The sequence below is a fragment of the Rothia sp. P100 genome (assembly GCF_023712425.1).
In the GTDB taxonomy this organism is placed as follows: Bacteria; Actinomycetota; Actinomycetes; order Actinomycetales; family Micrococcaceae; genus Rothia; species Rothia endophytica.
On record NZ_JAMAYG010000003.1, the window covers coordinates 1 to 113887 of the forward strand.

Below are 113887 nucleotides of genomic sequence, written 5' to 3' on the forward strand. Positions count from 1 at the left end.
AAGCAGTGGGAAACACTATGTGATTAGGCGTTTTGTCCTTCCGTGGCCTTCAGGTTTTTATCCCTGTGCCGCGGCGACTGGTAATACTTTACGCAGGTTCAAACAGGGGCGCAACTCGAAAAAGAGCTAAAACCTTGCCCTAAGAAAGCAAAAAGGGTGACCGGGGTCAAGGTGCGCGTTCTTTTTAGCATTAAAAGTCCTGGTCAGAGCGTTTGAGTGAAGCAGGTCTATGGCTTAAATCTATGACCCAGCACATATAAATTTCTTTTAAAAATACTCTAAAAAGGGTTTTTAAGGCAGAAAAACGCCCCAAAACCCTCCGCAAACACATTCTGCAAAGAATTCTGGGGCGTTATCTACCTAGAGAGCGAAAACTGAAGTTCTCTAGGCAGCGCGCCGACGGGATACCTCGTAGAGAGAGATACCCACAGCCATAGAAGCATTGAGGGATTCCATAGCTGAGCTAATCGGGATGGATACAATCTGATCGCACTTCTCGGTCACCAAACGTGAAAGCCCCTTACCCTCAGAACCCACCACAATCATCAGGGGTTCTGACGCCAGCTCAAGGTTAGGAAGATCGACATCGCCGCCGCCATCCAGACCCACTACGAAGACACCAGCGTCCTTTGCCTGCTCAATGACACGCACCAGGTTGGTCGCCTTTGCAACGGGAATACGAGCCGCGGCACCCGAAGAAGTCTTCCAGGCTGAAGCGGTCATAGCCGCACTGCGACGCTCAGGGATAATGACACCATTACCAGCAAAAGCAGACACGCTACGGATAATCGCACCCAGGTTGCGCGGATCGGTAATACCGTCCAGAGCAACAAATAGAGGAGGGGTATCCATCTTCTTGTCGTACCAGCGGTCCATAGTATCTAGTACCATGTTGCCCGCATCGGGGTACTTATACGGAGGGATCTGCAGTGCCACGCCCTGGTGCACCGAGTTATCGGTGAGACGATCCAGCTCGCCTCGACCAATTTCAAGGATAGGGAGACCCTGTTTATTAGCCTCGGTCAAAATTTCACGCACGCGGTCATCAACCTCAATACGGGACATCACAAAGAGGGTCTTAGCCGGGATGCCGGTCTGCAAAGCCTCAAGCACAGAGTTACGGCCGGTAGCCAGCTCATCAGAGGCGCGCTTGCCACCCAGTCGGGGTGAACGTGAGCGCACGGTGTTGGTCACCTGACGATTCTCAGCAGCACGCTTCATCTTGTGCGCCTTGTGGTAGACACGGTCCTCTGCCTTGGGAGTGCTCCCGCGACCCTCTAGAGCCTTGCGTCCGTGACCGCCGGTGCCCTTAGAAGGGCCCTTCTTCTTGGTGGTTGCGCCGGGGCGTGAGCCAGCCTTAGCCATAGTATTCCTTTGTTTGAAAGATTCTTGCTTGCCTACTAGCTTACCGACAGCACTGCATCTTTGGGACGAGAGCTAGGGCACGGCAGGTTGCGGACGCTAACCGAGTGACCAGGTGGAACCGCTGGTCCCATCCTTGATCGTCAAGCCTGCGGCAGCAAGGGCATCACGAATTTCATCGGCCTTCGCCCAATCCTTGGCGGCACGCGCCTCGGTTCGCTGGGCCAGCATAGTCTGAATGAGAGAGTCCAGAGCGGCATGTTCCCCACCAGTATCTGCCGACCCGCCAAAGTTCATGAGTTCCACCAGACCCAGCACTTTTGCCATGGCGTATACCTCTGAGGCTTCGGTTTCAGCGCTACCGCCTGCTACCAGCGCAGCGTTACCGGCCTTGACCTTCTCATGCAGGACGGCGAGCGCTTGGGGGATACCCAGATCATCATCCATCGCTTCAGCAAAAGCTGCAGGGACGACGGAGCTAGCGCTGTGATAGCTCTGAGTCTTTGCCAGGAAAGCCTCAATACGTTCTACTGCAACACGGGCTTCATCAAGGGAGGTGGCGCGGTAGTCCAGGACCGAGCGGTAGTGCGCCTGGCCCAGGTAGTAGCGCACCGCTAGGGGGCGGGCTGCAGCCAGCATGTCTTCGGGGGAAACTGTGTTACCAATGGACTTGGACATTTTTTCGCCCTCATAGGTGACCAAGCCGTTGTGCATCCAAAAGTTGGCAAACCCGTAGCCGGCTGCCTGGGACTGTGCCATCTCATTCTCGTGATGGGGGAAGCGCAGGTCCAGACCTCCACCGTGAATATCGAAGGTTTCGCCCAGGTACTTACCCGCCATGGCGGAGCACTCTAGGTGCCAGCCGGGGCGCCCCTTTCCCCAGGGAGAAACCCACGATGCGGTTTCCGGCTCGCCCTGCTTGTAGCCCTTCCACAGGGCGAAGTCACGGGGATCACGCTTACCGCGGGGGTCGGCGTCGGGGGCGTCCTGCATATCATCAATGCTCTGGTGCGTCAGCGAACCATACTGCGGCCAGGAGCGCACATCGAAGTAGACATCGCCGGAGTCATCGAGGGCAGGGTAAGCATAGCCGCGGTCGATAAGACGCTGAATAAGGGCGAACATCTCCGGGATGTGGCCGGTTGCACGCGGCTCATAGGTGGGAGGTGCAATATTGAGGGCGGCATAAGCCTGCCCAAAAATCTTTTCGAAACGGTAGGCCAGCGCCCACCACTCTTCGCGGGGGTGGTCTCCGGTGTAGCTATCCTCGCAAGAGGATGCGGAGTTCACCAGAATTTTGTCATCGATGTCGGTGACATTACGAACGGTGGTGACTTTCAGCCCGCGGTAGGACAGCCAACGAGCTAACTGGTCAAAGACCAGGCCGGAGCGGATATGCCCGATATGAGGTGCACCCTGCACGGTGGCACCGCAGTAGTAGATGCCCGCCTCGCCCGGGTGAACCGGCTGAAAGTCGCGGATGGTGGAAGTTGCTGAATCGTAAAAACGTATAGTCACATACCCCAGTTTACCGACTGGTACCCGGCTGCAGGTAGCTGAAGGTCATAAGGTGCAAGAGGTGAGCTATGACGAGGGGGTCTTCTGCGCCTCATATAGGCATGTGGCTTTAGTTTTCATCGTCTGCCTCAAGACAGTGATGTCAGTGTCTGGGTGGGTAGGCAGAATCGAGTCATGAGCGTAGAAGGCGCACAGAACCTTGCCGAGCACCTTCAGGGAGAATATGCATGAATTTACAAGAGTATGGGCACACAGCTACCTTCTCGATGGCTTCCCCGGCCGCTCTGAGGGGGACTATTGTAGCCAGTAAGCCCCTGAAGCTTAGTGGGCGCTATCATCCTGCGCATAAACCAGAGCCACGGCGGTAGCCGCCACGCCCTCCCCTCTGCCAGTTAGCCCCAACCCGTCGGTGGTGGTAGCCGTAATGGTGACCGGGGCACCCGCAGCCTCAGAGAGGACGCGGTTAGCCTCCTCCCGCCGAGGGGAAAACTTGGGCCGGTTACCAATCAGCTGCACAGCAATATTGCCAATATCAAAACCGGCAGCTCGTACAAGCTCCGCTGCCTCCGAAAGAATACGCACACCGGAAGCGCCTGCCATATCAGGCCGGTCCACACCAAAATTAGACCCTAAATCCCCCAGACCTGCAGCGGAGAAAAGCGCATCAGCAGCAGCATGAGCTACCACGTCGCCATCCGAGTGGCCAGATAAGCCAAGTTGACCCGGCCAGTGAAGACCGGCGACCCACAACTCGGTACCCTCCTGACCAAAAGCGTGAACATCGGTACCTGTTCCAATGCGGGGAATCATGCAGTCTCCTTATCTACGCCACCGTGCAATGCTTGTGCAAGGGCAAAATCGAGCGGGGTTGTAATTTTGAAAGATTCGCTAGCTCCAGCTACCGTTGCCACCGGTATCTGAAGTGTTTCTGCCAGCATGGCATCATCGGTGATGCTCTCAGCTATGGACGGTGGCAGACCCCCCACTTGACGGTGAGCCTCTAGCAGGGTGGGAAGGTCAAACCCCTGCGGAGTTTGCACCGCCCGCAGAGCAGTACGGGCGGGAGTCCCGGTGACATAGCCCCGGTCATCTACAGTCTTAATCGTATCCACCACCGGTACTACCGGGATAACAGCCCGCTTTCCCTCAGCAAGGGCGCTGGCTACCCGATGAAAAACCTGGGCCGGAGTGAAGCAACGAGCAGCGTCATGCACCAGGACGCCGGTGGGTAGCGCGTCACTAAAGCCAGGCTGGGACTGAGCACTTGAAAGCGCTGTGAGTGCGGCGGTGACCGACTCTGCGCGGGTAGCTCCACCCTCAACCGCTAGGGCACCAAATTTCTGGCAGACCAGCCTCAAGTCCCTGTCCCCCGGTGGGACGGTGACAACGATGCGGGCCGCTACTCCAGCAGACCCAGCACCCTCAAGTGCCCATTCCAACAGCGTCTTACCCGCTACCTTCACCGCGGCCTTGGGCACCGCGGCGCCTAGCCTGGACCCAGAACCGGCTGCCACAATAACAAGAGCGAGCACCGAACCGTTAGATACGGTTTCGGTGCTCGCTGCATCAAAAAAATTCTCGCTCACAGTCAGTGAGCATACCCGATTTAGACCGCTTCGAGGATCTTATCGAGCTCTACCTCAGCGGCGGACTCTTCGATGTCCTTCGCCAGGGCTACCTCAGAGGAAAGAATCTGACGTGCTTTAGCCAGCATGCGCTTCTCACCAGCAGACAGACCACGATCATTCTCTCGCCGCCACAAATCGCGTACGACCTCAGCTACCTTCAAAACATCACCGGACGCCAGTTTCTCAACGTTAGCCTTGTACCGGCGCGACCAGTTGGATGCTTCTTCAGTATCGGTTGCCTGCAGAACTTCAATGACCTCCTGAAGGCCTCGCTCATCAACGACATCGCGCACGCCGACCATATCAACATTCTCTGCGGGAACCTCAATCACCAGGTCGCCATTAGCAACCTTGAGTTTCAGGTACATCTTTTCTTCGCCACGGATTTTGCGCATCTTAATCTCTTCGATTGTTGCAGCTCCGTGGTGAGGGTAAACGACGGTCTCGCCAACCTCAAAAACCATATGGATAAACCCCTTTCAGCCTATCTAGTCTATCATGAGAGGTTTATCGTGTAGTTTAAAGATTAATATTGACCACACGTGTGCATTCTTTTAGTACCTCACGGCTCTGATACAGACGTTCCGTCGGCAAACCAGATAGAATGTGACCCAACGACACAAAACTGTGCATACACACTTTTCCCGCCGAGCGCGGGAAGCCTTCGAACCTATACAAGGAGTACAAGCCGTGAAGTTTGCAGCTTCTAAGACCCTTAAACGAGCAGGTGCCTCTGTTCTGGTCGCTTCATTCATGCTGACAGCAACCGGTTGCGGCTACATTTACGAGCAGCCCACCACCATCATTTACTCAGCATCAGATGGCCAGATGGCTAACCTGGGTAATGAAGACGTTCAGTTGCGTAACATCATGGTGATTTCCTCTGGCGAAGCAGAAGAAGGCCGCCTCCTGGGCACCATTCTGAACCAGACCGATGAGAACGCCACCGTCACCCTCGCCTTCCCCACTGAAACCGTCACCGTTGATGTTGAGGCAAACAGCGAAGTTCGCTTGGAAGACGAGGATCAGGCGACCACCCTGGCCGAGACCGGCGCTAATCCCGGTATGACCCTGATGGATGTTGAAGTTTCTTCCAACGTCACTGATGAGTCCACTACTTTCAATGTGCCGGTACTGGACGGCTCACACGATGAGTATGCCCCCTACCTGCCCAATGCAGCATCAGCTAGCGCCTCAGCTTCAGAAGAAGCAGACCGCTAAGCAAGCACATACAACTAAGCCCCTCGGTGCTACATCGAGGGGCTTAGTTTTTTAATGGCCCTAGAAGGTGGCGGGCTTAGGGCTCAAACTTATAGCCCAGGCCGCGCACCGTAACTACATAACGCGGGGATGAGGGGTCAGGCTCGACCTTCGAACGCAGACGCTTAATATGGACGTCAAGGGTCTTGGTATCCCCTACATAATCAGCCCCCCACACCCGGTCAATCAGCTGAGAACGGGTCATGACACGACCCGCGTTGCGCAGGAGCATTTCAAGGAGCTCAAACTCCTTGAGGGGCATCGAGATAGGTTCCCCCGTAACAGTAACCACGTGCCGCTCAATATCCATACGCACCGGGCCACCTTCAAGAGCGCCCGAGTCCTGCTCCTCAACCTCACCCTGGCGACGCAATACCGCACGCACACGAGCGATCAGCTCACGCGAGGAATAGGGCTTGGTGACATAGTCATCGGCGCCCAGCTCAAGGCCCAACACCTTATCAATCTCTGAATCCTTCGCCGTCAGCATGATGATGGGTACCGCGCTACTTGACCGAATCTGCTTACAGACCTCCATCCCAGACTGGCCCGGCAACATCACATCCAGCAGCACCAAATCAGCACCATTACGTTCAAACTCAGTAACAGCGTCCAGCCCGTTATCTACGACCTGAACATCGAAGCCCTCCCGTCCCAGCAAAAAGGCAAGGGGATCACTCAGCGACTCTTCGTCTTCAACCACTAAAATTCGGGTCACGTCTTCTGCGTCCTTATAGTTTTCGCTGAAAATCCAGCGTTATCTTATTTACTTATCTTGTACTATCTGGGAGAGCGCACCAGTTTCGGTGCTCTCTCCCAGCAAATCTTGTTCACTGACCTCATCAACCAAAGGCAGGGCAATGGTGAAGGTTGACCCCTCACCCTGCTTTGACCAGAGGGTAACCTCACCACCGTGCTGACCCACGATATGTTTAACGATGCTCAACCCCAAGCCGGTCCCACCGGTCTGGCGTGAGCGGGCAGGGTCTACACGGTAAAAACGTTCAAAAATTCGATCTTGCTCGTCTTCGGGGATGCCTGGGCCTTCATCCTTCACTGAAATTCTAACAGTGCCCTCTTTCACACTCACCCCGATGCCCACCTTCGTATTCTCAGGGGAGTAACGGATAGCGTTTTCAATTAAGTTACGCAGAGCGGTGCCCAACAGCTCAGGATCACCGTGCACGGGCCGTAGACATCTACCGCCCACCAGCAAATCGATATTTTTGCCTTCTGCCGTTAGCCGGTTGCGGTCCACCGCATCGGCAACCATTTGGCTGATATCAACCAGGGTAGAAGTCAGCACCACGTCAGCAGACTGCAGACGGGATAGCTCAATAACATCCTGCACCAGGGCAGCCAGGCGCTGGGATTCCTTCTTGAGCTTACTAGAGAAATAGAGCACTGATTCCGGGTCATCGACCGAAGTTTCGATAGCTTCGGCCATCAAGCCAATAGCACCTACCGGTGTCTTCAACTCATGGGAAACGTTAGCGACGAAGTCAGTACGTACGGTTTGGGCGCGGGTAATCTCAGTGCGGTCATCAGCCAAGACCAAAATGTACTCATCACCTACCGGTGCAACTCTCAGATCAATGACCAAACGGTTTTCCTCATAAAAACCGCGGGTCAGCACAATCTCCTTCTCAGCGATAGCACCCTTGGTGCGAACCTGATCGATTAGCTCCAGCATCTCCTCCGCAACCACCGTGTGGCCCCTTACCAGGCCCAAGGCATAGGCGCCCGGAGAAGCCTGCACCACGCCGTCCACAGCGTCCACCACCACGTAGGCCCTGCCAATCACAGCAAGTACTTCAGCAGCACCGTCACTCACGGTAGGTTCCTCAACATCAGCCCACCGAGCCCGTTGCCGCTCGCTACGCTGCACAGCAAGGATGCTGACAGCGCCCACCACCAGGCCCAGAAGAGCCGCGCATAAAATGCTTACGATAAAGTTCACATCTATCAGCTTAGGGTGCGCCGTCATCTTTTAAGCACGAAAACCACCAATAATCCCGTGGGTTCAACTAACGTTTACCCACGTATAGAGTTTCGTTCACATGAACCTGAGACCCTAAAGGGTAAGCATCGGCCGCGCGCCGCTGCACACCGCTAATGTACCCGTGTGGAAAGGACGCGCTCTTGCGTAAAGTCTTCCAAGCTGAACTCCAGCATGTGGGCGAAGAGCTCATTCAAATCGCAACCCTCGTCAAAGAAGCTCTAGAACGTGCTTCCAACGCCTTCTTAGAAACTGATATCCAAGAAGCCGAAGAAGTTATTTCCAACGATGCTCGCATTGACTTCATGCAAAATGAGCTGGACGAACGCTCCATCGACATTCTGGCTCTGCAGGGGCCCGTTGCTTCTGACCTTCGCATGATTGTAGGCGCTCTGCGCATGAGCTCCTCCCTAGAACGCATGGGTGACCTTGCACGCCACGTAGCCCAGGTAGCGCGCATGCGCTACCCTGCCCCCGTGCTTCCCGATTCCATCACCCCCATTTTCACTGAAATCATTGAACTGGATAAAAAAATCATCGATAGCGTGATTGCTCTACTCGAAACCCGCGAGCTCTCCCACGCCCAAGATATTGCCAAGCACAAGGTACGTATCAACGAACTACACGTAGAGGTCTTCAACCGCATGGCAGCCGACGACTGGGACCACCCCGCACAAACAACAGTGGACGTCACTCTCGCTTCCCGTTACCTAGAGCGCTTCGGCGACCACGGGGTTTCAGTAGCTCGCAAGGTGACCTACCTGGTCACCGGTGACTGGAACGCGGTTCCCCAAAGCCTGTAGAACCCGGCAAGAGCTTCTGCCCAGAAAATATAAAAGCCGGACGCCGGCACCCCAGTGGGTGCCGGCGTCCGGCTTTAAGGTCTAGCCTAGGTGAAAGATTTACTTCTTACCCTGGTTAGCTACAGCCTTGATGGCGTCCTTAGCTGCCTCGGGGTCCAGGTATTCGCCGGGGCCAACAGGCGTGAAGTTATCATCCAGCTCGTAGTAGAGGGGGATACCGGTGGGAATGTTCAGATCGGCGATGTCCTCATCTGAAATACCCTCAAGGTTCTTGACCAAGGCACGCAGGGAGTTACCGTGCGCAGCGACCAGAACGGTCTTGCCAGCCTTCAGATCTTCCTTAATGTCTGATTCCCAGTAAGGGAGCATACGCTCGAGGACGTCTTTGAGGCACTCGGTGCGAGGAGCGTTTTCAATGTCAGCGTAACGGGGATCGTTAGCCTGCGAGAACTCATCATTATCATCAAGAACGGGAGGAGCGATGTCGTAGGAACGACGCCAGGTCATGAACTGCTCTTCACCGTAGGTCTCTAGGGTCTGAGTCTTGTCCTTGCCCTGGAGCGCACCGTAGTGACGCTCGTTCAGGCGCCAGTTGCGCTTGACGGGAATCCAGTGACGGTCAGCCGCGTCAAGAGCCAGGTTAGCGGTGTTGATAGCGCGACGCTGCAGAGAGGTGTGAACGATATCGGGAAGGATATCGCGCTCCTTCATCAGCTCACCACCACGAGTAGCCTCAGCACGACCCTTTTCGGTCAGTGCCACATCTACCCACCCGGTGAAGAGGTTCTTTTCGTTCCATTCTGATTGCCCGTGACGGAGCAGTACCAATTTGTAAGTCATAGCACCATTATCCCACTTAAACCCTGCAAATAAAAGGTAAACCCACACAGATTCACGAAAACCGCTCGTGGTACGGGCAGTTCATCATGAACTGTGTGGGTTCAAAGCACAGACTCGCAGACCGCTACCTACGCCGGCAGGGGTGCAGAGGTCTTAGCGGCGACGCACCGAAACGACCGGGCGGACATCCGCCAGGAAGACTCCTACGGCAGTTGCCGCAATGAGCTGTATGAAGAGGGAGCCACCAACGAACTGTGAAGCCTGCACCGCCATGAGAACCAAGAAAACTGCGGAGGCCCCGGTAACACCCATCCAGAAACCCTTAGTACGTTTAAAAGCACTCTGGTAGGCATACCCGCTAGCACGAGCAGCCTCAATGAAAGCAAAAATTGCGACGGCAGCCAAAGCCACAGCCAGTATCAACTGAACATAATACTGTGTAAAGATTACGAGTTCGTAGGGGCGCATAGTGCCTTTTCCTTAGTCGGTCAGAAGGGTCAGCGCCTGGTCAAGGTCAGCGTAAAGATCATCGGCATTCTCAATACCCACCGATAGACGCAAAAGCGATTCAGGGATGCTGACCGGCTCGGACCCGTGACGGCGGCGGCGCTCAATCAGTGATTCTACGCCACCTAAGGACGTTGCGGGAGTCCAGAGATGCAGGCGGTTCATCACCTCTTCGGTCTGGGCTACATCAGCCTTGAGCACCACGCAGAGGATAGCGCCGAAGCCGTCCATCTGCGCCTTGGCGCGTTCGTGGTAGCGGTCAGTGGGAAGACCTGGGTAACGGACCTCTTCAACAGCGGGGTGCTGGCTCAGACGCTCAGCGAGAACCTGGGCGTTCTGAACTGATTTCTTCATACGCAGGGCCAAAGTGCGTACGCCTCTCAACCCCAAAAAGGCTTCAAAGGGGCCGGGAATAGCGCCGTTGAGTGAGCGGTGCTCCAGCATAACGGCGCGGATTTCGGGGCGGTTGGTGACGGCCAGGCCCAGTACTACATCTGAATGCCCCGCAATGAACTTGGTGGCCGAGTGCACCACAATGTCAGCGCCCAACTGCAGGGGGCGCTGCAGCAGCGGAGTAGCAAAGGTGTTATCAACAGCAGTGACCACACCAAGGCGCTGGGCTGCCTCAATGAGAGCGGGAAGATCAGCGACCTCCAGCATGGGGTTGGTGGGGCTTTCCAACCAGAGCAGCACCTGAGGCGCTGCGTAATCAATGTTCTGTGCGGTCACCCCGCGAGCCGCAGCCGCAGCTTCTATCGCCTCAATAGCTCCCTGCGTATCGTCCACGTCAATGCGGATCACCTCGGTGATACCCCGGCGTTCAAGCTTCTTAGCGATAGAAATAGAAGCCATGTAGGCATGCTTGGGAATCAAGATAGCGGAGCCAACTGGCACGAGATCTTCAACAGCGGCGACCGCTGCCATACCCGAAGCAAAAAGTAGACCGGGCAGAGAGGCACCCTCAAGATCAGCGATAACCTCTTCGAGCCCATTCCAGGAGGGGTTATCAAACCGCGCGTATACCTTGTCGTTGATCGTATCGACGGTGCCAGCGCCACGGAAGGTGGAGGTCATCATAATCGGAGTGTTGACCGGGGCATCGTGCTCATGGGCAGGGCGGCCGGCAGAGACGGCCAGAGTTTCAGGGGATAGCTTCTGTTCAGTCATGAACACTAGCCTACGCCCACCGGGCTCATCCGTAGACACAAAAGTTCAATTGCTAAGACTCGGGCAACTGTGACGATCGCTGGGCCTTGGTAGGCTTATACCCGTGAGACACGCGCTAAACTACACTCCAGAAATTGACGCCACTGTCGGGCAGAATACCGGTAGCGGCTTTTTCATTGCCTTTGAAGGTGGTGACGGGTCGGGCAAGACCACTCAGATCAAACTGCTGGCCCAGGCACTGACCGACCGCGGCTTTAATGTGCTGGTGACCCGTGAGCCAGGAGGCACCGACATCGGGGAAAAACTGCGCGCTCTAGTGCTGGAACACGGACAGGGGGAAGTGGACCCTCATACCGAAGCGCTCATCTTCGCAGCCTCCCGAGCTGCCCATGCCCACCAGAAAATTCGCCCAGCCCTTGCAGAGGGCAAAGTGGTGCTTTGCGACCGCTATATCGACTCGTCAGCTGCCTACCAGGGTGCCGGGCGCGGTCTGGGCGTCGAGAACATTGTCGACCTGAGTCTCTGGGCCACGTCCAATCTTCTGCCCCACACCACCGTGCTACTGGACGTTCCTCTAGGGGAAGGGCGCGAGCGTGCCGGTGCCCGCGGCCAGGCTGATCGCATGGAATCAGCAGATGATAGTTTCTACGCGGCCCTGCACGAAACCTTCCGCGCCCGCGCCGCGGCTGCCCCCGCACGCTACGCGGTGATTGACGGGGCACAGTCTGTTCAGGAAGTACACCGGGACGTCTTAGCAGCAGCCTTGAAGGTGCTCTCATGAGCGTCTGGGATACCCTCATCGGCCAGCCCGATGCGCTGACCGCCCTGCAGCGGGCGTCCGCCGATGAACGCCCCACCCACGCCTGGCTCTTTACCGGCCCACCCGGTGCCGGGCGGGAGACCGCAGCCCTTGCCTTTGCAGCTGCACTGCTCTGCGAGCGCGAACTCGGCCAGCGCGGCTGTGGCGCCTGCCGTTCCTGCCAGACCGTGCTGAGTGGGTCCCACGCGGATTTTGTGCATTTCAGAACCGAAAAAACGCAGATCACTATCGACGAGGCTCGTGATTTTGTGGTGCGGGCGCAAGATCGCCCGGCAGTGGGGCGCTGGCGCGTCATGCTGATTGAGGATGCGGACCGCATGCCTGAACGCACCTCGAACGTGCTGCTCAAAGCGATTGAAGAGCCGCCGCCACATACTATTTGGCTGTTGACTGCGCCCTCCCCTGCCGATGTGCTGGTGACAATCAGATCACGCTGCCGCCCGGTGAACCTAAAGGTACCCACCACTGATGCTGTTACTGCTGCTCTGGTCTCAGGTGGGCACGCGCCGGAGGCCGCTGAACTGGCGGCCCGTATGTCTCAGGGCAATCTTGAGGTAGCTCGCAGGCTGGCCGAGGATGAAGATGCGCGTAAGCGCCGCAGTAGGGTGGTGCGTCTACCGATCTCCCTGCCTACCGTGGCTGCTGCGATGGAAGCAGCCGACGAACTGATTTCCATTGCCGAAGCTGAAGCTGAAGCAGATGCTAGCGCCCGTAATGACACGGAGCGAGCTGCACTGCTGATGTCCTTAGGCTACGAGGACGGTGAGCGGCTCTCGCCCACTCACCGCTCGCAGCTACGTCAGCTAGAAGAGGACCAGAAACGTCGCGCCAAGCGCATACAAACTGATACCCTGGACCGTTTCCTGGCTGATATTCAGACCGTGTTGAGGGATGTGCTGACCCTACAGCTGCGCACCGATTCAGAGCTCATCAACGCTCACCTGGGCCAGGGGCTCTACGATTATGCAGCAGCTGAATCTGCCGAACGCACCCTTGCCCACCTGGATGCTGTTGCCGCCACCCGGCGCCGTCTGCAGAGCAATGCCAGCCCCCGCCTAGCTTTTGAGGCGATGATGACGGGGTTTGTTAGGTAGGCACAGCCTCGTGGTGGTCTTCAGGTGAAGGATGCACTGGTTGTTGGAGCCGTGGAAGGCCAGAGACATAGACGGGGTGGCGGACGCCTGGCCCGTCTGTGAAACTGAAAGACTGGTAGCTAGCCAGGTAGCCGGCTGATAGCTTAAGCGGGTTACGTAGATAACCGCAGGTCCGCTTAACCACATCGCAGATTTTCGGGTTAACGTCGCCGCCCTGAGGAGAGGTAAAACCGTCTGCCGTTAACACAAACTCTCCTTCAAAAACGCACTCATAACAGGCATCAATGGGAGTATTGGTTCCCAGGTAACCCACCCGGTCAAAGGCATAATCAAGATAGCTTCCAGCGTCTGTGGGTTATTTCTTCTCAAAAATTGATTGCATCACACCGGTGTTTTCAGAGAACTGACGGCAAACCCTATGATGGAAGGATGCCTCAAACAAGCCCCTCATCCCTGGCCCATCTGACGCCACTGCAGCAGCTACGAGCTGGCAAGCTGGCCCTGCGCCTACCCATGCTCGTTATCGGACTGATCGGCTTTGGTGCGTCCTGCGCTCTTCTCATCAAGGCAGGGTTGGGCGCCCTGGGCTGGGATGTGCTCACTCTAGGCATCATGGAACTCACCGGAGCTTCCTACGGGTTGATTACCATCATCACTTCTTTTGTGGTGCTGCTCTTTTGGATTCCTCTCAAAGAGATGCCGGGGCTAGGCACCCTGGCTAACGCCGTGCTGGTGGGTCTTTCAGCAGATGTTGCTATGGGCTTTATTCCCGACCCCTCTCATACATTGCTACAGTGGGCCTACCTGCTGGTGGGTATCCTGCTCTTCTCTTTCTTTGATGCCCTCTACCTGGGTGCGCAGTTTGGCTCCGGCCCGCGCGATGGTCTCATGACCGGCCTGGTGCGGGTGACCGGACGCCCGGTCTGGCTCGTGCGTTCAGTGCTAGAGGTCAGCGTAGTGCTTGCCGGTATCGCGATGGGCGGCCAGTTCGGTATCGGCACTCTACTCATTGCCTTCACCATCGGTCCGCTCATCGGCTGGTTCCTCCCCAAGGTGACAGTGCGCCTGACGCCCAGAACCCGGAACTGACGGAGATAACGGCGACTAGCCACATTAAAACTGCGGCCCCCTATCAGCTGATAGGGGGCCGCAGTTTTAATCAAGAGGTCTAGTTACGGAAGCCATGCACCGGTGAGGGAATGCGGCCGCCGCGGGCGGCAAAGAGCTCAGCCGATTCGGGGTGGGTAGGCATGACGGGGGCGCGACCCAGCAGGCCACCGAACTCCACCATGTCACCGATTTCCAGCCCGATAGCAGGAATGACGCGCACTGCGGTGGTCTTGTGGTTCATGACGCCAATTGCCGCCTCGTCGGCAATCATGGCTGCGATGGTGGACGCCGGGGTGTCACCGGGAATAGCCACCATATCCAAACCCACTGAGCAAATAGCGGTCATGGCCTCTAGCTTATCCAAGGTAATCTTGCCGGCGGCAGCGGCTTCAATCATGCCGATATCCTCAGAGATCGGGATGAAGGAGCCAGATAGGCCACCTACGTGCGAGCAGGCCATGAGCCCGCCCTTCTTAACCGCGTCGTTGAGCAAAGCAAGGGCGGCAACGGTGCCGTGGGTACCCACCGATTCCAGACCCATTTCTTCCAGCACGTGCGCCACAGAATCGCCCACCTCAGCGGTGGGTGCCAAGGACAGATCGACAATGCCAAATTCAACACCCAGGCGTTCAGCCGCCAGGGTGCCTACCAGCTGACCCATGCGGGTAATCTTGAAGGCTGCTTTCTTGATAACCTCAGCGCAGACGTCAAAGGATTCACCGCGAGCGCTTTCCAGTGCTCGCTTAATAACGCCGGGGCCAGAGACGCCCACAGAGACCACTGTGTCTGCCTCTTGGACGCCGTGGAAGGCACCTGCCATAAAGGGGTTATCTGAAACAGCGTTGGCGAAGACCACCAGCTTGGAGCAACCAAAGCCGTGAGCCTCCGCTGAACCTTCAGCGGTTTCACGGACGATTTCGCCCATGGTACGCACCGCCGTCATGTTGATGCCGGCGCGAGATGAGCCGATATTGACGGAGGCACAGACCACATCGGTCTCGTTGAGCGCGCGCGGAATGGAGCACATCAGCTTCTCATCGGCAGGGGTGGCACCCTTATCAACCAGAGCGGTGAAACCGCCGATGAAGTTAACCCCTACAGCCTTAGCGGCGGCGTCTAGGGTCTTAGCGAACTCTACGTAGTCTTCATCTTGGCTGGCACCGGCAACCAGAGCGATAGGGGTTACCGAAATGCGCTTGTTGATGATGGGGATGCCCAGCTCAGCTTCGATGCCCTCGGCTACCTCAACCAGGCGAGCAGCGCGGGAGGTGATTTTGTCGTAGATTTTTTGGCGGGCGACGGCGCCATTTGAGTCAGCGCAGTCCAGCAGGGAAATACCCATAGTGACCGTGCGGATATCGAGGCGGTCCTCGTCAATCATCTGCAGGGTCTCAAGAACGGAGCTTGAACGATCGGAAAACATGGTGCTCCTAGAGGGTATGCATGGCCTGGAAAATGGCATCGGACTGGATGCGAATCTGCACCTGCTGCTGCTCTTCTACCGGCTTCATAGCTTCTTGTAGCTCGGTGATGGACTGCTGGTTTTCATCAAAGCTGCCCTGCAGGATCATGGTGAAATAGCCCTGCATCAGAGTCTGGGAGAGGTTTTCGATATTAACCTTGCGCTCGGCGAGCTTGCCGGTGACGCCTGCGATGATGCCTTCATGGTCGAGGCCGGTGACAGTCAGGATGATTTTCATACTGGTCCTTGATAGCGCTGGGCACGATAGTTACGTGCGAGATACACCCCTATCTTAGTTGATATCAGAGGGGGTCTAGCGCTGGGCAGCTATATAGAGTTCGCCCTGCCCTGCAACACTCAGCTGGGCAGAATCACCCACGTACATGACTGACTGGGTGCCGGTGAGTGTAAAGGTCTTGGTCTCATCACGCACCACCACGGTGCCGGCTGTGCAGAGAGTCGCAGCAACGCCTTCCAGGGGAAGGGCAAGCTCTTCGCCCTCTGTGACGCTCAGGCGGGTGACGCTTAAGCGCTCATCCCACATGGTGTAGGTTGTCAGGGCACCCGCGGCAGGACGCTGAATGGTAGGGATGTTCTGGCGCTCGCCCAAAACGGTGATAAGTTCTTCTTCATCAACGTGCTTGCTGGTCAAGCCCGCTCGCATCACGTTATCGGAGGGGTACATCAGCTCAATAGCGGTACCCGAAACATAGGCGTGCACCTGACCATCAGGAGTGAAGACAGCATCGCCGGGTTTCAGGTGCAGCAGGTTCATCACCAAAGCCAACAGCAGACCGCGATCCCCCGGGTACTTAGCGTCCACCAGGGCAACCAGTTCAACCGCACCGGCAATTGCAGAGTTCTGCTCCTGCACATCCCGATGCTTTTTAGCCCATTTCTTGGCAGCTTTGACGGTCTTAGCGGTCGCTGTGCTAGCGGCGTCCTGAGGAATACGCACAATCGCAACCAGCAAATCACGGGGAGTCTTTGCCTGGGCCAGGACGCCGTTGAGCCAGTCCAGCTTGAGGGTGGTAGCAAAGCCACGTAACTCAGCGAAGTCCCGCACGCCGGTGAGAATGCGCATGGGGGTCAGCGCGATAAGGGTCTCTGGTTTAGAGAACTGGTCCTTGTAATTGCGGGTAGGGTCATCCAGGGCAACTCCACGCGCCTCTTCTTCCCGGTACCCGCGAGCAGCCTGCTGCGCAGTGGGGTGAACCTGAATCGATAGGGGCGATTCAATGGCAAGAATTTTGAACAGAAAAGGGAAAGTATCGTTCTCTCGCCTCGGGTTAAGGAACCGGTCGGGGTTCTGCGCCACCAGCGTGTCCAACGGCTGAGTCCCGCCGTCCACGTGGGCCAGGGAGGGTGCAGACGAGTGAGCGCCCACCCACAGTTCAGCCTCAGGTGCTTCAGTGGGTACGGGCACACCACGCATGAGCCCCAGCGTTTCACGCGAGCCCCACGCATAATTCTGAATCGGATTATCAAGAGAAAATAATTCACCCATACTCACTATGAAACCATGGACCCCTTGTCGCCGACAGCTATGCAGGGTTCACCCCTGGGTGTTTATCGCCATAAATCACAGCAGAATTAGCCTTAATCTAAGCCGTAGAACCTGGCCAGACTACTAGACTAGCCCTGTGAATACTATTGATTTAACTGCATCTTTTAAGGCTTACGATGTTCGCGGTATTGTGGGGGAAACCATCACCGCAGATACCGTTCGCGCCACCGGCGCTGCCTTCGTCGACGTGCTTGAACTGGCGGGCCAGAACGTTTTGGTCGGTGCCGATATGCGCCCCTCCGGCAGCGAATTCATGGAAGCATTCGCTGAAGGGGCCGCTGCCCGCGGCGCAAACGTCATCAACATCGGTCTGATTTCTACCGATGAGCTCTACTACGCCTGCGGTGTAGAGAACGCAGCCGGTGTCACCTTCACCGCCTCGCACAACCCCGCCGAGTACAACGGCATGAAAATGTCCAAGGCCGGTGCGGTGCCCATCTCCTCAGAATCCGGCCTCTTCGAGGTACGCGACCTGGCACAGAAATACCTGAACGAGGGCACCATACCCACCGTTGAAACCCCAGGAACGGTCAGCGAAAAGGACGTGCTGAAGGGCTACTCCGAATACCTGCGCAACCTGGTGGACCTCTCGGGCATCCGCCCCCTCAAGGTTGTAGTGGACGCCGGTAACGGCATGGGCGGCATGACCACCCCCGCCGTCCTGGGCGATACTATCCTGCCCGGTCTGCCCCTGGATATCGTTCCCCTCTACTTCGAGCTAGACGGTTCTTTCCCCAACCACCCTGCTAACCCTCTGGAGCCTGCCAACCTGGTAGATCTACAGAAGGCAGTGGTTGAGCACGGCGCTGATATCGGTCTTGCTTTTGACGGCGACGCCGACCGCTGCTTCGTCATCGACGAAAAGGGTGAACCTGTCACCCCCTCAGCAATTACCGCACTGGTTGCAGAGCGTGAAATCGCCCGCGCCCAGGCAGAAGGCAACGCAGAGCCAGTCATCATCTACAACCTGATTACCTCAAAGGCTGTACCCGAGTTGGTTGAGGCTGAGGGCGGCAAGGCCATCAAGACCCGTGTAGGCCACTCCTTCATCAAAGCTGTCATGGCAAAAGAAAATGGCGTCTTCGGCGGCGAGCACTCAGCCCACTACTATTTCAAGGACTTCTTCAACGCTGACACCGGCATGCTAGCTGCTATGCACGTGCTGGCAGCACTGGGCACCTCCAAGAAGGCGCTCTCAGAGATTGGTGCGAAGTACTCCCCCTATGTCCCCTCCGGTGAGATTAACTCAGAGCTTGAGGATAAGGCCGGCGCCATTGCCCGCGTTGCCGACCACTACGGCGACACCGTGGACATCAATACCATGGATGGCACCACCTTCGAGCACAAGACCGAAGGTTGGTGGGCTAACCTGCGCCCCTCTAACACCGAGCCCTTCCTGCGCCTCAACCTTGAAGCGCCGGACCAGGCGACCATGGAGCGTGTCCGCGATGAGATTCTTGCCATCGTTCGCGAAAGCTAACCAAAGATAAGAAGAAGCGGTGGGCACGTTTTACGTGCCCACCGCTTCTTCGTTTAAAGAGGTGCTCTATATTAATGCCAGACTAACCGCGTGCCTGGTCGTGCAGCATCCACTGGTCAGGGCCGAAGATTTCGTACTGGATGTTGGTACCGGGAACACCAGCCTCAATGAGCTGGGAGCGCACACCCTGCATGAAAGGCAGCGGGCCACAGAGGTAGGCTGAAGCGTGAGCAGGGACGCCCAGCTTGCTGATGTCTACGCGGCCTTCGAAATTACCTTCGCCGCCTGCTTCAACGAAGGAAACCAGCTGGGCGTTCTCGATGAGATTGACGTACTCGGTCATCTCATCGCGCAGAGGCCAGGTGGTGAAAGAGCGGTCAGCGTGGACCACAATGACTTCACGCTTGGAGCCGGTAGCTGCCAGCTCTGAAAGGAAAGCGATCATGGGGGTCACGCCAATACCTGCTGAGAAGAGGTAGAGGGGCTGATCTTCTGAATCGCCGAAAGCACCCAGGGTCACATCACCGTAGGGATTAGAGAGTTCGAGGAGGTCGCCGACCTTCTTCTCGTGCAGAATCTGAGTCATCTCGCCCTTGATGTCCAGCTTGATAGCAACACGGCGCTGGTTCTTCTCAGAGGGCAGCAAGGTGAACTGGCGGGGCTGACGCAGACCGTCCTTAGCCTTGGTGATGATAGAGACGTACTGGCCGGCAACAGCGTCGGTCATGGCAATAGCGTTGGCGGGCTCAAGGGTCAGAACAACCACGTTCTCACCGGTCTCTTCGCGGCGCACAATAGCGAAGGGGGCGAACATGGCGTTGTTGGCCTGAACAGCGTAAAGCCCCTTTTCGAGCTTGATGAGGGCATCTGCCATGAGCCAGTAAACCTCGGTCCAGGCTTCAGCTATTTCGGGGGTCAGAATATCGCCCAGGTTAGCTGCGATTGCCTCGAAAAGGTACTTGTAAACGGTGGGGTATTCTTCTTGACGCAGGCCAAGAGCAGCGTGCTTGTGGGCGACGCGGGAGAGCACCTCATCGGGGTACCTGCCGGGGTGAGCCAGGATGTAGGAGGCAAAGACGGCGATAGAGCCTGCCAGTGCCTTGGGCTGAGTGCCCTCTAGCTGAGATGAGCGCGAGAACATGCCGTCCATGAGGTCAGGGCGGGCGGTGAACATGCGCTGGTAAAAATCGGGGGTGATGTCGTTAATGCGCTCCGCAATAACGGGCAGGGTGGCCTCGATGACGGGGCGGGACTTCTCGGACAGCATATCCGTCTCCTTAATAACTGAGTGTTTTTTAACCCCTCTTAATTTAGCATACTAAATACGAAATAAAGGAGAAAAAGAAACTGCTGACACCCGGTTGTGTCAGCAGTTATGTTTTCTTCCATCAGCACTAGGCGGCTGAGGGCAAACGTCTTGCTCCACCAAGAGGCCCCAACCCCAACTCCACAAAGACAGGCCCCATTTGCTTCTCGTTGGGCAGCTGAGAAATGACCACAGGGTCTAGTAACTTAAAGAACTCCTCACGAGCCTGAGCAAGAACGCCCCTCAGGGAGCAGGCATGGCGCATAGGGCAGTCAGTAGACCCGCCCTCACACTCCACCATAGCCACATCGCCCTCGGTAGCACGCAGTACCTGACCGACAGTTGCCACCCGACCGGCGTCCGATAAGAGAACCCCGCCGGTGCGTCCACGGGTTGATTCAAGGAGGCCCATATTCACCAAGAAAGCTACCGACTTAGCCACGTGGTTATAGGGGGTACCCACACCCTCAGCAATAGTCTGAGTGGAGACTTTCTGCCCGTCAAGACCAGAAAGAAGCATAAGGATGCGCAATGAGACGTCTGAAAAAGCGGTGAGTCGCATTGCGTAGCTCCTAGTGATAGCCGGGACGATCCTTAATATCGAGATTATTTATTAGTTCGGAAATAACGAACAAGAACCTCTAAGGATGGTAACTGTTATAGTTTTGTACTCCTTAAGTTCCAGCACAAGAGAAAAAATGATTTTGGAATGAACTTCACAGGAAGCCTGTGATAGCGAACACCAAAGAGGGGCTCTTGCTTAATATGAACAAGAGCCCCTCTTACAGGTCTGGTTTAGGACGCCAGGTTCTCAGCTAGTGCGTCACGCTGGGCATGCATCTCAGCAGGTAGCTTATTGCCTAGGGCGGTCAGCCATTCGTCCATGCCTGGCAGCTCCTGCGCCCACTCGTCCTTATTGACAGCCAGAGCAGCCTGCAACTCAGCCTCGGTGATATCAAGACCGGTGACATCCAGGTCACCAGGCCCGGGGACGACACCCAGGAAGGTTTCTTCACCGCCAGCAGTTCCCTCCAGTCGGTCAAAGATCCACTTAACCACGCGGGAGTTCTCACCAAAACCGGGCCACGCAAAGCCACCGTCAGGGGTGCGACGGAACCAGTTGACGTAGTAAATCTTGGGCATGTTTTCTTCACCGTGCTTCTTGCCCAGATCAATCCAGTGCTGGATGTAATCACCGGCGTTGTAGCCAATGAAGGGCAACATCGCCATGGGGTCGCGACGCACCACACCTACAGCGCCCTTAGCGGCAGCAGTGGTCTCTGATGAAAGCGTGACACCGCGGAAGACACCCTGCCCCCAGCTACTTGCCTCGGTCACCAGGGGCACAGTGGTCTTGCGACGACCTCCGAAGATGATGGCAGACAGGGGCACGCCATCCGGAGCGTAGTACTCTTCAGCCAGCATGTCAGCCTGGGCAATGGGGGTGCAGAAGCGAGAGTTGGGGTGGGCAGCGGGACGGCCGGATTCCGGCGTCCAGTCATTACCCTGCCAGTCGATCAGGTGCTCGGGCACCTCATCGGTCTTACCTTCCCACCACACTGAATTGTCATCGGTGAGCGCAACGTTAGTAAAGATGGTGTTGCCCTTGGCGACAGCGCGCATAGCATTGGGGTTAGTGGACCAGCCGGTCCCGGGAGCAACACCAAAAAGACCTGCTTCAGGGTTAACCACAAAGGGCTTACCGTCACGGAATTCGATCCAGGCGATATCATCGCCCACCATCTCGGTCTTCCAGCCCTCAACAGTGGGGTCCATCATGGCAAAGTTAGTTTTGCCGCAGGCTGAAGGGAAGGCAGCGGACATGAACTTACTCTTACCCTCTGGGTTAGTCACCTTGAGAACCAACATGTGCTCAGCCATCCAGCCCTCATCACGGCCAATCGCTGAGGCGATACGCAGGGCGTAGCACTTCTTACCCAGCAGGGCGTTACCGCCGTAGCCCGAACCGAAGGACCAGATTTCACGACTCTCGGGGAACTGCACAATGTACTTCTCGGGGTTGCAGGGCCAGGGGACATCCTGCTGACCGGCTTCCAGAGGAGCACCCACTGAGTGCAGTGCTTTCACAAAGAAAGCGTTGGTGGCGGTCATCTTATCCAAGACCTCGGTGCCAATGGTCGCCATGATGCGCATGGAGCAGACCACGTAAGCTGAGTCGGTAATTTCAACACCGAACTTGGGGTTGGTAGCGTCCACCGAGCCCATGACAAAGGGGATAACGTACATGGTTCGGCCGCGCATGGAACCGGTGAAGAGACCGGTCAGAGTCTGCTTCATTTCCTGAGGATCGCGCCAGTTATTGGTGGGGCCGGCGCCCTCTTCGGTCTCTGAGCAGATAAAGGTGCGCTCCTCAACGCGAGCAACATCATCGGGATCAGAAAACGCTACATATGAGTTAGGGAATTCGTGGTCGCTCAGCTTACGGAAGGTACCAGCCTCAACCAGTTCCCCCGCCAAACGGTCGTATTCCTGCTGCGTTCCGTCGGCCCAGTAGATGCGGTCAGGCTGAGTCATCTGTGCAATATCAGCAACCCACTGCAGCAACTCTGCATGCGTGGTGGGTGCCTGGGCGGATACGTTTTCAATTGAAAAGTCGGTCATCTGACGCTTCCCCTTTAGGTTTGTTCAACCGGCACTCCACTGTGCCGAACGACGTGCACCTGCTTCTCCTCTTCGCCTAAGGCCGTAGTCAAACAGGCAAAAATAGAAAACGCGCCACCCATGGATATGAATGAACGCGTCGTGCAAGCGGTGCACACATCACTTCATCGTGTGTAACCAGCGTACCCAGATTGATTGTTTTTTTCTGCATCTGACAAAATATTTCGACGCCTAACGCTCAAGCACGTGGTGCAGGCAACAGAAAACTGCTGGCCCAGTCCCCTCTAAAAATAATTTTCACACCAAAAACCTTGCAATCTCAAGGAATTTACATCCCGAAGGAGCCAGCTGAGACAACCATCACGGGATTTCAATTTGCGCACCTTTAAGAACCTGCGTAAAGTATTACCTGTTGCTGAGGCAGGTTGATGAAACCAGCTAATGCAAAATGCGCCTGTAGCTCAACGGATAGAGCATCTGACTACGGATCAGAAGGTTGGGGGTTCGAATCCCTTCGGGCGCACATCACAAGCCGGTCTCCTTCGGGAGGCCGGTTTTTTCGTGCCCCATTATTCTATGTACGGTATACAAAGAGACACATGAACGTAGCATTCACCACAAAATAGGGGCCAGCCCCCTGGCCCCCCATAAAATGAGGGAAGACACACGGCCACCTGCCCGGTGACCGCCGCTAAAAACGAGGAGTAAACCGATGACCGTAAACATCACTGTCACCGACGAAAACGGTGAGACCAAAGAGCTCACCTGGGAATCAGACCAGACCATGCTTGAGGCAGTAATCGCTGGCGGTTTCCCCGTGCTGGCAACCTGCGGCGGCAACGCCTCCTGCGCCACCTGCCACGCCTTTATTGACCCCGACCACATTGAGGCGTCCCTCCCCCGCGAAGAAGCGGAAGAAGACCTACTCGATATGATTGACGACGTCGCCAACGAATGCTCGCGTCTCAGCTGCCAAACCCAGTATTCCGAGGGCATGGACGGCGCTCACATCACCCTGCAACCCGGGATGTAGACAGCCTATGATCAGATCCCCCAAAATTGCAGCCCTCGGCAGTCTGGTTGCACTTTTGTTCCTGAGTGCCTGCGGTGCGTCCCAGTCTAACTCCCAGGAACAAGTAGTAAGCCCCAGTAGCCCAGCGTCCTCAACCAGCGCTCCCAGCAGCACCCCAACTGCTACGGTTACGCCCAGCGCCCAGCCCAGCCCCACTGCAACGGCTCCTTCTCCTCAGGTTATTGAAAAAACGCCTGCGCCGGGGTCAGAGGTTACATCTCAACCGGTGCCCACCGGCACCGTGACCACCGTGGAACCCACCCCAGCCTCCACCGGTGAGCCACCACAAGAGGCTAGTGAAGCTCCGCGCCAGGCACCGAGTTCTGCGGCAGGAGTGGCCGTCTGCGACTACGACCAGCTCTACATATCAGCGGCTGTAGCCGAAGGAGTTGGAGCTGCCGGTTCTCGCTACATCACGCTCACCTTCACCAACACTGGCGAGTCTGACTGCACCATGAGTGGCTACCCATCGGTGCACTATGTGGACGCCTCAAACCACCAGATTGGCGCCAGTGCAGCTCAAGCTACTGAATGGTCAGCCTCAGGCACCGTCTTGGGCACTAACCAGAGCGTTAGCGCTACCCTGCGCGAAACCCGAGCGCAGCTCTTCGGTGAAAGTTGCCAAGCCCAGCCTTCGGCAGGGTACTCAGTACAGGCACCCGGAGCTTCACAGGCTCTGGTGCTGAACTTCCCCGCAGAAGCCTGCTCTAACAGCCAGATTTCACAGCTATCGGTGGGTGCGGTAGGGGCAAACCCCTAGACTCAAGCCTGCCACCATGAGTCTTAGCGAAAGGGCGGTAAAGCACTCGTGCTTTACCGCCCTTAGCTCTTTAACCCGGAAAGCTAGATGGTTTCGGTGACGTCCTCAAATTCAAAACGCAAGTTGCGGGGGTAGCTGGGCTCAATGCCGTATCCAAGATTGACGATGAGGAAGGCCTGCTGGTTTTTGTCGGCAAGGAACTCCGTGGTGATAGCTGCTAGGTCGCTACCGGTCATGGGGCCAGCGTCCAGGCCCAGGGCGCGGACGGCGGTAATAAAGTAGCCTGCCTGCAGATGGGCTGAAAGCGCCCCGGTGCCGTCAGCTGCCTCGGGGTTACCTTCAAATATGGGCTGCATATTCGGCGCTGAACGGGGATTGAACTCTCCAAAGCGCTGGAACCAGCTGCGGTCAAAACCGAGGATAGCGGTCACGGGCGCGGCGATGGTTTTTGCCTGGTTAGAATCGACCATGTGGGCAGCCAGGCGCTGGCGGGCTTCTGCTGAACGCACCCAGGTGATGCGCAGGGGCTGGGAGTTGAAAGCGGTGGGGCCCATTTTGGTGAGGTTGTAAATCTCTCGCAGCATCTCATCGGTGACTTCTTGATTGGTGAAGTGAGAGACGGTGCGTGGGGTGATGAAGAGTTCTTCGCGGGCTGAGGCAGATGGCGCCATAACATTCCTTTACCAAGAAAATATTTACGGTTTTGATTTTACACCCGTCCCATCGCTTCGAACCGGTTGCTCGCCACCTGGCATACAAAGGGTGCTTTCTGACCGGGCTGCGGGATAATGGGACAATGACCGCTGATCAACCGCACGAAGCCCTCGCCCACTTCTCTGCCCCCACACGCACCTGGTTTGCCGGGGCGTTTTCAGCGCCAACAGCAGCTCAGGCCGGTGCATGGAAGGCTATTAGTGCAGGTCAGCATGCCCTGATTGTTGCCCCCACGGGTTCAGGTAAAACGCTCTCAGCCTTTCTTTGGGCGCTCGATAGGTTGCACTTTGAAAACGACGCCTGTGCCGAGACCGGCTCTGCTGGCCAGGGCAGCGGGGGCGCGGCGTCTGCACCGGTGGGCGGCACCAGGGTTCTCTACATCTCGCCGCTCAAAGCCCTGGGTGTGGACGTAGAACGGAACCTGCGTGCCCCGCTGATTGGTATTGCTCAAACAGCAAAAAGCTTAGGGGTTCAACCGCCTGAGGTGCGGGTGGGAGTGCGCAGCGGAGACACCCCGCCTAAGGAGCGCCGCGCCCTTATTTCCTCCCCGCCGGACATTCTCATTACAACCCCCGAGTCCCTCTTTTTGATGCTGACCTCCAAGGCACGCTCTACCCTCACCGGGGTACACACCGTCATTATTGATGAGGTGCACGCCGTGGCTGGCACCAAGCGTGGCGCGCACCTGGCGGTGACTTTGGAGAGACTTAATCAGATTCTCCCCGCCCCCGCCCAACGCATTGGGCTCTCTGCCACCGTAGAACCGGTAGAAACCGTCGCTCGTTTCTTGGGCGGTAGCGCACCCGTTGAAGTGGTGCGCCCACCCTCTGAAAAGAAGTGGGAGCTAACTGTCTCGGTGCCGGTGCCCGATATGACCGCGCTAGGCGGCCCTAACGCCGGCGGCTTCGTCAACAACTCTTCAGCCTCGAACACCGCTGGGGCGGCAGGTACAGACACCCCAACCAAACCCAGCTTTGTAGACCAGCTCAACCAACGTACCCAGAAAAGGGTCAGGGACTATGAAGCCGCTATTCCTACCTATGATGACGGGGCTGTACACACCGACTCTCTGGCGCAAGAGTCAGACCCTGCCACCGGTGCGGGTCTAGCGGAAAGCCTGCCCCAGGGCATCACCCTGGCTGACGCCCTGGGCATCAGGCCTGTGACGGGGCCAGCAGTGGGCAAGGGCGCAGGTAGCAGCCCAGCAGAACCGGGTGCCGGTGACGGCTTCTTTGATGACTTCCCCCAGCCCCCTCGCACAGCAGCCAGCCCCTCTCATGATGCCGAGCGGGCACTCTTCGACGCGGTGGGAGTCTTCCCCGGCGAAGAAGAACTAGACACCGATGTTCATTCTGCTGGGCCCAAGCTCACCGACTCTGATTTCACCCAGCCAGCCTCGGGTGCCCTACCTGCCGGTTTTAATATCGAAGAGGTGGAGTCTTCCCCACCGGCTGAGCAGCCGCGGGATAATTCTGGCTACCAGGCATCCATCTGGCCCCATGTTGAAGAGCGCATCGTAGACCTGGTGGAAGCTAACCGCTCAACCATCGTCTTCGCTAACTCCCGCGGACTGGCAGAAAAGCTCACCGCCCGCCTGAACGAAATTTACATCGGACGGTTGGAAGCTCGGGGGCAGCTAGGGGAAGTCACCGGCAATGCCCGCACCGGGGCACTAAACTATACGACCGTCAGCGGCGCCGATTCGGGGTCTGGCTCTGAGCAGACAAACGCTCAGGGTCAGCCTGAATCAGTCTCTGCCATTCTTGCCCGTGCACTGGCTCAAGGTGCTCCCGCCCGATTAGAAACCAATGACTCCCGCCTGGCTGGAGCGTCGCCCTCAGTTCAGCGCCCACCAGCGCAGATGGCGGGGGCTTCGGGCACCGCTACCGGGGCGCCGCCTGTGCTGGCTCGTGCCCACCACGGTTCTGTTTCCAAGGACCAGCGCACCCTGATTGAAGAGGCTCTAAAGTCAGGGCAGCTGCGCTGTGTGGTCGCCACCAGTTCCCTAGAACTGGGCATTGATATGGGCAAGGTTGACCTGGTGGTTCAGGTGGAATCCCCCCACTCGGTGGCATCGGGTCTACAGCGAGTAGGTAGAGCCGGGCACAGCGTGGGTGAAACATCCCGCGGCTACCTCTACCCCAAACACCGTGGCGATTTGCTGAATGCCACCGTCACCGTGCAGCGTATGTTGGGCGGGCACATTGAACCCCTCTCGATTCCCACCAACCCCCTGGATATTCTTGCCCAGCAGACGGTAGCAGCCTGCGCCCTGGGCCCCATCAGCGTTGAGGCCTGGTTTGAGGCACTACGCGCCACCGCTCCCTTCGCTTCCTTGCCCAGAGCTGCCTTTGAGGCGACCCTCGATTTGCTAGCAGGAAAGTACCCCTCGGATGAGTTCGCAGAGCTGCGCCCCCGCGTGGTGTGGGACCGGGATGCCGGCACCATCGAGGGCCGCCCCGGCGCCCAGCGGCTTGCTGTCACCAGCGGCGGCACCATCCCTGACCGTGGCCTCTTCCCGGTCTTCATTGCTGGCGCGGAAGACTCTAAAGCACCCAAGCGCGTGGGTGAGTTAGATGAGGAGATGGTCTATGAATCCCGCGCCGGTGACGTCATCGCCCTGGGTGCCTCATCCTGGCGCATCGAAGATATTAGCCACGACCGAGTGACCGTGACACCTGCCCCCGGCGTCCCCGGCCGCCTACCCTTCTGGCACGGGGATTCGCCCGGCCGCCCCGTGGACCTGGGCCGGGCCCTGGGCACCTTCACCCGCGAGCTAGCCGCCGAAATCAAAACTACCCCGGACGCTGCCAGCACTCGCCTCCGCGAAACCGGGCTGGATGCCTGGGCAGCTGATAACCTCATGGCTTACATCCGTGAACAGGTCGAAGCTGCCGGGGACGTCCCCAGTGAACAGCACCTGGTACTAGAGCGCTTCCGCGATGAGCTGGGCGACTGGCGTGTGGTGCTCCACTCACCCCTGGGTATGCCGGTGCACTCCCCCTGGGCGCTGGCGGTGGGCGTCCGCGCCGAAGAACGCTACGGAGTCAATGCATCAGCTATGGCCGCCGATGACGGCATCGTACTGCGTATTCCCGCAATGGAAGCCGAACCACCCGGCGCTGATCTTTTTCTCTTTGACCCCCAAGAACTTGAAGATCTCGTCACCGAGCGCGTGGGCAACTCAGCTCTTTTTGCCTCCCGTTTCAGGGAAAACGCCGCCCGCGCCCTGTTGCTACCCCGCAAGGACCCGGGCCGGCGCACTCCGCTCTGGCAGCAGCGACAGCGCAGTGCCCAACTATTAGATGTTGCCCGTAAATACCCCAGCTTCCCCCTGCTCCTTGAAACGGCCCGCGAGTGTCTGCAGGACGTCTATGACCTGCCTGCCCTTCTAGACCTGCACCGGTCTATCGAGAGCAAGAAGGTCAAGGTTTCTGAAATTGAGACCGAGAACCCCACCCCCTTTGCCCGTACCCTGCTCTTTGGCTACGTCGCTCAGTTCCTCTACGATGGCGATTCCCCGCTGGCCGAACGCCGCGCCGCTGCCTTGGCACTAGACCCGGCTCTACTAGCAGAACTCCTGGGCAAAGACGAGCTGCGCGAGCTACTGGATGTGGATGTTATCCGCTCCACTGAAGAACGTCTGCAACGCACCGCTGCCGGTTACCGCCTGCGCGGGGTGGAAGGCACCGCTGACCTGCTGAGACTCCTAGGGCCGCTCAGCGCTGAGGATGCCGCCGCCCGTCTGCGCCAGCCAGAGGCGGCCAGCTCCCCGACCCCAGCATCGGAGACAGCATCAGATGACGCATCTGCCGAAAACACCGTCACCCTCGAAACCGCCCGCGGCTTCCTAGAAGATCTCGTGGCAGCCAACCGCGCCTTCCGCTTCCGGCTGCGCGAACGCGAGGTATATGCCGCCGTTGAAGACGCCGCCCGCCTGCGCGACGCTCTGGGTGTGCCCCTGCCCATTGGGGTGCCCCTTGCCTTCTTAGAGCAGGTCGAGAACCCGCTGACCGACCTGGTAGCTCGATATGCGCGCACCCATGCCCCCTTCACCGCCACCCAGGTTGCTCACACCCTGGGGCTGGGGGTCTCTGTTGTGGATAGCGCCCTGCGAGCGCTGGCCGCTGACCGCCGCGTCATCTCCGGTGAGTTCTTACCCGATGAACTACGCGGCGAGCTAGCCTTTGCCCGTACCGGCACCGCCGAAACTTCTGGTAATGAGTGGGTAGATTCAGGGGTGCTGCGCACCCTGCGAGCCCGCTCTCTGGCGGCCTTACGCGCCGATGTGGAACCGGTGACCGGGGATATTTATGCCCGATTCCTGCCCGCCTGGCAGCACGTGGGTGAATGGGAAATCACCGAAACCACCGCTGCACCCGGCACTTTTGGTGCCACCAGTGGGGCGCGCGTGCGTCGCGATGAAAAGGCGATGTTGAGCGGCTACGATGGTCTGCTGACCGTCGTGGACCAACTGGCTGGGGTTCGCCTGCCGGCCTCAGCCCTTGAAGCTCTAGTGTTGCGTGCCCGCATCAGCGACTACACCCCCGCGCTGCTCGATAAAGCCATGAGCGCCGGGGACATCATCTGGAGTGGGGACGGTGCCCTAGCGGGCGACGACGGTTGGATCAGCCTGCACCTAGGCGAAACTGCTGCACTAACCCTACCCACCGAGGCCGAGCGTGCCGAAGCGCTCGCCGCCCTCGACCCGCTGGAGCAGACCGTCTACGCTCTGCTCTCTGGGGGGCTCTTCTTCCACCAGATTCAGGCGCAGCTAACTGCCCTGGCGACGGCCAGCGGGGAAACGCCACCGCCTGACAAGGAGATCTCCGCCGCCCTATGGAACCTGGTCTGGGCAGGTCTTGCTACCAACGACACCTTTGCCCCGGTGCGTGCCATGCTCGCCGGCGGCTCTTCCGCTCATAAGCTGAGCAAGCCTGCTCCCCGCGCTCGCAGCGTGGGAATGCGCCGCGGCGCTTCTCGCCTCTCTGGTGCCCGGTTTGGGGTTGCTACCGGCACTCGGCCTACCGCGGCACCGGCCACTGCCCCGGTGGACGCTGGCCGCTGGTCCCGGCTTGAGACCGAGGACCTTGACTCCACCGTCGCCGCTCACGCTCGCGCTGAACTTCTCATGGACCGTTACGGGGTACTGACCCGTGGAGCGGTAGCGGTAGAGGATGTGCCGGGCGGTTTTGCCGGGATCTACCGGGTACTTTCTGTGGCTGAAGAAAAGGGACTGGCACGGCGCGGTTACTTCATCGAACAGCTGGGGGCAGCCCAGTTCGCAAGCGCCAGCACCGTGGATCGTCTACGCGAATACGACAGGGATGGCGAGGTAACCACCGATACTGATCAGGCTGAGAACTCAGCTTCACCGGTTTACACCCCGGTGCGGCGTACCAAACGTCGCACCGTCCTACTGGCCGCCACTGACCCTGCTAACCCTTACGGCTCCACCCTGGATTGGCCGGCAGCTACCCCCTGGGACTCCGAGCGCACACCGGTCAAACACCGGCCGGGTCGTAAGGCAGGTGCTTGCGTGGTGCTGGTGGACGGTCAGCTGGCTCTCTACCTAGAACGCGGCGCTAAAACGGTGCTGCCCTTCACCGATTCCCCCGCCATCATTGCTGCCGCAGCGCCTCTGCTCGGTGAGCTGGTGCGGGCAGGAGCCGCCGACAAAATTGCTCTTGAGACCGCCGGTGGCATGGATATTCTGGACTCCCCGGCTTCCCTGCCCGGGGCTGAAGCTCCACAGGGAGAGCTGGTCGAGCACCCGGTGATTACCCTGCGCACCGCCCTGCTTGCCGCCGGTTTTTATCCCACCCCCCGAGGGCTTCGCATGCGCCGAGACTAGGGCGCGCGATGGTGCGTTGAGGCGCACCCTAAGAGAGGAAAGGTGTAGCTGTGAAGACTACCGATACCGCCCTGAGCATCCGGGACCTCACCAAGCGTTTTGGGGCAAAAACCGCTGTCAACCAGCTGAATGTTAGCGTTGACCGAGGTGAAATTTTTGGCCTGGTCGGCCCCAATGGTGCTGGCAAGTCGACCACCATGCGCATGCTCGTCGACGCCCTGCGCCCTACGAGCGGCAGCATTCGGGTGCTGGGCCAAAATCCGCGCGATAATACCGCCCTGCGCCGGCACATCGGCTACCTGCCCGAGGAGTTCCTCACGGCCCCCTCCCTCACCGGCAAGGGGCTGCTCAAGCACTTTGCTGCGCTGAACCCCGTGGCTGATTCCGCCTACCACGATTCGCTCATCCGCCGGTTAGGTGCCGAGCTGAACCGCCCCATTTCAAAACTTTCAAAGGGCAACAAGCAAAAAATCGGTTTGATTCAGGCCTTTATGCACCAACCTGACCTGCTCATTTTGGACGAACCTACCAGCGGCCTAGACCCCCTGGTCCAGCAGGTCTTTTTGGAGCTACTCCTCGAAGCGGCTGGTCGCGGGCAGACTGTCTTTCTCTCCTCCCACATTCTCAGCGAAATACAGCATGCCGCCCATCGGGTGGGCGTGGTCAAAGACGGTAGCCTGCTCGCTCTTGCCAGCGTGGCAGAGCTGAGGGACGCCGCTGGTCAGCAAATGCACGCCAGCCTAGAGGGGCTAGTGGCACATCAATTGCGAAGCCAGCTAGCCCGGCAACTCCCGGCGTCCACCCTGACGGCTAGAGAGGAGGGCAACCGCACCCTGGTTCGTGGCACCCTGCGTGATCCGGTGCCGGCCCTCCTTTCCCTGCTGGGCACCTACACCGTGCAAGAACTCAACCTTGAAAAGCCTGATCTCGAAGAAAGCATCCTGTACTACTACCAGGACGGCACCAGCACAGACACACCTGCTGGTTCAGTCACCGCTCACAAAAGGGGTAGCCATGCACTTTGAAATTCTGAGAAATGAAGTGAGCAGCACCTCGCGGGCGCTGTTTCTCTGGTGCCTGGGGGTGCTGGCAGCCGCCAGCCTCTACCTGGGCCTCTACGGGTCTATTGCTGGGCTCGTCAGCGGCCCCAACTCCATGGTCAGCCAGATGCCCGAAGCCCTGACCAAAACGGTTGGCTTCGACGCTATCGTCACCGGTGCCGGCTACGCGCAGAGCACCCTTTACGGTCTCTTAGGTTTTGTGCTCATCACCATCGCCAGCATCAGCTGGGGTTCTAGCGCGGTGGCCGGAGCAGAAGAAAATGGGCGGCTAGAACTCACTCTTGCCCACAGCGTTTCACGCAGCGGCTACTACCTCAATATGCTTCTTGCCCTGCTCATACGCACCGCAGCCATGGCAGCCACCGCAGGCCTTGCCACCTGGGCCTGGAATGTACCCGGTGATCTGAACATCGACCTAGAAAATATAGCGCCTATGGTGCTCGCTTACTGGCTGCTGGGGCTTTCTGCCGGAGCCGCGTCCCTCTCGGTGGGCGCCATGACGGGCTCACGCAAAGCAGCCACCGGCGCGGGTGCCGCCCTGGCCGTCACCGGCTATGTGCTCAACGCCCTGGGCCATCAAAACCCAGACTGGGAGTGGATGCACCGTTTCTCCCCCTACCACTGGGCGTTCGGGAATTCACCCCTCACCCACGGCTTGGACGGGGCCGGTGCTCTTTACTTAGCTCTGCTAGTGGGAGCGGTGATAGTTCTAGGACTGCTAGTTTTCAGGCGTCGTGACCTCACCTAGCGCACCCGGATCGGCCTAAAGGCGAAGAAAGTGCCGAGCCGGCTCTATTAAGCAGTGGGCCCGGCGTTGCACCCCGCGGTCAGGGAGATTCGATGAACATTTGTTCCAGGTGCTCACGTAGTCTGCTGCTTCTGCGTAACCCGCACAGAATTCGCGTACACTACGATGCAGGTGAACGCAGAGCGCGCCAACCGACATCATCAGCACAATAACCATCAAGACTGTCAATAGAACCATCAGTGACCTCCAAGTAGGGGAAGGACCGCAATGTGGGGGACGGCCCGGGAGCGAAATCTCCAGCTGATGTATGACGCTCGTGGGGGGAGATGCGCCGGGATCAACCGAGATTCCGGGGGTGTGGTAGGTAGGCTACCCGCCGCCAGGATGGGCGCGTAGCATGATTGATACTATACACGCATTACCGTGCGGACTAGTATGTTCTTAATGAAATTTACTTTTTTACACCACCCAAGACCCTAACCCCTTGGTGCATACCAGGCTGTTACCTGCAGAGGAGAAACCATGCCAGAGGGCGATACCGTATGGCGTCAGGCACAAGCTCTACACCGGGGACTTTCCGGCAGAATAGCCCACAAAACTGATTTGCGTTTCCCAGATCTTGCCGAGATTGATGGAGCTGGGCAACCCATCCATGGAGCTCTGGCGAGGGGTAAGCACATCCTGCTCCGCATCGGTGAAATCACCCTTCATTCCCATCTCAAAATGGAGGGGATTTGGCACCTCTACGGCACTAACCCGGATGGTAGCAAGGAGAAGTGGCGGCGGCCGGCTGAGCAGGTGCGCGCCCTCATCGAAGCTAATGCCCGCCTGGACGCCTCGGGGCAGGTGCTGGGAGGCAGCACACCGGTTGCTGCCGTAGGATTCGCATTGGGTCTCCTTGAGGTCTACCCCACCGAACAAGAAGCAGGCCGCCTAGCCTATCTCGGCCCTGATCTACTGGGCCCTGACTGGTCCTTAGAGCGCGCCACCACCAACCTGCTGCGGCGTCCCGAACGCACTATCGGTGTTGCCCTCTTAGACCAAAAGAACCTGGCCGGCATTGGCACTATCTACCGCGCAGAAACCCTCTTTCTCGCAGGCGTGGACCCTCGAACCCCGGTGGGGCAGGTCCCCGATCTACCCGGCGTCCTCACCATTGCCCGCCTGATTTTAGAGGCCAACCGCCAACGACCCCACCGCGTCACCCATACCAGTGCCGACCCACTCTGGTGTTATGGCAGGGCCGGCCGCCCCTGCTACCGGTGCGGGGCCTCAATTGTGCGCGAGGACATGTCGGATGCCGGAATCGGCGCCGCCCGCTACACTCCCGGGCACCTGACTCAGCGCACCGAGGACGTTGACCGGATCAGTTACCGTTGCCCCGGCTGCCAAGTCATGGGCTAGAGAGACGTGAATTACACTGGTGTCGTGACTTCTTCAGCTACCCTTCAAGATGCCCTTGCCACCCGTTTCCTACGCTATACCGCTATATCGTCGCAGAGTGATGCCAGCGTAAGCACCGTGCCCACCAGCCAGGGGCAGTGGGATCTGGCCCGCCTGTTAGAGAAGGAGCTTCTCGAAGCCGGTGCCTCTGAGGTACACCTCAGTGATACCTGCGTGCTCACCGCAAAACTACCCAGCAACTTGGCTGCTGGCGCTACAGCCCCAGCCATTGGCTTCTGCACCCACCTAGACACCGTGGACGTCAGCCTCTCCCCCGACGTCAAAGCGAAGATTGTGGACTACAAGGGCGGGGATATCTGCCTCAACTCAGAACTCGATGTCTGGTTGCGTGAAGTAGAGCATCCCGAGATTAGCCGCTACGCCGGGCAGCGCGTCCTGGTTACCGACGGCACCAGCGTGCTGGGTGCAGATACCTGGTATGGGGCTGATGCGAATACTAGCGCTGATAACTGGGAAGTCTGGAAACATTCAGACTTTGGCCGTCCGGGTAATCTCATTGGTGAGAAGGTGCAAAAAGCCAAAAGCGCACCGGTTACCTCTACCAACCCTAAGGGCGTAGGGACTCTGACTGAGAAGAAGTACTGCTACGTCCCGGGCGTGGACCCTCGTTCTTGTCCGGTCAATGCTACTAACGCGGTGGATAAGATTCAGGCCTTGTACACGGCTAATATGGCCACCGGCACTGGTTTTGTCACCTCGTATGCCTATGATGCTGCGGGGCATTTGCTCACTGTCAATACCCCGGGTAGCCCAGAGGGTAAGTATGAGTACACCTATGATGCTCGTGGTAATAAAATCAAGACCGTGCAGAGCACCGGTGACGGGCAGATTATCAGTGAGGCTGATACCTTCAACGCTCAGAACCAAATGACCAGTGATAATTGGGCTTACGATGCTGATAGTAACGTGACGTCAACTGATGCGGTGAACCTCTCGTACAATTCGGTGAATCAGAATGTGGGCCACGACTAATACCTTTGCTGGTATGAGCCAGAAGCAGTTGATTGCTCAACAATCTTCTACTGAGGGTACTTTTGAATAAGCCTCATATTGTCGTATGGATAGCCGTATATATGGTTGTCCATATAACCAGATTTGCGGATATATGGGTTTATGGATTGAGGGCTTTGAGTGTCTGCGAAAGCTCTGTGAATAGGTCTTGATACCCACCTAAGTCTCCGGTGCGGGTATCTGCAAACCAAAAGTTTTGCACCTGCTGCTTGTTGGGCACTTCTGAATCAAAAACCGGTAAGTCCTGGTCTTCGATAGCCTCTTTGATTGCTTCGTAGGTCTTGGTTGCCCGCTTATCCCAATGGCACAAAAATAGGGCTGCGGGGGTATCTCCGGTCGTTCCTAAGGTTCGTACCGCGCGGTTGAAGTCTTCGGGGGCAACGGGGGAAGGAACAATAACAAAATCTGCAAGCTCAATAGCCTCATTGATAACAGCAGGATCACCCGGTGGGGTATCAATGAACACCCATTCTTCAGTTGCTTTAGAAATAACTCGTGAAAGCATCACGCGATTAACAGGTGTAACGGTATAACGGCGAATAGGCTCACCGTTCTCTTCAGCTACTTCCTTCCACTGGGTCGCAGATCCCTGGGGGTCGGCGTCAATAACAAGGGTGCTATGTCCTGCCCGTCCGGCAGCTTCAGCTAAAAGCATTGCAGTTGTGGTCTTGGCTGCTCCGCCTTTAGTGGTGGCAATAGTGACAATCATGGTTCACCTTTCGATATGGCGATATGGTTCAAAATTTTTTTCAACGGTCGACCATTAGCCCCAGTTATTGCTTTGCTCTAACTCAAGAGGCGCTTAGACCTTACACTGAATACAACACTCCCACTATCCATGACGAGCACGCCGACCTGATCATCAAACACCTGGCCTCCGTTGATCCGGATCCGGCCATTATCGACGCCGCACTGGCTCGGGCGGGCGGCTTCCGTGTGATCTCCGCTGATCTGCACTCCGACCACTCCGGATAACGACTGTTCGGAGCGCTGGCCGATCGGTGGAAGACCGGTGGAAGACCGGTTGAGGCCGGGCACCCCCGGGGTGCCCGGCCCATCTCGGTTCAGAATTCGGCTGCCTCTCACATGAGCATCATGAGCAGGAGGAAGACCAGGAAACCGGCGGCGGCCATGGCGATGGTGCCGGTGCTCTCCTTGATTTCGTAGGCCTCGACCAGTAGCTCGGCGACGGCGGTGAACAGCAGCGCCGCAGCTCCGAAGGCCAGCCCTGCAACCAGCACCGGGGCGGAGACGCGGGGTTCCGGCAACCCCGGAACGGACCTTCCAATCAAGCGGGTTGACCCCGGCCGCGTAGACCTTGACCCCGAGTTCTCCCGGGGCCGGCTGGGGGGTGTTGCGGGTGATCAGTTCCTGGTTGTCCGGGCCGCCGTACTCGTTGAACACGTATACCTTCGACATCGTGTGCTTCCTCTCCTCGTGAATTTCTTTCCTGTGGTCACGGCCGTTCGCGGCCTTGCCTGTCACGGTAGGAAGATAATCACCGCGAGACCATGACGTGGATCAAAGAGTGAAAGAAGTGAGCACGAAGGACCCCACCGACATTTGAACTACTCCAACTTCTGGGGAGCAGTTCATCATGACCACTCCCATCCTCAAGCACACCACCGTGTCCACGTCGGGGTTTTTCTGCCCGAGCTGCCTGGCCACCGCCCAGACCGCACTCAATGACCTGGACGCGGTGGCCTCCGTCGAAGTGGTAGTACCGCCCGGCCATCTCGTGGTGTCCCATGACCTACAACAGGTGTCTGTGGACGAGCTGCTCATCAAGGTCGTCACCGACATCACCTCCACTGCCCACTCCTCAGGCAGCGAGTGGTGAGGGCGCGCGGCTGTCGGTTGTGTCGGAGGCTTTTGTTTCTCCGCTTCCGCGGTCATTGCTCTCCGGGCCTGATAGCATGGGGCTTATGGCCCGCAATCCCGTCCGTCACACCTGTGCTCAGCCGCATCAGTGCTCCCTGGACGTGCGCATGCAGGTCCTGGCCCGTTCTCCGCTGACCAAGGAGCTGAACCCACTACAGCACAGGGAGCTTGACCAGCATCTGACCTCCTGGGCCTGGGCTGCGGGTGATCCCATCCTTCTAGCCGGCGAGCAGGCTCAGGGCAGCTATATGGTCGCCTCCGGTCGGGCTCGGATCACACGGGACACCATCGATGGCCGCGAAATCACCGTCGACATCGCCGCCCCCGGGGATGTCATCGGCCCACTGCACACCCATAGCTCCCCAGCCACCGACTCGGCCTGGGCGATCGAGACCACCTGCGCGCTCTACCTGCCCGCCGAGGCCCTGGCCGAGGTCGTGGACGCCTACCCGCAACTGGCGTTGGCGATCATTCGGATGCAGCAGGACCAATTGGTCCGGTCCCGGGAACGCGAGACCGCACAGACCACCTCGACTGTCGAGCAGCGCGTGGCCGCCGCCCTCCAACACCTGGACGCCAAGCTCGGGCAAGTCCGACAAGACGGATCCAGCCTGCTGCAGGTCCGCCTGCGCCGCGACGACGTGGCCGGCATGGCCGGCACCACCGTCGAGTCCGCCTCCCGGGCAATGGCGCGGATGAAGAAAACCGGTGTCATCGACTCCGGCCGCGAATGGATCGCCATTACCAACCACCAGGCCCTGGCCGACCTGGTCGCCGCCCTCTAAAACGCCCACATCCCTCTCTCTTTTCCAGGACAATTTCCTGGTAGGAGAGATTTGTCGTTGTTTGATCCAGGTCAAGGAATTAACCCGGAAAGGACCGTATCTTTAAAGGTGCAAGCACAGGAACATGACGATAAAAGATGAAAGGACCTGGTTAAGATGACCGACCCGGCCACGCTGAAGAACACCACCTTGCGCTCTGATGAGTTCACCTGTCCGAGCTGTGTCGCCAAGATCGAAAACAAGCTGAATGGTTTGGACGGCGTGGAGAATGCGGAGGTGAAGTTCTCCTCCGGACGCATCCTGGTCACCCACGACCCACAGAAGGTCTCCGTACGTGACCTGGTTACCGCGGTAGCCGAGGTCGGTTACACCGCCAAGCCGTCGGCGATCTGACGCACTTCCGACCCCACAAGCCCGCCCGCACCAGAAAGTGCCGGCGGGCCATCTGTGCCCCCGGGCTACGAGCACCACAGTCTTTTTGCAATCCAGATCTCACTTTGCGGGTACTTGATGCGGATCAAGGTACTTTCTCCGGATTGTTCATAACTTAATGAGTGCCACAGAAAACACCTGATCTTCATCATGAAAGGACACCACCATGGCCGAAGTGACCTTTGCCAGTCTCCACGAGAAGATGAAATTCCTGCTCAAGGACCACGGGGTCGAGAACTTCGACGAGTCGGATCTGGACCTCGAATCCGTCTCCTCACTGCACGCCAAGGCGAACGCGTTATGCGCCGCCCACGGCGGTGACCCCTCCCGCATGGCGAACGATACCCTCGCCCAGTTACACCCGAAGCTGGACTTCCTGATGAAGGGGCACGGCGTGGACACCGACACTGCCCGCCTGGACTTGAGCACACTGGAGGCTGTGGATGCCAAGGTCAACGCCATTGTCAACGCCTACGATCATTAGCGACTGGACCATCTTTCCGAAGTGGGAGCCGCGCTGTCCTCATGCCCACACCGACCCGTGAACGACAGGGACCGAATCTTCTCGCAAGAACTCGAGCCCTGAATACAGGCGACATCCAGGGTGCCATACGCAACGGTTACTCCCGCCTATCACAGTGTGGCGGCGTTGTGCCGCGTGAGCCGTCCTGCGGGCCAGGATGACACTATCACCTAGGACATCTCAAGGAGACCCGTGACGCCTACCAGCGACGCGTAGATGACGACCTCGCCCTGTTCCCCTCCCTTGCGGCGCCCGACCCACACGGCCGCCACCCGATCCGGGAATGGCTGAGCACTCACACCGGCCCTCTCATGGACGCCGGCTGTACCGCCAAACCCTCGGCCTACTAAACACCCCCTATCCGAGTACCCGGGAAAGGAGCATGATCGACACCACGTCATCTCCACGCTAGGAACCCACCAGCACCGTGCGGTGCTGGTGGGTTTCTGGTGTTGACAGGCCACGTGGCATGCTCTTCTGCTCCACCTCGTCAGGTCGGAGGTGTGTGGGTAGTTGATCCAGGTCAAGGAAGTTTCTCCGGAATTGTCCTAACTTAATGAGTGTCACAAGAAAAAGACCCTCAAAAAGTAAAGGACACCCATCATGAAGACCTGGAAAACCTGGGGCGTGGTCGCCGTCTCAGGCCTGCTGATTATCCTGTCCTGGCTCACCCCCGCTGGGTGGCTGTCAGACGGATTCATGATCGCCGCCGCGGTGGTCGCCGGCTGGCAGATCGCCGTCTCCGCCGTCCAGGCCCTGCGAATTAAGATGATCTCGATTGACCTGCTGGTCATCGTCGCCGCCATCGGCGCGCTGTTCATCAACAACTACTGGGAATCCGCCGCCGTCACCTTCCTCTTCGCCCTGGGCAAGGCCCTGGAGAAGGCCACGATGAACCACACCCGCAAGGCACTGTCGGACCTGGTGGACGCTGCCCCCGAGACCGCCACCGTGCTGCGCGACGGTGAGCCCGAAACCGTTGAGATCTGGGAACTGACCCCCGGTGACGTCGTGCTCGTGAAAAACGGCGAGCAGATCCCCGTCGATGGACGCGTGCTCTCCGGTCACGGCGGGGTCGACGAGGCCACCATCACCGGGGAATCCGTGCCCGCCGAGAAGGCCCAAGCCTCGGAGGTCTTCGCCGGTACTTGGCTGCGCTCCGGGGTGCTGCGCATCGAGGCGATCGGCATCGGCTCGGACTCCACACTGGCCAAGATCATCCACCGCGTCGAAGACGCCCAGGACGACAAGGCAAAAACCCAGACGTTCCTGGAGAAATTCTCGAAGTACTACACCCCCGGCGTCATGATCGCCGCCCTGGCCGTCGGCCTGATCACCCTGAACGTTGAACTGGCCCTGACCCTGCTGGTCATCGCCTGCCCGGGTGCCCTGGTCATCTCGATCCCGGTCTCGATCGTCGCCGGTATCGGACGCTCCGCCAAGGACGGGGTGCTCATCAAGGGTGGCGAATACCTGGAGACCTCCGCGAAGGTCGACACCGTAGTCGTCGACAAGACCGGCACCCTGACCAACGGCCGCCCCGAGCTGACCAACGTCGACGTCCTCGACCCCGCCTACTCGGACGATGAGGTGCTCACCCTGGCCGCCCGTGCCGAAACCGCCTCCGAGCACCCCCTGGCCGAGGCCATCGTCCGCGGCGCGGAGAACAAGGGACTGACCATCGACATGGTCGAGAAAGCCAAACCGGTCACCGGCAAGGGCATCATCGCCCACGTCGACGACCACACCGTCGCTGTCGGTGCCGGCGACCTGCTCGACCACACCCCGGATACCACCCGCATCCTCGAACTCAATGATCAGGGCAAGACCGCCATGTACGTCGGCGTCAACGGACGAGCCATCGGCATCGTCGCCGTCGCGGACACCATCCGTGACGACGCCCCGGCCGCTATCCGGTCGCTGCATGACAAGGGCGTGCGCGTGATCATGGCCACCGGTGACGCGCAGCGGGTGGCCCGCAACATCGCCGCCGAACTCGGGGTCGACGAGGTCCGGGCCGAACTCATGCCTGAGGACAAGCTCGAGATCGTGCGTGAACTCCAGGCCCAGGGCCGCACCGTGGCCATGATCGGCGACGGCGTCAACGACACCCCCGCACTTACTCAGGCCGACATCGGCGTGGCCATGGGGGCCGCTGGCTCACCCGCCGCCATCGAGACCGCCGATATCGCTCTGATGGCCGACAAGCTGCCGCGTCTGCCCTATGCCCTGGGTCTGGCCCAGCGCACGGTGCGCACCATGCGGGTCAACATCGCCATCGCCCTGGCCACCGTGGCGGTCCTGCTGGCCGGTGTGCTGCTTGGCGGGGTGACGATGTCGATTGGCATGCTCGTCCACGAAGCCAGCGTCCTTATCGTCATCGCGATTGCGATGCTCCTGCTGCGCCCCACCCTCAAGGAGGGCAACGTGGAAGAGGTATCCGCCACCGATGCCGCGAAGGAGGCGCTGATCGCCTAACACCACCCCCAAGCCAGCCCCGCCGGTTTTCCTCCAGGTCTTCCCCTTTCCGTATGGGCAAGGAACTTGTGCGTGGTCTTGACCGGTGGTGTTTATGGTTGGAGGACGCAGATCCTTCTGATATTTCTAAAAGCCCGTTCTTACGTCAGCGTGTAGAAGCTAACCGCGAGTGGCGAACAGCCCAAAAACCTACTGGTGATGCTTATAAACTCAAAGATACTCCACATCTGATGCGTCCTAATAAAGAACGTCCTTTGGTGGATTATGTAGGTATTCCCCGTGTTGTGTCGGAAGCTCGCTCTTATTACACAGTGGCTCATCTAGGGGCGGACGTGGTCGCCGGAGACAAGGTATATACCGCAATTGACACTGATGGTTTACTTTTTGCCTTGATTAGTTCCAGTATGTTTATTGCTTGGCAAAAAGCTATTGGTGGGCGCCTGAAATCTGATTTGAACTTCTCCAATACCATTGTCTGGAACAACTTCCCTGTCCCCGAGCTTGATGAGAAGCAGCAAAAAGCTATCATTGCAGCAGGTAAAAAGGTACTAGAAGCACGCGTGCTTCACCCGGACCGGTCACTTGCTGATTATTACAACCCACTGGCTATGTCACCGGAACTTCTCAAAGCACACGCTGCGCTAGATAAGGTGGTGGACCAAGCCTTCGGCGCTCCACGTAGGCTCAACACAGAGGCTCAGCGTCTCGAGCTTCTGTTCAAGAGATACCAAGAACTAACCCGTTAACCGTAAGAGAGGGTGCCAAGGCAGCTGTCTTGGCACCCTCTTTTAGGGTTTGCGTTCAACCCTCACTCAACTGCACCGAGCTAATGCAGATACGAAACTAGAGCTTCACACCCCTCTGCCACAATTAGGTGCAACTAGACCTTTCTGGTGAACGAGAAGCCTCCTTATCAATAGGGGTGCATCACCCCTAGAGGATGTCAGATAATCCTGGTGCCTGCACCCTCTCAATCACGAAGCCGACCCATTTATAATATGTGCACTTACTATATTTGTGGTAGACCTTTCTCAAGGAAGGCTAATTAATCTTGACTCGCACTAACTCATTCCAATGAGTAGTCCCCCGCAAAGAGAGCATATCCCGGCGCATCTCCCAATCAGCCGGAGCCGCAAAACCAGCTAACCCCAACCCCAAAGAACCTGCCCCGCATTTCTCCTGCACCTGACTCATGAGCCCGGCAATATCCCGCCGCTCATGCACATACCCCAAATCCTCCAGAGGAATATGCACCCCGGCTGGCACCAAATCCGAAAGCATAACCCCAGCGCGCACATAAGACACAGACCCAAAATCAACCTTCTCCAAAAGCTCCAGAGCTGCACGCGTAAGAATCATCGGATCCGCCGTCTTACCTGGCAGCTTGACTTGAACCGCAGGGTGATGGGACTGCCCCGAAGAAAAAGGGCTCGTGCCACAAAAGGCAGTCAACAGTCCCGCTAACTGCCCTCCTCTACCAAGTCGCACTGCTGCTCTTTGGGCATAGATACTCAAAACCTGCTGCATCTGTCGCCGCGTCTCAACAGGGGTAGAAAATGCCCGCGAGTAAATCAGCTGTTCCTTGAAAATACGCTCTTGCTCTAAGGGGATAGCACTAACCCCGTTGAGTTCTAGCACGGTTCGCATGAGGACAACGCTGAACTTCTTGCGAATGATGTGCGGGGGCGCTACCGCTAGCTCCCCTATAGTGCTGATGCACATTTTCTCTAATTTGGCGGTAGTTCGTGCCCCGACTCCCCAGATCTCGGCGGCGGGAAGGTTAGAAAAAAGAGCGTCCCGGCGTTCCTTGGGTAAAGCGTCCCAAACACAGACCCCACCTAGCGCTGGTACTTTTTTCGCGGTTTTATTAGCCAGCTTGGCCAAAGTCTTAGTTGGGGCAACTCCTACGCAGACCGGAACTCCCACCCTGCAGGATAACTGGTCTTTTAGACTGCGGGCTAGGGCCTTGGCTTCGGTAATTGATACCGGGGCGGTTAAGAATGCCTCGTCAATGGAGGGGTCTTGGTAGTAATGGGGACGGATTGAGCGCTAAGCCCTGCTCGGGCGCGAGGTAGCGTGGTGATATGCCGACTGATCAATATTTGACCGAGGAACAAACGGTGGTGTTCGGGCGGTTCGTAGGCGAACCATCTCCGGCGGAGCTGGAGCAGTTCTTCTATCTCGACGCGGCTGACCTGGAAGGGATTGCTGAGCGTCGCGGTGAGCATAATCGGCTCGGTTTTGCGCTTCAGGTTGGGACAGTGCGGTTCCTGGGGGCGTTCCTGTCGGATCCGCTGGATGTTCCGTGGTCCGTGGTGGAATATTTGGCGGCACAGCTCCGAATCAATGATCCGTCGGTGATCAAGCGGTACCCCGAGCGGGTTGCGACTCCGAACGCTCATGCGCGGGAGATCCGCCGGCTCTATGGCTATGGGGACTTCACGGGAGCTGCGGTCGAGGATCTGAGCGAGTTCGTTTACTCGCGCGCCTGGACGCACGGTGAGGGGCCGAAGGCGTTGTTCGCCCATGCGGTGGCCTGGTTGCGTCGGAAACAGATACTCCTTCCTGGAGTGACGAGACTATTGAAGTCGGTTCAGGCTGCCCGTGAACGTGCAGGGTCGGAGCTGTACGAGTGACTGGCTGGGGCAGCAATGGCCGCGGATCCTCAGTTGCCGGGACGTTTGCTTGGATTGCTGGCCGTTGATGAGGGTGCCCGTGGGTCCAGGTTAGAAGCATTACGCGCAGGGCCTGTGAGGTTGTCCGGGCCTGCCTTGAACAAGGCCCTGGCGCGGGTCGAGCAAGTCAGGGCCCTGGGGATTGGCGCGGTGGAGACTTCAGGAATGCCGGCATCCCGGTTACGGGCGCTGGCACGGTATGGGGTGGAAGCAAAGGCGCAGTCGCTGCGCCGGTTGGCGGAGCCGCGCCGCACGGCCACGTTGGTTGCGACAGTGGAAGCGTTGTCAGTGGCGGCGGTCGATGATGCGTTGGACTTGTTCGATGCACTGATGGCCTCGAAGGTATTGGGACCCTCGAAGAGGGCTGCGGTCGCGGCACGGTTGGAGACACTGCCGGAGCTGGAGAAAGCCTCGGCTGTTCTTGCCCGTGTCGGGCGTGAATTGGTCTGCCTGCTGGAGGAAGCGGGCGAGCAAGTCGATGTAGCGACGGTATGGGCCCGGCTGGAGAAGGTCGCCGCAAGGGATCAGATCGCGCAGTACGCCGACACGGTCGGTGCTCTCATCCCGGACGCCTCGGGACTGGAGGGCGCGATGCGTGTGCAGGTGGCCCGCCGATACCGGACGGTTGCCCCATTCTTGGGGTTGTTGGCTACCGTGTTGCCACTGCGGGCAACGGCAACGGGACAGCCTGTGCTTGATGCCCTGGCCGGATTGGAAGCCCTGCGTGGCCGCCGGCAGCTCCACAAGGACGACGTTACCGAGGCCTTGGTACCGGCTGCCTGGCGCGCGGCGGTGTTCGGTCGCGACGGGGTAGAAGTTGACCGGGAAGCATGGGTTTTGTGCGTGTTGGAGCAGCTACGCGTTTGCCTGCGCCGTCGGGACGTGTTTGCCACACCATCGACCCGGTGGGGCGACCCACGCGCCCAGCTGCTCGATGGTGAGCAGTGGGAGCAGGTACGCGATCGGGCGCTGACCAGCTTGGGCCTGGAAGGGCCGGCTGCCGAGCACCTGAACGATCGTGTTGAGGTGCTGGATACGGCCTGGAGGAGCTTGACGGCAAGCCTCGAGGAAGTGGGCCCGAACGGTTCGGTACGGCTGGAACCCTCAAGTACGGACGGGCGCACACGTTTGAAGGTTGACCGTCTGGATGCCTTGGAGATCCCGGACTCGCTGCGTGAACTCCGTGGGCAGGTCGCCTCGATGCTGCCACGGGTGGATCTTCCCGAGCTGCTGCTGGAGGTTCATTCCTGGACCGGGTTCCTCGACGCCTACACCCACATCGGGCAGTCCAAGGCCCGCATGGATGATCTGCCGCGCTCGGTTGCGGCGCTGCTGGTCGCAGAGGCCTGCAACGTTGGCCTGACACCCGTGGTTGCCGAGGGACACCCGTCCCTGACGCGCGCTCGGCTCGGACACGTGGATGCCAACTACCTGCGCAGCGAGACCCACTCCGCCGCAAACGCGACCCTAATCAAGGCCCAGGGTGAGATCCCTGTCGCCCAGGTGTGGGGTGGTGGGCTGCTGGCCTCCGTCGATGGTCTGCGGTTCGTGGTCCCGGTACGCACGATCAACGCTGCCCCGAACCCGAAGTATTTCGGCCGAGGACGCGGGCTGACGTGGTTCAACGCGGTCAACGACCAGGTGGCCGGCATCGGCGCCACTGTCGTGCCCGGCACCGTGCGTGATTCACTCTACGCGCTGGACACGATACTGAACCTCGACGGCGGTCCCCGACCAGAAACGATCACCTCGGACACGGCTTCCTACTCCGACATGGTCTTCGGGATCTTCGCCCTTCTGGGTTACCGGTTCTCGCCACGGATTGCCAACCTGTCCGACCAACGCCTCTGGCGCGCAACCCCGCGTGGCACCACGGACTCCGATTACGGGTCGCTGAACGATGTCGCCCGCAACCGGATCAACTTAGCCAGGATCGCCGCACACTGGGATGACATGACCCGCGTCGCTGCGTCTCTGGCGACAGGGACGGTGCGCGCCTACGACTTGCTGCGCATGCTCTCCCGTGACGGCAGCCCGTCCCCACTCGGTGCCGCGATCACCGAATATGGGCGCATGGACAAGACCATCCACCTGCTCGCCCTCATCGACCCACTCGAGGAAACCTACCGACGAACGACCCATACGCAGCAGACCGTCCAGGAATCACGCCACCGCCTGGCACGCGCGATCTTCCACGGGCGGCGCGGACAGATCTACCAGCGCTACCGTGAAGGCCAGGAAGACCAGCTCGGTGCACTCGGCCTGGTCCTGAACGCCATCGTGCTCTGGAACACCCGCTACACCGATGCCTCCATCAATGCACTGCGCGAGGCCGGCAACCTCGTGGACGACGCCGATATCGCCCGCCTGTCCCCGCTCGGCGATCAACACGTCAACATGCTCGGTCGCTACGCCTTCACCACCACCACACCAAGCGGGCTCCGCCCCCTGCGTATCTCCCCTGATAGTGCTGACTGAACCATAGGTAGCGGGGTCTGATACTGGTATGGACTAACGTTGCTCTGAAAGTAACCAGTCCCGCAAGGGGAACCTTGAACGGGACAGCTTTGCCTACGCTCGCTGTGTCATGACACTTTTCCGGGCGGTGAAGTCCACCAGGGGGACCAAGGCATGATGCTGATTGGCCTGCGATTGCTAGGCGAGGCCACGCTCGGGAGCGTGGCCTCGCGCACCGATGGGCCCGGACCCGTTGTCGGGGGATCCGGAGCCTCTGGTGAGCGCTGCGAGGGCATTTAGACGCCGGCGTAGGAGTGCAGCCCGTTGAAGTAGAGATTCACGACGGTGAAGTTGAAGACCAAGCAAAGGTAGCCAATAATGCTCAACCATGCCGAGCGTGCACCGGTCCAGCCGCCGGTTGCACGGGCGTGCAGGTAGCCGGCGTAGACAACCCAAATGACGAAACTCCAGACTTCCTTGGTGTCCCACCCCCAGTAGCGGCCCCACGCTGCCTCGGCCCAAATGGCACCGGCCATCACGGTGAATGTCCACATCACGAACGCCACGGCATTGATGCGGTACGCAAAGTTTTCGAGGGCGGCGGCGCCGGGGACCAGGCGCATGAACGGCAGCTTGTCGCTCTTGCCGGCCGCCAGCGCATCCATCCTGGCGTGTTGCACCAGCTGAAGGACGTTCATGGCGAAGGTGATGGTGAACAGGGACGAGGCCAGCACCGCTACGTCTTTTTTCATGGCTGGCTTATTCATTAGATGGGCAACCGGACCTCATTGGTGAACCAGTCCTGCAATTGCGTGACCCACGAACCCCACAGGCCGGTGGCCATCAGGAGTCCCAGCAGTATTAACATGCCGCCGCCGAAGCGCATGATCGCCAGTTGGTGGCGGCGGAAGAATTTCATGGCACCCATGCCGCGGCGCAGACCAAGTGCGATGAATACAAATGGCAGGCCCAAGCCCATGCAGTAGAAGAACGTCAGCAGCGCACCCTTGGCGGGGTTCGGGTCGATTCCGGAACTCACCGCGAGGACTGCCGCCAGCGTTGGCCCGATGCAGGGAGCCCAGCCCAGGCCGAAGGTCACCCCGAGCACCGGTGCCCCCCAAAGCCCTGCGGGTGGTTTGCGATGGATTTTCGCATCGCGTTGCATGAAGGAAAAACCGCCCATGAACACCACGCCCATGAGGATCACCACCAGACCAAGCAGCTGGGTTACCCAAGAACCTTCGAATCTCATCCAGACGGCAATCTGTGAAAAGACCACGCCCGCCAGGACAAAGACGGCCGTGAAACCGAGGATGAACAGGCCAATGCCCGCGACCATGCGACCACGCTTCTGTTCGGCGAGGTCGGCGCCGGACAGGCCGGTGACGTAACCCAGGTAGCCAGGCACCAGGGGCAGCACGCACGGGGACAGGAAGGAGACCAGTCCCGCAAGGATGGCCACGGGGACCGCGAGGATCAGCGAACCGTCCTGCACAATCTCTGCAAACTGGTTGCCCCCCTGTGCAGGAATTGCGAGGGAAGCAACGAGCGATGAAAGCATCACAGGGCCTCGGTGAGGGCGGTATCGATCAGGGCCTTGAGCGTACTTTTTTCTGCAGCACCCAGAATGCGTGCCGCGACCCTGCCCTGCCTATCCAGCACCAGGGTGGTGGGCACCGCTTGCAACGGAACGTACTGGGTCATGGCCAGCTGGATCGCGCCCTGGGTGTCCTGCACCGAGGGGTAGGTGATGCCGAAGGTGCGCTCGAACGCCTCGGCGGTCTCCTTCTCGTCGCGCACATTGATGCCAATGAACTCGACCTTGCCCTCATATTCGCTGCTGAGTTCCACCAGGAGCGGGGCCTCAATGCGGCACGGTGTACATGCCGCGTACCAGAAGTTCAGCACCGTTGCCTGGCCCACCCAGGTGGCCGAATCAATGGCTGTTCCGTCATAGGCCACCGCGCTGATCTCGACCGGGGCCGTGCGTGAGCCGGGACCGTATTCCTCCACCGAACCATCGCCGGCTATGTAGTTCTTGTTGTTTCCCTCCCGCGCCTGCTTGGCCAGGGAGTCCTCATCCTCCCACACATGCCGCCAGTGGCAGGACAGCGGCGCCAAGCACGGCTGCACGCAGGAAAGCGCGGCGTCCCGCATGCTTCAAGGGGGACGGAAGGGGGTCGGTCATGATTTCTAGCTCCTGGGATGTTCGCAGCGTTGGCCCAGAGGTCCACGCTGGGTATATACATTGCGGACTGCGAGGCGGCTTCCGGTATTACCGGCACCGTCCCCACCGTGGATTGCTGGGGTTATGTGGCAACCTGTTCCAGTTCGGTTTCGGGGTTCGGGGATTGCGGTGACGAAAGCGTGCCGGCCCTGTCCTTGCCGGAGGTGGACTTGTTAGAGTCCAAAGGCCCCTCCCTCGACGAGGATGAACACCCCGAGGCCGATGAGGACGAGAGGGAACAAGATGTGTTCCCAGCGTTCCAGGACCTCGGCAATCGGCCGGCGCGTGGCAATGAACTTGGCCAGCACCACGAGAACTGCAACCAGTGCGAGGAAGGCGATGCAGTATGCCACCACGGCGGTCGGTCCCACGCTGAGGAAAACCGGAACATAGACCCCGATGTTGTCCCCGCCGTTGGCGAAGGTGACAGCCGCGACAGTTAATACCCCCACGTTCTTGCCAGCGACTTTGGCATCATCGTCGTCGTCATCGGCTGCCCGCCAGGCTCGCCAGGCCGCCCACAGGCCGAGGAACAGGGGGATGAGGCCGAAGTAGGGGATCGCCTGGGGAGGGAGGAATACCCCAGCGCCCAGCGCCACGAGGACGGCCGTGGCGAGGATTCCGCCAAAGCCGAGATACTGGCCCGCCAGGATCCGGGCCGTTGTCCCGCGCTGTCCGGCACCGCGGGCGAAGAACAATGAGAGCACGATGATGTCGTCGATGTTGGTGGCCATGAACAGGCCGATGGCCTGCAGGATGGAGGGGATGAGATACATGGTTTCCTTTCAGGGTGGGGGATCGGTGGCGCCGCCTGGCTCCGGTGGCGCCACCGGTATTTTGTCCGCGCTGCGCGCCGGATTGCGGCAGGGCGAGTCGGACGGACTATTCGGGATTTTCTTCCGGTTGGCGCCTGAACGCCCCGAGGACCATCAAGGCGGCACCCGCGGTGACAAGGACGTCTGCGAGGTTGAAGGTGGGGAACCATCCGCTGTGCAGGAAGTCCACGACCCCGCGCCCGTCCAGCCGGTCAATGAAGTTCCCCAGTGCGCCGCCGAGCAACAGGGCCGCGCCCGTGCGGGAGAGCCCGGTCATGGCCGGTTCGGAGGCCAGCAGGAACCAGGACAGGGCCGCGATAATCAGCCCGGTCGCGGCCGCGACTGTCCAGGGCGGGAGGGATGCGCCGAGGCTGAAGGCCACCCCGGTGTTGTAAAACAGCCTGATGTCCAGCGGCCCCAGGCCCAGGGACTCGCCCACGGTCAGGTTTCTCTCCGCCACCCACTTCGAGACAAGGTCGGTGGCGGCGAGCAACGCCGCCCCGCCCAGCATCACGGTCCGGGACCGGAAGTGGCCGGACCGCCCTCCTGTGGTCCGCTCGGCTGCCGCGCTCATGCCGCAGGCGTCGCTCATCGGGCACTCTCCTGGATGGTGTCGTTTTCCCTGGCGGCGGTGCCATAGGTCGGGCACAGGCTCACCGCGTTGCCGGTCGCGGCCAAGAGGATTTCGGCCTGGGCCAGCATGTCCATGAGCTCGGGACGCGTCAGCGAGTAGTAGACACTGCGGCCCTCTGCGCGGCCCTCGACGAGTCCACAGTCCCGCAGGCAGGCCATGTGCGTGGACACGGTCGATTGGGCCAACCCCAGCTCATGGGTCAGTTGGCTGACCCTGACCTCACCATGCGCCATCCGCTTGACGATGGCGAGGCGGGCTGGATCGCCCAGGGAATGGAACAGGGCGGCTGCCGGGTCAAGCCCCTTGCAGCCGTCTTCACCGCTATATTCAATCGTCATACATCGATCATATCGTAAATTACGATATATCGAGTTTGATGAACGCAGTGGAGGCTTCCAGGGCACGCTCCTGACCTCGACTGACGGGAGCGTCGGGGATCGAGAAGGCGTAGTCGGGCCGAATGCTGGATGCCGAGTGAGGTGGCTTTCACCCGACCTCGGAAATGGATCACTCTACATTGGATCATGTACCGTGGTGTTTGATGAAAAGCGCAACCCCCACGCATACCTCGGCCTTGACGCAATTGGGCCACGCCCTGTCGGACGGGACCCGGACCCGGATCCTGTTGGCCCTGCGTGACGCCCCCGCGAGGCCCTCGGACCTGGCCACGGAGCTGGGCGTCTCCCGGCAGTCGATGTCGAACCAACTCACCTGCCTGCGCGGATGCGGACTGGTTGCGGCCCAGCCGGAGGGCCGCAACACCTGGTACCGGTTGGCCGACCCACGGCTCGGATCGGCCTTGGGTGATATGCTGGAACTCGTCCTCACCGTGGACCCGGATTGCTGCACCCCCGAAGGATGCACCTGCCGGTGACGGGACAGCCGATCATCAGGGAACCGCATTCCTCCTTGCCACGGTGCACCGAACAGCCGCGCCCGGCTACGGCCATTCCACCCCACACTCCCCACCCGTCCAGCCTGCCCTAGTGCACGCCGACTACAGAACGGAACACCACGTGAGCAATCCCATCCCTCCCAGCACCCGATCCCCGAAGAAACCCAAGATCGTCGTCTGGATCCTGCTGGCCGCTGCCGTTGTCGCTGCGATCATCGGCTACGCCGTCGCCCAGGGAAACTCCAAGGCCGCTTCCCCCCAAGCAGCCGACGCCGCCACCACCGAACAGCAGGTCGTGCGGGAGAACAGCCGGGTGCTTTCCCAAGCACCAAGCGAGAAGGCGGTCCTGGTGGAGTTCCTGGACTTCGAGTGCGAGGCCTGCGGTGCGGCCTACCCGTTCGTCGAGGAGCTGCGCGCCGAGTACTCGGAGAACGTCACCTTCGTCCAGCGGTACTTCCCGCTGCCAGGGCACCTGAACTCCATGAACGCCGCCGTGGCCGTGGAGTCCGCGGCGCAGCAGGATGCCTACGAGCCGATGTACAAGAAGATGTTTGACACCCAGGCCCAGTGGGGCGAATCAGCCGACAACAAGAGTGCCCTGTTCCGCACCTATGCCGAAGACCTGGGACTGGACATGGCCGCCTACGACGCCGCCGTCGCCGATCCTGCCACCGAGGAACGCGTGAAGCTCGACGTCAACGACGGCAAGGCCCTGGGCGTCACCGGGACCCCGACGTTCTTCCTCGATGGGAAGATGCTCAATGTGCAGACCCTGGAACAGTTCAGGGCCGCCGTCGAAGCGACGGCCGCCAACTAATCCGCCGTCGCCAGATCCGGAAGAAGACTCCATGAGCACACCTGTCACCGCTGATCCCGTAGCCGGCCCCCGGGACCCGGCGATCCGGGTGCCCCGCTTCGCCCGCCCCCGCACCTTCGGCTTCGTGCTGCTGGTCACCGGGGCGGTGGGCTGGGTCGCCTCGGCCATCCTCGTCCTGGAACGTCTGGCCTTGTATGAGGACCCGGGCCACGTGACCAGTTGCGATGTGAACCCGTGGGTGTCCTGCGGGCGGGTCATGGGAACCTGGCAGTCGGAACTCTTCGGCTTCCCCAACCCGTTGATCGGCATCGTCGCCTTCGCCCTCATCCTGGCCACCGCCATGATGGTGCTCTCCGGGGCTGCCCCGGGGCGCTGGTACTGGGCCGGGCTGCAAGCCGGAGTGAGCCTGGGGATGGTGTTAGTTATCTGGCTCTGGAGCCAGGCCCTGTTCGAGATCTACATCCTGTGTCTGTACTGCATGGTGGTGTGGGCGGCGATGATCCCCTTGTTTATCCTGCTCACGGTCCGCAACCTCGTCCACGGCGTCATTCCCGCGCCCCGGGCCGTGACCAGGTTCGCCGCCGAGTGGGCAGGCACCCTCGTGGCCATCGCCTACGTCTTGGTCGCAGGGTCGGTCTTTCTGCGATTCCTGCCCGCTTTCATCGGCTGACCGGTCACCCAGACAATCGGGGCCGTCAACCGCATTTTCTGACAACCCATGGAGAGCCTAGAGATGTCCGTCGAATTAAACTCCGTGGTGTCGTGCCCGTCGTGCGGCGTAGCCACTTCCGTTCAGATGCCGACCGACGCATGCCAGTTCTTCTGGGTATGCCCCGACTGCGGGGAGCGTCTACGCCCAGCGGTGGGGGACTGCTGCGTTTTCTGCTCCTATGGAACGGTTCACTGCCCACCCAAACAGCAGGAGCGGGGTCTGCTCTAAGCGGGATACACCGCGACTGGACGTAGCATGTCGAGAAACGGTCATTTGACGACATCCCGAACCTGTCGGCGACACGCCGCGGAAACAATGTCGGAAACCCGTGCCGGAAATCAACGTCGTCAAACCATGCAGCACCGGTATTATCGACACATGTTGATCGGATACGCGCGGGTCTCCACCGCCGACCAAAACCCTGACCACCAAACGGATGCCCTGGCCCGCGCCGGCGTCGACCCGGCAAACATCTACCTCGACCATGCCAGCGGTGCCAAGGCCAGCAGGCCCGAGCTCGACAAGGCCCTCGCCTCGGCCAACCGCGCAGGCGACCAGCTGGTCATCACCCGCCTGGACAGGCTCGGACGCTCGGCGCTCCACCTGGTGACCCTCGGTGCGGCCCTCCGCGAGCGTGGTGTGGGATTACGTGTCCTTGAGCAGGGCATCGACACCACGACCGCGGAAGGACGTGCGATGTTCGGAATGCTCTCAGTCCTGGCCGAACTCCAACGAGAACTCATCGTCGCCAACACCCGCGACGGACTCGCCGCCGCCCGCGCCCGCGGGCGAACAGGAGGAAGACGCCCGAAGCTCACCCCCCCATCAGGCCCACCACGCCCAGCAGCTCTACGACGCGGGGACCCATACGGTCCAACGCATCGCCGACCTGCTCCAGGTCCCGCGCTCCACCATCTACGGGCACCTCGACATGGGAAGCATCGGACGGCGCCCCACCGCCAAAGCGACCCTGGAAGCTTAGCGCTCAATCCGTCCCCATTACTACCAAGACCCCATGGAGTACTGTTCAAAGTCGGCTGCCTGTTCTTGCAGCACACTCATGACCCGGTTTGAAATGTCCCCATAGAGCTCATAGTTAGATGAACGGGCAATAACCCCTTGCGCGGCCGCGCGTAGCTCAACCTTAAACCAGGGGTCGCCCATCCTATAGCCCAAGGCTTTAGCCTCGGCCGAGAGCGCGATGATGCAGCCGTCATTATTCGAGAGCACCACTACTGGCTTACCCTCTAGGGAGGGGTCAAGAATCCTCTCACACGCGACATAGCAGCTGTTAATGTCAATGTGGAATATCAGGTTAGACACGATGGAGGCAGCGGGTCACTACCCCGAAAATCGTGAAATCAGATTCTTTAGGGATAGGGATAGGTGGGTAAGCATTATTTTCGGGCATGAGCCAGCCTTGGCCGTTGCGGTCGATGCGGAAGCGTTTGATGGTGAATTCGCCATCAATGGCAGCAACCACCACCGAACCTTCTTTCGGAGTGATCGAGCGGTCCACGATGATTTCATCTCCATCGGCTATTCCGGCGTCAATCATGGATGAGCCAGTGACGCGGAAGATATAGGTGGCCGCGCGGTCGTGGAAGAGGATGTCGTTCAAATCTATATCGACGGCTGAGTAGTCTTGGGCTGGGGAGGGGAAGCCTGCGGGCAAGCGGGTTTCTGGGGCTTGGAGCACCAGTGAAGCGGTGCTATCGAGTTTGGCGATGAGGTGAGCGTGCATAGTCACATGATAGTACACGTGTTCTAGTATTTATAGAATATATATACTATGCGCAGAGGGTGACACGCCAGAAACACCCACTATCGGCAACCAGCAAAAAACCAGCCAGGAAATTGAGTCACCCCGCACTCAGTGAGATACCTTGGCCACACTTGATTCCTAGTCAGCCCAAACATTCCACACTTTGACCACTAAAAAATCTTCAAATTAACCACACAAACCCTGTGTCGCAGCTGTGAAGAACCTCAAACAGAGTATTTTAGAAATGTCGTGAACCACGTCACTACTATCATAAGGGAGCAAAGGTGCTCACCCGACGAAACCTCCTAGCGGCAGCACATCAACGGTCATGATGCTGGTGCCTCCTCGGCCAGTGGCAGGGCGACATCAAGGATGTCATCGGCGGTGACCTCCCTCAGGAACACCGCGGCCGGGCGGTGGGGAAGAAGACGGTGTTCTGGTTGTCCCGGAAGACCACAACACCGAGGGAGGTCATCGTGCTGCCCGGTGGTCTGCAGCGACTCTGCCCACCTCGGCACTCAACCCTGCTGTGGGGGTTACTCGTAGCGAAGCGAGCTGACCATCCCGGTTTCCATGTGATAGGCGTTATGGCAGTGAAATGCCCACTCACCGGGGTTGTCAGCGATCAGGTCGGCGATCATGGTTTCACCCCGGCGGAGAAGGATGGTGTCCTTGCGTAGCCCGCCGCTGCCGGGCAGCACCCACGTGTGGCCGTGGATGTGCATGGGATGGGGCATCATGGTCCTGTTGCGCATGACCATCCGCAGGCGCTGGCCCTCCTGCACGGTCGCGGAGGAGGATTGGCCGTCGGTGAGAATGCTCCATTCATACGGCATCATCTGCCCGCCCAGGTCGATGCTGACTTCTCGGTCTGGTGTGCCCTCGGGCAGGAGTGCACGGTCTGCTGGCTTCAGGGAGGACAGAAGCAGTCCGGTGGACGACAACTCGGGGAAGTCGACATCGGGGCGGGGGGCCTGGCCGCCGGCGGTGCGGATGACGGCGAAGGCGCGGTCGTCCTTACCCACCGCCAAAGCCGTGAGCGGGAAGATGCCGTCGCCGAGGATGACCTCGACGTCGACACGCTCGCCCATGGACAGGTAGATCGATTCGGTCTCCAAGGGCTGGACAGGGAAGCCGTCGGTGTGGGTGACGGTCATGCGGTGACCACCGAGGGCCACCTTGAAGATGGTGTCACCGCCGGAGTTGATAAACCGCAGGCGGGCCTTGTCGCCCGGGCGAGCCTTGAAGGTCCGGTGAGCACGGGGGATACGTCCGTTGATGAGGTAGTGCGGATACATCACATCGCCGGCATCCCCGCCCAGTACCGTGTCCGGGGTGCCGTGCACCATCTGGCCGTGGCCTCCCATTCCCATCCCCCCGTTATGGTCGCCCGAACCCATTCCGGTGAGCTTGTCGAGCTCATCGTCGGGAGTGCCCTGAATGCCATCGACCCAGTCGTCGAGCACGATGGTCCACTCGACGTCCTGGTCCTCAGCGTCTTGCGGGTCACGGATGATCAGTGGGGCGTGGAGGCCGCGATCAAGCTGCAGGCCGGTGTGGGAATGGTAGAAGTAGGTGCCACCGTGGGGGACTTCAAAAACATAGGAGAAAGACTCGCCAGGTTCAATAGGGTTCTGGGTCATGCCGGGCACACCGTCGGCTGCGTTGTGGAGTGCGATGCCATGCCAGTGGATGGAGGTGCTCTCAGGCAGTTCATTGGTGATATCGACCTGGAGGACGTCGCCGGCGGTGGCCTCAATGGCCGCATCCCCGGTGTCAGAGACGTATCCCCACGTCTTGGCTTCGATGCCGCCGATATCCAGGGAGAGGGGCCGGGCGGTCAGGGTCCGGCGCACCGTCGGCTCACCGAGCGCAGTGGGGGTGGGGCGAAGGGAGGGACCTGGTGCCGAGGCAGCGGGTCCAGGATTGCTGGTGCAGGCGGTCACGGCCCCGGTGCCGGCGAGGACGAGCCCACCGAGCAGAAACTGTCGTCGGGAAGACGCGTTCGTCATGATTTAACCTTTCTTGGTGCAAGATTTCAGTGATACGGGAGACAGGTGCAGGTGAGGACTCTGCTGAGCCATCACGTCAGGCGCAGGTCTGTGACACAGGTGGCACCGTCGTCGGTGGTGGAAAACTCCGTGGTGCCGGTACGCCCCTGGTAGCTGACCTCAATCAGGCCGGTGGCATCATCGGGAAGCCAGAAGCCAATAAACCCATTGTCGAAGGTGGTTGTCGCCTCGTCCACCAGCACCTCACCGGTCGCCTCATCGGTGATCGTGACCTGGATATCCTCATTGTCGAGTTCCCCCAGGCAGGTTGTGAGGCTGTGGTAGAAGCAGTCGTGGGTGGAGGTGAGATAGGGTGCGATCGAGAGATACGTCTGATTGTCGGGAAGATCGACCACGACTTCCTGGTCATCGCTCGAGAGTAGCAGTTCATCGGCACGCACTGAGGCGATCAGATCCGTGGGACGCTCAGTGACCTTCTGCCGGTCGAGGTGATCAATGATCTCCACCGCGTCCATGGCGGCCAGGCCATGGGTAGTCAGGAATGTATCCTGGGACACCGTCCCGTCGGCGGTGGGTTCCGGGTCGGCGGCCGAACACCCCGTGAGGGCGAGGGCAAGGGCGGCGGCTGCGATCGCTGCTCGTTTCACGTCAATCTCCTTGGATCGTGGTAAGACCGTGAGAAGACACCGCCTCAAGGTCGATGCCATACCTTTTTCTAGCACGGGTGCCTGACGGGCTAGAAATCAAAAACCTTGCTCACAGCACCATAACAGGGCGAAAAGGGGGTGAATTCGGTGGGCTGGGTCACCACCGGGACACTACCCCACAGCCGTGGGCGATGTCCTTCTACCCGCCCCGGGTATGCGGTGCAGGCAGCGAAATCCCTGGTGGCGCCTGCTGAACCGACCAGGGGAGGCGATGCCGCCGGCCCGGGGTGGGGCACAGGGGTGACGGCGGTCGAAGGGTGATGTTTGAAGATTTGATGAAGATTTCCCCGCCGGGCACTGAGCGAGGTTGGTATTCCCCCTGGCCGGAGCGATACTGGGGTGTATGGATGACCGCACACCGACCACCGCCACGCCCCCGGGGCGGGTGCTGGTCGTCGATGATGAACAACCCCTGGCTCAGATGGTGGCCTCCTACCTCATCCGGGCCGGCTTCGATACCCGCCAGGCGCACACCGGCACCCAGGCCTTAGACGAGGCCCGTCGCTTTTCCCCCGATGTTGTGGTGCTGGATCTGGGGCTACCCGAACTCGACGGCCTGGAGGTGTGCCGACGGATCCGCACCTTCTCGGACTGCTACATCCTCATGCTCACCGCGCGTGGCAGCGAGGACGACAAGATCAGCGGTTTGACCCTGGGGGCGGATGACTACATCACCAAACCTTTTAGCATCCGGGAACTGGTGACCCGGGTGCATGCGGTGCTGCGCCGCCCGCGCACCAGCATCACCCCACCGCAGGTGACCACCCCCTTGATCGTTGGTGACCTCATCCTTGACCGCGTCGCCCATCAGGTGCGGGTGGGGGAGACGACCGTGGAGCTCACCCGCACGGAGTTCGAGCTGCTGGTTGCCCTGGCGCTGCGCCCCGGCCAGGTGCTGACCCGCCACGACCTGGTCACCGAGGTCTGGGACACCACCTGGGTCGGTGATGAACGCATCGTCGATGTCCACATCGGCAACTTGCGTCGCAAGCTCGGCACCGACACCCGGGGCCGGGGGTTTATCGACACCGTGCGTGGCGTGGGCTACCGGGTGGGGCAGCCATGAATCACGGACCCGGCCTGACCTTCCGCTTCCTGGCCGCCCAGGTGTTGGTCGTGGTGATGAGCCTGCTGGTGGCCGCGGCCGTGGCCACGATGGTGGGCCCGACCCTGTTCCATGATCATATGTTGATGACCGGCCAGGAGGACCCCTCGCTGGAGCTGTTCCATGCCGAGCAGGCCTACCGGGACGCCAACCTGATCACCCTGGCCGTCGCCCTGCCCACCGCCTTGATCAGCGCCCTGCTGGCCAGCCTGTGGTTATCGCGTCGCCTGCGCACCCCCCTGCAGAATCTCACCCGCGCCGCTACCAGCCTGACGGCCGGCAACTACCGTATCCGCGTGCCCGCCGGAGAAGCAGGCCCCGAGGTCACCACCCTGGCGCATGCCTTCAACACCATGGCCGACCGGCTGGAACACACCGAACAGGTCCGCCGCCAGATGCTCTCTGATCTGGCCCACGAAATGGGCACCCCCTTATCGGTGCTCACGGTCTACCTCGATGGTCTCCAGGACGGGGTTGTGGACTGGAATAATGCCACCCACACGATCATGGCTGACCAACTCGCCCGCCTGACCCGGTTGATGGAAGACATCGACGATGTCTCCCGGGCCCAGGAACACCGGATCGATTTGGACCTGGCGGAGGAAGGGCTCGGGGATCTGCTCCATACCGCCGCTGCTGCCGCGGGGGAAGCTTATGCTGACAAAGGCGTCGATTTACAGGTCGAGACCATTACGGACACCGCCCGGGTGCTCGTGGACCGGCAACGCTTCGGCCAGGTGATGAGCAATCTCCTGTCGAACGCGCTACGGCACACCCCGGCCGGCGGGCAGGTCCGGATCAGCGTCCACCGACAGGGGGCGTCCACCGCGCTCATCCACGTTGCCGATGACGGCGAGGGCATCCCACCTGGCCAGCTCGGACACATCTTCGAACGCTTCTACCGGGGGGATGCCGCCCGCAGCCGGGACAACGGCGGGGCCGGTATCGGTCTGACCATCTCCAAGGCATTGATCGAGGCCCACGGCGGCACTCTCACCGCCACCTCCCCCGGACCCGGTCGCGGAGCGGTGTTTGCCCTCTGCCTCCCGCTGTCCCCTCCCGGCAGTGAGGAGGCTGCTCGGTGACCGCACCCTGCCCCGCGTGAGGGCCGTGCCCTCCACCCCTTCACAATATACCCCCATGGGGTATATGCTAGAGAGTAGCATCGCCGCATCCCACCGACCCGTAGGAGCTTTCCCATGATCACCTCCCCGCCCCGCCTCTTGCCGATGGCCTCCCACAGCTGCAGCTGTTGCGGACCTGCCTCACGTGCCGACACCGCCTCCATCCCTGCCGCCAGCGACTCGTCAGCAGGAGGGTCCTCCCCTAGCTACCAGGTCACCGGCCTGACCTGCGGGCACTGCGCGAAAAGCGTGACCCAGGCCCTTCAGGCCCTCCCCCAGGTCGACGACGTCCAGGTTGATCTCGCTGCTGGTGGTGTTTCCACCGTCACGGTCACCGGTGTCGTACCTCCGGAGATGGTTCGCCGGGCCATCGAGGAGGCCGGCTACACCGTCTTATCCTGATCAGTTTTACCCATCATCTCGACCCGACCGGGTTGAGCGGAAGGAACGTAATGAGCACTCCCCACCATTCCGGCGATCACCATGGTGATCACCCCGCTCCGGAAACAGACCACACCCACCACCCGGACCATGCCGGCCACGAACACCACGCAGATGCCGACACCCACGGCCAGGCGATGCCCCACGATCACCCGCACTCCGTCCTGGACGAAGACCACCAGGTTCATGGTCACGGCGAACACGCCGGGCACAGCACCGCAATGTTTCGGGACCGCTTCTGGTGGTCGCTGATTCTTTCCATTCCCGTCGTTATTTTCAGCCCCATGGTCGCCCACCTGCTCGGCTACCACCTCCCGGCATTCCCCGGATCCACCTGGATCCCCCCGGTACTGGGCACGATTATCTTCGTCTACGGCGGAACGCCTTTCCTCAAGGGCGGATGGACGGAACTGAAATCCCGCCAACCCGGGATGATGCTCCTGATTGCCATGGCCATCACCGTGGCGTTTGTCGCCTCCTGGGTCACCACTCTGGGGCTGGGCGGTTTTGACCTGGACTTCTGGTGGGAGCTGGCCCTGCTGGTGACCATCATGCTGCTGGGCCACTGGCTGGAGATGCGCGCTCTCGGGGCCGCGTCCTCCGCGCTTGACGCGCTGGCTGCCCTGCTGCCGGATGAGGCCGAGAAAGTCATCGACGGGACCACCCGCACCGTGGCCATCTCCGAGCTGGTCGTCGACGACGTCGTGCTGGTAAGGGCCGGTGCCCGGGTGCCGGCCGACGGAACCATCCTCGACGGAGCCGCCGAATTCGATGAGGCGATGATCACCGGCGAATCCCGTCCCGTCTTCCGCGACACCGGTGACAAGGTGGTCGCCGGTACCGTGGCCACCGACAACACCGTCCGCATCCGGGTGGAGGCTACCGGCGGGGACACCGCCCTGGCCGGGATCCAACGCATGGTTGCCGACGCCCAGGAGTCCTCCTCCCGGGCCCAGGCCCTGGCGGATCGGGCGGCGGCGTTGTTGTTCTGGTTCGCGCTGATCTCCGCTCTAATCACCGCGGTGGTGTGGACCATCATCGGCAGCCCGGACGATGCCGTGGTGCGCACGGTCACGGTGCTGGTCATCGCCTGTCCGCACGCCCTGGGCCTGGCGATTCCGCTGGTCATTGCGATCTCCACCGAGCGGGCCGCGAAATCCGGGGTGCTCATCAAGGACCGGATGGCGCTCGAGCGGATGCGCACCATCGACGTGGTGCTCTTCGACAAAACCGGCACCCTGACCGAGGGTGAGCACGCGGTCACCGGTGTCGCGGCAGCTGTCGGTGTCACCGAGGGCGAGCTGCTGGCCCTGGCCGCCGCCGCGGAGGCCGACAGCGAGCACCCCGTGGCCCGCGCCATCGTGGCGGCCGCGGCCGCCCACCCCGAGGCCTCCCGTCGGCAAATCCGTGCAACTGGTTTCAGCGCCGCCTCCGGCCGAGGGGTCCGGGCCACTGTCGATGGCGCTGAGATCCTCGTGGGCGGGCCGAACATGCTGCGCGAGTTCAACCTCACCACCCCGGCCGAACTCACCGACACCACCAGCGCCTGGACCGGGCGTGGGGCCGGTGTGCTCCATATTGTCCGCGACGGTCAGATCATCGGTGTGGTGGCCGTCGAGGACAAGATCCGCCCCGAATCCCGCGCCGCAGTGAAAGCCCTGCAGGACCGCGGGGTGAAGGTCGCGATGATTACCGGTGACGCGCAGCAGGTGGCCCAGGCGGTTGGCCAGGACCTGGGGATCGATGAGGTCTTCGCCGAGGTCCTGCCCCAGGACAAGGACACCAAGGTCACCCAGTTACAGGAGCGTGGCCTGAGCGTGGCCATGGTCGGCGACGGTGTCAACGACGCCCCGGCCCTGGCCCGCGCCGAGGTCGGCATCGCTATCGGGGCCGGCACGGATGTGGCGATGGAATCCGCCGGAGTGGTCCTGGCCAGTGACGATCCCCGGGCGGTGTTGTCGATGATTGAGCTCTCGCAGGCCAGCTACCGCAAGATGATCCAGAACCTCATCTGGGCGTCCGGTTACAACATCGTGGCCGTGCCCCTGGCCGCCGGTGTGCTCACCCCTATCGGCATTCTGCTTCCCCCGGCTGCTGCTGCGGTGTTGATGTCGCTGTCCACGATTGTGGTGGCGCTTAACGCTCAGCTGCTGCGCCGGATTGATCTGGACCCGACCCACCTGGCTCCCACCAGTCCGAAGGAGGAACACACCACGCCTACTCCGGCATCCACCGCCGTCCACTAATCCACCACTTCTCTCCACTACCCCCATATGACCCTGAAAGGCTCCACCATGAAGTACCCCCGTATGACCCTGAAAGGCTCCACCATGAAGCGCACCCTTGTTCTTTCCACTCTCGCCGTGGCCTCCACCCTGGCGCTGGCCGCCTGCGGTGAGGCCACCGACGCCACCACCTCTGCCACCACCTCTGCCACCAGCACTGCGACGACTACCCCTGAGACGACCGAGACCACCACGACGACAACTGAGGCGGACGGGGAGATTTCCGCCGATCACAACGACGCGGACATCATGTTTGCCCAGATGATGATCCCCCATCACCAGCAGGCCGTGGAGATGAGTGAGACGCTCCTGGCCAAGGAGGGTATCCCCGCCCAGGTCGTGGAGTTTGCCCAGGGGGTTATTGACGCCCAGGGACCGGAGATTGACCGGATGAACGCCATGCTCGAGGCCTGGGACCAGCAGCCGGTCACCGACTCTGGGGGCATGGGGACCATGGACGAGATGGGTGGAATGGATCACGGCGAGATGGGTGGAATGGATCACGGCGAGATGGGTGGCATGAGCGGGATGATGAGCCAGGAGGACATGACAGCCCTTGAGGAAGCCCAGGGCACCGAGGCTGCCCGCCTCTACCTGGAGCAGATGACCGCCCACCACGAAGGTGCGGTCGACATGGCCCGTGACGAGGTTGCTGACGGCCAGAATCCCCATGCGATCACCCTGGCCGAACAAGTTATCAACGACCAGGAGGCCGAGATCGCCCAGATGCAGCAGATGCTCACTGACCTATGACAGGTGCCCGTCTTTTTCTGATCCCGAGGACAGGAATCTGAAAAAGAGGGATAACCGTGACGATTGCCACCTGCTGCGGGCGATGGGTCGTTGTCACCGCAGCAGGTGCACCGGGGTAGATGTTTCTTCTCCCTCTGGTCGCACCACTGAGGATAGGGGAAAGCTCCTGTGTCCAGACCCTTGGAGGGCTACGCATTATTGTCCGATACTCACACGGCCGCCCTGGTCTGCCGGCAGGGCAGCATTGATTGGTTGTGTCTGCCGCGCTTTGACTCCTAGGCGGCCTTTTCCGCTCTTCTTGGCGACCATCGTGATGGTCACTGGCTAGTAGATGTGCCCGGGGGTTGTCCCGCCGGGCTTTTCCTCATAGCCTCATCCGCCCGCGTCTTATAGGTGGTGAGACAATCTAGTATTGAAACAGACTTTTGACACATAAAGTCAGCTCCATGAGCCTACTTTTGAGCACCGTCGCTCAATGTGTCAAAAACGACCGTTCTTGACCAAGCAACCAAAAACCGGGAATCCCCGGCGTATGACTGTTAGTTTCAATTGGCGGTTTATCACCGTTAAAAATGGCGCATCGCACAGCACGATTCACTTTGGTTCTCAATGGTTGAAGGCGGGGTGCTAATTTCCTGGTGGAAATAGTGCCCCGCCTTCAACAGCAACGAAACCAGTGCTAATGCAGGACGTTGCCAGGCTGCTGTGTGAGCTGCTTGCGGTGGACGCGGGCAGCACGAAGTCCGTTGGCAATCACGATGACTTCTGCGACCTCGTGAACCAGCACTACCGCGGCCAATCCCAGCACTCCGGTAATAGCCATGGGCAGCAGGACAACGATGATCGCCATTGACAGGACAATGTTCTGATTCATGATCGCCCGGCCCCGTCGGGCATGGGACAAAGCTTGCGGAATCAGTCTCAAATCATGGCCGGTGAAGGCTACATCGGCTGATTCTATGGCGGCATCGGCACCGGTAGCGCCCATCGCAATCCCCACGGTAGCGCTAGCCAAGGCAGGGGCATCGTTGATCCCGTCACCGATCATCCCTGTAGGAACCTGCTGCACCGACGAAGCGATTTCACGGGCCTTGTCTTCAGGTCGCAGTTCGGCATGAACGGTGCCTATACCGGCGATTGAAGCCAGCGCGTGGGCAGTACGGGAGTTATCGCCGGTGAGCATCACCACGTCGATTCCCTGGTTATGCAGGTCTCGAATTGCCTCGGCCGCTTCAGGGCGTAGTTCATCGCGCACGCCGATCACGCCAATGACCTGCTCTGCACGAGTGACCATGACGCAGGTTTGCCCGGAGGCCTCCATGGATTCAACAGCGGAAGCGAGCGATCCTGGGGCAATCCATCGAGGACTGCCGACCCCGACCTGAACACCATCCAGGACGCCGGTAATGCCGTGTCCTGGCTCTTCGTTAACCGCCGTTGCCTCCGGGATCGCGGGTACTGCTGAGGTGATGGCCGTAGCTAGAGGGTGGGTGCTGTGCTGTTCCAGGGCGGCGGCAACGGCGAGCACCTCTTCGTGAGTCGCATCATCAACGGTCTGGACTTGCGTGACCACTGGCTGATTGCGTGTGAGTGTTCCAGTTTTATCTACCGCGATGCGGCGCAGGGAACCAAGCCGTTCGAAGGCTGCTCCGCTTTTGATGATGACACCGAACTTGCTGGCAGCTCCGATGGCGGAAACAACGGTGACAGGAACGGCGATGGCCATCGCGCAAGGCGAGGCTGCGACCAGCACGATCAGTGCGCGTGTGATCCATGTTTCGGGATCGCCGAAGATCGCTCCAAGCACAGCGACCAGTACGGCCAGGACGATGACACCGGGAACCAGCGGGCGGGCAATGCGGTCAGCGAGCCGTGCCCGTTCGCCACGTTCCGACTGGGCTTGCTCGACTAGGCTCACCAACGTGGTTAGGGAGTTGTCCGTGCCGTTCGCCGTTGCAGTGACTACTAGCGCGCCGGATGAATTGATGGAACCAGCAGCAACCTGGTCACCCACGGTTACTTCCACGGGAATTGATTCCCCCGTGATAGCGGAGGTGTCTAAGCTGCTTGATCCTTGGCTGACCACGCCATCGGTTGCTAAGCGTTCACCAGGCTTCACGCGCAGTGAATCGCCAATCTTGATCTCTGCTGCACTGACCACGACCGGTGCGCCGTCACGGATGACGGTGGCCGTTTCAGGGACGAGCTTCAACAAAGAGCGCAGGCCCGAGCGTGCCCTGTCCATGGCTTTATCTTCCAGGGCTTCGGCAATGGAATACAGGAACGCCAGGGCTGCGGCTTCCTCGACATAGCCGAGGATGACCGCACCGGTGGCGCTGATGGTCATCAGCAGCCCAATACCGAGTTTCCGTTTCGTGAACAGGTTTCGCAGGGCGCCGGGCACAAAGGTAAAAGCGCCTAGTAGCAGGCCGATCCAAAACAGCACCAAGGCCACGATGGCGGTGCTTTCGCCGTGGGTGCTCCATTCAAGGACGAGCCCAGCGAGGAAGAAAACGCCTGAGGCTATGGGGACGAGCACATGCCAATCCCGCCACCAGGGCAGTTCCTCTTCGAATTCTTCGGTGGGTTCTGGTGAGTCGCAACCGCAGGCGGAACTCATGCTTGCTCCTCGTGTTCTCGATCGGCGCTGGTGGCGCAGTCAGGGCAGGAAGAGTCCAGGCAAGGCACTTGATCATCGACGGCCAACGTCACCTCAACCAGGGCGCTCAGGGCGGTGGTGAGGTGAGGATCGGTGATTTCGTACCGGGTTTTGCGGCCTTCCATTTTCGCCACGACAATTCCGCACCCGCGCAGGCAGGTCAGATGGTTGGAAACGTTGGCGCGGCTCAGTCCCAGGGCCTGGGCAAGTTCCGCTGGGTATCCGGGTTCGTGCAGCAAGGACAGGAGGATGCGTGACCGGGTGGGGTCGGCCATGGCGCGGCCAAGCCGGTTCATCGCATCGATCCGCGATTCAATGTTCATCATGCGATGTACTATACAGCACTTGATGTACTAGTGACAACGCCCAAAATCGATCGTTTTGGAAAGGTGAGGCTTCCGATGCATATTCTCCGGAAGCCTCACTTTCTTGCACAGGATATTACTTAGCAGGTAATGAGCAGAACGGCCTACAGCTATTTAAACCCTTTTCGCCGGTTGTCCTCCCGACACAACATCTGGCAATTGGCTGCGTTGGTTTTACCCCCTTCACGCCAAGGCGTGATGTGATCTCCCTCCATCTCCTCAATCTGAAAAGAATCAGCACATACAGGACATATCCCTTGCTGCCGTTCGTATGCTTCTCGCTTCTCGTTATCACTGAAAGCACGAATATTTAGGTGCTTCTCATGGCCACTGAGAACGTAAGTGTAGATACCTTTTTTATTGGTTACATCTTCGTCCATCATGAGGGAAGTGATTTGCTTATCAAGTTCTGCAGAGTTCCATTTGGTGTCCTTGAACTGGTTGTACAGTTCACCCCATGGCAACCCCTTCATTTCCTTGCGGTACTTGGGGAAAGTGGTTTTCACCCACGCAATAACGCTCTGAAAATACAGCCAGAGTTCGTTAGCGTTCGGGTCATGCTGATGGACAGCCATATACTCTTCAACTGTAGACTCACTAATCCACTTGATAACTGTTTCCAGGTAGTCTTGACGGATCGGAGAGCCGTTCATATATGTACCGGCAAGCCCCTGTGCGGGTGCGTTCGTCTTACTGAAATATCGTTTGGCATCGGCAACCCAACTGCCTGAATAGACAGCATTTCGCAGTTCCTGGTCGGTGAGTTTTTCGCCAGCGATATTTATCGTTTCGAACCAATCGAGCTTTTGACTGTCGGTTCCGCTACATAAGTAGACCATGAGTTGGTAGTTAAGGATCTGCTCTTGCTCGTCTACTTGGAGATTGTGGAAGTAGCGGCCATTGACCGCGAAATCTCCTTCTACATACTGGCAAATGCTGATCGTTCGTTGTTGCCCATCGATCACTTCATAAGTTCCGTCGCCGCGAACAGCCCAGTACATGACGTTAAGAGGAAAATCCTTGATGACAGTTTCGATCACGGCCTGACGCTGTTTGTCTTTATAGATGAACTCGCGCTGATAGGGAGGACGAATATCGAGTTTTTCTCCATATCCGATGACCCCGCCTTCTTGGTTGTCTTCGTAATCACTTGTCAGCTCACGAACTGTAATCCGGTGCAATTCAATTTTCACGCTGCTACTCCCTTGCTCCGAATGAGGATACGAGGGTACGTCTGGATAAAGATTTCTCCATCGACCATGTAATAGGTCTTGTTGCTTGGTGGAGCGTCAAGCTTGATGGCAGCACCGTCGTTAAGCTTAGAAACTTGGCTTCTACTTCCGTTAGAGCTAACTTGCGTCTGGGTTGGATATTTTTTTGAAGCCATCCCAAACCAGGTCTTCGTGATCCCTACAATTTCGAACTGTTCTGGATTGTGCTTGGTTAGAAAACCCAAAGGAACGCCCATGACACCTCCGAAATCTGTGGGAATCTCACTCACCTTTCCAACATCGATAGCATCGAAATTGTCATAGGAGCGGTACTTATCCGGATCATAGGAATTGTAGAGAATCAACTCTTCGTGTCGCTTGGAAATATCTAGGTTGGTAAGCCAACACATGGTGCCAAAACTGCGCCACTTCTGGCCTTCTTCATCAACCCAAAATCTTGTTTCACGAGGCTTGTAGTGATCTGGAACATTGAATGCCATATCCCCGTTATTGTGCCCCAACCACATCTTATTTTGACGAATGAAATCGAATATATCTTTCGTCGTGAGAGTGTTCTGGTTGCCAAGAATGATGAATTTCTTGTCATGCTCGATCAGCTGCGTGATGTACTCACGGAAAAGTGAGAAAGGTGGGTTCGTGACAACAATGTCTGCCTACTTAAGCAGGTCGATGCTTTCAGAGCTGCGAAAGTCTCCGTCACCTTTGAGTGGTTTAACGCCGATTTCCTTGGGGTCAGGAACCAAGTTCCCGTTCTTGTCTCCCTCGTACTCAAGGTACACAGCTTGTTCAGCGTCATTCTGGCTGAACAGATCCGTCTCTTGGCTCTTATAACAAGTGGCTATGAGTTTTTTGAGCTGCAACTTCTCGAAATTGTAGCTGAAGTAATGGAAGAAATTGCTGACCCGTGGATCATCGCAGTTGAGATAGACAACTTTCCCTTTGAAGTGCTTCTTATAGTGGCGCATCTCGTTCTCAATGTCCGCGAGCTGCGTATAAAATTCATCTTCTTTGGCCGCTCTAGCTGCGCTCAGACTACTGTTCTTCGCCAAGATCGTAATTCGCTTCCTCATAATGGCCCGCTGCTAATCAGGCAACTGTACTGATTCTATCGAGAACTATCGAATACTTCGGCTGGTAAAGGTTACTGCGGCAATAAGTACCCAGAAGGGCGCGACGATCGCTCTTGGTGTTCCAGGTGGCGTAACGGGCGTACTTGCCGTACTACTGAGTGCTACGGCTCTGCAAACAAGGATTTCTTCGAGGGGCCGATGAAGCGTCATTAACGATCGTTTTTGGGAAGTGGAAACCGCCGATCCGAGCAGCTGCTCGGATCGGTGGTTTTTCAATGTTTTTGTTTTCCCGAAACTTGTGGCTTCGTTCGCTTGGTGGCGGGGTTTTTGCAGCGCTCCGTGGCGGTCTTGTTGCCGCGATCACGCAGGACTGGCTGCAGGTTGGTGTCGCGGTCTGAACCGAGAGGGGTGCGCCCGGTCGGGGCCGTTTGGATCGCTGCCGCTACGTCAGAGTCCGAAGGCTCCGCCGCTGACGAGGATCACGATGCCGAGGCCGATGAGAACGATGGGGAAGAGGATGTGCTCCCAGCGTTCGAGCACTTCGGCGATCGGGGGGCGGGTGGCGACGAACTTTGCCAGGGCCACCAGGACCGCGACGAGCGCGAGGAAGACGATGCAGTAGGCGACTACTGCGAGAGGTTCCACGCTGAGGAAGACAGGGGTGTAGACGCCGATGTTGTCGCCGCCGTTGGCAAGGGTGACGCCTGCGACTGTCCACACGCCGACCTTCTTGCCGGCAACCTTGGCCTCGTCGTCATCGTCGTCATCGTCTCCGCGCCAGGCCTGTCATGCGGCCCAGAGGCCGAGGCCCAGAGGGATGAGACCGAAGTACGGGATGGCTGCCGAGGGCAGGAATGTTCCGGCGCCGATGGTCACCAGGACCGCGGCACCGAGGATGCCGGCGAATCCGAGATACTGGCCGGCCAGAATGCGGGCGGTAGTGCCGCGCTGGCCTGCCCCTCGCGCGAAGAAGAGGGAGAGCACGATGATGTCGTCGATGTTGGTCGCTGCGAACAGGCCCATCGCCTGCAAGACCGAGGTGAGGATCATGCGCCCACCCCAGCTGCGTCGCATCCGGGAAGCGAGCAGGCGGGATCGATGCACGGGGCGTCTTCGTCCACTGCCAGGGTGGCATCGACCAGTGCCGTCAGCGCCTGCGCCAGGTGCGAATCGGCGATCTCATATCGTGTCCGACGACCCTCGGGCTCGGAGACGACGATCCCGCAATCGCGCAGGCATGCCAGGTGGTTGGACACGTTCGGGCGTGTCAGGTCCAGATCTCGGGCCAGTTCCGCCGGGTAAGCGGGATGGTCGAGCAGGGTCAAGATGATCCGGGATCGAGTGGGGTCGGCCAGTGCACGACCCAGGCGGTTCATCACGTCGAGACGCGAAGCAATAGTCAGCATGCTCTGAACTATACAGCACGCACTAAACACTCGGTCACAGGCGTCAGCCCAGATCGCATGCCCGCAAGGGGGACGCCATACGGGACACTCGATCCGTTGGCTTGTTAAGTTTTCGAAACTCCGAGTTTTCAACGATTTCAGATTCCCATATACCCCGCCCGAGAAAATGCCCGGTGAAGGGGCCTTATACGGACGCCAAAAACGGTCGTTTTTGACTGGATGATAAGGCAATTCGAAAACTGTCATTTTCCGAAGGCGACTGCACTGAGAACACCGCAAACCCGGGGTAGTGCAGGGGACTTCGGACATTGATTTGTCCGAAGTCCCCTGCACCAAATTGCATTCCTGTCCGGAGTCGTCTGCACCAGCAAACAAACCTCGGCATTTCAGTGGGTGTCGCGTTCTTCCTCGGCCTTGGGGACCATCGGTACAGCGGTTGGCGCTAAGCCGGTGGTTGCGATCGCTGGGTGCGGGCCTCTGGGCACGGTTGAGATTGAAATTGCTCGCAGAGGTCGATCTCTTCGGGCAGCGGGTGCTCTGGCTAAAGCTGTTACGCGGGGTTGTGGATGTTTCCGGCGGGTCGTCGCCCGATGCTTGCCTTGTTGAGGTGTCCGTAGATCGTGGAGCGAGGGACTTGGAGCAGGTCGGCGATGCGTTGGACGGTGTGGGTGCCTGCGTCGTAGAGCTGTTGGGCGTGGTGGGCCTGATGGGGGGGTGAGTTTCGGGCGTCTTCCTCCTGTTCGCCCGCGGGCGCGGGCGGACGCGAGTCCGTCGCGGGTGTTGGCGACGATGAGTTCTCGTTGGAGTTCGGCCAGGACTGAGAGCATTCCGAACATCGCACGTCCTTCCGCAGTCGTGGTGTCGATGCCCTGCTCAAGGACACGTAATCCCACACCACGCTCGCGGAGGGCCGCACCGAGGGTCACCAGGTGGAGCGCCGAGCGTCCGAGCCTGTCCAGGCGGGTGATGACCAGCTGGTCGCCTGCGCGGTTGGCCGAGGCGAGGGCCTTGTCGAGCTCGGGCCTGCTGGCCTTGGCACCGCTGGCATGGTCGAGGTAGATGTTTGCCGGGTCGACACCGGCGCGGGCCAGGGCATCCGTTTGGTGGTCAGGGTTTTGGTCGGCGGTGGAGACCCGCGCGTATCCGATCAACATGTGTCGATAATACCGGTGCTGCATGGTTTGACGACGTTGATTTCCGGCACGGGTTTCCGACATTGTTTCCGCGGCGTGTCGCCGACAGGTTCGGGGTGTCGTCAAATGATCGTTTTTCAGCACTCCCAAAGATCCCTTCCAGGGTCCGGGCGGGAGCCCGATCCCGATTCATTGGTGGAGGATCGCCTCGCCTAGCATGGACAGGGTGAATACCCGGAAAGCCATTACACGAATGGATCACCATCAGATCGGCCTGTACCTCGTGGCCCTCCTGATCGGTGGTGTGGTCGGATTTCTGGCGCCCGGTTCGGCCAGAGCCCTGGAACATTCGATCAACCCCGTCCTGGGGCTGCTGCTCTTCGCGACGTTCCTGGGCATTCCTTTTGCATCGATCGGCAAGGCCGCCAAGGACCTGCGGTTCATGGGCACCGTGCTGGTGCTGAACTTCGTCATTGTTCCGCTGGTGGTCTTTGGCCTGACGCGTTTCATAGCCGGGGACCAGGCACTGCTCCTCGGGGTCCTGCTGGTGCTTTTGACCCCCTGCATCGACTACGTCATTGTGTTCACCCGGCTGGCAGGAGGGGCCAGCGACCGGCTGCTGGCCGCCGCACCGGTCTTGATGTTGCTGCAGATGCTGTTGTTGCCCCTCTATCTGCTGTTTTTTGTCGGCCCCGATGTGGCGTCGGTGATCGACCCGGAACCCTTCGTCGAGGCCCTGGTCGTCCTGATCCTCATTCCCCTGGCCGCGGCAGCGCTCACGCAGGCGCTGGCACGCAGGGCAGCGGCGGGCAGGATCATCATGGCCATCATGCAGGCCCTGATGGTTCCCCTGATGATGGCGACCCTGGCGTTGGTCGTCGGTTCACAGATCACCGGCGTCGGCCGGGAACTCGGCTCGCTGCTGGCGGTGGTTCCGCTCTACGCCGCCTTCCTGCTGGTGATGGTGCCGCTGGGGATGCTGGCGGCCAACGCGGCACGCCTCGATGTCGCCGCCAACCGGCCTGACCTCGCTCACTCGCCGGGCCACGGCATCACCATGGGGCTTGACCTTCGAGCCGGGAGCCCGGGTGCTTGCCAAGGTCCAGCGAAGCTCTCCTGCTGCCGTGAACTATGTCGCGGTGGACATCGCGTCCTACGAGACGGCCGATGAAATCAGGGAATTCCTGGCCGGAAATGGGGCGTCATCCCTGGCCTTTGCCTCTGATACCGATACGCGGCTCATCACCGCCTACCGGATAAACCAGGTAAGCACCGCTGTAATCCTGGACGCCGCGGGCACGGAGGTCTTCCGTGCCGTGGAGCCGGGTGCTGCGTAACTGCGGACGGCACTGGCCGCGGCGGGAGCCGGCTCAGTGAAGCCCCTTAGCCTGCGGCGGGCTCAGATGTAACTGCAGATTTGTTCAGCATCGCAGCGCTGAGGGTCGGCCACCTCGGCGGTTGCATATTGTTCGGCCACGGTCACCCGGAGTGCGGTGAGCTCCGCGATTTTCCGGTCCAGGTCCTGCAACTGTTTCCCCAGGACATCCCGTACGTGGGTGCAGGGCGTCAAACCGCTATCGCGGATCCGCAGAATGCCCTGGATCTGCGCCAGGGTCAGCCCGGCGATTTGGCTGCGGCGAATGAATTCGAGGCGGCTGAGGGTGTCGTGGGCGTAGTCACGATAGCCGTTGGCCGAGCGCTCAGCCGGCGGCAGAAGCCCCCGGTCCTCGTAGAACCTGATCGTCTTGGTTGTCATACCGACAGCATCAGCAGCTTCACCGATTCGCATTTCGGGTCCTCATCTCGTTCCAAAAAAAACAGCTAACCCTTCCATCATACTGGAAGGTTACGTACCGCAGACCAGCAGTTCCCGTCGCCAGCTTGACCTTCCCCCTTAGTGGAAGGTCGATGATGGGGTGTGACGTACTACTGGCCGTCCGGTTTCGTGTTGGGGTCCCCTGTCGGGGCCCCGGACACGAGCCGGACATATGAAGGGATGATCATGTCAATAAAAGCGAAGGGCCGGGAGCGCTCTGGCCTGGTGCTTGCGGCAGGCACTCTGCTGTCCTCCCTTGGTGTTGTGATGGTGGCGCTCGTGTGCTGCGGGGTACCCGTTCTGACGGCTGCAGCCGGTGTTTTCGCCGCGGCCGGCGCAATGGCCGGCAACCTCTGGTTCATTGCCGCCGCAGCCCTTGCCGCGGGGGCCCTGCTCCTGCGGGCGCAGCGTCGGGGCAGCCCGGGGACGGATTGTTGCGCCCGTTCCCGCCCGGGGGCCAGCCTGTCCGCGGGTTCTACTCCAACACCTCATTCATCGTCGGAGCAGGAGCGGTCCGGGCAGTCCCGGGCCGGTGCTTCTGAGGATGCGGGGTCACAGGGATGACGGGTGTTTTGGGTCTGGTCTTTCTGACCGGAATGCTTGCCACGGTGAATCCATGCGGGTTTGCGATGCTGCCAACCTATCTGGCGTACTTCATTGGTTCAGGCCCCGGTGCGGGACGGAAGCGGCCGTTGCTTGCAGGTCTTCGGGCCGGGGTTGCCCTCAGCGCCGGTTTCGCCACTGTCTTTGTTACGGCCGGCCTGCTCGCCGCTGTAGGCCTGCGGTCGGTGGCGTCGGCGCTTCCCTGGGCGGCGGCGCTGATCGGAGCGGTTATTGTGGTTGCCGGCCTTGGCATGGTGTTCGGATGGCAGCTGCCCGGGGCGAGGTTGAACCTGCCCCGGATTCTGAAGACGGACGGGACCAGTTCGGGCCTCAGGGCGGTCTTTGGCTACGGGGTGGCCTATGCGGTGGCTGCGCTCTCTTGCAGCCTGGCCCTGCTGCTGGCTGTTGTCGCCCAGGCTGTGTCCACCGGGAGCCTGGCCGGGCTGCTGGCGGTCTTCGCCGCCTACGCCCTGGGCTCCTCGGTGGTGCTGGTCCTTCTGTCCCTCGGTGCAGCGGTAGCGCGGGACGCCCTGGCACGCCACGTCCGAAGGATCCTGCCGTTTGTTAATCGTCTCGGCGGAGCCGCGCTTATCCTCGCAGGGATCTACCTGTTGCTCTACTGGGTTCCGGCCCTGTCCGGCGGGCAGGCCGGGGAGATCATGGGCGGGACGGTCACCGAAGCCAGCGCGGCGCTGTCCGGTTTCATCTCGGGCAACTGGCCCATCATCACCCTCACCGCGGTGGCCGCCGTCCTCGCCGCCGCGGCCCTGGCCCTGCGGCGCCGCAGTAAAAGCAAGGCACAGGACAACAGCGCAATCACGGACGGGGCTGAGAGCAGCGACAGCACCGAAGCGTGCTGCGACCCGGAACATCTTCTTCCCGACACGGCGCCAGGGCGCACCAACCAGCAAGGAAACCCATGACAACGACCAGAAACCACCGGCGGATCTTCACCATTACTGCCGTCGTAGCGGCCGCGGCCCTCATCCTGGTCCTGGCCCTCACTGCGTTGAACCGCGGGAGCGAAACCGCTCCAGCCGCCGGGCCAGCGGGCGCAAACAACGTGGACAGGATCGAGATCACATCTGTGGACGGCAAGGCCCTCACCGTCCCCTCCACCCGCCCGACAGTGCTGTATTTCATGGCGAGCTGGTGCTATACCTGCGTTCCGCAGGCAGAAGCGATGAAGGAACTGGAACAGGAATATGCCGATAAGGCAGACTTCGTCGCCGTCGATGTGACGCCGGAGAACACAAAAACCGAAGTGGACCAGTTCCGTGAACTGGCCGGCAACCCCGGATACCCCTACGTTGTTGACCGTACCAGGGAGCTCATCCAAAAGTATGGGGTCATGTCCCTGGACAGCACCATCGTCGTCTCACCCGAGGGTGAAGTCCTGGCCCGGGCCGACTCCCGGCCCATGAAGGCCGATGCCCTGAAGGCATTTCTTGACGCAGCACTTCCCTAGCAGTGGAAGCACCCAACTATTCGCACCGGCTCTTGACCTTCCCGTGCAGGGTAAGGTTTATACTGGGACGGTACACGCACCAGAAGAATGCCACCCGGGTGTTCATCTAAGACTTGATGGAGGATTCATGCCTGAAGCAACAACACCCGATTTCGACCTGGCTGTCATCGGTTCCGGAGGCGGCGCCTTCGCCGCCGCCATCCGGGCCACCAAGCTGGGCAATCGGGTCGTGATGATCGAACGCTCCACGGTGGGCGGGACCTGTGTGAACACCGGGTGCGTTCCCTCCAAAACCCTGCTGGCCGCCGCCGAAGCCCGGCATGTCGCTGTGGATGCGACCGGAAGGTTCCCAGGGATCAGCACTTCCGCCGCCCCGGTGGACATGGGTGTACTGATAGACGGGAAACGCTCCCTGGTCGAGGGAATGCGCTCGGATAAATACGTGGATCTGGCCGCCGACTACGGATGGGACCTGCGCCAGGGCACCGCGGTGTTCGCCGGCACCCCGGAGGAACCGGTCCTGGAAATCACCGGACCCGACGGCACCCGCGACTCCCTGACCGCCGCCCATTATCTGGTCGCGACCGGTTCGGCCCCGTGGGCACCCCCGGTGCCGGGACTGGATGAAGTCAACTACCTGACCTCGACCACCGCCATGGAACTGAACGAGGTGCCCGAGTCCCTGATCGTCTTCGGCGGCGGGTACGTGGCCCTGGAGCAGGCGCAGCTTTTTGCCCGCCTCGGATCCAAAGTGACCTTGCTGGTCCGCTCCAGGCTTGCCTCGCACGAGGAACCGGAAGCCTCCCGTGCGCTGATGGGCGTCTTCGCCGACGAGGGCATCCGCGTGGTCCGCCGCGCAGCCGTAACTTCGGTCCGCACAGATCCCGCCGGCGCAGAGGTCCTTGTCACCGCCACGGTCGCCGGGGGCCAGGAGGAATTCCGCGCCGCAAAGCTGCTGGTAGCCACCGGCCGACGCGCCGTCACCGACGGACTGAACCTGGACGCCGTCGGCGTCAAGACCGGCGACACCGGCCAGATCCTGGTCGAGAGCACACTCGCCAGCTCCAACCCCAGGATCTGGGCCGCAGGGGATGTGACCGGGCACCGAGAATTCGTCTACGTCGCGTCCGCCCACGGAACCCTGATGGTGGAGAACGCCTTCAACAACGCCGGGCGCGAGGTCGACTACCGGCACCTGCCCCGCGTGACGTTCACCAGCCCGACACTGGCCGCGGTCGGCATGACCGACAAGGAAGCCAACGAGGCGGGCATCCGGTGTGAATGCCGGGTCCTGCCCCTGGAATACGTTCCCCGGGCACTGGTGAACCGGGACACCCGCGGCTTCATCAAAATCGTCGCCGACGCCGACACCGGACGGATTGTGGGGATCACCGCCGTCGGCAAGGAGGCCGGTGACCTGGCCGCCGCCGGAGTCTACATCCTCGAGGCCGGCATGACCGTTGACCAGGTCGCGAACCTCTGGTGCCCATACCTGACCATGGCCGAAGGGATCAAAATCGCCGCACAGTCCTTCACCACCGACGTCTCCAAACTCTCCTGCTGCGCCTCCTGACCCGCGCCAGATCCCAGCCTAATCCCCCCCCCGAAGGAAACAACGATGACAAACAGCATCAGCCAGGTCACCGACCGCCTAGCCTCCTCCGAAACCGGCATGCAGCCCTGGCTGTGGCTGCCGCTGTTGAAACTCCTCTCACTGGGCGATCCCGTGGGCGCAGCGGACCTTGCCGCCGCCACTGGCCGCCCCGCCGAGGAAGTCCGGACCGCCCTTGCGGCCATGACCGACGCCGAGTACGACGGATCAGGCCGAATCGTCGGCATGGGACTGACCCAACGCGCCACCCGGCACCGCTTCGAAGTGGACGGCGAACAGCTCTACACCTGGTGCGCACTGGACACCCTGATCTTCCCCACCCTCCTAGGCGCCTCCGCACGGATCGAATCGGCCTACGACTCCGCCAGCACCCCCGTGCGCCTGCGCGTCGACAGCGCCGGCGTCACCGATGTCGAGCCAGCCACCGCGGTTGTGTCCCTGATCAACCCGGAAGACATGAGCTCGGTCCGCTCATCCTTCTGCAACCAGGTCCACTTCTTCGCCTCATCCGAAGAAGCCGAACCCTGGCTCAAGAACCACCCCGAGGGCACCGTGATCCCCGTAGCGGACGCGTACCGACTCGCTTCTGACATGGCCGGAAAAATGCTCTCCCAGACCGAAGCACAGGAAACCGGAAAACCGGGGAACCGGGTCCACAGCTGCAGCTGCTGACAAGGCGCCCCGGGCACCACAGTGCGTGCCGAAAGACGTTTGACGAGCAGAACCCGAAAGATCAAGCCATCTGAAGGAGATCAACGTGAAAGACCACTTCGATGTAGCCGTGCTTGGCATGGGGCCCGGCGGGGAGGTCGCCGCGGACCGCCTGCTGAAAGCAGGGAAGAAAGTAGTCATCTTCGAGCGGGAACTGATCGGCGGGGAATGCGCCTACTGGGCCTGCATCCCGTCCAAGACGGTCCTGCGGCCGCCGGAAGCACGCATGGAGGTAGAAAAAGCCGCCGGAGTCAACGGTGCCGAACTGGACTGGAACGAAACGGCCAAATACCGGGACTACATGATCCGGAACCTGGACGACAAAGCCCAAGTGAACGGGTACGCGAAACAGGGGGCCGAGGTGATCAAGGAAGAGGCACGGCTCACCGGGCCGGGCCGGATCCGCGCCGGAGACCGCGACATCACCGCTGAACACCTCATCATCGCCACCGGGTCGGACCCGGTAATACCTCCACTGGAGGGTATCGAACAGATCACAGCATGGACCAACCGGGAAACCTACACCGCCTCAACCCTGCCCGAACGGGCGGTCATTATCGGCGGCAGCGCGGTCGGGGTTGAAACCGCGACGTTCCTGGCACGCTTCGGCGTCAAAGTCACCCTGGTCCACCGCGGACAGCGGCTGATCGACCGCGAAGATCCCCGCGTCGGGGAACTGGCCCACACATACCTTCAGGAAGCCGGCGTCGACGTCCGCCTCGACGCAACCGCCGCCCGCGCCCGGCGCGAGGGCGCCGCCAGTATCATCGAAATCCGGAAAGCAGGCGGCGAAGACGGCGGAGAAGTCGCGGCCGATGTCGTAATCTTCGGCACCGGCCGGAAGCCCCGCACCAAAGGCCTGGGCTTTGAACATTCCGGAATCAGCTTGGGGGACCGCGGTGAAGTGCTGGTCGATGTGCACTGCCGCGCCGCGGAGAACACCTGGGCCATCGGGGATGTCACAGGCATCATGCCGTTCACCCACGTAGCCAAATACCAAGGCAGGATCGCCGCCGACGCCATTCTCGGCCGGCCCCGCCCCGCCACCTATGACGGCATACCGCGCGTAGTGTTCGCCGACCCGGAAATCGCCGCAGCCGGGCTGACCGCCCACCAGGCACAACAACGCGGGCTCAAGGTTGCCGCGGCCGAACTCGACCTGTCCAAGGCCATCGCCCGGCCCTGGACCTACGAGAAAGATCCACGCGGACACCTGGGCCTGCTGGCCGACGCCGAGCGAAAAATCCTCATCGGCGCCTGGGCAATCGGGCCAATGGCCGGTGAATGGATCCATCAAGCCTCCCTGGCCATCCGGGCGCAAATACCCTTCGATACCCTCCTGGACCAGGTCGCACAATTCCCCACCTACCACGAGGCCTACCACGCGGCACTGGAAAAACTGGACCTCTGACTTCCCCTCCGTACCTGCGGTCTGGACGCAGCACGAGCGGGTGACGGGAAATTCTCGCAGCCCTTAAAATCTCGAAAACGAACGACTATGACACATGCGGCGCGTTCAACGTTTACGGCGCGAGTCTTGACCGGGACTGATCAGGCACAGCAGGAGGTGGGCATTTCATTGTGGAAAGTGCCCGCGACTAGGCGTAGGGCTTCGGAAAAGGTCAGGTAGGGCGCCCAGGTGTCGGCGATGTGTCGGGTGGTCATCCCGGCGGTGATCGCGTAGGTTGCCGGGAGCAGCAGTTCTGCGGCGTGGTCTCCGATGATGCTGATGCCCAGGATTCTGTCGGTTCCCGTTTCGGCAATCATCTTAATCGCCCCGCGGGTGTCGTGGTTGACTAGGGCACGTGGGAGATCTTTGAAGCTCAGCACCCGGGATTCACATCGGTGCCCAGCTGCCCGTGCTGCGGCTTCGGTGAACCCGGCAGTGGCAAGTTGTGGGCGCGAGAAGATGACCGCTGGTAGTCCGGTGTAATCGACTTCTGCGACCGTAGCTCGCGGATCGATCCGCACGGCATTGGTCGCGGCGGCCTTGCCGGTAGCCGCGGCGACGTAGACGTATTGTGGTGCCGCGGTGACGTCACCGGCAGCAAAGACCTTCTGATTGGTGGTGCGCTGGTGTTCATCGACGCGGATGAAGCCATCACGATCGGTGGCGATGCCTGCGGCTGCCAGGTTGAGGTAGTCCGTGGAAGGGCGGCGGCCAGTAGCCACCAGCAGGCGCTCAGCCTGCAGGCTCCGGCCCGACAGAGTGCGCACCTGGATGTGTTCATGCTCTTGGGCAACGCTAGTCGCGTGCTCTTGAACCACCCTGATCCCCTCTTGGATCAGGGTGTGGCGGAGGATGGCGGTCATTTCCGGCTCGGCGGTGGGGGCTATCCGCCCGACAATGGTCACCTGTACTCCGAGGCCGGCGAAGAGTTGGGCTTGTTCGATGCCAATATAGCCGCCGCCGATAATGATCATGGACTCGGGCAGCTCGGTCAGTTCCATAGCCGTGGTCGAGGTCAAATACTTCACCTCGCCCAACCCGGTCACATCTTTCGGTCGTGCTGGCACCGCACCAGTGGCCAGCACGATCGAACTAGTCGTGACCGGTTTCCCATCAATCACAAGGGTGTCGGGATCCCAAAAGGACGCTTCCCCGGAGCAGACCTCGAATCCATGCGCCTCTGCGACATCAGCGTATTTGGTTTCTCGCAGCTGGGTAATCAGCTGGTCCTTCTGTTCGACTAACGATCCCAGATCCACGCCCATGGCAGCAGTGGGGGCCCCAGGGAAAGGATTCGTCAGGGCGGCTTGCCGGGTGCTAGCAGCCGCCAGCAGCGTTTTGGACGGAACACATCCGATGTTCACGCAAGTACCGCCAATGGTGCCGCGCTCAACCACCAATACGGTACTGCCAGCCCGCCGGGCTTCGATGGCGGCTGCCATGCCTGCTCCTCCGGAGCCCACCACCACGAGATCAAATTCGAGATTTCTTTCCATCAGGTAGCCTCTTTCTCTGGATTATCCACCCAGTATGAACCTTCCAGTACACTAGAAGGTCAAGTCTGGCGATCCCGAAGGAGTTTTGAGTGCCATGCGAATAGGCGAATTGGCGGAGGCTGCCGGCACCACCACAAAAACTTTGCGCTATTACGAATCCATAGGTCTACTCCCACCCCCGAACCGCACCCCAAACGGCTACCGCGACTACCCTGAAAACATACTCTCTCGACTCGATTTCATCCGCCGAGGCCAACACGCAGGACTATCACTCGCCCACATCGGTGAAATTCTCCGAATTCGCGATAACGGACAGACACCCTGCGCCCACGTCAGCGCCCTCTTGACCGACCGCCTCACCCAGCTCGATCACCAGATCGCTGTCCTCATGCAGCTGCGCCAGACAGTCACCCAACTCCACGACGCAAGCCGCCTCGCAGACCCATCAACGTGTCACGCCGATGCCATCTGCAGCAACCTGTGACCACCAGAATCCAGGGTCGGTGTCCACCGATATGCGCAGCGGCCAACATCGGGGTAGCGGCGTAGCAGGAGGACAAGGTGGACAGCCGCTAAGCGGAAGGAACAATCACACTTTTGTATGAATAGCTGCCCTGTACCAGCGGACTATCAAGCGGCCCGTCATGAAGCAACGACGCTGTCGGGCAAAAGAAGCGGCCTGAACATATCAAGCCGGGCGATGCGCACGCATGTCCGGATGACTCGACTCAGAAAACTCACCTCCACCCTGCCACTTCTGAGGTGAACCAGGACCACCACCGAAAACCGCCAAACGAAACTGCGAAATGCCGCCAAACGAAGTCGATAGTTACAATTCTGGGTTGTATCAAAAACGGTTTTTAGGCAGTTTTGACACAACTAGGTTTTGATACAGACTTTTGATACAGGCTATGCCCTGTCCAGGAGTGGAGGCGGGTGTTAAGCTGAACCTGTATCAAAAACGACCGTTTTAATGCACATACTCACCTCAAGGAATCTCTATGGCAACCCGCACCTCATTAGTCACCTTTTGCCTAAGAGCCACACTATTGATAAGGCTGGCGTCGCCTCGGTGATGGAAGCCTCCGTGCGCCTCTTGGAATCTGACCGTACCGGTACAGGGGCAGACCACGGCGACCTCTACCTTTCGTTCGTACCCGATGAAGAAATCGGTCTGCTGGGTGTACGCACCATGGATATGGCCCGCTTCCCCGTGGACTACGCCTACACCCTAGACTCCTGCGAGCTGGGTGAAATAGTGGAGGCAACCTTCAATGCCGCGACCACGAGCGTACCGGCTACGAGGCAAAGAAAGACCTACTGCGTAGCATCGCGGAGAAGCTAGCTGACACCAACCCGCGTGCCACCATCACACTGGACATCACCGATGTCTACAGCAATATCGAAGACGCAAAAACCCCGGATAACCAACAGGCAACCGACCGTCTGCTGGCTACCATGAAAAGCCTAGGTGTAGAGCCCCTCCCGCTGGCCATGCGAGGCGGCACCGACGGCTCTTGGCTCTCAGCCCAGGGCATTTTCACCCCCAACTTCTTCACCGGCGCCCACAACTTCCATTCCATCTACGAGTTCCTCCCCATGCCCTCTTTCGAGAAAAGCTGCCTCATGGTGCAGGAACTCATGAAGCACGAAGGGTAAATAAACTGAGAGAATGGGTAACTATGCGCAGAGTTAACCGCCACCTCAAACCCCAGCCCCTCCCCCAGCGGAACGGCATTGACGCTGTGAGCTTTGTGTTGCCGGACGCCGCCAACCCGGCGGACGACACCTTCGGGGCAGCAACGGTGCTGGATTACCTCGCTGCGCGTTTCTACCCGCATGCCCGCCCGCTCTTTGAAGAGCGCTTCGAACGTGATGAGGTCAAGGACGCTGAGGGTGGCCCGGTTGCCCCAGATGCTCCCTTGGTGGGACAGAAGATTTGGTACTACCGGGAGCTAGGGCAAGAGCGCCCGGTACCTTTTGATATGCCGGTGCTTTACGAGGACGAGTGCGTGATAGCGATTGATAAGCCCCACTTTTTACCCACCACCCCTAACGGGTCTTTTGTGGCGCATACAGCGCTGGTCAAGCTACGAGTGAGAGAAAATAACCCCCTACTGATCCCTATTCACCGGTTGGACCGGGCCACGGCGGGTGTGGTGCTCTTTGCTAAGACGCCGGAGGCCCGTGCGCCTTTCCAGACCATGTTTGAGCGTCGTGCTCTGAGTAAGACCTACGAGGCTGTCGCCGCTCCTATCCCCGAGCTAGGCGTGGGAGAGAGCATGACGGTGCGCTCCCGCATTGATAATGCCCACGGTCAGTTGCAGGTGGCACAAACCGGTGTGGATTTCTTGCCGGGGGACGTCCCACCGCTGGCTCCAGAGACCAGGGCGGAGAAACGCAAGCGGCATAGCGCCAACCTCCCCTTCACCGGCTTGAACGCTGAATCAAAAATTACCTGCCTGGCAACCTACCCGCGGCAGGACGCCGAAGCCTGGCAGCCGTCCTGCAATGTAAGCCAGAACTCCGCTGGCGTGAAGAAAGAACATGCCCCTGAAATTTTGAGCACCACCGAGCAGCGGGTGCCATCTCAGCTCGCCCACTATCGCCTTGAGCCTCATACCGGTAAAACCCATCAATTGCGGGTGCACCTAGCGGCGGCTGGCGCCCCCATCATTGGGGATGTCATCTACCCCGAAGTCCTGCCCTCTACAGAAACCGATCCGGAGCTTCCTTTACAGCTACTTGCCCGATCGCTGAGCTTTACCCACCCCATCACCGGTGAGGCGCTCACTATTAGCAGTAAGCGCCGCCTGACATTAGCGCCCCACTAGCAACATCCGGCAGACCGTTCTAGGTTTCAGAAGCTCCAGCACCAGCCAGGACCAGAAGATGCCGGCAATCGAGTTGCCCAGCATCGGCAGAGCTGCGGAGGACAAATACACCCCAACGGTAGAGCGAGCGGTATTGAGCTGAGGTTCCAGTAGGCATATCATCACTTCAACCGCTCCTCCACCGGTTCCAGCGACTGATGGCATCTACAGTTACTCTCGCAAGACCCACCGATAGGGTCACGGTAAACTTGACCCCAGCACCCAACCCAAAGGACGCCATGGACGCCACCACAGATTTTTCAGTAGAAGAGCTTTCAGCACGCGCGGCGCTCGCCGAGCACTCTGTTCTGCGACTTTTTGGTGGCCGGGCACTGAGCATCCCCGGCACCTTTTTTGGCCGGGTTCAGCACCCCGAAACCCGCACTCGCCGCAAGCGCGCCGCCGAATGGCATTACTGGTGGCAGGCACATCTTATAGATGCACTGGTAGATGCCGGCTTCCGTGCCCTCACCAGCGGTGATACCGATGCCGCCACTGCACACCTGCGCCGCGGGCGGGCTGTGCTGCGCGGTATTCAGGTGCGCAATTACGGCACCTACCCCAACCACTTTTACGACGACATGGCATGGCTAGTGCTGGCTCTAGAGCGCCTCAACCGCCTGGCTCTGGCTGTTGAAGGTAGCGGGGATGCCTTTGTACAGGACGCCGCTAGCCGTCTCTACCGGGAACTGGATGATGCCTGCACAGATGACCTGGGCGGCGGCGCTTTCTGGTCAAAGGCACGGGACTTCAAGAACACCCCGGCAACCGCCCCCATCGCCCTTGCTTTTGCCCGCGCCCACCGGCACGAGACCGCCATTAGCCTGCTCAACTGGCTGCATGCCACCCTCTTTGATGAACAGAGCGGGGTGTACTTAGATGGCCTGCGCATCACCGGCGGTAGCGTCCGCGCTCCCGAAACCCGCCTTGAACGTGCCCACTACACCTACAATCAGGGCCCAGTGCTGGGTGGCTATCTCACCCTGCTAGACGCCGGCGCCACCGATGGCCTGACGGTTGACCCGATAGAGCACATTGAACAACTGGTGGAGGGCATCGACGCTCATTTCAGCAAAGACTTCACCACCGCCACCGGCGATACCCTCCGCGTCCTCACCACTCACGGTAACGGGGACGGTGGGCTCTTCACCGGGATTCTGGTGCGCTACCTGGCGCAGGTTGCCGCCCACCCCAGCATCCCGGCTACCACCAGAGATAAGGCGCGGGCACTGGTTCTTGCCACCGCCGAGCTCTTCTGGGCAGGGCGCCGGGAGTATGACCCCGATCTTCCCATGAACGAATTGGGCATCGACCCCAACGAGATTCGCGGGCAGGCTGTAGCCCTCTTCTCGCCCAGTATCACCCAGCACATTTCAGAGGTCATCAAGCCTGGCCAGCCGGTGGACCTCTCTACCCAGCTCCAGGTCTGGATCACGCTGGAAGCCGCCGCTCGCGTCCTCTAGTCCACGCAGTACGGGTACCCGCTGTGTGGGGAAAGTACCCACCTCCGAGGTGGATACTTTCTAAACACAGCAGGTACTGTTGAATCTTTGCCCTAACATTCTGTGCCCCAAAGGAATTATGCAGTCCCAGAGCCTTACCCCTGAAGAACGCCAGTCTGTTTGGCACACCCTGCGTAACCCCCGCTTGCTGCTGGTGGAGTTGCTGGCTGGCGTAGTGGTGGCGCTGGCGCTGATCCCTGAAGCACTGGCTTTTGCGGTGGTGGCGGGAGTTGACCCGCGTATGGGGCTTTTCACCTCGGTAACTATGGCGATCGTTATTGCTATCACCGGCGGACGCCCCGCAATGGTTTCTGGTGCAGCAGGCTCCACTGCCCTCGTGCTGGCGCCGCTGACCGCCAGCCACGGGGTGGATTACCTGGTTGCGGCGGTGCTCTTGGGTGGGTTGATGCAGGTTCTCTTCGCGGTTCTTGGTGTTGCTCAGCTGATGCGCTTTATTCCCCGGCAGGTCATGGTGGGTTTTGTGAACGCCCTGGCCATCCTGATTTTCTCTTCCCAGCTGCCTCAGCTCATAGGAGTACCTTGGGCAGTCTATCCCCTGGTAGCCGTGGGTCTACTCATCGTAATCTACCTGCCGAAGCTGACCACCGCCGTCCCCGCGCCCCTGGTTGCCATTGTTCTACTCACCGCTTTCACAGTTTTCGCCGGGGTTAGGGTGCCCACCGTGGGTGACCACGGGGCTCTACCTGATTCCTTGCCTGCTTTCTTTATTCCCAATGTCCCCTTCACCGCAGAAACCCTGCAGATTATCGCGCCGTTTGCGCTGGGGCTTGCCATGGTGGGGCTGGTCGAGTCGCTCATGACCGCCAAGCTGGTAGACGACATCACCGACACTCACTCAGATAAAACCCGTGAATCCTGGGGTCAGGGGGTAGCCAACCTGGTGACCGGTCTCTTTGGTGGCATGGGTGGCTGCGCCATGATCGGCCAGACCATGATCAACATCAATGGTGCCCGGGCCCGCACTCGCCTATCGGTATTCTTTGGCGGCGTCTTCATCCTGGTACTATCTGTGACCCTGGGCGATATTGTTGCTCTGATTCCCATGGCTGCTCTCGTGGCACTGATGATCGTGGTCGCAGCAACTACCTTTGACTGGCACTCCATCCGCCCCGCAACCCTGCGCGCCCTCCCGAAAGCAGAGACCCTGGTCATGGTATCCACTGTGCTGGTGACGGTACTGACCGATAACCTTGCCTACGGTGTGGGGGCCGGTATTTTGCTGGCGATGGCCTTCTTTGCCCGCCGGGTTGCACGGTTTGTGACTGTTGAGCGCAATTTTGAGGCTAGTAGCGACAGCGGGCAGGACGGCGCCCGTGCGGTTTACCGGGTGGACGGCCAGCTCTTCTTTGCCTCATCCAACGATCTCTACACCCTCTTTGAATACGCTGAGGACCCTAACCAGGTAGTTATTGACCTCAGCAGTGCAAACATCTGGGATGCCTCTACCGTTTCAGCGCTGGACGCCATCACCGCTAAGTACCAGAAACTGGGCAAGACCGTGACAGTCATTGGGCTGAACACCACCAGTGAAGATTTACATGGCCGGCTGACCGGCCGGCTGGGCTAACAGTACCGGGCTAGCAAGGTAAGAACTACCAACGGGAAAACCCCAGGATCTCACGTGCGAAAGTGAGCCTGGGGTTTTCTTGCGATACGGTGATTACTTTCCCTGCTGGGGCAGGGAGGAAGAAGTTTTAGTCGTCAGTGACGATAACATCCACGGGAATGTTGCCTCGGGTTGCGTTGGAGTAGGGGCAAACCTGGTGCGCGGCGTCCGCGAGCGCCTGAGCTTCTGCATGCTCCATCTCAGGAATGACGACCTCAAGCACTACGGCCAGGCCGAAGCCTTCGCCCTGTTTGCCGATAGAGACCTTGGCACCAACAGCTGAGCCTTCGATGTTCTTCTTCTGCGCACGGGCTACCATCTGGAGCGCTGAGTGGAAGCAGGCTGCGTAGCCGGCAGCAAAAAGCTGCTCGGGGTTGTTGCCCTTACCGGAGCCGCCCATTTCTTGGGGGACAGCCAGGTTGGCTTCGAAGCTGCCATCGGCGGTGCGCACGTGTCCGTTGCGCCCTTCGCCCGTGGCGAGGGCTTCGGTGGTGTAGAGAATTTCTAGATTTTCCATGCGGTTCTCCTTCAAAAGAAAATAGTTATTTGATTGTACACAATTTAGTTGTATGCAATCAATCTGTCTTGCTAAATAATTACGCGCGATCTATGTTAAGGGTATGACTTCCACCAGCACTTTGGCGCTTGATAACCAACTCTGCTTTTCCCTCTACCGGGCGCAACGTCTCATGACCCGCACTTACCAGGACCTCCTCAAAGAATTAGAGCTGACCTACCCCCAGTACCTGACGATGCTGGTGCTCTGGGAGACCCAGGGCTCTGTCACCATGAAGGAGTTAGCCGCCCGCCTAGAGTTGGACTCGGGAACCCTCACACCGCTGGTGAAGCGCCTGGTGGCCATGGGCCTGGTCAGCAAAGAGCGGGACATCGCGGACGAGCGCCGTACCATCCTTCTCTTGACGGATGCCGGAGCTGCCTTACGGAGTCAGGCGGAGAAAGTTCCAGCTCAGATTTACACTCTCTGCAACAGTGAAGGGCTAGACCTTCACACGGTAAAGGGCGAACTAGATGCCCTCTCTCAGCACCTCTCCAAGCGCTAAGCGCGGCGAAAGCGGGTACTCGGAGGGCACACCGGCGGCGTCCTGCGTCGGCACCACCAGAGGCAAAAGAGCACCCCCAGCAAAAGCACCGCTAGAACCGTATGCAGCAGCGGGGGGCAGGGTCGTGGCGCAAGTATGCAAGGGCTCTCTTCACAGGCTCAGAGTACGCCCAAACCACACCGGGTAGAATGGTACCCGTGTCTCATACCGAATTTTCTGATCCCAGCTTTTCCTTCACTCTCGGCAAGCGTCTGAGCGAAACAGCCAAGCCCAGCGCCGAGCGCGTCGCTGCCAACGGCGGCGAGTTCCGCGGGCGCACCGGTGTCATTCACACCCCGCACGGCGACATCAAAACCCCCGCCTTCACCCCCGTGGGCACCAAGGCAACGGTCAAGGCTGTTCTACCCGAAGCTATGAAAGCCCTGGGTTCCCAGGCCCTGCTCTCTAACGCCTACCACCTCTACTTGCAGCCCGGTCCCGATGTGCTGGACGCTGCCGGCGGCCTGGGTAAGTTCATGAACTGGGATGGCCCTACCTTCACCGACTCCGGGGGTTTTCAGGTGATGAGCCTGGGTTCGGGCTTCAAGAAGGTTATTGACATGGGCACCGTCGCCAACGCTACCGGCGCTGATGGCCGCCCCCTGGGCGACGACGACGTTGCCACCGGCAAGGAGCGCATGGCGCACGTGGACGATGACGGGGTCTTCTTCAAGTCCCATATCAACGGCGATATTCACCGCTTTACCCCCGAAGTTTCCATGCAGGTACAGCATAAGATCGGTGCGGACGTCATGTTCGCCTTCGACGAGCTGACCACCCTCTATAACTCCCGCGCCTACCAGGAAGAAGCCCTGGAACGCACCCGCCTCTGGGCACTACGCTGCATCGCTGAGCACCAGCGCCTTACCGAGCAGCGCTCCCACAAGCCCTACCAGGCACTGTTCGGCGTCATTCAGGGCGCCCAGTACGAGGACCTACGCCGCAAGGCCTGCCAGGATCTAGGTGATATGCCCTTCGATGGTTTCGGTCTGGGCGGTGCCCTAGAAAAGGAAAACCTGGGCACGATCGTCCGCTGGTGCGCCGAGGAACTGCCCGAGAACAAGCCTCGCCATCTGCTGGGCATCTCTGAGCCCGATGATATCTTTGTCGGTATCGAAAATGGCGTGGACACCTTCGACTGCGTCTCCCCTACCCGCGTGGCGCGTAACGCCGCGGTCTACACCCCCGACGGGCGTTTCAACCTGACGAACGCCCGCTACAAGACGGACTTCACCCCCATCTTCGAAGGTTGTGACTGCTACACCTGCACTCACTACACCAAGGCCTACATCCACCACCTCTTCAAGGCGGACGAGCGCCTCAGCGCCACCCTGGCATCCATCCACAACGAACGCTTCATTGTGAAGATGGTGGACGACGCCCGCGAGGCTATCGAGGACGGCACCTACTTTGAGTACCGCGACGAATTCTTGAGCCGCTACTACGCCAAGAAGGAAGCACAGCTCAAAGCACAAGAAGAAGCCCAGGCGCGCAAGGCCGCCAAAGAAGCCGAGCGTGCGTCAGCGGCCCAGGCGCGCTGGGAAGCTAACGCCAAGGCAAAAGCTGAGGCAGAGGCGAGGCGCGCGGCTGAAGCTAAAGCTCAAGCCGCCAACGCAGACTCACCCAAGATTTCAGAAGTAACCGACCAGTCAGAAGATGAGGCATCAGCATGAATCAGTTTGAACTCGAAGACCTAGACCCAGCAGAGGTGCTGACCTACCGCCATGAATTCTCGGCAACCCCAGAAGAAATTTACGGCGCCTTCCTCGATCCCAAACTCTTCGTGCAGTGGTTTGGGCCCAAGGAGTGGAAGGTCATTCCCAGCACTCTGACCCTAGAACCGGTGACCGGCGGCCGCCAGCAGTTCGTTATGCGCCACACGGTTAACCCCAAGTACCAGGCGCCCATGTACATGCGTTTCATTGAAATGAAGGAACCAAGCCTCATTGAATACCGCGAAGCTCTGCCCACCCCTCAGGGTAAGCCCAGCGATACCCTGGTAGGTCTGCGCATCTCGATGGAGCCCGGCACCGCCGTGACCGAGGACGGCGTAGGCGAAGGCACCATCGTGACCCTAACCCAGGGCCCTCTGCCCGAGGCTGCCCAGGAGCACTCCCGCGAAAGCTGGGTGGGTTCATTTGAGTCACTGGCGGCTCTCTTAAAGAAGGCCTAGCCACCCACGGCATCATCCATATTCAGGAGAACCGCCTACAGTGCTCCCACCACCAGTCAGTCCATCCCTACCTGCACCTTTTCACACGATGCACAGCTAGCTGACCTGCTGATCTAAGGTAGCAACATCTGCCCCGTTTAGAGTGTGAGTTTATCAAGGAGTGAGGGCACACCAGCGTTTTAGCCGATATAGCCTGCCAGTAGCTCCCGCTGGTGCCTGGTCAGGCGGGTCAGCCTCTGGTGGGTTGAATGATAAAAAGCCAGAACGGTTGAGCCGCTCACGCAGTGGGTGCCCGTCACCGGGTCAAAGACTTCGTACGTCACGGTCACAGTGGCGGGAGTGACTGCGGTAAGACGCACTTCGATGCGCACGGGTTCGCCACGGTACTCTAGCTGTGCGCGGTATTTGATGTGGTTTTCAGCAACCAGCGCCTGGGTTCCCTCTTCAAGCTCGCTAAAGAGCGGGATCAGCGCAAGTGCTGACCCCTTGCCGGAGGACGGCGGAGCGCCAAAGACCGCGATACGTGCCTCTTCTAGAATCTGGAGCAGGGTAACGTTGTTGATGTGCCCATAGGCGTCCATATCGCCCCAGCGCAGGGGAATGTGGACGGTCAGGACGGTGGACTGAGCTTGGGTGGTCATGCTTTAAGGATAGTGCGGGGCTTGCTAACACAGACAGTGAACGCATCGTGAAGACCTAGCGATTCATTGATAACTACAGTCTATATAACAACCATTCTCAATTACGAGTAGCTGGTACTACCGCCTGCCCCCCCGCGTGAGAGGCCACAGCGGCGTCCGCTTCAGCAAAAGCCTCCTCATGCCCGGTATGCGACCGCTTAACCACCCCAAAGTAGATCATAGTGAGAACCAAGAAGTAACCGATACCTATGGACGCAGGTAGCGCATTACCGCTACGGGTAAAGAGAGCAGCCCAAATAGCCAGCAGCAAGAGCACGCCGATGCCGGCGGTCAGGCGCCCACCCCACATACGGAAGGCGGAAGAATTACCCTCAGCGCCCTTATAGGCAATGTAGGCAAGCAGAATCAACACCCATACCGTGAGAGCACAGACCATGGTCAAGGTCATCATCATGCCGAAAGCACCACCGGGGTTAAAGATCGCCAGTAACATCGCCAGCACCACACCTGAACAGGACGCCCACATGGCACGCACGGGGATGCCGCCACCGCTTACCTTCCCCAGAGCGACAGGAGCCATTTTCTCAGCAGCAAGGGAGTGCATGAGACGGGTGCCTGCGTAGAGGTTGGCATTAGCCGCTGATAGAGCTGCCACCAGAATGATGAAGTTGGTAATACCGGCAATGGCCGGCACACCAATTTCAGAGAAGACCAAAACAAAGGGGGAGGCCTCAACGGAGCCGTCCAGCTGAGCCGCCCGCTGCCAGGGAATAATGGAGACCACAATGAAGAGGGAGACCACATAGATGGTGGCTAGACGCCACATGTTGGCCTTAGTGGAGGCTCGCACCGAACGCACCGGGTCTTTAGCCTCCGCTGCAGAGATAGACAGCATCTCAATGCCGCCGAAGGAGAACATCACAACGGCTAGAGAGAGCCAGACGCCCTCAATACCCATGGGCATGAAGCCGCCATCGTTGGTGAGATGAGCCGTGCCGGAGGCCTCATGCCCGGGGAAGCCGACAAAGACCAGAGCCAGGCCCACGAGCACGAAAAGCAGCAGGGCAATGACCTTAATGGAGGACAGGAAGAACTCCATAGTGCCAAAGTACTTGACACTGCGGATATTCAGCAAAATGATTGCCACACCAAAAACAGCGATGCCCACCCAGAGCGGAAGGCCAGGCCACCAGTACTGCAGGTAGGCACCCACCGCGACCAGCTCAATACCGGTAATAATGGCGGTAACGGTCCAGTAGGCCCAGCGGGTCAGGTAGCCAGCATAAGCACCCAGGTAGCGGCCAGCAATAGAGCCGAATCCACCGCGTACGGGGTAGCGGACCGCCATTTCACCGGTTGACGCCGCAATGATGGCAGCAACCAGCGAACCAATCGCGTAGGAAAGAATAACGGCGGGGCCAGCTAGCGCGATAGCACCGCTTGAGCCCAAAAAGAGGCCGGTGCCCAGCGCTGAGCCCAGAACAATCATGGTCATTTGGCCGTGTGTCAGCGAGCGCTTGAGGCCGGGCTGGTGTGTGTGAGACTGTGCCACGGTATACCTTTGCGTGTAGGTGTGGTGCAAGAGGACGCCGCCACCCGGCTCTCTGCCGGTGGGCAGGGGCGGGCGGCGGCGTCCTTAGGGATAAGAACTGTGTCTAAGTTTAGCTCTTCTTGCTTGCTGCGGGGATCTGTGAAGTAACGGTGCGCACCTCTTCGAAGGCGTCCTCGCTGGTTTGCACGCCCTTGTTGACTCCGGCGAAGTAGAGCACGGTAATCAGAGCGAAGAAGCCCAGGCCCACGCTGACGGAGGTGAGCATGGTGCTGCTGACGAAGAACATGGCAATGAAGGTTGCCACCACGCCAGCCAGTGCCACCAGAGCGGTTGCGCTACCGCCGAAAACACGGAAGGGGGAGGCGTTGCCTTCCTTGCGCTTGAAGGCGATGTAGGACAGCAGAATCATGCTCCACACCACAAGTACGCACACGGTCACCAGTGCCATCATGTAGCTGAAGATGTTACCTACGCCCGAGATTGCCATGACCACAGCGACCACAGCACCCACCGAGGAGACGGTCAGTGCAATGGCGGGGATGCCGCTGCCGCTGGTACGGGAGAGCACCTTAGGTGCCATGCGTTCATGACCCAGGGAGTGTAGTAGTCGGGTTGCTGCGTAGAGGGCAGCATTAGCGCCGGAGAGAGCTGCGGTGAGTACTACGAAGTTGGTGATACCCCCGATGTAGGGAATGCCCAGTTCGGTGAAGACCATCACGAAGGGGGAACCTTCAATTTCACCGGTGAGCTGGGAGGCGTTGCGCCAGGGGATGATCGCAACAACGACAAAGAGGGAGAGCACGTAGAAGGTGGCTAGGCGCCACATCATAGCTTTAGCTGAGGAACGGACCGCGCGCACCGGATCCTTGGCTTCTGCGGCTGAGATGGAGATGAGCTCGATACCGCCGAAGGAGAACATGACCACGGCGAGAGCCAGCCAGATGGAGGCGGGGCCGTTAGGTACAAAGCCACCGTCAGCAGTCAGGTTAGTTACGCCGGCAGCGTCCTGGCCGGGTAGGCCAAAGAAGACCAGGGCTAGGCCGAAGATAATGAAGAGGATGACGGCGCTGACCTTGATGGAGGAGAGGAGGAACTCTACGGTACCGAAGGATTTTACACTGGTGAGGTTGAGCACGAAGATGGCGCCGCCAGCGATGAGAACCCAGATCCAGAGGGGTGCCTGAGGGTACCAGTAGGCCATGTACTTACCCACGGCTACGACCTCTGCGCCTGCTAGGGTCACGGTGGTCATCCAGTAGGCCCAGCGGGTGAGGTAGCCAGAGAAGGGGCCCAGGAACTTACCGGCGATGGTACCAAAGCCACCGCGCACAGGGTAGCGCACGGCCATTTCACCGGCACAGGCGCCGATAATGGCCGCAATGAGAGAGCCGATAGCGTAGGAGACGATGACTGCCGGGCCAGCGATGCCGATGGCTGCGCCTGAGCCCAAGAAGAGGCCGGTGCCAACAGCAAGCCCCAGGGCAATCATGGTCATCTGCCCATTGGACAGTGAGCGGGCGAGCTCGCCGCCCTGCTGAGTTCCGGTCGTGGATTGTGCCATGAACGAGCCTCACCTTCAAAAGAGTATGTATGTAATGAACCGCAAGTTTACACAGGTTTGCCCTGTAGAAACGTGCCTTGCTGAAAGACCATTATCCAGTGAGATACAGCTCACTTCCTTGGCTGTCTGTGCAGGCTCTTGGGTCATCAGAACCGATTGCCTGGCGATATCGTTAGGCAGCTCCGTAACTAGGTTCGCGGCGCTTGAACCAGGCAATGACCGGATAGGTGATGGGCAGCAGGATAAACTCAACGGCGCACTTATAGACGTAGCCCACCAGCACATAGTTGAGGAATTGGGAGAAAGTTGTAATTCCAAGAATGGGGGCGGCAATGGAGCAGAAAATGATGGTATCTGCCAGCTCGCCCACCAGGGTTGAACCCATCAGACGGCCCCAGAGATGCTTGCCGCCGGTTTTTTCTTTGAGTTTTACCATCATCCAGGAGTTCAGCAGCTGACCGGTCAGGTAGCCCAGCAGGGAGCCGCCCACAATGAGGGGCACGGGGCCTAGCACAGTAGCCAGGGCGTCCTGGTTTTCGTAGAAGTCAGCGCTGGGCAGGCTGATGAGCACCCAGAAGCTCAGAGCTGCGACTGCTGCCGAGATAAAGCTGGTGATAATCGCCCGGCGCGCAAGACGGAAGCCGTAGACCTCACTGATGATATCGCCCAGCACGTAGGCCAGGGGGAAGAGGAAGAAGCCGCCATCGGTGAGAATAGGCCCAAACGCCACGGCCTTGGTTGCCCCAATGTTAGACAGGATGAGCAACACACAAGAGGCTGCTAACAGCAGATCAAAGTAGGTGCGGGCTGGGCGGGCAAACTGGACGCCAGAGGGTGAGGGTGAAGATGTCATAGTTTTCAAAGAGTTCGGGGACGCGATGACGCAAGGGCGCACCGAAACACTGAGTCAAGCACGCCAAAGAAAGCAGAAGCCACCCTTTGCTCAAGGAAACTGCTGCGCTTATTCTTGCGTGCCCATCTGCCACCTGGGCGAAATAAGCCTAGCAGAACGCATCCTAAAAACATATTTACTGACACACCAGCCAGCTTTGTCACCTAAGAATAGGTTTTGCTGACAAACCTTAGTAGAGTGTCATTATGCCTAGAATTTCAGCAGCCTCTAATGCCGCCCAGCGCGAGAACACCAAGCGCGCAATCCTCGACTCCTTCGGTCGCTTACTCTATGAACGCGGGCTGCCGGGTCTTACCATGACCCACGTTGCAAAGACCGCCGGCATTGGCCGCACCGCGGTTTACAACTACTTCGCTGATATGGGCGAGCTGCTGATTGCCTACGCCCTGGATGAGACGGGCCGCTTCCTCACCGACTTACGGTCATCCTTGGAAGGCGTAGAAAACCCCATTGATCGCCTGGCAATCTATGTGCGCCTTCAGATTGAAGACCTTTCTCGCCGGCACATGCCCCCCGGTCCCGCCATGCGTTCCGTTCTCTCCCCTGAAGCTTTCGCCAAACTGGGTGACCACGTGCGCGAGCTGCAGATGGTCCTGGCCGACATTCTTTCGGCAGCAATCGAGCAAGGTTACCTGCCCAAGAACGATATTCGAGAGCTAGCGCAGTTGGTTCACGGTTCACTATCATCGAGCGCCGACCGCACCGACGACGCCGAAAATCACGAGGCTCGTGAGCGCCACATTGAGAGCACCATCCGCTTTATCCAGATGGGTCTAGGGGCCCGGTTTGATGCAGAAGGACGCCCAGTTCCGCTATCTGAGACTCCTCACCTTTATCTGGCAGAAGCGTCCTAGAGTTCTACTGCTCTGCCCCGAGGAGGCCGGGGGCTAGCGCATCGAGGTTGAGCACACGGGCATACATGACAGCCCGGCGCTGCAGGGCAGTACGTAGCGCCCGGTGCACCCCGTCCTCGAGGTAAAGTTCACCGCGATACTGCACGACGTGCGGGAAGAGATCACCGTAAAAGGTGGAATCTTCAGCTAGCAGAGTCTCAAGGTTGAGGTGCTTCTGAGTGGTCACCAGACGGTCTAGGCGCACCTGTGAGGGAGCTATGGAGCCCCAGCTGCGCTGGGTAAGCCCGTGGTCGGGGTAGGGGCGGTGATTGCCCACGCCTTTGAAAATCATGGCTCTATTCTAGGGCTCAGCACTGACCTCTAGTAACTTCGAACCCCTGGCTCGATCCGGTGGCAAGGGCGCGCTTTAAAGTCTTGAAGTATTCGTTGATTTTGTGGTGCCTCAAGTGTTTAATCAGGTCAAGAAACTCTAGTGCGCCCAGCGCCGCCCTTCTGACTTAACCCCACCTTTGACCCACACCCCTTCACACCGTGGAGCTATTCATGCCCCTTGCCACCGCCCCTGCGCACCCACAGAACCCTCTAGCCCGCACTATCCGGGCTGTGCACACCGACCTTTTTACGGGCTATACCCCCTTTGAGAAAGTCTTCTTCGCTACGCTGATTGGTCTACAAATTCTGGTGAGCACCACAGTTTTTGAGGGCTGGTTGAGCGCCGTTACTGCTGTTGCAGGCATGATCTGCGTGATTCTGGTGGGCAAGGGCAGAATTTCAAACTACTTCTTTGGGGTCATCCAGAATGTTCCCTACCTGATTCTGGCTTTTCAGGCCTACTTCATCGGTGAAATCACCATCGCGGCTTTCTATGTGATCACCCAGTTCTGGGGCCTCTACATATGGCGCAAAAATATGCGGGTTGAAAAATCACGGGCACAGCGCGTAGCTACCTCCACCCTTGAGGATGAGCCGCGTGACGTCATTACACGGCGCCTTAGCCTGCCCCAGATAGGGCTTGCACTGCTTATCCTTGGGTTTCTGATATGGGGCTACGGCTATCTTTTGACCCAGTGGGGATCAAATCAGCCGTACGTAGATGGGTTCACCACAATCATCGCGGTAATGGCGCAGATTCTCATGGTCTTCCGCTTCCGCGAGCAGTGGGTGGGCTGGCTAGTGCTCAACGCGGTGCAGATCTACCTCTGGTCCACGGTGGACGGTGGGGGCAACCTAGCCATCATGGCTATGTACGCCGGTTTCATCGCCAATAGCCTCTACGGCTGGTACAACTGGAGCAAGCTCTCTCGCCCGCTCCCCTCATCCTAGAACTGACCCGCCGAGGGGCTGAACGTTTGCTTTAGCCCCTGGTTTTTTGGGTAAAAAAGACCGGCTCGAGACAAGTGGGCGTCCGAGCCGGTCAGCGGAGGATGGGGGATTTGAACCCCCGAGGGCGTGAACCCAACACGCGTTCCAGGCGTGCGCCATAGGCCGCTAGGCGAATCCTCCAGGCGTGTTGCTTAGCTGAAAACAGCTTCACGAAAGACAACAGATAGAAGTCTACCCAAGGTTAGGCCTCACCGCAAATCTAGCCCAGATTCATACTCACATACACGCTCAGTGAGTATGGGCAACGAGGTGAATTTCCTTTTGTGTTTTCTAGGGGCTTACGGTACAGTAATGGGTGCCCCTTACGTGGCGTTATCTTGGAAAACTCCCCCAGGGCCGGAAGGCAGCAAGGGTATCTGGGCTCTGACGGGTGCGTAGGGGGTCTTATTTTGCCCAAAACCTACTGGGGCGGTTTACCCCGGTTCTTATAATGTCAGTCACCAGCACTACACTGTTAAGAGCATGCCCGCGCCGGATGCGGATCCCCGCATGACCCCTGCGGCGTGAGCTTTTTACGCATCCCTAGGAAGGTTTTGTTGTGAGCACTGCGCTGTACCGCCGTTACCGCCCTGAGTCCTTTGCCGACGTCATCGGGCAGGAGCACGTCACCGAACCGCTCTCAACCGCCCTAGAAAAGAACCGCGTCAACCACGCTTACCTCTTCTCGGGCCCGCGCGGCTGCGGTAAAACCACCTCCGCCCGCATTCTGGCACGCTGCCTCAACTGCGCAGAAGGCCCCACACCCACCCCCTGCGGGCAGTGCGAATCCTGCAAGGAACTTTCGCGAGACGGCGGCGGTTCCCTCGACGTTATAGAAATGGACGCCGCCTCCCACGGCGGTGTGGACCACGCCCGCGACTTGCGTGAACGTGCCACCTTCGCCCCGGTACGTGACCGCTACAAGATTTTTATTATTGACGAGGCGCACATGGTCACCCGCGAGGGCTTCAACGCCCTGCTCAAGATTGTGGAAGAACCTCCGGAACACATCAAGTTTATTTTTGCGACCACCGAACCCAACAAGGTTCTGGGCACCATTCGTTCCCGTACCCACCACTACCCCTTCCGTCTCGTGCCACCCGAAACCCTGGGCGCCTACCTTCAGCAGCTCTGCGCTCAAGAGGGCGTGCAGGTAGCTGATGGCGTCCTCCCCCTGGTAGTGCGTGCCGGTGGCGGTTCTGTGCGTGATTCACTCTCTATCCTGGATCAGCTCATGGCTGGTGCTACAGAAGGGCAGGGTATCTCCTATGACCTGGCTGTTGCCCTGTTGGGCTTCACCCACGGTGAGCTACTCGATGACGTCATTGACGCCTTCACCTCCGGCAACGCTGGCACGGTTTTCACCGCTGTAGACCGCGTCATTCAGACTGGCCAAGATCCCCGCCGCTTTGTCGAGGACCTGCTAGAACGCTTCCGCGATCTCATTATTGTCAAAGCGGTGCCGGGGTCAGCCGCCTCCATTCTGCGTGGCATGGCAGAGGATCAGCTAGAACGCATGCGCGCGCAAGCTGAGAAGCTGGGCTCCGCCGAACTAACCCGTGCAGCAGACGTTACCAATGATGCACTCAACGAAATGAGCGGGGCGGTCAATCCCCAGCTACACCTGGAGCTTCTCTGCGCCCGCATCCTGGTAGCTGCCACTGATTCTTCAGCGGCCTCCCTCGCTGCCCGCCTGGACCAGCTAGAACGTAAGCTAGCCAGCGGAACTTTTACTACACCGGCCCAAGGGCAGGTATCCAAGCAACAGACAGCTCAGCAGGAGCCCCGGGCGATGCAAGAAGCCGCCGCGCCGGTAGTAGCTGCGCAGCGCAGCCAAGAACCTACCCCTCCTAATGCGGCCCCCCTTCAGCAGGCACCTGCTCCGCTCGCGAGCGCTCCACTCGCTGCCGCCCCGCTCGTCAACGGCGGGCAGACAACAGGCAAGCCCGGCGCGAGGTACCAGGCAGCTCCCCAGCGGCCAGCTCCCCGGCAGGTAAGCTCCGGGGCAAGCGGTGAGAACACCGTAGATTTGGTGGCTAACTCCTGGAACGACGTGCTAGCTAAAATCCCCTCTGCCTTTGCGCGTGCTGGCTTTGAGAAGTGCGAGCCGGTGCGGTTCGAACAAGGTGCGCTCTTTATTCGTGCCGAAATTGCAGTGCTTCGCCAGGTCAAGGATTATCTGCCGCAGCTACAAAAGGCCCTGCAGACCGTACTTGATTTGCAGGTTCAGATTCGTGGCGAGGTCAAGAAGCCCGGTGGGGGCACAGACGCCCCAGCCCGCGGCCCACAACCAGCCGGTGATAGCAATACCCCTGCGCCGAGCACCCCGCAGCAGGCTGTGCCTATTGCTGAGGGGCCGCGCGGCGGTGAGCAGGCGTGGGCTTCCCACGGTCAGCCCCGCAGTGAAGCGCCTCCTGCCTGGAGCCAGGACGACTGGAACAAACCTGTTACCTCTTGGAACGTTGCACCTATCCCCGCTGGCTCGGCACCTGCTCAGGACGGCGGGCAAGATGAGCAGTCCGCGGCATCAGCGCAGGGTGGCACCGAGGTTCCCCGCGAGGACCCTAACCCGCCTACTACCCCGCACCTGCGCGTCATCAAGGGTGATGTTGACCCGGTGGAACTGGCTAAGGCCCACCACCCCTCTTCAGGGGGGTCCGCGGAGCGACGAAGCATGTCCCTGGCACCCGATGTCACCGAGGACGCGGATGAAGAGGACTCTGATGGGTCAACCCCTGATGCCGACCAAGCCAAGGCAGAGGATCAGGCTCACGAAAACCGGGGCACTGAACCAACAGTTTCAGCGCATGAAGGTTCAGATCAGCAGACCGTAGAGGGCAACGAGCACGCTGTATCTACCGAACCGGTACCGGTCTCTGAGGGTCTGGCCGAAGCCGGGCATAAGGAAGCCAATAATGCTGATATCAACCAGTCAGACAGCCCCGAACCTGCGGAACAGACACCGGGAGCCTCTACACAGGGCGCCCCTCTGGCGCACGAGTACGCAGGCTACGAAGGCGGTTATTTTGATGATGCCCCAGAGCCTGAACCCGAGTATGTCGCGGGAGTAGGCTATGTTTCCCCTGAAACTGCCGCCCCTCGCTCGGCGTCCGGGCAAGAAAAGCCCGAGAAAACCGAGAAGAAGAGCGGCAAGCTCTCCTTCCGCGAACGCCACGCAGCGCATATCGCTGCAGGCCAGCGGGCAGTTCAGCAACAGCCAGAAAAGCCGCAGGAACCCCAGGCTGACGAAGATTTCGCCCCCAGCGACGAGGATGTAGCGCTTGAGTCGAGCACCCTCATTGGGCAACGAGCGGTGGAGAAAATTTTGGGCGGCAAGGTCATCGGTGAGCAGCCCCTGCACCAGCCCTCCTAAGCTGCCCCTACCCTAAGGATTTTTTGTGTACGAAAGCGCCGTTCAAAACCTCATTGACGAGCTGGGCAGGCTGCCCGGTGTAGGCCCTAAATCTGCCCAGCGCATTGCCTTCTACATCCTCGACGCTGAGGCAGAAGAGATGCAGAAACTCACCGATGCCATCACACGGGTGAAGAAGACCGTGAGCTTCTGCGAGATTTGCGGCAACGTCTCTGAGACTAAACTCTGCACAATCTGCAGGGACGAGAGCCGTGATGTCACAGCCCTATGCGTGGTCGAAGAGTCTAAAGACGTTGTTGCCATTGAGCGCACCCGCTCCTTTACCGGCCGCTATCATGTACTCGGTGGCTCCATTAACCCCCTGGCGGGTATCGGCCCTGAGCAGTTGCGCATTCGTGAACTCGTGGCACGGCTTTCCGATGAACGCATCAACGAGCTGATTCTTGCTATGGACCCCAACCTTGAGGGCGAGGCAACCGCCACCTACCTCTCGCGTCTTCTGGTGCCCATTGGCATTAGGGTTTCCCGCCTGGCCTCCGGTCTGCCGGTGGGCGGCGATCTTGAGTACGCCGATGAAATTACCCTGGGACGTGCCCTAGAGGGGCGGCGCGTAATCAGCGAAGGCAACCGCGCCCTCACCGATAACTCTGCCCAGGATTTCGAAGCTGCCATCGAAAAGGAAGCTCAGCAGAAGCTAGCCGAGGAGGTTGAAAGCAAGCCACGTACCCGTTGGTCCGGTTCGATGTTTGACGATTTAGGCGCAGACTCTAATGCCCCGGAGAATCAGCAGGATACGGATCAGCACAAGCCACCGCGCGGTGAGCAGTCTGACCTCAATGGCCCCCTGCTAGAAGCAGAGGTGGAAGAAGCCGGGCTGGAAGCTCAAGAAGAAGTTACCCAGGACCTACCGGCAGAAGAGGCACCTGCACAGCCGGTGCCCGGCGAGCTATCGCCCGAAGAACGCGCCGAGCGGGTAGCGGCCGCAGCCTTTGAAGCCGAAGAAGGGCTGAGCGCCCCAGAAACCGAAGAGGCTGATACCAGCGGTGAAGCAAGGCAAGCGCAGGAACGCCGTGAGGCTTACGAGCAGAAGCTCGATGAGCTCAAGAAAACGCCCCTGCGCACGGTAGCACCTACCATTCCACCGATTCCCGGCAAAACCTACGTCAACCCCTGGACCTAACCAACTCCAGTTATTCGCGGCTCCCACGGGCTAGGAAAATGCGTCCCACAATATTTGCCACCGCACAGAGCACCAGGGCGCTACCGCCGTAGGCCATGAGGTGCAGGGCATACTGCGGGCCCAGTGCAGCTCCCAGGGCGTAGCCACTGAGCAGACAGACGTAGACAACCCAGCGGAAGCCAGCCCAGGCACGGCCTTGCTGGTGTTCAGGCACTGATGAGAGAATCACTCTGTCAGTCCAGAACCCTGTGCACGGTTAGTCAATATTCGTTGTTTAAGACTCACGGGGCTTACCCCTGTTGGTTGAGCTTAAAACGCGGGACGTCCCCGTTCAGGTAGGCGGGTAGCCAGATGCTTTCCCATTCCGGGGCCTCGGCGTGTAACACTGTTTCCCAGCGCTCCGGGGCTACCTCGGTCAGCCAGTACACCCCGGTCAGGTCATTGCGCTTCAGGTACCCGTAGTCCACCAGTTCGCGGCGCAGGTAAGCGAAATCGAGCCAGAGGGCTTTTAGTGTTTCATTGATCTGCTTCTCGCTGTACTCCACCCCGGGGTCAAAATAGTTGACCAAGTAGAGCAGCACGTGCGCCCTCGCCTTGCGTTTAGCGGGGAAGCTGGTGAGCGCGCCGTCCTTGAAAAATCGGCCCACTACGGTGCGGTGTTCGGCTTCTGCGGCCCGCGCCTGTTCAGCTTTCTCAGTGAGGACGAGCGCCCGGGCGGCCGTGTAGTTCAGCCCGGTTTCTACCATGCGGGCGCGCACCAGGGTTTTGAAGTTCTTATTCTGAGTCATTGGTACATCGACTTTTCTGCACCCCTAGCCTGCTTCTCCAGTCGGAAAACCAGTATCAACCCCAGAGATTACTCATCCCTTGGCGCCGTTCGGCGGGAGGCTAGGGCTCCAAACCGGGCGCGAGGCGGTGGGGCCCGCCTGTTGTACAAGGTAGCCCATGCTCCGCGCTCGGGCAAGCACCCGCCGCCCGACAGCCCTGCGGCTTCTGCCGTCACGTGCGTAGCATTACCGTTATGTGAGCAAAAATAGTTCATAAACGGCCACCACACGTACCATTGACTAAACCGGAAAATCAGCCGGTAAGTATCACAACGGTATTGGAGAAGTTCAATGAGCCTGATTGTCCAAAAGTTTGGTGGGTCTTCTGTCGCGAATGCAGACGGCATTAAACGCGTAGCCCGCCGCATCGTGGACACCCAGAAGGCTGGCAATGACGTCGTTGTGGTTGTATCTGCGATGGGCGACACCACCGATGACCTTCTAGATGTGGCAGAGGAGGTCACCGGCAGGGCGCCCGGCCCCTCCCGTGAACTCGATATGCTGCTGACCGCCGGTGAGCGCATCTCCATGTCAGTGCTGGCAATGGCAGTGAATTCTCTAGGCGCTAAAGCGCAGTCCTTCACCGGCTCACAGGCTGGCATGATTACTGACGGTGTGCACGGCTCTGCACGTCTCGTTGAGGTCAACCCCAACCGCATCCAAACCTCAATTTCTCAAGGCAACATCGCTATTGTTGCTGGCTTCCAGGGGATGAACCGGCAGACCGGGGACATTACAACCCTGGGCCGCGGCGGATCCGACACCACTGCCGTCGCACTAGCTGCCGCTATGGACGCTGATGTCTGCGAAATCTACACCGATGTGGACGGCGTCTACTCAGCAGACCCACGTGTGGTCCCATCAGCCCGTAAACTGGACACTGTCACCAGTGAAGAGATGCTTGAGCTAGCAGCTAACGGCGCTAAGATTTTGCACCTGCGCTCCGTGGAATACGCCCGCCGTTTCAACCTGAAACTGCACGTGCGCTCCTCTTTCTCTCAGAATGAGGGCACCATCGTTATCCCCGATAACCCCGAAGAATTTGAGTTTGAAAACCTAAAGGAGATCCCCTTGGAACAGCCACTGATTTCTGGTGTCACCCATGACCGTAGCCAGGCTAAGGTCACCGTTGTTGGTGTTCCCGATGTGCCCGGTTCGGCGGCTAAGGTCTTTGGGCTGCTCAACGAGTCCAACGTCAATCTGGACATGATCGTGCAGAACATTTCCACTGATCGCTCTGATGTCACTGATATTTCCTTCACCTGTGACCAGGCGCAGGGCGGCAAAGCCGTTGAGGTGCTAACCAACCACAAGGCTGAGCTTGGCTTTGAAGAGATCAAGTACAACGATTCCATTGGCAAGCTCTCCCTGGTGGGTGCAGGCATGAAGGCTAACCCCGGTGTTTCCTTCGCTTTCTTTGATGCCCTGCGTGCAGCCGGGGTGAACATCGAGATGATTTCAACCTCCGAAATCCGCATCTCGGTTATCACCGATATCGATCACCTTGATGAGGCTGTACGCGCTGTGCACACCGCTTTCGGTCTGGACGCTGAGCAGGAAGCCACCGTTTATGGCGGCACCGGCCGCTAGGGTTTAGAGATCTGCACCAGTAGCCCGTGTGGCTGGCGCTTCTGCTAGCTACACGGGTTTTTTGTACCTCGGTAGAATGGTGCCCATGCAGATTCTCCCAGCGCAGCAGTGGCAGGTTTTAGAGCGAGCGCACCAGGAGCGTTCCGGGCGCTATGCCTTGCCCTTTGCTCAGCGGCGCGAGCGGGGTGAGAAGCACCCGGTAGAAGACTTTCTCTTCACCTACTACACCCTCAAGCCCGGTCAGTTCATGCGCTGGCACCCGGGCGCCGACGTCATCTTGCTGGACGCCGCCAGCCGCGCTGACTGGAAGTTTTACCGCCCTGCCACCGAGGCTGAATTACTCGCCGGCGGGTTAGATGCGGGCGAGGCAGCTCGCCTAGCCAGCGAGGGCACCGCAATGACCGTTGATCTTGATGCATTCGCCACTCAACGCGCCTCGGCTATTGACTTCACCCGCATCATCCTGGGCAAAACAGCCGCCCAGCCCGGCTTCTTTGGCTGCTTTGGTCTGCACGAATGGGCCATGGCCTACAAGTCGGTTGAGAACAACATCCGCCACGACTACCTTGACTTGCGCCTAGGAGCCGACGGCACCGATGCGGTGGTTGAAAGCCACAATATTCGCTGCACCCACTTTGATGCTTTCCGTTTCTTCATGCCCCAGGCGCGCCCATTCAACGAGCTGCAACCTACCCGTCAAACCCAGCGTGACATGGAGCAACCAGCCTGCCTACACGCCAATATGGATGTCTATAAGTGGGCCTACAAACTCTTACCGCTCATTAGTTCAGAGCTTTTGATGGACTGCTTTGACCTGGCCTGGGAGATACGCGAGTTGGATATGAAAGCGGCACCCTACGATCTTCAGAGCTGGGGATACGAGCCGGTCAAGATTGAAACCGCCGAGGGCAAGCTGGCTTACACCCGCACCCAGCGTGCCTTTGCTGCAAGATCGGTGCAGCTGCGTCAGCGGCTCCTTGCTCAGCTAGACGCCGCACTGCCAGCCCCTGCAGGCCGGCAAGCGGTCTAGTCCCTGGGGTCTTGGCCCCCGTCATTCTAGGAAAAGGAGAAACCCATGACCGAACTAAATATTATGCAGGTAGCCCAGCAGCTGGGCGTTAACGAGTACTCGGTGCTGAGTTGGGTAGAAGAAGGCGGGCTCACCCCTGTGGAGGGTAAGCCCGGCCTGTGGTTCACTCCTGAGGAGGTAGAGCGCTTTGCCGCTGTCCTGACGAACCGCACCACTAAATCGCGCAATTCCTTGCAGGGTTTTAAGAAACTTTATTAGCCCTCGGGTTGAGCAGGGCCTCCTGCTGAGGCCTGGCCAGTTGCTGAGAGCTACCCCCGGCTCACCTTCAAGGTAAGTGAGTTCAATCTCCATCGTGAAGACAGCTCCTCCTTTTAGAACGGTGCTGCCGCCTAAATCTGGGCCGGTTTTTCCCTCAACCGGTGGGGGATGGACCAGACAGCAAAAGCAATTTCGTTCACATCCGGGGTAGAGCACCCTCCCACGGGCCGCTCGACTCGCACCCCTAGAGTGCTGGGCACCACCTTTACTGTGTAAAATGAGACCTGGCTCTATATAGATTCCAGCACCCAAGGAGTGCCCATTCATGGCCCGTATTGTTGTTGATGTTATGCTCAAGCCCGAAATCCTAGACCCCCAGGGTAAGGCTATTGCGAACGAGCTCCCCCGCATCGGATTGTCGAATTTTACCGACGTCCGCCAGGGCAAGCGTTTTGAGCTCACCATTGAGGGCGCAGTGACCGAGGAACTTCTAGCTCAGGCACGTCAGGCCGCTGAAGAGCTGCTCTCTAACCCCGTGATTGAAGACGTTGTGAACGTCGAAGCTCTGGAGGACTAAGACCTATGGCAGAGTCACTTGCAGCTCACGAAGTGCCCCTGGTGGGGGACTTCTCACAAGCCACCCCCGATGGCGCTCTAGCAGGTGTGCGCGTCGGTGTTATCACTTTCCCCGGAACGCTGGATGACCGCGACGCAAGCCGCGCTATCCGCTTAGCCGGTGGCACACCCGTACCGCTGTGGCACGATGAGGCAAACCTCCACGATGTAGATGCCGTCATCGTCCCCGGCGGTTTTTCGTATGGTGATTACCTGCGTGCCGGCGCTATTGCCGCCAAGGCAGCGGTCATGAGCAAGGTAGTAGAGGCCGCTCAGGCCAGCGAAAACCCCCTGCCCGTGCTGGGCATCTGCAACGGTTTCCAGATTCTGACCGAAACCCACCTGCTGCCCGGTTCCATGATTAAGAATGATCACCGCAAGTTCATCTGCCGTGATCAGACCCTGCGCATTGAGAACAACCAGACCTTCTGGACCAGTGATTTTGAGGCTGGGCAGGACATCGTCGTGCCCCTGAAGAACCAGGACGGCCAGTACGTCGCTGATGCCAAAACTCTTGAAGCACTTGAAGCTGAGAACCGTGTGGTCTTCCGCTATGTTGATGTCAACCCCAACGGGTCGCGCAACGATATTGCCGGAATCTCAAATGAACGCGGCAATGTGGTGGGCCTGATGCCCCACCCCGAGCACGCTGTGGAGCCGGGCTTTGGCCCCTCGTCCTCAGGTTTTGGCACCGTTGCCCTGCGCGGTGGCGCAGACGGTCTGGGCGTCTTCACCTCTGTTCTCAACAAGCTCGTGGGCGCCTAAGCGCTGGTTTCTAAAGGATTTATGTACTAATGAGCGAAAAGAAGTTTAACCTCGACACCGTTGAGCACGCCGCTGCTACCCCCGATACCGAGCTGCCCTGGGCTGAGCTGGGCCTCAAGGAGAACGAGTTTGAGGACGTCAAGAAGATTCTAGGGCGACGCCCCACCGCCGCTGAGCTGGCCATGTACTCGGTCATGTGGTCGGAGCACTGCTCCTACAAGTCCTCCAAGGTGCACCTCAAGCAGTTCGGCGCCAAGGTCACCGACGAGATGAAGAAGGACCTGATGGTGGGCATCGGCGAGAACGCCGGCGTGACTAACATCGGCAACGGCTGGGCCGTTACCTTCAAGATTGAGTCCCACAACCACCCTTCCTACGTTGAGCCCTACCAGGGTGCAGCAACCGGCGTGGGCGGTATCGTGCGTGACATCATCTCCATGGGTGCACGCCCCGTGGCCGTCATGGACCCCCTGCGTTTCGGTGCGATTGATCACCCCGACACCGCCCGCGTCCTGCCCGGCGTTGTTTCCGGTGTGGGCGGCTACGGCAACTCCCTGGGCCTGCCCAACATCGGCGGCGAAGTTGAGTTCGACGAGTGTTACCAGGCCAATCCCCTGGTCAACGCCCTTGCTGTGGGCATCATGCGCCACGAGGACATCCGCACCGCTAACGCTTCGGGCACCGGCAACAAGGTCATCCTCTTCGGTGCCCGCACCGGTGGCGACGGTATTGGCGGCGCTTCAGTTCTGGCATCAGAGTCCTTCGACGACACCAAGCCCTCCAAGCGCCCCGCCGTTCAGGTGGGCGACCCCTTTGCTGAGAAGGTGCTGATTGAGTGCTGCCTAGAGCTCTTCAAGAACTCCATCGTTGAGGGCATTCAGGACCTCGGCGCTGCGGGTATATCCTGCGCAACCTCCGAGCTGGCCTCTAACGGTGACGGCGGTATGCACGTTGATCTCACCAAGGTTCTGTTGCGTGATCCCACCCTGACCCCGGGCGAGATTCTCATGTCTGAGTCCCAGGAGCGCATGATGGCCGTCGTAACACCTGAGAACCTAAGCCGCTTCGAAGACATCATGAAGAAGTGGGATGTCGAATACTCCATTCTGGGTGAGGTTACCGGTTCCGGCCGTCTGACCATCGAGTGGCAGGGTGAGATCATCGTGGACGTTGACCCCAAGACTGTCGCCCACGACGGCCCCACCTACGAACGCCCCTACGCCCGCCCCGAGTGGCAGGACGGGCTGCAGGCCGATAAATTCACCGGCTCCGAGGCGGACGATGCCCGCCCCACCGGCGCTGAACTGGGCGAGGCCATCAAGGCCTTTATGGCCGCCCCCAACATGTGCTCAAAGTCCTGGATCACCAACCAGTATGACCGCTACGTTCAGGGCAACACCGCCCTGTCGATGCCCGATGATTCTGGCGTGATTCGTGTGGATGAAGAGACCGGCCTGGGTGTTGCCCTGGCCACCGATGCCAACCCCCGCTTCACCAAGCTGGACCCCTACGAGGGTGCACGTGCGTCCCTGGCTGAGGCTTACCGCAACGTCGCTACGGTGGGTGCCCGCCCCGTAGCTGTCTCTGACTGCCTGAACTTTGGTTCCCCCGAGGATCCGGATGTCATGTGGCAGTTCGCTGAGGCTGTTCGCGGTATTGCCGATGGTTGTATGGAACTAGGTGTGCCCGTGACCGGCGGTAACGTTTCGCTTTATAACCAGACCGGCGATCAGGCTATTAACCCCACCCCCGTAGTTGCCATGATGGGTGTCATGGATGATGTCACCCGTCGCACCCCCTCAGGGTGGGCTCCGGAGCACGACGGTCAGGCTATCTACCTGCTGGGCACCACCGCCGATGAGCTGGATGGTTCTGAGTGGGCCCGCTACAAGGGTCACCTGGGCGGCCTGCCCCCCAAGGTTGATCTGGCTGCTGAGAAGCTGCTGGGCGACATGCTGGTGAACATGAGCCGTGACGGCATGATTGATGCCGCTCACGACGTTTCAGCAGGTGGCCTAGTGGCTGCCCTATCTGAGGCTTGCTTGCGCTTTGGCGTGGGTGCACGCGTGGGTCTGGGTGAGGTTGCCGAGCGTGACGGTATCGACCTCTTCACTCTGCTCTTCTCAGAGTCCCTGGGTCGCGTGGTTGTATCCGTACCCCGTTCCGAGGAAGTTCGCTTCAAAGACATGTGCACCGCCCGCGATTACCCCTTCGCCCGCATTGGCGTAGTGGACGCTGAGTCTAACGCTCTGGCAATCCAGGGCGAGGTTGAGATCAACCTGAACGAGCTGCGTGAAGCCCACGAGGGCACCCTAGCCCGCCACTTCGGCGAGGTTGCCCCCAGCTAGTCGCTAGCTACACTGCAGAAGGACGCCGCCGCGCCCCTCCCCTGCCTTCGGGCAGGCAGGTGCGTGGCCGGCGTCCTTCCCTCATCTCACCAGCCTCTGGTCCATCAAAATGCTGGCAGGGACGTCATACGATGGAGCGGCCGATAGTTTCATGGACCGGTCTCTATCCCCGGACGAGGGGTGAGCAGGGCGGAATTCATACTCTCGGCTGAGGTGCCCTACGTTTCTATCCCGCTAGGCTAGTAGGGTATGGCACTTGTTGCCTCGTCCCTCTGCCCCAGGAGCCTTTATGACGCCCGCTGCACCCCACCGCGTGAATGTGAGTACCCCTCCAGACAGCGCCCTTGAAGTCGGTGGGCTGAGCAATCAGCAGGTGGCTGAGCGTCAGATCGCTGGGCTGGTCAACACGCAGAATAATGCGACCTCCCGCTCCACTGCCACCATCATTCGCACCCACCTTTTCACCATGTTTAACCTGGTGCTGGGTCTCTGTGGTCTGGCCGTGATTCTGGTGGGGTCCTGGCTTGATACGCTCTTTCTCTTAGCTGCTATTGCCAACGTGGTTATCGGTTTTACCCAGGAATTCTCTGCTAAGCGCCAGCTCGACCGCATTGCCCTGCTACGCCGCGACCCGGCTACCGCCCTACGCGATGGCAAGCTGGTACCGGTTGGCCTCGATGAGCTGGTTCTCGATGACGTAGTTCTGCTCAAGCGCGGGGATCAGGTCCCTGCCGATGCTGTGGTACTCACCAGCGACGGGCTGGATCTCGATGAATCCCTGCTGACCGGTGAAAACGACCCCGTGGGTAAGCAGCCGGGGGACGGCGTCCTGTCGGCCTCCTCTGTGATTGGCGGCTCGGGTAGGGTGCGACTAACGGCGGTGGGGGCGGCCTCCCGTGCCGCTAAGATTACAGCCGAGGCTCGCGAGTTCACCACCATTCATTCGGAGCTTCGCACGGGTATGGAGCGGGTGGTGACCTGGATTACCTGGGCGCTGGTTCCCATTATCGCGATTGTGCTCAACGGGCAGATGCAGGCCGCTGGCGGCTGGCAGGTGGCCCTTGATTCTGGCACCTGGCGTGATGCCCTGATTACTTCTGTCTCATCGGTGGCTGCCATGATTCCCCAGGGTCTAGCTCTGATGACCACGATTTCCTTTGCGGTGGCCTCAGTCAAGCTGGCCCGCACCGAGGTACTGATTCAGGAGCAGCCCGCCGTTGAGATGCTGGCCCGCGTAGATACCGTCTGCTTTGACAAGACAGGTACGCTGACCGAGGGCGGCGTTGCCTTCAACAGCGTTCTACCACTTGACCTTTCACCGGGTGAGGATGTCGGCACCCGGCTCGAAGCTGAGGGGCAGAGCATCAGCGTTCCCGGCACGGTGACGGGTTGGCAGGGTGCTCTAGCCTGGTTTGGCGCTGATGAGAACGCGAACCCCACCGCTGCTGCCCTGCACCCCTCTTTCGGTGAAGTACCTGCACTTGCAGCGACCGGCGTCATGCCCTTTTCCTCTGCCCTTCGCTTTTCTGCTGTGGAGTTCGCCGACACAGGCGCTTGGGTGCTGGGGGCACCAGAGGCTCTGCTCCCCGTCAAGCACCCGGCTAGGCAAACAGCTGAGCACCTAGCCACCAGTGGCTTGCGTACTATGGTGCTTGCACATGCACCCGCGCTCGCCCGCGAGGAGGGCAAGGTAAGCCGGATGCTCCCATCTCAGCTAACACCCCAGCTTTTTGTGACCTTCCGTGAGCAGGTGCGCGCAGAGGCTCCCGCTACCCTCGCCTACTTTAGGGAGCAGGGCATTGATCTCAAGGTTTTCTCCGGCGACAACCCCCGGACCGTGGCCGCTGCTGCTCGTCTAGCAGGTATGGATGTCACCTCCGGCGCTGTTGATGCCTCTACACTGCCTGAAACCGGTGAAAAGTTAGCACAAGCAGCCATAAACAACAGCGTCTTTGGCAGAGTCTCACCCGAGCAGAAGAAGAATATGGTGCTGGCTTTGCAATCTCAGGGGCGCACCGTTGCTATGACGGGCGACGGCATTAATGATGCTCTAGCTTTGAAACATGCCGATTTAGGCATAGCTATGGGCAATGCCGCCCCTGCCACCAAGGCAGTTTCGCGTTTGATTCTGTTGGATGGCAGGTTTGACCGCCTGCCGGGCGTGCTTGCCGAGGGGCGCAAAATTATCGCCAACATCGAGCGGGTCACTAATCTCTTCCTCACTAAGACCGCCTTCGCCATCCTTTTGGGCATTACCCTGGGTCTACTGTGCTGGAACTTCCCCTTCCTCCCCCGCCAGTACTCCACCGCTGATTTGCTCATTGTGGGCGGGCCTGCCTTCCTCATAACCATGCTGCCCAATACACGCCACTACGTCAGCGGCTTCTTGCAACGTGCCCTACATTTCGCACTGCCCGCAGCGTTGGTGATTACCTGCGTGTTGGTCTTCGTCAATGGCTATGGCAGAACCCAGGGCGAGAGCACGATGCACCTGCAGACAGCGACCTTCAGTGCACTGGCGCTGATGGGCATCTACAACATCAGCACCGTCCTGCGTCCCTTTAAGGTGGTGGGACTAGCTATTGTGGGTGGCATGTATGCAGGCCTGATTCTAGTTCTCTTGCTACCCCCTTCGCTCTGGTACCACCAATTCTCCATGCCTCAGGGGGCATATTTACTGGTAACTCTGGCTTCTGCCGCCTTGGGGTGCTTCTTGCTGGAAGTTAACCTGCGTTTACACGGGGCATGGCTCCGTGCCAAGCACCCAGAAGCAGTGGAAGCCGCAGATAGAGCTCAGATACACTAGTCACATCGAATCAGGATGCAAGCAGGTCTAGTCACCGCCCACTCTGCCACGTGGGGCGTTCTTTCCACCCGAAAAATAGGCTTGCACACCGCCCATAAGCGGAGTATCGTTTTATGCGAATGGGGCTCACACCTCAGAAAAACTTCATTTCAATCATCAGGATTGTTACTGGTTAAGCAGGCAAGACCTGGGTTGTTTACAACTCTTTAGGCCATCGGTGTATCTCCACCGAAGTTCAAGATGAAGAGTATAGCTCTACCTCCTTGTGGGGCGGGGGAAAGTATACAGCTCAGGTCTTTTTGGTGTTAAAAAGCCACCTCATCTTTGCCATTGAAGGCAGTAGCCGGTAGCAACCCGCACCTCACACGAAGGAAAGATCCGTGAATAACTCACAGATTGGCGAGAGCATCCTCGAGGGCCTGGGCGGCCCCGAGAACATCTCTCACTTCACGCACTGCGCCACACGCTTGCGTGTCACCCCTCAGTCCAATGCGGCTATCGATAAGACCAAAATTGAGAAGATCCCCGGCGTCCTCTCTATCATTGAGCAGTCCGGCCAGACCCAGGTTGTTCTGGGCGATAAGGTTGAGGGTGTCTACAACGAGATGCTCAAGCTCCCCGGCATGAGTAATCTAGGCGGCGGCACTGTGGACGCTAACACTGAGCATGAGGGCAACAAGCCCGGCATCCTCACCCGCGTCTTTGATGTCCTGTCTGATTCCTTCCGCCCCCTCCTCTGGGCGCTGCTGGGTACCTCGATGATCCTTACCCTGATCGTCTTCTTGCAGCAGTTTGGTTTCTTCGGTCAGTACACCGACCTCACCGGCCAGGTTGTCAACATTGACATCGTCAACGGCCCCCGCCTGTCAGACCCCGAAGCTGCAGCTGCCATGCTTAACGAGTGGCGTGCTGCTTTCCCCTTCTGGTTCATTCTGCTGGCAGCTTCTCTCTCGGTCCTGCAGTTCATGCCTATCATGATTGGTGCAACCGCTGCTAAGCGTCTGGGCGCTAACATGTGGGTTGGTGCGGCTATCCCCGCTGCTCTGATGACCGGCACCTTCCAGGGCTTCCAGGACATCGCCGTTGACGGTGTTGTTCAGGTTCCCTTCTTCGGTCTAGAGATCCCGCTCTACGTCTTCAACTACACCGGTCAGATCTTCCCGCCGCTCTTCGCTGCTGCCCTACTGGCTCCCCTTGAGCGCTTCCTTAAGAAGGTCATCCCCACCATGCTGCACATGGTCTTTGTTCCCATGATTTCTGTGATGATCCTGGTTCCCTTGACTGCTTTCGTGGTTGGCCCCATCGGTATCCGCTTCGCACTAGGTATTTCGGACGTCATTGGTAACGTCAACGAGGTAGCCCCCTGGCTCGTCGGTGGTCTGATCGCCGGTCTGTACCTCTTCATGGTTCCCCTGGGTCTGCACTGGCCGCTGAACGCCGTCATGATTAACAACCTGCAGACTATGGGCACCGACTTCATCCAGTCTCCTATGGGCGCTTACAACTTCGCAGTCTTTGGCCTAGTCACCGGTGTTGCTATCCGCGCTAAAAACAACAAGGAACTGCGCCAGACCGCTACCGGCGCTGCCGCATCCGGTCTGCTGGGCGGTATCTCTGAGCCCTCCCTCTACGGTGTGGTTCTGCGTTACAAGCGCGTCTTCCCCCTGATTCTGGTTCCCGCTATCATCGGTGGTGCAACCATCTCAGCACTGGGTGTTAAGTCCTACGCTTTCGCTTTCACCTCACTGCTCTCCATCCCCGCTATGCAGCCCTCAGCGCTTTACGCTATCGGTCTTGCTATCGCCTTCTTCGGTGCTATGGCTGGTGTACTGATCTTCGGTTACGAGTCAAAGACCCAGCGCGCTGAATCTGATGCGGCCCGCACGGCAGCAGTTTCAACCACTGACACCACCGAGTCTGCGGTAGCTCCCGCAGCTACTCCTGCCGCTGCTGCTACTGTCGGGGCCGCAACCTCAGCTGCCGCAGCTCCCTGGGCTAGCGACTCAGAAACTGAAATAGTTCTGGGTGCTCCCCTTGAAGGACGCGCTATTCCGCTGTCTGAGGTTCCCGATCCCATTTTCGCCGCAGCAAAGCTGGGCAAGGGTGCGGCTATTGAACCTACCGGCAACACCGTGGTGGCTCCTGCTGCAGGTAAGGTCACCGCAACCATGTCATCGGGTCACGCTGTTGGCCTCAAACTGGATAGCGGCGTTGAGCTGCTCATTCACGTGGGTATTGACACCGTGAACCTGGCTGGCAAGGGCTTCGATGTGAAGGTTGAGAAGGGCCAGCAGGTTGCTGCAGGCGATGTGCTCCTTACCTTTGATCCGGCTATTATCACCGAAGCCGGTTACCCGCTGGTTACCCCCGTGCTGGTCACTAACACCGTGAAGTTCGAGGACGTCACCGGTGAGGTTGGCCCAGTTGCTCTGGGTGATACTCTGCTAAAAATCACTACTAAGTAACCCGACCCTTTAGGTCTAACCTCAAAGAAGGGGGCCGCACCGTGATGGTGCGGCCCCCTTCTTTTGGTGGAGTTACAGCTGATCCACCTATACCTAGAGCTCTAGTACCATATGCACGTGGTCGATCCCGGCCTCCAGGTAGTTCTCCCCCACCTGCTTGAACCCTGCGGCTCCGTAGTAACGGTCCTTGAGATAGGCCTGAGCGCTGATAGAGATGCGTTGAGCCTCTGTGGTGGTGCGTACCCAGTTGATGGCGGCACCCAAAAGCTCTCTACCCAAGCCAGTGCCGCGGGCATCGGGGTGAACCGCAACTCGCCCCATCGACCAGGCACCAGGATCAAGAGGGTGGGAATCATCAGAAAAAACACCCAGGTCAAAGAGGCGAAGATAGGCGAGCACCTCACCTGCCTCGTTAGCGTGAAAGAAGTGCAAAGCTTGCCGGTCAGCCCGGTCAATCTCGTTTTCCTCGGTAATCTTTTGCCCCACCACAAAGACCAAGCCACGCAGCAGATATATCTCGTTGAGCTCCTCGAGGGTTAGCTCTTTAAAAGTCTTGAGAACAAACATGCAAACCAGCCTATCTGCAGGCCACCAGACTGTCAGCTGCAACAAGTGCAGGTGTGGGATCTATACCACATACTGATACTAACAGGCAATTGTTAAGTTTTTTTAAATACTGGTCAGTAGCAAAACTGGTGT

The 113887-nt window shown here is 59.5% G+C and carries 104 protein-coding genes, 2 tRNA genes, 1 other RNA gene and 7 pseudogenes; 61 read left to right on the top strand and 53 right to left on the bottom strand.

The features are described 5' to 3' along the window. Positions 1 to 384 precede the first annotated feature (384 nt). The 5 genes from rlmB to M3668_RS07255 form a co-directional block, all read right to left on the bottom strand. Positions 385 to 1365: a 23S rRNA (guanosine(2251)-2'-O)-methyltransferase RlmB gene (rlmB, locus tag M3668_RS07235; RefSeq protein WP_251380177.1), complete on the bottom strand. Its 981-nt coding sequence runs from the start codon at positions 1363 to 1365 to the stop codon at positions 385 to 387. 96 nt (positions 1366 to 1461) lie between these two features. Next, on the bottom strand, positions 1462 to 2880 hold the full coding sequence (cysS, locus tag M3668_RS07240) for a cysteine--tRNA ligase (protein WP_251380179.1): 1419 nt from the start codon (positions 2878 to 2880) through the stop codon (positions 1462 to 1464). Positions 2881 to 3201: 321 nt separating this feature from the next. Continuing rightward, complete coding sequence (gene ispF, locus M3668_RS07245) at positions 3202 to 3690, bottom strand: 2-C-methyl-D-erythritol 2,4-cyclodiphosphate synthase (RefSeq protein ID WP_251380180.1); 489 nt, start codon at positions 3688 to 3690, stop codon at positions 3202 to 3204. Further along, on the bottom strand, positions 3687 to 4466 hold the full coding sequence (ispD, locus tag M3668_RS07250; RefSeq protein ID WP_251380182.1) for a 2-C-methyl-D-erythritol 4-phosphate cytidylyltransferase: 780 nt from the start codon (positions 4464 to 4466) through the stop codon (positions 3687 to 3689). Before ispD ends, ispF begins: the two co-directional genes overlap by 4 nt. Before the next feature lie 20 nt (positions 4467 to 4486). Continuing rightward, entirely contained in the window at positions 4487 to 4972 is a 486-nt protein-coding gene (locus M3668_RS07255; RefSeq protein WP_251380183.1) for a CarD family transcriptional regulator, read from the bottom strand. 226 nt (positions 4973 to 5198) lie between these two features. Between M3668_RS07255 and M3668_RS07260 the strand changes: the two genes are divergently transcribed. Continuing rightward, positions 5199 to 5729 carry a hypothetical protein gene (locus M3668_RS07260; protein WP_251380184.1) on the top strand — a complete coding sequence of 177 codons (531 nt, stop codon included), beginning with the start codon at positions 5199 to 5201 and terminating at the stop codon, positions 5727 to 5729. A 76-nt stretch (positions 5730 to 5805) separates the two neighbouring features. Here the strand turns inward: M3668_RS07260 and M3668_RS07265 are convergent, their stop codons facing one another. Further along, entirely contained in the window at positions 5806 to 6486 is a 681-nt protein-coding gene (locus M3668_RS07265; protein ID WP_251380186.1) for a winged helix-turn-helix domain-containing protein, read from the bottom strand. 48 nt (positions 6487 to 6534) lie between these two features. Next, entirely contained in the window at positions 6535 to 7728 is a 1194-nt protein-coding gene (locus M3668_RS07270; RefSeq protein WP_251380187.1) for a sensor histidine kinase, read from the bottom strand. 182 nt (positions 7729 to 7910) lie between these two features. Between M3668_RS07270 and phoU the strand changes: the two genes are divergently transcribed. Further along, positions 7911 to 8570 carry a phosphate signaling complex protein PhoU gene (phoU, locus tag M3668_RS07275; protein ID WP_251380188.1) on the top strand — a complete coding sequence of 220 codons (660 nt, stop codon included), beginning with the start codon at positions 7911 to 7913 and terminating at the stop codon, positions 8568 to 8570. Positions 8571 to 8669: 99 nt separating this feature from the next. On the opposite strand, the gene M3668_RS07280 is transcribed toward phoU, so the two are convergent. The 3 genes from M3668_RS07280 to M3668_RS07290 all read right to left on the bottom strand — a co-directional run bounded on the left by M3668_RS07280 (position 8670) and on the right by M3668_RS07290 (position 11084). Next, positions 8670 to 9410, bottom strand: coding sequence for a phosphoglyceromutase (locus tag M3668_RS07280; protein ID WP_251380190.1), 741 nt, complete (start codon positions 9408 to 9410; stop codon positions 8670 to 8672). Positions 9411 to 9563: 153 nt separating this feature from the next. Then, the gene (locus M3668_RS07285; protein WP_251380191.1) at positions 9564 to 9878 is read right to left on the bottom strand and encodes a DUF2516 family protein; all 315 of its coding nucleotides are present in this window, start codon (positions 9876 to 9878) and stop codon (positions 9564 to 9566) included. 12 nt (positions 9879 to 9890) lie between these two features. Continuing rightward, entirely contained in the window at positions 9891 to 11084 is a 1194-nt protein-coding gene (locus M3668_RS07290; protein ID WP_251380192.1) for a trans-sulfuration enzyme family protein, read from the bottom strand. Positions 11085 to 11187: 103 nt separating this feature from the next. Between M3668_RS07290 and tmk the strand changes: the two genes are divergently transcribed. Next, the gene (tmk, locus tag M3668_RS07295) at positions 11188 to 11865 is read left to right on the top strand and encodes a dTMP kinase (RefSeq protein WP_251380193.1); all 678 of its coding nucleotides are present in this window, start codon (positions 11188 to 11190) and stop codon (positions 11863 to 11865) included. Beyond that, on the top strand, positions 11862 to 12998 hold the full coding sequence (locus M3668_RS07300; RefSeq protein ID WP_251380194.1) for a DNA polymerase III subunit delta': 1137 nt from the start codon (positions 11862 to 11864) through the stop codon (positions 12996 to 12998). The genes tmk and M3668_RS07300 overlap by 4 nt, the downstream gene beginning before the upstream one ends. Here the strand turns inward: M3668_RS07300 and nrdD are convergent. After that, complete coding sequence (nrdD, locus tag M3668_RS07305; protein WP_251380195.1) at positions 12991 to 13311, bottom strand: anaerobic ribonucleoside-triphosphate reductase; 321 nt, start codon at positions 13309 to 13311, stop codon at positions 12991 to 12993. The two genes, M3668_RS07300 and nrdD, sit on opposite strands and share 8 nt — an antisense overlap. A gap of 116 nt (positions 13312 to 13427) precedes the next feature. Here nrdD and yczE point away from each other — a divergent pair, with 116 nt between their 5' ends. Beyond that, entirely contained in the window at positions 13428 to 14087 is a 660-nt protein-coding gene (yczE, locus tag M3668_RS07310; RefSeq protein WP_251380196.1) for a membrane protein YczE, read from the top strand. A gap of 79 nt (positions 14088 to 14166) precedes the next feature. Here yczE and M3668_RS07315 read toward each other — a convergent pair whose 3' ends face one another. The 3 genes from M3668_RS07315 to manA all read right to left on the bottom strand — a co-directional run bounded on the left by M3668_RS07315 (position 14167) and on the right by manA (position 17077). Beyond that, positions 14167 to 15531, bottom strand: a complete 1365-nt coding sequence (locus M3668_RS07315) for a PFL family protein (RefSeq protein ID WP_251380197.1) — start codon at positions 15529 to 15531, stop codon at positions 14167 to 14169. Positions 15532 to 15538: 7 nt separating this feature from the next. After that, positions 15539 to 15808 carry an ACT domain-containing protein gene (locus M3668_RS07320; protein WP_237203361.1) on the bottom strand — a complete coding sequence of 90 codons (270 nt, stop codon included), beginning with the start codon at positions 15806 to 15808 and terminating at the stop codon, positions 15539 to 15541. A 75-nt stretch (positions 15809 to 15883) separates the two neighbouring features. Next, the gene (gene manA / locus M3668_RS07325; RefSeq protein ID WP_251380198.1) at positions 15884 to 17077 is read right to left on the bottom strand and encodes a mannose-6-phosphate isomerase, class I; all 1194 of its coding nucleotides are present in this window, start codon (positions 17075 to 17077) and stop codon (positions 15884 to 15886) included. Between the two features lie 136 nt (positions 17078 to 17213). Between manA and M3668_RS07330 the strand changes: the two genes are divergently transcribed. Then, the gene (locus M3668_RS07330) at positions 17214 to 18617 is read left to right on the top strand and encodes a phosphomannomutase/phosphoglucomutase (RefSeq protein ID WP_251380200.1); all 1404 of its coding nucleotides are present in this window, start codon (positions 17214 to 17216) and stop codon (positions 18615 to 18617) included. A gap of 82 nt (positions 18618 to 18699) precedes the next feature. Here the strand turns inward: M3668_RS07330 and M3668_RS07335 are convergent, their stop codons facing one another. From M3668_RS07335 to M3668_RS07345, 3 genes are all read right to left on the bottom strand, one after another. Next, on the bottom strand, positions 18700 to 19884 hold the full coding sequence (locus tag M3668_RS07335; protein ID WP_251380202.1) for a globin domain-containing protein: 1185 nt from the start codon (positions 19882 to 19884) through the stop codon (positions 18700 to 18702). Between the two features lie 127 nt (positions 19885 to 20011). Beyond that, on the bottom strand, positions 20012 to 20485 hold the full coding sequence (locus tag M3668_RS07340) for an RrF2 family transcriptional regulator (RefSeq protein ID WP_251380203.1): 474 nt from the start codon (positions 20483 to 20485) through the stop codon (positions 20012 to 20014). A 233-nt stretch (positions 20486 to 20718) separates the two neighbouring features. Beyond that, complete coding sequence (locus tag M3668_RS07345; protein WP_251380204.1) at positions 20719 to 22545, bottom strand: phosphoenolpyruvate carboxykinase (GTP); 1827 nt, start codon at positions 22543 to 22545, stop codon at positions 20719 to 20721. Between the two features lie 450 nt (positions 22546 to 22995). Here M3668_RS07345 and M3668_RS07350 point away from each other — a divergent pair. The 3 genes from M3668_RS07350 to M3668_RS07360 all read left to right on the top strand — a co-directional run bounded on the left by M3668_RS07350 (position 22996) and on the right by M3668_RS07360 (position 24377). Next, positions 22996 to 23068: transfer RNA gene (locus tag M3668_RS07350), tRNA-Arg, on the top strand. Between the two features lie 189 nt (positions 23069 to 23257). Next, positions 23258 to 23578, top strand: coding sequence for a 2Fe-2S iron-sulfur cluster-binding protein (locus tag M3668_RS07355; RefSeq protein WP_251380205.1), 321 nt, complete (start codon positions 23258 to 23260; stop codon positions 23576 to 23578). A gap of 7 nt (positions 23579 to 23585) precedes the next feature. Further along, a complete protein-coding gene (locus tag M3668_RS07360) occupies positions 23586 to 24377 on the top strand; it encodes a DUF4232 domain-containing protein (RefSeq protein ID WP_251380206.1) in 792 nt (263 codons plus the stop codon). An 83-nt stretch (positions 24378 to 24460) separates the two neighbouring features. On the opposite strand, the gene M3668_RS07365 is transcribed toward M3668_RS07360, so the two are convergent. Then, positions 24461 to 25048, bottom strand: coding sequence for a malonic semialdehyde reductase (locus tag M3668_RS07365; RefSeq protein WP_251380207.1), 588 nt, complete (start codon positions 25046 to 25048; stop codon positions 24461 to 24463). A gap of 125 nt (positions 25049 to 25173) precedes the next feature. Between M3668_RS07365 and M3668_RS07370 the strand changes: the two genes are divergently transcribed. The 5 genes from M3668_RS07370 to M3668_RS11140 all read left to right on the top strand — a co-directional run bounded on the left by M3668_RS07370 (position 25174) and on the right by M3668_RS11140 (position 35190). After that, positions 25174 to 30945 carry an Lhr family helicase gene (locus M3668_RS07370; protein ID WP_251380208.1) on the top strand — a complete coding sequence of 1924 codons (5772 nt, stop codon included), beginning with the start codon at positions 25174 to 25176 and terminating at the stop codon, positions 30943 to 30945. A 50-nt stretch (positions 30946 to 30995) separates the two neighbouring features. Then, on the top strand, positions 30996 to 31970 hold the full coding sequence (locus tag M3668_RS07375; protein ID WP_251380209.1) for an ABC transporter ATP-binding protein: 975 nt from the start codon (positions 30996 to 30998) through the stop codon (positions 31968 to 31970). Next, entirely contained in the window at positions 31960 to 32754 is a 795-nt protein-coding gene (locus tag M3668_RS07380) for an ABC transporter permease subunit (protein ID WP_251380210.1), read from the top strand. The genes M3668_RS07375 and M3668_RS07380 overlap by 11 nt, the downstream gene beginning before the upstream one ends. A gap of 522 nt (positions 32755 to 33276) precedes the next feature. Then, positions 33277 to 34158 (top strand): DNA-formamidopyrimidine glycosylase family protein, encoded by an 882-nt coding sequence (locus M3668_RS07385; RefSeq protein WP_251380211.1) that lies wholly within the window; start codon positions 33277 to 33279, stop codon positions 34156 to 34158. A gap of 24 nt (positions 34159 to 34182) precedes the next feature. Next, positions 34183 to 35190: a zinc-binding metallopeptidase family protein gene (locus M3668_RS11140; protein ID WP_251380212.1), complete on the top strand. Its 1008-nt coding sequence runs from the start codon at positions 34183 to 34185 to the stop codon at positions 35188 to 35190. Between the two features lie 139 nt (positions 35191 to 35329). On the opposite strand, the gene M3668_RS07395 is transcribed toward M3668_RS11140, so the two are convergent. Further along, complete coding sequence (locus M3668_RS07395) at positions 35330 to 35938, bottom strand: nucleotide-binding protein (RefSeq protein WP_251380213.1); 609 nt, start codon at positions 35936 to 35938, stop codon at positions 35330 to 35332. Positions 35939 to 35961: 23 nt separating this feature from the next. On the opposite strand from M3668_RS07395, the gene M3668_RS07400 reads away from it, so the two are divergent. Beyond that, a complete protein-coding gene (locus tag M3668_RS07400) occupies positions 35962 to 36204 on the top strand; it encodes a hypothetical protein (protein WP_251380214.1) in 243 nt (80 codons plus the stop codon). A gap of 107 nt (positions 36205 to 36311) precedes the next feature. On the opposite strand, the gene M3668_RS07405 is transcribed toward M3668_RS07400, so the two are convergent. Next, positions 36312 to 36521, bottom strand: a complete 210-nt coding sequence (locus M3668_RS07405; protein ID WP_251380215.1) for a hypothetical protein — start codon at positions 36519 to 36521, stop codon at positions 36312 to 36314. Positions 36522 to 36826: 305 nt separating this feature from the next. On the opposite strand from M3668_RS07405, the gene M3668_RS07410 reads away from it, so the two are divergent. From M3668_RS07410 to M3668_RS07435, 6 genes are all read left to right on the top strand, one after another. Further along, positions 36827 to 37069 (top strand): heavy-metal-associated domain-containing protein, encoded by a 243-nt coding sequence (locus M3668_RS07410; RefSeq protein WP_251380216.1) that lies wholly within the window; start codon positions 36827 to 36829, stop codon positions 37067 to 37069. 85 nt (positions 37070 to 37154) lie between these two features. After that, positions 37155 to 37895 carry a Crp/Fnr family transcriptional regulator gene (locus M3668_RS07415; RefSeq protein WP_251380217.1) on the top strand — a complete coding sequence of 247 codons (741 nt, stop codon included), beginning with the start codon at positions 37155 to 37157 and terminating at the stop codon, positions 37893 to 37895. A gap of 156 nt (positions 37896 to 38051) precedes the next feature. Continuing rightward, positions 38052 to 38288: a heavy-metal-associated domain-containing protein gene (locus M3668_RS07420; protein ID WP_251380218.1), complete on the top strand. Its 237-nt coding sequence runs from the start codon at positions 38052 to 38054 to the stop codon at positions 38286 to 38288. A gap of 205 nt (positions 38289 to 38493) precedes the next feature. Beyond that, the gene (locus tag M3668_RS07425) at positions 38494 to 38811 is read left to right on the top strand and encodes a hypothetical protein (RefSeq protein ID WP_251380219.1); all 318 of its coding nucleotides are present in this window, start codon (positions 38494 to 38496) and stop codon (positions 38809 to 38811) included. Positions 38812 to 39453: 642 nt separating this feature from the next. Further along, positions 39454 to 41328: a heavy metal translocating P-type ATPase gene (locus M3668_RS07430; protein WP_251380220.1), complete on the top strand. Its 1875-nt coding sequence runs from the start codon at positions 39454 to 39456 to the stop codon at positions 41326 to 41328. Between the two features lie 53 nt (positions 41329 to 41381). Then, entirely contained in the window at positions 41382 to 42074 is a 693-nt protein-coding gene (locus M3668_RS07435; RefSeq protein ID WP_285835817.1) for a type IIL restriction-modification enzyme MmeI, read from the top strand. A gap of 295 nt (positions 42075 to 42369) precedes the next feature. Here the strand turns inward: M3668_RS07435 and M3668_RS07440 are convergent, their stop codons facing one another. Continuing rightward, complete coding sequence (locus M3668_RS07440; RefSeq protein ID WP_251380222.1) at positions 42370 to 43050, bottom strand: DinB/UmuC family translesion DNA polymerase; 681 nt, start codon at positions 43048 to 43050, stop codon at positions 42370 to 42372. 156 nt (positions 43051 to 43206) lie between these two features. Next, positions 43207 to 43371: pseudogene (locus M3668_RS11145) on the bottom strand (Y-family DNA polymerase); the annotation flags it as partial. Between the two features lie 41 nt (positions 43372 to 43412). On the opposite strand from M3668_RS11145, the pseudogene M3668_RS07445 reads away from it, so the two are divergent. Further along, a pseudogene (locus M3668_RS07445) lies at positions 43413 to 46481 on the top strand (Tn3 family transposase). A gap of 275 nt (positions 46482 to 46756) precedes the next feature. Here M3668_RS07445 and ccsA read toward each other — a convergent pair. The 6 genes and pseudogenes from ccsA to M3668_RS07475 all read right to left on the bottom strand — a co-directional run. Next, positions 46757 to 47242 (bottom strand): annotated as a pseudogene (gene ccsA / locus M3668_RS07450) (cytochrome c biogenesis protein CcsA); the annotation flags it as partial. Continuing rightward, positions 47227 to 48021, bottom strand: a complete 795-nt coding sequence (locus M3668_RS07455; RefSeq protein WP_251380223.1) for a cytochrome c biogenesis CcdA family protein — start codon at positions 48019 to 48021, stop codon at positions 47227 to 47229. The pseudogene ccsA and the gene M3668_RS07455, both read right to left, overlap by 16 nt. Beyond that, entirely contained in the window at positions 48021 to 48617 is a 597-nt protein-coding gene (locus M3668_RS07460; protein WP_353055970.1) for a TlpA family protein disulfide reductase, read from the bottom strand. Before M3668_RS07460 ends, M3668_RS07455 begins: the two co-directional genes overlap by 1 nt. A gap of 243 nt (positions 48618 to 48860) precedes the next feature. Continuing rightward, on the bottom strand, positions 48861 to 49463 hold the full coding sequence (locus M3668_RS07465; RefSeq protein ID WP_251380224.1) for a cadmium resistance transporter: 603 nt from the start codon (positions 49461 to 49463) through the stop codon (positions 48861 to 48863). Positions 49464 to 49569: 106 nt separating this feature from the next. Continuing rightward, complete coding sequence (lspA, locus tag M3668_RS07470; protein ID WP_251380225.1) at positions 49570 to 50094, bottom strand: signal peptidase II; 525 nt, start codon at positions 50092 to 50094, stop codon at positions 49570 to 49572. Then, positions 50091 to 50474 (bottom strand): ArsR/SmtB family transcription factor, encoded by a 384-nt coding sequence (locus tag M3668_RS07475; RefSeq protein WP_251380226.1) that lies wholly within the window; start codon positions 50472 to 50474, stop codon positions 50091 to 50093. The genes lspA and M3668_RS07475 overlap by 4 nt, the downstream gene beginning before the upstream one ends. Before the next feature lie 203 nt (positions 50475 to 50677). Between M3668_RS07475 and M3668_RS07480 the strand changes: the two genes are divergently transcribed. The 5 genes from M3668_RS07480 (at position 50678) to M3668_RS07495 (ending at position 53634) form a co-directional block, all read left to right on the top strand. After that, positions 50678 to 51010, top strand: a complete 333-nt coding sequence (locus M3668_RS07480) for an ArsR/SmtB family transcription factor (RefSeq protein WP_251380227.1) — start codon at positions 50678 to 50680, stop codon at positions 51008 to 51010. A gap of 142 nt (positions 51011 to 51152) precedes the next feature. Continuing rightward, positions 51153 to 51848 (top strand): DsbA family protein, encoded by a 696-nt coding sequence (locus tag M3668_RS07485; RefSeq protein ID WP_251380228.1) that lies wholly within the window; start codon positions 51153 to 51155, stop codon positions 51846 to 51848. A gap of 31 nt (positions 51849 to 51879) precedes the next feature. After that, the gene (locus M3668_RS07490) at positions 51880 to 52518 is read left to right on the top strand and encodes a vitamin K epoxide reductase family protein (protein WP_251380229.1); all 639 of its coding nucleotides are present in this window, start codon (positions 51880 to 51882) and stop codon (positions 52516 to 52518) included. 63 nt (positions 52519 to 52581) lie between these two features. After that, positions 52582 to 52788, top strand: coding sequence for a GDCCVxC domain-containing (seleno)protein (locus tag M3668_RS11035; protein WP_285835818.1), 207 nt, complete (start codon positions 52582 to 52584; stop codon positions 52786 to 52788). Positions 52789 to 52938: 150 nt separating this feature from the next. Further along, positions 52939 to 53634 (top strand): recombinase family protein, encoded by a 696-nt coding sequence (locus M3668_RS07495; RefSeq protein WP_251380544.1) that lies wholly within the window; start codon positions 52939 to 52941, stop codon positions 53632 to 53634. On the opposite strand, the gene M3668_RS07500 is transcribed toward M3668_RS07495, so the two are convergent. The 4 genes from M3668_RS07500 to M3668_RS07515 form a co-directional block, all read right to left on the bottom strand. Next, entirely contained in the window at positions 53563 to 53883 is a 321-nt protein-coding gene (locus tag M3668_RS07500) for a Y-family DNA polymerase (protein WP_346924425.1), read from the bottom strand. The genes M3668_RS07495 and M3668_RS07500 overlap by 72 nt on opposite strands. Beyond that, positions 53876 to 54304 carry a LexA family protein gene (locus M3668_RS07505; RefSeq protein ID WP_251380230.1) on the bottom strand — a complete coding sequence of 143 codons (429 nt, stop codon included), beginning with the start codon at positions 54302 to 54304 and terminating at the stop codon, positions 53876 to 53878. The genes M3668_RS07500 and M3668_RS07505 overlap by 8 nt, the downstream gene beginning before the upstream one ends. Before the next feature lie 557 nt (positions 54305 to 54861). After that, positions 54862 to 56337: a multicopper oxidase family protein gene (locus M3668_RS07510; RefSeq protein ID WP_251380231.1), complete on the bottom strand. Its 1476-nt coding sequence runs from the start codon at positions 56335 to 56337 to the stop codon at positions 54862 to 54864. A gap of 71 nt (positions 56338 to 56408) precedes the next feature. Beyond that, positions 56409 to 56984 (bottom strand): CueP family metal-binding protein, encoded by a 576-nt coding sequence (locus M3668_RS07515; protein ID WP_251380232.1) that lies wholly within the window; start codon positions 56982 to 56984, stop codon positions 56409 to 56411. Positions 56985 to 57387: 403 nt separating this feature from the next. Here M3668_RS07515 and copR point away from each other — a divergent pair, with 403 nt between their 5' ends. The 5 genes from copR to M3668_RS07540 all read left to right on the top strand — a co-directional run bounded on the left by copR (position 57388) and on the right by M3668_RS07540 (position 62752). Continuing rightward, a complete protein-coding gene (gene copR / locus M3668_RS07520; protein ID WP_237203336.1) occupies positions 57388 to 58110 on the top strand; it encodes a two-component system response regulator CopR in 723 nt (240 codons plus the stop codon). Beyond that, positions 58107 to 59234 (top strand): two-component system sensor histidine kinase CopS, encoded by a 1128-nt coding sequence (gene copS, locus M3668_RS07525; RefSeq protein ID WP_251380233.1) that lies wholly within the window; start codon positions 58107 to 58109, stop codon positions 59232 to 59234. Before copR ends, copS begins: the two co-directional genes overlap by 4 nt. A gap of 114 nt (positions 59235 to 59348) precedes the next feature. After that, entirely contained in the window at positions 59349 to 59675 is a 327-nt protein-coding gene (locus tag M3668_RS07530; protein WP_251380234.1) for a heavy-metal-associated domain-containing protein, read from the top strand. 50 nt (positions 59676 to 59725) lie between these two features. Next, positions 59726 to 61960 carry a copper-translocating P-type ATPase gene (locus tag M3668_RS07535; RefSeq protein WP_502948959.1) on the top strand — a complete coding sequence of 745 codons (2235 nt, stop codon included), beginning with the start codon at positions 59726 to 59728 and terminating at the stop codon, positions 61958 to 61960. Positions 61961 to 62044: 84 nt separating this feature from the next. Next, the gene (locus M3668_RS07540; protein WP_251380546.1) at positions 62045 to 62752 is read left to right on the top strand and encodes a DUF305 domain-containing protein; all 708 of its coding nucleotides are present in this window, start codon (positions 62045 to 62047) and stop codon (positions 62750 to 62752) included. Positions 62753 to 63431: 679 nt separating this feature from the next. On the opposite strand, the gene M3668_RS07545 is transcribed toward M3668_RS07540, so the two are convergent. The 8 genes and pseudogenes from M3668_RS07545 to M3668_RS11155 all read right to left on the bottom strand — a co-directional run. Continuing rightward, a complete protein-coding gene (locus tag M3668_RS07545; protein WP_251380235.1) occupies positions 63432 to 65372 on the bottom strand; it encodes a heavy metal translocating P-type ATPase in 1941 nt (646 codons plus the stop codon). Beyond that, positions 65369 to 65737 carry a Cd(II)/Pb(II)-sensing metalloregulatory transcriptional regulator CmtR gene (gene cmtR, locus M3668_RS07550; protein WP_251380236.1) on the bottom strand — a complete coding sequence of 123 codons (369 nt, stop codon included), beginning with the start codon at positions 65735 to 65737 and terminating at the stop codon, positions 65369 to 65371. The genes M3668_RS07545 and cmtR (M3668_RS07550) overlap by 4 nt, the downstream gene beginning before the upstream one ends. Positions 65738 to 65886: 149 nt before the next feature. Next, on the bottom strand, positions 65887 to 66969 hold the full coding sequence (locus tag M3668_RS07555) for an HNH endonuclease family protein (protein WP_251380237.1): 1083 nt from the start codon (positions 66967 to 66969) through the stop codon (positions 65887 to 65889). Further along, positions 66966 to 68078: pseudogene (locus tag M3668_RS07560) on the bottom strand (adenine-specific methyltransferase EcoRI family protein). The gene M3668_RS07555 and the pseudogene M3668_RS07560 overlap by 4 nt, the downstream one beginning before the upstream one ends. Before the next feature lie 447 nt (positions 68079 to 68525). Next, positions 68526 to 69128: pseudogene (locus M3668_RS07565) on the bottom strand (cadmium resistance transporter). Beyond that, entirely contained in the window at positions 69125 to 69484 is a 360-nt protein-coding gene (gene cmtR, locus M3668_RS07570) for a Cd(II)/Pb(II)-sensing metalloregulatory transcriptional regulator CmtR (RefSeq protein WP_038992393.1), read from the bottom strand. Before cmtR (M3668_RS07570) ends, M3668_RS07565 begins: the two are co-directional and overlap by 4 nt. 550 nt (positions 69485 to 70034) lie before the next feature. Further along, the gene (locus M3668_RS11150) at positions 70035 to 70400 is read right to left on the bottom strand and encodes a helix-turn-helix domain-containing protein (protein ID WP_353055971.1); all 366 of its coding nucleotides are present in this window, start codon (positions 70398 to 70400) and stop codon (positions 70035 to 70037) included. After that, a pseudogene (locus M3668_RS11155) lies at positions 70285 to 70701 on the bottom strand (recombinase family protein); the annotation flags it as partial. The gene M3668_RS11150 and the pseudogene M3668_RS11155, both read right to left, overlap by 116 nt. Before the next feature lie 169 nt (positions 70702 to 70870). On the opposite strand from M3668_RS11155, the gene M3668_RS07580 reads away from it, so the two are divergent. After that, a complete protein-coding gene (locus M3668_RS07580) occupies positions 70871 to 71788 on the top strand; it encodes a bile acid:sodium symporter (RefSeq protein WP_251380238.1) in 918 nt (305 codons plus the stop codon). A 228-nt stretch (positions 71789 to 72016) separates the two neighbouring features. Here M3668_RS07580 and M3668_RS07585 read toward each other — a convergent pair whose 3' ends face one another. Then, a complete protein-coding gene (locus M3668_RS07585; RefSeq protein WP_502948963.1) occupies positions 72017 to 72373 on the bottom strand; it encodes a heavy metal-responsive transcriptional regulator in 357 nt (118 codons plus the stop codon). Positions 72374 to 72619: 246 nt separating this feature from the next. Here M3668_RS07585 and merT point away from each other — a divergent pair, with 246 nt between their 5' ends. From merT to M3668_RS07615, 6 genes are all read left to right on the top strand, one after another. After that, positions 72620 to 72997: a mercuric ion transporter MerT gene (gene merT / locus M3668_RS07590; RefSeq protein WP_251380240.1), complete on the top strand. Its 378-nt coding sequence runs from the start codon at positions 72620 to 72622 to the stop codon at positions 72995 to 72997. Next, the gene (locus M3668_RS07595) at positions 72994 to 73959 is read left to right on the top strand and encodes a cytochrome c biogenesis CcdA family protein (protein ID WP_251380241.1); all 966 of its coding nucleotides are present in this window, start codon (positions 72994 to 72996) and stop codon (positions 73957 to 73959) included. The genes merT and M3668_RS07595 overlap by 4 nt, the downstream gene beginning before the upstream one ends. After that, positions 73956 to 74504, top strand: coding sequence for a TlpA family protein disulfide reductase (locus M3668_RS07600; RefSeq protein WP_251380242.1), 549 nt, complete (start codon positions 73956 to 73958; stop codon positions 74502 to 74504). The genes M3668_RS07595 and M3668_RS07600 overlap by 4 nt, the downstream gene beginning before the upstream one ends. Before the next feature lie 127 nt (positions 74505 to 74631). Continuing rightward, positions 74632 to 76077, top strand: a complete 1446-nt coding sequence (gene merA / locus M3668_RS07605) for a mercury(II) reductase (protein ID WP_251380243.1) — start codon at positions 74632 to 74634, stop codon at positions 76075 to 76077. Between the two features lie 45 nt (positions 76078 to 76122). Further along, positions 76123 to 76788 (top strand): organomercurial lyase MerB, encoded by a 666-nt coding sequence (gene merB, locus M3668_RS07610; RefSeq protein ID WP_251380244.1) that lies wholly within the window; start codon positions 76123 to 76125, stop codon positions 76786 to 76788. A gap of 85 nt (positions 76789 to 76873) precedes the next feature. After that, complete coding sequence (locus M3668_RS07615; RefSeq protein ID WP_251380245.1) at positions 76874 to 78238, top strand: dihydrolipoyl dehydrogenase family protein; 1365 nt, start codon at positions 76874 to 76876, stop codon at positions 78236 to 78238. A 140-nt stretch (positions 78239 to 78378) separates the two neighbouring features. On the opposite strand, the gene merA (M3668_RS07620) is transcribed toward M3668_RS07615, so the two are convergent. Continuing rightward, positions 78379 to 79773, bottom strand: a complete 1395-nt coding sequence (merA, locus tag M3668_RS07620; RefSeq protein WP_251380246.1) for a mercury(II) reductase — start codon at positions 79771 to 79773, stop codon at positions 78379 to 78381. A gap of 94 nt (positions 79774 to 79867) precedes the next feature. On the opposite strand from merA (M3668_RS07620), the gene M3668_RS07625 reads away from it, so the two are divergent. The 4 genes from M3668_RS07625 to M3668_RS07640 all read left to right on the top strand — a co-directional run bounded on the left by M3668_RS07625 (position 79868) and on the right by M3668_RS07640 (position 82607). Further along, positions 79868 to 80257: a heavy metal-responsive transcriptional regulator gene (locus tag M3668_RS07625; protein WP_251380247.1), complete on the top strand. Its 390-nt coding sequence runs from the start codon at positions 79868 to 79870 to the stop codon at positions 80255 to 80257. A 546-nt stretch (positions 80258 to 80803) separates the two neighbouring features. Then, positions 80804 to 81118 carry a hypothetical protein gene (locus M3668_RS07630; RefSeq protein ID WP_251380248.1) on the top strand — a complete coding sequence of 105 codons (315 nt, stop codon included), beginning with the start codon at positions 80804 to 80806 and terminating at the stop codon, positions 81116 to 81118. 113 nt (positions 81119 to 81231) lie between these two features. Beyond that, on the top strand, positions 81232 to 81432 hold the full coding sequence (locus M3668_RS07635; RefSeq protein ID WP_251380249.1) for a hypothetical protein: 201 nt from the start codon (positions 81232 to 81234) through the stop codon (positions 81430 to 81432). Positions 81433 to 81455: 23 nt separating this feature from the next. After that, a complete protein-coding gene (locus M3668_RS07640; RefSeq protein ID WP_251380250.1) occupies positions 81456 to 82607 on the top strand; it encodes a pseudouridine synthase in 1152 nt (383 codons plus the stop codon). On the opposite strand, the gene M3668_RS07645 is transcribed toward M3668_RS07640, so the two are convergent. Further along, the gene (locus M3668_RS07645; RefSeq protein ID WP_251380251.1) at positions 82593 to 82811 is read right to left on the bottom strand and encodes a hypothetical protein; all 219 of its coding nucleotides are present in this window, start codon (positions 82809 to 82811) and stop codon (positions 82593 to 82595) included. The genes M3668_RS07640 and M3668_RS07645 overlap by 15 nt on opposite strands. Positions 82812 to 82855: 44 nt before the next feature. Between M3668_RS07645 and M3668_RS07650 the strand changes: the two genes are divergently transcribed. Both M3668_RS07650 and M3668_RS07655 read left to right on the top strand, forming a co-directional pair. Then, entirely contained in the window at positions 82856 to 84109 is a 1254-nt protein-coding gene (locus tag M3668_RS07650; RefSeq protein WP_251380252.1) for a glycoside hydrolase family 76 protein, read from the top strand. Positions 84110 to 84227: 118 nt separating this feature from the next. Continuing rightward, complete coding sequence (locus M3668_RS07655; protein WP_251380254.1) at positions 84228 to 85736, top strand: SulP family inorganic anion transporter; 1509 nt, start codon at positions 84228 to 84230, stop codon at positions 85734 to 85736. A 127-nt stretch (positions 85737 to 85863) separates the two neighbouring features. Here the strand turns inward: M3668_RS07655 and M3668_RS07660 are convergent, their stop codons facing one another. Beyond that, positions 85864 to 86292, bottom strand: a complete 429-nt coding sequence (locus tag M3668_RS07660; RefSeq protein WP_251380256.1) for an organic hydroperoxide resistance protein — start codon at positions 86290 to 86292, stop codon at positions 85864 to 85866. 103 nt (positions 86293 to 86395) lie between these two features. On the opposite strand from M3668_RS07660, the gene M3668_RS11040 reads away from it, so the two are divergent. The 3 genes and pseudogenes from M3668_RS11040 (at position 86396) to M3668_RS07675 (ending at position 89048) form a co-directional block, all read left to right on the top strand. Continuing rightward, positions 86396 to 86836 (top strand): MarR family winged helix-turn-helix transcriptional regulator, encoded by a 441-nt coding sequence (locus tag M3668_RS11040; protein WP_285835819.1) that lies wholly within the window; start codon positions 86396 to 86398, stop codon positions 86834 to 86836. 188 nt (positions 86837 to 87024) lie between these two features. After that, positions 87025 to 88332 (top strand): annotated as a pseudogene (gene tgt / locus M3668_RS07670) (tRNA guanosine(34) transglycosylase Tgt); the annotation flags it as partial. Between the two features lie 212 nt (positions 88333 to 88544). Then, complete coding sequence (locus M3668_RS07675; RefSeq protein WP_251380258.1) at positions 88545 to 89048, top strand: SRPBCC family protein; 504 nt, start codon at positions 88545 to 88547, stop codon at positions 89046 to 89048. Between the two features lie 179 nt (positions 89049 to 89227). On the opposite strand, the gene M3668_RS07680 is transcribed toward M3668_RS07675, so the two are convergent. From M3668_RS07680 to M3668_RS07695, 4 genes are all read right to left on the bottom strand, one after another. Then, positions 89228 to 89689: an acyl-CoA thioesterase gene (locus M3668_RS07680; protein WP_251380260.1), complete on the bottom strand. Its 462-nt coding sequence runs from the start codon at positions 89687 to 89689 to the stop codon at positions 89228 to 89230. Positions 89690 to 89786: 97 nt separating this feature from the next. Next, complete coding sequence (locus M3668_RS07685) at positions 89787 to 91241, bottom strand: amino acid permease (RefSeq protein ID WP_251380261.1); 1455 nt, start codon at positions 91239 to 91241, stop codon at positions 89787 to 89789. Between the two features lie 109 nt (positions 91242 to 91350). Beyond that, positions 91351 to 92802 carry an amino acid permease gene (locus tag M3668_RS07690; protein WP_251380262.1) on the bottom strand — a complete coding sequence of 484 codons (1452 nt, stop codon included), beginning with the start codon at positions 92800 to 92802 and terminating at the stop codon, positions 91351 to 91353. Positions 92803 to 92974: 172 nt separating this feature from the next. Continuing rightward, positions 92975 to 93655: a queuosine precursor transporter gene (locus tag M3668_RS07695; RefSeq protein WP_251380263.1), complete on the bottom strand. Its 681-nt coding sequence runs from the start codon at positions 93653 to 93655 to the stop codon at positions 92975 to 92977. Between the two features lie 245 nt (positions 93656 to 93900). On the opposite strand from M3668_RS07695, the gene M3668_RS07700 reads away from it, so the two are divergent. Next, complete coding sequence (locus M3668_RS07700; RefSeq protein WP_251380264.1) at positions 93901 to 94569, top strand: TetR/AcrR family transcriptional regulator; 669 nt, start codon at positions 93901 to 93903, stop codon at positions 94567 to 94569. 4 nt (positions 94570 to 94573) lie between these two features. Here M3668_RS07700 and M3668_RS07705 read toward each other — a convergent pair whose 3' ends face one another. After that, entirely contained in the window at positions 94574 to 94900 is a 327-nt protein-coding gene (locus tag M3668_RS07705) for a type II toxin-antitoxin system VapB family antitoxin (RefSeq protein WP_251380265.1), read from the bottom strand. A gap of 212 nt (positions 94901 to 95112) precedes the next feature. Between M3668_RS07705 and pnuC the strand changes: the two genes are divergently transcribed. Further along, a complete protein-coding gene (gene pnuC, locus M3668_RS07710; protein ID WP_251380266.1) occupies positions 95113 to 95892 on the top strand; it encodes a nicotinamide riboside transporter PnuC in 780 nt (259 codons plus the stop codon). A 95-nt stretch (positions 95893 to 95987) separates the two neighbouring features. On the opposite strand, the gene M3668_RS07715 is transcribed toward pnuC, so the two are convergent. After that, a tRNA-Ser gene (locus M3668_RS07715) sits at positions 95988 to 96072 on the bottom strand. Positions 96073 to 96245: 173 nt separating this feature from the next. Here M3668_RS07715 and ffs point away from each other — a divergent pair. The 3 genes from ffs (at position 96246) to recR (ending at position 100484) form a co-directional block, all read left to right on the top strand. Next, positions 96246 to 96342, top strand: an RNA gene (gene ffs, locus M3668_RS07720) — signal recognition particle sRNA small type. A gap of 148 nt (positions 96343 to 96490) precedes the next feature. Continuing rightward, positions 96491 to 99304, top strand: a complete 2814-nt coding sequence (locus M3668_RS07725) for a DNA polymerase III subunit gamma and tau (protein ID WP_251380267.1) — start codon at positions 96491 to 96493, stop codon at positions 99302 to 99304. 25 nt (positions 99305 to 99329) lie between these two features. Then, positions 99330 to 100484, top strand: a complete 1155-nt coding sequence (recR, locus tag M3668_RS07730) for a recombination mediator RecR (protein WP_251380268.1) — start codon at positions 99330 to 99332, stop codon at positions 100482 to 100484. Between the two features lie 10 nt (positions 100485 to 100494). Here recR and M3668_RS07735 read toward each other — a convergent pair whose 3' ends face one another. Together M3668_RS07735 and M3668_RS07740 are read right to left on the bottom strand one after the other, a co-directional pair. Next, positions 100495 to 100713 carry a hypothetical protein gene (locus tag M3668_RS07735; RefSeq protein ID WP_251380269.1) on the bottom strand — a complete coding sequence of 73 codons (219 nt, stop codon included), beginning with the start codon at positions 100711 to 100713 and terminating at the stop codon, positions 100495 to 100497. 61 nt (positions 100714 to 100774) lie between these two features. Further along, a complete protein-coding gene (locus tag M3668_RS07740; RefSeq protein ID WP_251380270.1) occupies positions 100775 to 101272 on the bottom strand; it encodes a DUF2087 domain-containing protein in 498 nt (165 codons plus the stop codon). A gap of 330 nt (positions 101273 to 101602) precedes the next feature. Here M3668_RS07740 and M3668_RS07745 point away from each other — a divergent pair, with 330 nt between their 5' ends. The 8 genes from M3668_RS07745 (at position 101603) to M3668_RS11160 (ending at position 113188) form a co-directional block, all read left to right on the top strand. Continuing rightward, positions 101603 to 102901 (top strand): aspartate kinase, encoded by a 1299-nt coding sequence (locus M3668_RS07745; protein WP_251380271.1) that lies wholly within the window; start codon positions 101603 to 101605, stop codon positions 102899 to 102901. A gap of 85 nt (positions 102902 to 102986) precedes the next feature. Then, entirely contained in the window at positions 102987 to 103931 is a 945-nt protein-coding gene (locus M3668_RS07750) for a 3-methyladenine DNA glycosylase (protein ID WP_251380272.1), read from the top strand. Between the two features lie 45 nt (positions 103932 to 103976). Continuing rightward, on the top strand, positions 103977 to 104189 hold the full coding sequence (locus tag M3668_RS07755; protein ID WP_251380273.1) for a MerR family transcriptional regulator: 213 nt from the start codon (positions 103977 to 103979) through the stop codon (positions 104187 to 104189). A 325-nt stretch (positions 104190 to 104514) separates the two neighbouring features. Continuing rightward, positions 104515 to 104766 carry a phosphoribosylformylglycinamidine synthase subunit PurS gene (gene purS / locus M3668_RS07760; protein ID WP_251380274.1) on the top strand — a complete coding sequence of 84 codons (252 nt, stop codon included), beginning with the start codon at positions 104515 to 104517 and terminating at the stop codon, positions 104764 to 104766. Positions 104767 to 104771: 5 nt separating this feature from the next. Beyond that, the gene (purQ, locus tag M3668_RS07765; protein ID WP_251380275.1) at positions 104772 to 105569 is read left to right on the top strand and encodes a phosphoribosylformylglycinamidine synthase subunit PurQ; all 798 of its coding nucleotides are present in this window, start codon (positions 104772 to 104774) and stop codon (positions 105567 to 105569) included. A gap of 29 nt (positions 105570 to 105598) precedes the next feature. Continuing rightward, positions 105599 to 107917 (top strand): phosphoribosylformylglycinamidine synthase subunit PurL, encoded by a 2319-nt coding sequence (gene purL / locus M3668_RS07770; protein ID WP_251380276.1) that lies wholly within the window; start codon positions 105599 to 105601, stop codon positions 107915 to 107917. Between the two features lie 289 nt (positions 107918 to 108206). After that, the gene (locus M3668_RS07775; protein ID WP_251380277.1) at positions 108207 to 110723 is read left to right on the top strand and encodes an HAD-IC family P-type ATPase; all 2517 of its coding nucleotides are present in this window, start codon (positions 108207 to 108209) and stop codon (positions 110721 to 110723) included. Between the two features lie 380 nt (positions 110724 to 111103). Next, positions 111104 to 113188 carry a glucose PTS transporter subunit IIA gene (locus M3668_RS11160; protein ID WP_251380278.1) on the top strand — a complete coding sequence of 695 codons (2085 nt, stop codon included), beginning with the start codon at positions 111104 to 111106 and terminating at the stop codon, positions 113186 to 113188. Positions 113189 to 113281: 93 nt separating this feature from the next. On the opposite strand, the gene M3668_RS07785 is transcribed toward M3668_RS11160, so the two are convergent. Further along, positions 113282 to 113755: a GNAT family N-acetyltransferase gene (locus M3668_RS07785; protein WP_251380279.1), complete on the bottom strand. Its 474-nt coding sequence runs from the start codon at positions 113753 to 113755 to the stop codon at positions 113282 to 113284. Positions 113756 to 113887: the final 132 nt, after the last annotated feature.

Excerpts from the sequence above, each read along its gene's own strand:
- M3668_RS07315 (WP_251380197.1), bottom strand. The coding sequence starts at position 15,531 with ATGTTTTCCGATCGTTCAAGCTCCGTTCTTGAGACCCTGCAGATGATT.
- M3668_RS07495 (WP_251380544.1), top strand. The coding sequence starts at position 52,939 with ATGTTGATCGGATACGCGCGGGTCTCCACCGCCGACCAAAACCCTGAC.
- M3668_RS07585 (WP_502948963.1), bottom strand. The coding sequence starts at position 72,373 with ATGACAACCAAGACGATCAGGTTCTACGAGGACCGGGGGCTTCTGCCG.
- M3668_RS07410 (WP_251380216.1), top strand. The coding sequence starts at position 36,827 with ATGACCACTCCCATCCTCAAGCACACCACCGTGTCCACGTCGGGGTTT.
- M3668_RS07365 (WP_251380207.1), bottom strand. The coding sequence starts at position 25,048 with ATGGCGCCATCTGCCTCAGCCCGCGAAGAACTCTTCATCACCCCACGC.
- manA (WP_251380198.1), bottom strand. The coding sequence starts at position 17,077 with ATGGGTGAATTATTTTCTCTTGATAATCCGATTCAGAATTATGCGTGG.
- M3668_RS07625 (WP_251380247.1), top strand. The coding sequence starts at position 79,868 with ATGCGAATAGGCGAATTGGCGGAGGCTGCCGGCACCACCACAAAAACT.
- M3668_RS07635 (WP_251380249.1), top strand. The coding sequence starts at position 81,232 with ATGAAAAGCCTAGGTGTAGAGCCCCTCCCGCTGGCCATGCGAGGCGGC.
- M3668_RS07395 (WP_251380213.1), bottom strand. The coding sequence starts at position 35,938 with ATGATTGTCACTATTGCCACCACTAAAGGCGGAGCAGCCAAGACCACA.
- cmtR (WP_038992393.1), bottom strand. The coding sequence starts at position 69,484 with ATGCTGACTATTGCTTCGCGTCTCGACGTGATGAACCGCCTGGGTCGT.
- merA (WP_251380246.1), bottom strand. The coding sequence starts at position 79,773 with ATGGAAAGAAATCTCGAATTTGATCTCGTGGTGGTGGGCTCCGGAGGA.
- yczE (WP_251380196.1), top strand. The coding sequence starts at position 13,428 with ATGCCTCAAACAAGCCCCTCATCCCTGGCCCATCTGACGCCACTGCAG.
- M3668_RS07440 (WP_251380222.1), bottom strand. The coding sequence starts at position 43,050 with ATGTGCATCAGCACTATAGGGGAGCTAGCGGTAGCGCCCCCGCACATC.
- M3668_RS07700 (WP_251380264.1), top strand. The coding sequence starts at position 93,901 with ATGCCTAGAATTTCAGCAGCCTCTAATGCCGCCCAGCGCGAGAACACC.
- M3668_RS07420 (WP_251380218.1), top strand. The coding sequence starts at position 38,052 with ATGACCGACCCGGCCACGCTGAAGAACACCACCTTGCGCTCTGATGAG.
- purQ (WP_251380275.1), top strand. The coding sequence starts at position 104,772 with ATGGCAGAGTCACTTGCAGCTCACGAAGTGCCCCTGGTGGGGGACTTC.
- M3668_RS07510 (WP_251380231.1), bottom strand. The coding sequence starts at position 56,337 with ATGACGAACGCGTCTTCCCGACGACAGTTTCTGCTCGGTGGGCTCGTC.
- copR (WP_237203336.1), top strand. The coding sequence starts at position 57,388 with ATGGATGACCGCACACCGACCACCGCCACGCCCCCGGGGCGGGTGCTG.
- M3668_RS07545 (WP_251380235.1), bottom strand. The coding sequence starts at position 65,372 with ATGAGTTCCGCCTGCGGTTGCGACTCACCAGAACCCACCGAAGAATTC.
- M3668_RS11040 (WP_285835819.1), top strand. The coding sequence starts at position 86,396 with ATGACTTCCACCAGCACTTTGGCGCTTGATAACCAACTCTGCTTTTCC.
- M3668_RS07455 (WP_251380223.1), bottom strand. The coding sequence starts at position 48,021 with ATGCTTTCATCGCTCGTTGCTTCCCTCGCAATTCCTGCACAGGGGGGC.
- merA (WP_251380243.1), top strand. The coding sequence starts at position 74,632 with ATGCCTGAAGCAACAACACCCGATTTCGACCTGGCTGTCATCGGTTCC.
- M3668_RS07355 (WP_251380205.1), top strand. The coding sequence starts at position 23,258 with ATGACCGTAAACATCACTGTCACCGACGAAAACGGTGAGACCAAAGAG.
- M3668_RS07595 (WP_251380241.1), top strand. The coding sequence starts at position 72,994 with ATGACGGGTGTTTTGGGTCTGGTCTTTCTGACCGGAATGCTTGCCACG.
- cmtR (WP_251380236.1), bottom strand. The coding sequence starts at position 65,737 with ATGATGAACATTGAATCGCGGATCGATGCGATGAACCGGCTTGGCCGC.
- M3668_RS07335 (WP_251380202.1), bottom strand. The coding sequence starts at position 19,884 with ATGCTGTCCGAGAAGTCCCGCCCCGTCATCGAGGCCACCCTGCCCGTT.
- M3668_RS07345 (WP_251380204.1), bottom strand. The coding sequence starts at position 22,545 with ATGACCGACTTTTCAATTGAAAACGTATCCGCCCAGGCACCCACCACG.
- M3668_RS07530 (WP_251380234.1), top strand. The coding sequence starts at position 59,349 with ATGATCACCTCCCCGCCCCGCCTCTTGCCGATGGCCTCCCACAGCTGC.
- rlmB (WP_251380177.1), bottom strand. The coding sequence starts at position 1,365 with ATGGCTAAGGCTGGCTCACGCCCCGGCGCAACCACCAAGAAGAAGGGC.
- M3668_RS07640 (WP_251380250.1), top strand. The coding sequence starts at position 81,456 with ATGCGCAGAGTTAACCGCCACCTCAAACCCCAGCCCCTCCCCCAGCGG.
- M3668_RS07660 (WP_251380256.1), bottom strand. The coding sequence starts at position 86,292 with ATGGAAAATCTAGAAATTCTCTACACCACCGAAGCCCTCGCCACGGGC.
- M3668_RS07680 (WP_251380260.1), bottom strand. The coding sequence starts at position 89,689 with ATGACCACCCAAGCTCAGTCCACCGTCCTGACCGTCCACATTCCCCTG.
- M3668_RS07415 (WP_251380217.1), top strand. The coding sequence starts at position 37,155 with ATGGCCCGCAATCCCGTCCGTCACACCTGTGCTCAGCCGCATCAGTGC.
- M3668_RS07425 (WP_251380219.1), top strand. The coding sequence starts at position 38,494 with ATGGCCGAAGTGACCTTTGCCAGTCTCCACGAGAAGATGAAATTCCTG.
- merT (WP_251380240.1), top strand. The coding sequence starts at position 72,620 with ATGTCAATAAAAGCGAAGGGCCGGGAGCGCTCTGGCCTGGTGCTTGCG.
- M3668_RS07755 (WP_251380273.1), top strand. The coding sequence starts at position 103,977 with ATGACCGAACTAAATATTATGCAGGTAGCCCAGCAGCTGGGCGTTAAC.
- merB (WP_251380244.1), top strand. The coding sequence starts at position 76,123 with ATGACAAACAGCATCAGCCAGGTCACCGACCGCCTAGCCTCCTCCGAA.
- M3668_RS07460 (WP_353055970.1), bottom strand. The coding sequence starts at position 48,617 with ATGCGGGACGCCGCGCTTTCCTGCGTGCAGCCGTGCTTGGCGCCGCTG.
- M3668_RS07655 (WP_251380254.1), top strand. The coding sequence starts at position 84,228 with ATGCAGTCCCAGAGCCTTACCCCTGAAGAACGCCAGTCTGTTTGGCAC.
- M3668_RS07430 (WP_251380220.1), top strand. The coding sequence starts at position 39,454 with ATGAAGACCTGGAAAACCTGGGGCGTGGTCGCCGTCTCAGGCCTGCTG.
- pnuC (WP_251380266.1), top strand. The coding sequence starts at position 95,113 with ATGCCCCTTGCCACCGCCCCTGCGCACCCACAGAACCCTCTAGCCCGC.
- M3668_RS07465 (WP_251380224.1), bottom strand. The coding sequence starts at position 49,463 with ATGTATCTCATCCCCTCCATCCTGCAGGCCATCGGCCTGTTCATGGCC.
- M3668_RS07600 (WP_251380242.1), top strand. The coding sequence starts at position 73,956 with ATGACAACGACCAGAAACCACCGGCGGATCTTCACCATTACTGCCGTC.
- M3668_RS07370 (WP_251380208.1), top strand. The coding sequence starts at position 25,174 with ATGACCGCTGATCAACCGCACGAAGCCCTCGCCCACTTCTCTGCCCCC.
- M3668_RS07785 (WP_251380279.1), bottom strand. The coding sequence starts at position 113,755 with ATGTTTGTTCTCAAGACTTTTAAAGAGCTAACCCTCGAGGAGCTCAAC.
- ispF (WP_251380180.1), bottom strand. The coding sequence starts at position 3,690 with ATGATTCCCCGCATTGGAACAGGTACCGATGTTCACGCTTTTGGTCAG.
- M3668_RS07675 (WP_251380258.1), top strand. The coding sequence starts at position 88,545 with ATGAATCAGTTTGAACTCGAAGACCTAGACCCAGCAGAGGTGCTGACC.
- M3668_RS07480 (WP_251380227.1), top strand. The coding sequence starts at position 50,678 with ATGAAAAGCGCAACCCCCACGCATACCTCGGCCTTGACGCAATTGGGC.
- M3668_RS07540 (WP_251380546.1), top strand. The coding sequence starts at position 62,045 with ATGAAGCGCACCCTTGTTCTTTCCACTCTCGCCGTGGCCTCCACCCTG.
- M3668_RS07505 (WP_251380230.1), bottom strand. The coding sequence starts at position 54,304 with ATGCACGCTCACCTCATCGCCAAACTCGATAGCACCGCTTCACTGGTG.
- M3668_RS07705 (WP_251380265.1), bottom strand. The coding sequence starts at position 94,900 with ATGATTTTCAAAGGCGTGGGCAATCACCGCCCCTACCCCGACCACGGG.
- purS (WP_251380274.1), top strand. The coding sequence starts at position 104,515 with ATGGCCCGTATTGTTGTTGATGTTATGCTCAAGCCCGAAATCCTAGAC.
- M3668_RS07745 (WP_251380271.1), top strand. The coding sequence starts at position 101,603 with ATGAGCCTGATTGTCCAAAAGTTTGGTGGGTCTTCTGTCGCGAATGCA.
- M3668_RS11035 (WP_285835818.1), top strand. The coding sequence starts at position 52,582 with ATGTCCGTCGAATTAAACTCCGTGGTGTCGTGCCCGTCGTGCGGCGTA.
- M3668_RS07340 (WP_251380203.1), bottom strand. The coding sequence starts at position 20,485 with ATGCGACTCACCGCTTTTTCAGACGTCTCATTGCGCATCCTTATGCTT.
- M3668_RS07750 (WP_251380272.1), top strand. The coding sequence starts at position 102,987 with ATGCAGATTCTCCCAGCGCAGCAGTGGCAGGTTTTAGAGCGAGCGCAC.
- M3668_RS07255 (WP_251380183.1), bottom strand. The coding sequence starts at position 4,972 with ATGGTTTTTGAGGTTGGCGAGACCGTCGTTTACCCTCACCACGGAGCT.
- M3668_RS07300 (WP_251380194.1), top strand. The coding sequence starts at position 11,862 with ATGAGCGTCTGGGATACCCTCATCGGCCAGCCCGATGCGCTGACCGCC.
- copS (WP_251380233.1), top strand. The coding sequence starts at position 58,107 with ATGAATCACGGACCCGGCCTGACCTTCCGCTTCCTGGCCGCCCAGGTG.
- M3668_RS07775 (WP_251380277.1), top strand. The coding sequence starts at position 108,207 with ATGACGCCCGCTGCACCCCACCGCGTGAATGTGAGTACCCCTCCAGAC.
- M3668_RS07535 (WP_502948959.1), top strand. The coding sequence starts at position 59,726 with ATGAGCACTCCCCACCATTCCGGCGATCACCATGGTGATCACCCCGCT.
- M3668_RS07360 (WP_251380206.1), top strand. The coding sequence starts at position 23,586 with ATGATCAGATCCCCCAAAATTGCAGCCCTCGGCAGTCTGGTTGCACTT.
- M3668_RS07385 (WP_251380211.1), top strand. The coding sequence starts at position 33,277 with ATGCCAGAGGGCGATACCGTATGGCGTCAGGCACAAGCTCTACACCGG.
- M3668_RS07320 (WP_237203361.1), bottom strand. The coding sequence starts at position 15,808 with ATGAAAATCATCCTGACTGTCACCGGCCTCGACCATGAAGGCATCATC.
- M3668_RS07490 (WP_251380229.1), top strand. The coding sequence starts at position 51,880 with ATGAGCACACCTGTCACCGCTGATCCCGTAGCCGGCCCCCGGGACCCG.
- lspA (WP_251380225.1), bottom strand. The coding sequence starts at position 50,094 with ATGAGCGACGCCTGCGGCATGAGCGCGGCAGCCGAGCGGACCACAGGA.
- M3668_RS07695 (WP_251380263.1), bottom strand. The coding sequence starts at position 93,655 with ATGACATCTTCACCCTCACCCTCTGGCGTCCAGTTTGCCCGCCCAGCC.
- M3668_RS07285 (WP_251380191.1), bottom strand. The coding sequence starts at position 9,878 with ATGCGCCCCTACGAACTCGTAATCTTTACACAGTATTATGTTCAGTTG.
- M3668_RS07645 (WP_251380251.1), bottom strand. The coding sequence starts at position 82,811 with ATGCCATCAGTCGCTGGAACCGGTGGAGGAGCGGTTGAAGTGATGATA.
- M3668_RS07690 (WP_251380262.1), bottom strand. The coding sequence starts at position 92,802 with ATGGCACAATCCACGACCGGAACTCAGCAGGGCGGCGAGCTCGCCCGC.
- M3668_RS07740 (WP_251380270.1), bottom strand. The coding sequence starts at position 101,272 with ATGACTCAGAATAAGAACTTCAAAACCCTGGTGCGCGCCCGCATGGTA.
- M3668_RS07400 (WP_251380214.1), top strand. The coding sequence starts at position 35,962 with ATGGTTCAAAATTTTTTTCAACGGTCGACCATTAGCCCCAGTTATTGC.
- M3668_RS07475 (WP_251380226.1), bottom strand. The coding sequence starts at position 50,474 with ATGACGATTGAATATAGCGGTGAAGACGGCTGCAAGGGGCTTGACCCG.
- M3668_RS07290 (WP_251380192.1), bottom strand. The coding sequence starts at position 11,084 with ATGACTGAACAGAAGCTATCCCCTGAAACTCTGGCCGTCTCTGCCGGC.
- M3668_RS07280 (WP_251380190.1), bottom strand. The coding sequence starts at position 9,410 with ATGACTTACAAATTGGTACTGCTCCGTCACGGGCAATCAGAATGGAAC.
- purL (WP_251380276.1), top strand. The coding sequence starts at position 105,599 with ATGAGCGAAAAGAAGTTTAACCTCGACACCGTTGAGCACGCCGCTGCT.
- M3668_RS07380 (WP_251380210.1), top strand. The coding sequence starts at position 31,960 with ATGCACTTTGAAATTCTGAGAAATGAAGTGAGCAGCACCTCGCGGGCG.
- M3668_RS07435 (WP_285835817.1), top strand. The coding sequence starts at position 41,382 with ATGGGCAAGGAACTTGTGCGTGGTCTTGACCGGTGGTGTTTATGGTTG.
- M3668_RS07580 (WP_251380238.1), top strand. The coding sequence starts at position 70,871 with ATGGATCACCATCAGATCGGCCTGTACCTCGTGGCCCTCCTGATCGGT.